Annotated in this window: 106 protein-coding genes, 1 tRNA gene and 1 other RNA gene (2 of these 108 only partly in view); 60 read left to right on the top strand and 48 right to left on the bottom strand. The window is 62.6% G+C overall.

What is annotated here, in order from left to right; all coding sequences use genetic code 11:
- A protein-coding gene (locus LPJGGPFB_RS30305) for a sulfite exporter TauE/SafE family protein (RefSeq protein WP_173423627.1) crosses the window boundary here: on the bottom strand, positions 1-223 show its 5' portion. 557 nt of this gene lie to the left of the window's left edge; only the first 223 of its 780 coding nucleotides appear in the window; it begins with the start codon at positions 221-223; the stop codon falls past the left edge of the window.
- A gap of 102 nt (positions 224-325) precedes the next feature.
- On the opposite strand from LPJGGPFB_RS30305, the gene LPJGGPFB_RS30300 reads away from it, so the two are divergent.
- From LPJGGPFB_RS30300 to LPJGGPFB_RS30275, 6 genes are all read left to right on the top strand, one after another.
- Positions 326-979: a thiamine phosphate synthase gene (locus LPJGGPFB_RS30300; RefSeq protein ID WP_173423626.1), complete on the top strand. Its 654-nt coding sequence runs from the start codon at positions 326-328 to the stop codon at positions 977-979.
- A 9-nt stretch (positions 980-988) separates the two neighbouring features.
- Positions 989-2209, top strand: coding sequence for a tetratricopeptide repeat protein (locus LPJGGPFB_RS30295; RefSeq protein ID WP_173423625.1), 1221 nt, complete (start codon positions 989-991; stop codon positions 2207-2209).
- Positions 2210-2484: 275 nt separating this feature from the next.
- A complete protein-coding gene (locus LPJGGPFB_RS30290) occupies positions 2485-3285 on the top strand; it encodes an inositol monophosphatase family protein (RefSeq protein WP_173423624.1) in 801 nt (266 codons plus the stop codon).
- Positions 3286-3538: 253 nt separating this feature from the next.
- Positions 3539-4642 (top strand): MotA/TolQ/ExbB proton channel family protein, encoded by a 1104-nt coding sequence (locus LPJGGPFB_RS30285; protein ID WP_173423623.1) that lies wholly within the window; start codon positions 3539-3541, stop codon positions 4640-4642.
- Between the two features lie 3 nt (positions 4643-4645).
- On the top strand, positions 4646-5677 hold the full coding sequence (locus tag LPJGGPFB_RS30280; RefSeq protein WP_173423622.1) for a peptidoglycan -binding protein: 1032 nt from the start codon (positions 4646-4648) through the stop codon (positions 5675-5677).
- A gap of 192 nt (positions 5678-5869) precedes the next feature.
- The gene (locus tag LPJGGPFB_RS30275) at positions 5870-7519 is read left to right on the top strand and encodes an FAD-binding dehydrogenase (RefSeq protein WP_173423621.1); all 1650 of its coding nucleotides are present in this window, start codon (positions 5870-5872) and stop codon (positions 7517-7519) included.
- Positions 7520-7843: 324 nt separating this feature from the next.
- Here the strand turns inward: LPJGGPFB_RS30275 and LPJGGPFB_RS30270 are convergent, their stop codons facing one another.
- Complete coding sequence (locus tag LPJGGPFB_RS30270) at positions 7844-8836, bottom strand: Bug family tripartite tricarboxylate transporter substrate binding protein (protein ID WP_173423620.1); 993 nt, start codon at positions 8834-8836, stop codon at positions 7844-7846.
- 132 nt (positions 8837-8968) lie between these two features.
- Positions 8969-10771 (bottom strand): ABC transporter transmembrane domain-containing protein, encoded by a 1803-nt coding sequence (locus tag LPJGGPFB_RS30265; RefSeq protein ID WP_173423619.1) that lies wholly within the window; start codon positions 10769-10771, stop codon positions 8969-8971.
- Between the two features lie 209 nt (positions 10772-10980).
- Here LPJGGPFB_RS30265 and rpmE point away from each other — a divergent pair, with 209 nt between their 5' ends.
- Positions 10981-11202 (top strand): 50S ribosomal protein L31, encoded by a 222-nt coding sequence (rpmE, locus tag LPJGGPFB_RS30260; protein ID WP_053249635.1) that lies wholly within the window; start codon positions 10981-10983, stop codon positions 11200-11202.
- Positions 11203-11392: 190 nt separating this feature from the next.
- Here rpmE and rcdA read toward each other — a convergent pair whose 3' ends face one another.
- From rcdA to LPJGGPFB_RS30245, 3 genes are all read right to left on the bottom strand, one after another.
- Complete coding sequence (gene rcdA / locus LPJGGPFB_RS30255; RefSeq protein ID WP_077500665.1) at positions 11393-11911, bottom strand: protease adaptor protein RcdA; 519 nt, start codon at positions 11909-11911, stop codon at positions 11393-11395.
- Positions 11912-12262: 351 nt separating this feature from the next.
- Positions 12263-12451 (bottom strand): DUF1192 domain-containing protein, encoded by a 189-nt coding sequence (locus LPJGGPFB_RS30250; RefSeq protein WP_077500667.1) that lies wholly within the window; start codon positions 12449-12451, stop codon positions 12263-12265.
- Positions 12438-13742 (bottom strand): MFS transporter, encoded by a 1305-nt coding sequence (locus LPJGGPFB_RS30245; RefSeq protein ID WP_173423618.1) that lies wholly within the window; start codon positions 13740-13742, stop codon positions 12438-12440. The genes LPJGGPFB_RS30250 and LPJGGPFB_RS30245 overlap by 14 nt, the downstream gene beginning before the upstream one ends.
- A 259-nt stretch (positions 13743-14001) precedes the next feature.
- Between LPJGGPFB_RS30245 and LPJGGPFB_RS30240 the strand changes: the two genes are divergently transcribed.
- Both LPJGGPFB_RS30240 and LPJGGPFB_RS30235 read left to right on the top strand, forming a co-directional pair.
- Positions 14002-14157: a hypothetical protein gene (locus LPJGGPFB_RS30240; protein WP_115419254.1), complete on the top strand. Its 156-nt coding sequence runs from the start codon at positions 14002-14004 to the stop codon at positions 14155-14157.
- A gap of 122 nt (positions 14158-14279) precedes the next feature.
- A complete protein-coding gene (locus tag LPJGGPFB_RS30235) occupies positions 14280-16214 on the top strand; it encodes a TPR end-of-group domain-containing protein (protein WP_173423617.1) in 1935 nt (644 codons plus the stop codon).
- A 108-nt stretch (positions 16215-16322) separates the two neighbouring features.
- Here LPJGGPFB_RS30235 and LPJGGPFB_RS30230 read toward each other — a convergent pair whose 3' ends face one another.
- On the bottom strand, positions 16323-17831 hold the full coding sequence (locus tag LPJGGPFB_RS30230) for a DHA2 family efflux MFS transporter permease subunit (RefSeq protein WP_173423616.1): 1509 nt from the start codon (positions 17829-17831) through the stop codon (positions 16323-16325).
- Between the two features lie 105 nt (positions 17832-17936).
- Between LPJGGPFB_RS30230 and LPJGGPFB_RS30225 the strand changes: the two genes are divergently transcribed.
- Positions 17937-18485 carry a TetR/AcrR family transcriptional regulator gene (locus LPJGGPFB_RS30225; RefSeq protein WP_173423615.1) on the top strand — a complete coding sequence of 183 codons (549 nt, stop codon included), beginning with the start codon at positions 17937-17939 and terminating at the stop codon, positions 18483-18485.
- Between the two features lie 63 nt (positions 18486-18548).
- Positions 18549-19052, top strand: a complete 504-nt coding sequence (locus LPJGGPFB_RS30220) for a GrpB family protein (protein ID WP_173423614.1) — start codon at positions 18549-18551, stop codon at positions 19050-19052.
- Positions 19053-19064: 12 nt separating this feature from the next.
- Here LPJGGPFB_RS30220 and LPJGGPFB_RS30215 read toward each other — a convergent pair whose 3' ends face one another.
- The 9 genes from LPJGGPFB_RS30215 to tkt form a co-directional block, all read right to left on the bottom strand.
- Entirely contained in the window at positions 19065-19409 is a 345-nt protein-coding gene (locus LPJGGPFB_RS30215; protein ID WP_173423613.1) for a DUF6616 family protein, read from the bottom strand.
- Positions 19410-19419: 10 nt separating this feature from the next.
- On the bottom strand, positions 19420-20181 hold the full coding sequence (locus tag LPJGGPFB_RS30210) for a DNA alkylation repair protein (RefSeq protein ID WP_173423612.1): 762 nt from the start codon (positions 20179-20181) through the stop codon (positions 19420-19422).
- Positions 20178-20711, bottom strand: coding sequence for a MarR family winged helix-turn-helix transcriptional regulator (locus LPJGGPFB_RS30205; RefSeq protein ID WP_173423611.1), 534 nt, complete (start codon positions 20709-20711; stop codon positions 20178-20180). Before LPJGGPFB_RS30205 ends, LPJGGPFB_RS30210 begins: the two co-directional genes overlap by 4 nt.
- Positions 20712-20811: 100 nt before the next feature.
- Positions 20812-21747, bottom strand: a complete 936-nt coding sequence (locus LPJGGPFB_RS30200; protein WP_210264657.1) for a PhzF family phenazine biosynthesis protein — start codon at positions 21745-21747, stop codon at positions 20812-20814.
- A gap of 200 nt (positions 21748-21947) precedes the next feature.
- Complete coding sequence (locus LPJGGPFB_RS30195) at positions 21948-22973, bottom strand: class I fructose-bisphosphate aldolase (RefSeq protein WP_173423610.1); 1026 nt, start codon at positions 22971-22973, stop codon at positions 21948-21950.
- A 241-nt stretch (positions 22974-23214) separates the two neighbouring features.
- Complete coding sequence (locus LPJGGPFB_RS30190) at positions 23215-24414, bottom strand: phosphoglycerate kinase (RefSeq protein ID WP_173423609.1); 1200 nt, start codon at positions 24412-24414, stop codon at positions 23215-23217.
- On the bottom strand, positions 24414-25004 hold the full coding sequence (locus tag LPJGGPFB_RS30185) for a putative glycolipid-binding domain-containing protein (protein WP_173423608.1): 591 nt from the start codon (positions 25002-25004) through the stop codon (positions 24414-24416). The genes LPJGGPFB_RS30190 and LPJGGPFB_RS30185 overlap by 1 nt, the downstream gene beginning before the upstream one ends.
- Before the next feature lie 5 nt (positions 25005-25009).
- Complete coding sequence (gene gap, locus LPJGGPFB_RS30180; RefSeq protein ID WP_077500685.1) at positions 25010-26020, bottom strand: type I glyceraldehyde-3-phosphate dehydrogenase; 1011 nt, start codon at positions 26018-26020, stop codon at positions 25010-25012.
- 75 nt (positions 26021-26095) lie between these two features.
- Positions 26096-28078, bottom strand: coding sequence for a transketolase (gene tkt, locus LPJGGPFB_RS30175; RefSeq protein WP_173423607.1), 1983 nt, complete (start codon positions 28076-28078; stop codon positions 26096-26098).
- 336 nt (positions 28079-28414) lie between these two features.
- Here tkt and LPJGGPFB_RS30170 point away from each other — a divergent pair, with 336 nt between their 5' ends.
- The 3 genes from LPJGGPFB_RS30170 (at position 28415) to ssrS (ending at position 29287) form a co-directional block, all read left to right on the top strand.
- The gene (locus LPJGGPFB_RS30170) at positions 28415-28684 is read left to right on the top strand and encodes a DUF4164 domain-containing protein (protein WP_053249644.1); all 270 of its coding nucleotides are present in this window, start codon (positions 28415-28417) and stop codon (positions 28682-28684) included.
- Between the two features lie 11 nt (positions 28685-28695).
- Positions 28696-29073, top strand: coding sequence for a cell division protein ZapA (locus LPJGGPFB_RS30165; RefSeq protein ID WP_173423606.1), 378 nt, complete (start codon positions 28696-28698; stop codon positions 29071-29073).
- Positions 29074-29128: 55 nt separating this feature from the next.
- Positions 29129-29287: non-coding RNA, 6S RNA (ssrS, locus tag LPJGGPFB_RS30160), on the top strand.
- Between the two features lie 24 nt (positions 29288-29311).
- Here ssrS and LPJGGPFB_RS30155 read toward each other — a convergent pair.
- Complete coding sequence (locus LPJGGPFB_RS30155) at positions 29312-30187, bottom strand: LysR family transcriptional regulator (protein ID WP_234903148.1); 876 nt, start codon at positions 30185-30187, stop codon at positions 29312-29314.
- A 96-nt stretch (positions 30188-30283) separates the two neighbouring features.
- On the opposite strand from LPJGGPFB_RS30155, the gene LPJGGPFB_RS30150 reads away from it, so the two are divergent.
- A complete protein-coding gene (locus LPJGGPFB_RS30150) occupies positions 30284-30538 on the top strand; it encodes a hypothetical protein (RefSeq protein ID WP_173423605.1) in 255 nt (84 codons plus the stop codon).
- On the opposite strand, the gene LPJGGPFB_RS30145 is transcribed toward LPJGGPFB_RS30150, so the two are convergent.
- Complete coding sequence (locus tag LPJGGPFB_RS30145; protein WP_234903147.1) at positions 30533-30691, bottom strand: hypothetical protein; 159 nt, start codon at positions 30689-30691, stop codon at positions 30533-30535. The two genes, LPJGGPFB_RS30150 and LPJGGPFB_RS30145, sit on opposite strands and share 6 nt — an antisense overlap.
- Positions 30692-31090: 399 nt before the next feature.
- On the opposite strand from LPJGGPFB_RS30145, the gene LPJGGPFB_RS30140 reads away from it, so the two are divergent.
- The 8 genes from LPJGGPFB_RS30140 to LPJGGPFB_RS30105 all read left to right on the top strand — a co-directional run bounded on the left by LPJGGPFB_RS30140 (position 31091) and on the right by LPJGGPFB_RS30105 (position 40649).
- A complete protein-coding gene (locus LPJGGPFB_RS30140; protein ID WP_173423604.1) occupies positions 31091-31663 on the top strand; it encodes a 5-formyltetrahydrofolate cyclo-ligase in 573 nt (190 codons plus the stop codon).
- Positions 31664-31772: 109 nt separating this feature from the next.
- Complete coding sequence (locus tag LPJGGPFB_RS30135; RefSeq protein ID WP_173423603.1) at positions 31773-32597, top strand: TIGR00282 family metallophosphoesterase; 825 nt, start codon at positions 31773-31775, stop codon at positions 32595-32597.
- A gap of 403 nt (positions 32598-33000) precedes the next feature.
- Positions 33001-34155, top strand: coding sequence for an efflux RND transporter periplasmic adaptor subunit (locus LPJGGPFB_RS30130; protein WP_173423602.1), 1155 nt, complete (start codon positions 33001-33003; stop codon positions 34153-34155).
- Positions 34152-37331 carry an efflux RND transporter permease subunit gene (locus tag LPJGGPFB_RS30125; RefSeq protein ID WP_173423601.1) on the top strand — a complete coding sequence of 1060 codons (3180 nt, stop codon included), beginning with the start codon at positions 34152-34154 and terminating at the stop codon, positions 37329-37331. Before LPJGGPFB_RS30130 ends, LPJGGPFB_RS30125 begins: the two co-directional genes overlap by 4 nt.
- A 299-nt stretch (positions 37332-37630) precedes the next feature.
- Entirely contained in the window at positions 37631-38467 is an 837-nt protein-coding gene (locus LPJGGPFB_RS30120; RefSeq protein ID WP_173423600.1) for an MBL fold metallo-hydrolase, read from the top strand.
- Positions 38468-38483: 16 nt separating this feature from the next.
- Positions 38484-38993: a DUF6636 domain-containing protein gene (locus LPJGGPFB_RS30115; protein ID WP_234903146.1), complete on the top strand. Its 510-nt coding sequence runs from the start codon at positions 38484-38486 to the stop codon at positions 38991-38993.
- A gap of 86 nt (positions 38994-39079) precedes the next feature.
- Positions 39080-39826 (top strand): YebC/PmpR family DNA-binding transcriptional regulator, encoded by a 747-nt coding sequence (locus tag LPJGGPFB_RS30110; RefSeq protein WP_173423599.1) that lies wholly within the window; start codon positions 39080-39082, stop codon positions 39824-39826.
- A 142-nt stretch (positions 39827-39968) separates the two neighbouring features.
- On the top strand, positions 39969-40649 hold the full coding sequence (locus LPJGGPFB_RS30105; protein ID WP_234903145.1) for an HAD hydrolase-like protein: 681 nt from the start codon (positions 39969-39971) through the stop codon (positions 40647-40649).
- 4 nt (positions 40650-40653) lie between these two features.
- On the opposite strand, the gene LPJGGPFB_RS30100 is transcribed toward LPJGGPFB_RS30105, so the two are convergent.
- Entirely contained in the window at positions 40654-41655 is a 1002-nt protein-coding gene (locus LPJGGPFB_RS30100; RefSeq protein ID WP_173423598.1) for an LLM class flavin-dependent oxidoreductase, read from the bottom strand.
- Positions 41656-41826: 171 nt separating this feature from the next.
- Between LPJGGPFB_RS30100 and ruvC the strand changes: the two genes are divergently transcribed.
- The 6 genes from ruvC (at position 41827) to LPJGGPFB_RS30070 (ending at position 47126) form a co-directional block, all read left to right on the top strand.
- Positions 41827-42339, top strand: coding sequence for a crossover junction endodeoxyribonuclease RuvC (gene ruvC / locus LPJGGPFB_RS30095; protein WP_053249697.1), 513 nt, complete (start codon positions 41827-41829; stop codon positions 42337-42339).
- Positions 42340-42411: 72 nt separating this feature from the next.
- Entirely contained in the window at positions 42412-43029 is a 618-nt protein-coding gene (gene ruvA / locus LPJGGPFB_RS30090; RefSeq protein WP_173423597.1) for a Holliday junction branch migration protein RuvA, read from the top strand.
- Positions 43030-43116: 87 nt separating this feature from the next.
- Positions 43117-44157, top strand: coding sequence for a Holliday junction branch migration DNA helicase RuvB (ruvB, locus tag LPJGGPFB_RS30085; protein WP_173423596.1), 1041 nt, complete (start codon positions 43117-43119; stop codon positions 44155-44157).
- Positions 44158-45060, top strand: a complete 903-nt coding sequence (locus tag LPJGGPFB_RS30080; RefSeq protein ID WP_173423595.1) for a metallophosphoesterase — start codon at positions 44158-44160, stop codon at positions 45058-45060. It abuts the gene before it with no gap.
- 183 nt (positions 45061-45243) lie between these two features.
- On the top strand, positions 45244-46143 hold the full coding sequence (locus LPJGGPFB_RS30075; protein ID WP_173423594.1) for a metallophosphoesterase: 900 nt from the start codon (positions 45244-45246) through the stop codon (positions 46141-46143).
- Between the two features lie 314 nt (positions 46144-46457).
- Positions 46458-47126, top strand: a complete 669-nt coding sequence (locus tag LPJGGPFB_RS30070) for a hypothetical protein (protein ID WP_173423593.1) — start codon at positions 46458-46460, stop codon at positions 47124-47126.
- Between the two features lie 119 nt (positions 47127-47245).
- Here LPJGGPFB_RS30070 and LPJGGPFB_RS30065 read toward each other — a convergent pair whose 3' ends face one another.
- Genes LPJGGPFB_RS30065 through LPJGGPFB_RS30055 form a run of 3 tightly spaced genes read right to left on the bottom strand, consistent with a single transcriptional unit; the run spans position 47246 to position 50213 of the window.
- Positions 47246-48136: an NAD-dependent epimerase/dehydratase family protein gene (locus LPJGGPFB_RS30065; protein WP_173423592.1), complete on the bottom strand. Its 891-nt coding sequence runs from the start codon at positions 48134-48136 to the stop codon at positions 47246-47248.
- The gene (locus tag LPJGGPFB_RS30060; protein ID WP_173423591.1) at positions 48133-48996 is read right to left on the bottom strand and encodes a glycosyltransferase; all 864 of its coding nucleotides are present in this window, start codon (positions 48994-48996) and stop codon (positions 48133-48135) included. Before LPJGGPFB_RS30060 ends, LPJGGPFB_RS30065 begins: the two co-directional genes overlap by 4 nt.
- Positions 48993-50213, bottom strand: coding sequence for an NAD-dependent epimerase/dehydratase family protein (locus LPJGGPFB_RS30055; protein WP_173423590.1), 1221 nt, complete (start codon positions 50211-50213; stop codon positions 48993-48995). The genes LPJGGPFB_RS30060 and LPJGGPFB_RS30055 overlap by 4 nt, the downstream gene beginning before the upstream one ends.
- Positions 50214-50339: 126 nt before the next feature.
- On the opposite strand from LPJGGPFB_RS30055, the gene ybgC reads away from it, so the two are divergent.
- A complete protein-coding gene (gene ybgC / locus LPJGGPFB_RS30050; protein ID WP_077500703.1) occupies positions 50340-50795 on the top strand; it encodes a tol-pal system-associated acyl-CoA thioesterase in 456 nt (151 codons plus the stop codon).
- Positions 50796-50880: 85 nt separating this feature from the next.
- On the opposite strand, the gene ligD is transcribed toward ybgC, so the two are convergent.
- Genes ligD through LPJGGPFB_RS30035 form a run of 3 tightly spaced genes read right to left on the bottom strand, consistent with a single transcriptional unit; the run spans position 50881 to position 54655 of the window.
- On the bottom strand, positions 50881-53511 hold the full coding sequence (gene ligD, locus LPJGGPFB_RS30045) for a DNA ligase D (protein ID WP_173423589.1): 2631 nt from the start codon (positions 53509-53511) through the stop codon (positions 50881-50883).
- Between the two features lie 8 nt (positions 53512-53519).
- The gene (gene ku, locus LPJGGPFB_RS30040; RefSeq protein WP_173423588.1) at positions 53520-54365 is read right to left on the bottom strand and encodes a non-homologous end joining protein Ku; all 846 of its coding nucleotides are present in this window, start codon (positions 54363-54365) and stop codon (positions 53520-53522) included.
- A complete protein-coding gene (locus LPJGGPFB_RS30035; protein ID WP_173423587.1) occupies positions 54365-54655 on the bottom strand; it encodes a hypothetical protein in 291 nt (96 codons plus the stop codon). Before LPJGGPFB_RS30035 ends, ku begins: the two co-directional genes overlap by 1 nt.
- 308 nt (positions 54656-54963) lie before the next feature.
- Between LPJGGPFB_RS30035 and tolQ the strand changes: the two genes are divergently transcribed.
- The 14 genes from tolQ (at position 54964) to LPJGGPFB_RS29965 (ending at position 71564) form a co-directional block, all read left to right on the top strand.
- A complete protein-coding gene (tolQ, locus tag LPJGGPFB_RS30030; RefSeq protein WP_173423586.1) occupies positions 54964-55686 on the top strand; it encodes a protein TolQ in 723 nt (240 codons plus the stop codon).
- Positions 55687-55713: 27 nt separating this feature from the next.
- Positions 55714-56166 carry a protein TolR gene (gene tolR / locus LPJGGPFB_RS30025; protein WP_173423585.1) on the top strand — a complete coding sequence of 151 codons (453 nt, stop codon included), beginning with the start codon at positions 55714-55716 and terminating at the stop codon, positions 56164-56166.
- Positions 56167-56175: 9 nt separating this feature from the next.
- Positions 56176-57255, top strand: coding sequence for a hypothetical protein (locus LPJGGPFB_RS30020; RefSeq protein ID WP_173423584.1), 1080 nt, complete (start codon positions 56176-56178; stop codon positions 57253-57255).
- Between the two features lie 79 nt (positions 57256-57334).
- Complete coding sequence (tolB, locus tag LPJGGPFB_RS30015; RefSeq protein WP_173423583.1) at positions 57335-58645, top strand: Tol-Pal system beta propeller repeat protein TolB; 1311 nt, start codon at positions 57335-57337, stop codon at positions 58643-58645.
- A 182-nt stretch (positions 58646-58827) separates the two neighbouring features.
- The gene (gene pal, locus LPJGGPFB_RS30010) at positions 58828-59361 is read left to right on the top strand and encodes a peptidoglycan-associated lipoprotein Pal (protein WP_173423582.1); all 534 of its coding nucleotides are present in this window, start codon (positions 58828-58830) and stop codon (positions 59359-59361) included.
- 196 nt (positions 59362-59557) lie between these two features.
- Positions 59558-60589, top strand: coding sequence for a tol-pal system protein YbgF (gene ybgF, locus LPJGGPFB_RS30005; protein WP_173423581.1), 1032 nt, complete (start codon positions 59558-59560; stop codon positions 60587-60589).
- A 70-nt stretch (positions 60590-60659) separates the two neighbouring features.
- A complete protein-coding gene (gene tilS, locus LPJGGPFB_RS30000; protein WP_345791096.1) occupies positions 60660-61919 on the top strand; it encodes a tRNA lysidine(34) synthetase TilS in 1260 nt (419 codons plus the stop codon).
- A 100-nt stretch (positions 61920-62019) separates the two neighbouring features.
- The gene (gene ftsH, locus LPJGGPFB_RS29995) at positions 62020-63963 is read left to right on the top strand and encodes an ATP-dependent zinc metalloprotease FtsH (RefSeq protein ID WP_173423580.1); all 1944 of its coding nucleotides are present in this window, start codon (positions 62020-62022) and stop codon (positions 63961-63963) included.
- Positions 63964-64274: 311 nt separating this feature from the next.
- Positions 64275-65630 carry a phosphoglucosamine mutase gene (gene glmM, locus LPJGGPFB_RS29990; protein WP_173423579.1) on the top strand — a complete coding sequence of 452 codons (1356 nt, stop codon included), beginning with the start codon at positions 64275-64277 and terminating at the stop codon, positions 65628-65630.
- Positions 65631-65875: 245 nt separating this feature from the next.
- Positions 65876-66649 (top strand): outer membrane protein, encoded by a 774-nt coding sequence (locus LPJGGPFB_RS29985; protein WP_173423578.1) that lies wholly within the window; start codon positions 65876-65878, stop codon positions 66647-66649.
- 357 nt (positions 66650-67006) lie between these two features.
- Entirely contained in the window at positions 67007-67843 is an 837-nt protein-coding gene (locus tag LPJGGPFB_RS29980; protein WP_173423577.1) for an outer membrane protein, read from the top strand.
- 164 nt (positions 67844-68007) lie between these two features.
- The gene (locus LPJGGPFB_RS29975; protein WP_173423576.1) at positions 68008-69186 is read left to right on the top strand and encodes a phosphoserine transaminase; all 1179 of its coding nucleotides are present in this window, start codon (positions 68008-68010) and stop codon (positions 69184-69186) included.
- 85 nt (positions 69187-69271) lie between these two features.
- Positions 69272-70867, top strand: a complete 1596-nt coding sequence (gene serA, locus LPJGGPFB_RS29970; RefSeq protein WP_173423575.1) for a phosphoglycerate dehydrogenase — start codon at positions 69272-69274, stop codon at positions 70865-70867.
- A gap of 190 nt (positions 70868-71057) precedes the next feature.
- Entirely contained in the window at positions 71058-71564 is a 507-nt protein-coding gene (locus tag LPJGGPFB_RS29965) for a GNAT family N-acetyltransferase (protein ID WP_173423574.1), read from the top strand.
- 61 nt (positions 71565-71625) lie between these two features.
- Here LPJGGPFB_RS29965 and LPJGGPFB_RS29960 read toward each other — a convergent pair whose 3' ends face one another.
- Positions 71626-73440 (bottom strand): methyl-accepting chemotaxis protein, encoded by a 1815-nt coding sequence (locus tag LPJGGPFB_RS29960; protein WP_173423573.1) that lies wholly within the window; start codon positions 73438-73440, stop codon positions 71626-71628.
- 123 nt (positions 73441-73563) lie between these two features.
- Positions 73564-74448, bottom strand: coding sequence for an EamA family transporter (locus LPJGGPFB_RS29955; RefSeq protein ID WP_173423572.1), 885 nt, complete (start codon positions 74446-74448; stop codon positions 73564-73566).
- 207 nt (positions 74449-74655) lie between these two features.
- Here LPJGGPFB_RS29955 and LPJGGPFB_RS29950 point away from each other — a divergent pair, with 207 nt between their 5' ends.
- Together LPJGGPFB_RS29950 and LPJGGPFB_RS29945 are read left to right on the top strand one after the other, a co-directional pair.
- Entirely contained in the window at positions 74656-75954 is a 1299-nt protein-coding gene (locus LPJGGPFB_RS29950) for an adenylosuccinate synthase (protein ID WP_173423571.1), read from the top strand.
- 63 nt (positions 75955-76017) lie between these two features.
- Positions 76018-78324 carry a RodZ family helix-turn-helix domain-containing protein gene (locus LPJGGPFB_RS29945; protein WP_173423570.1) on the top strand — a complete coding sequence of 769 codons (2307 nt, stop codon included), beginning with the start codon at positions 76018-76020 and terminating at the stop codon, positions 78322-78324.
- An 85-nt stretch (positions 78325-78409) separates the two neighbouring features.
- On the opposite strand, the gene rpoH is transcribed toward LPJGGPFB_RS29945, so the two are convergent.
- Positions 78410-79315, bottom strand: coding sequence for an RNA polymerase sigma factor RpoH (gene rpoH / locus LPJGGPFB_RS29940; protein WP_077500721.1), 906 nt, complete (start codon positions 79313-79315; stop codon positions 78410-78412).
- A 210-nt stretch (positions 79316-79525) separates the two neighbouring features.
- Positions 79526-80554 carry an RluA family pseudouridine synthase gene (locus LPJGGPFB_RS29935; RefSeq protein ID WP_173423569.1) on the bottom strand — a complete coding sequence of 343 codons (1029 nt, stop codon included), beginning with the start codon at positions 80552-80554 and terminating at the stop codon, positions 79526-79528.
- Positions 80555-80583: 29 nt separating this feature from the next.
- Between LPJGGPFB_RS29935 and LPJGGPFB_RS29930 the strand changes: the two genes are divergently transcribed.
- Both LPJGGPFB_RS29930 and LPJGGPFB_RS29925 read left to right on the top strand, forming a co-directional pair.
- The gene (locus LPJGGPFB_RS29930) at positions 80584-80967 is read left to right on the top strand and encodes a hypothetical protein (protein WP_173423568.1); all 384 of its coding nucleotides are present in this window, start codon (positions 80584-80586) and stop codon (positions 80965-80967) included.
- Between the two features lie 4 nt (positions 80968-80971).
- Complete coding sequence (locus LPJGGPFB_RS29925) at positions 80972-81808, top strand: TrmH family RNA methyltransferase (RefSeq protein ID WP_173423567.1); 837 nt, start codon at positions 80972-80974, stop codon at positions 81806-81808.
- 107 nt (positions 81809-81915) lie between these two features.
- On the opposite strand, the gene LPJGGPFB_RS29920 is transcribed toward LPJGGPFB_RS29925, so the two are convergent.
- Together LPJGGPFB_RS29920 and LPJGGPFB_RS29915 are read right to left on the bottom strand one after the other, a co-directional pair.
- On the bottom strand, positions 81916-83097 hold the full coding sequence (locus LPJGGPFB_RS29920; RefSeq protein WP_173423566.1) for a coiled-coil domain-containing protein: 1182 nt from the start codon (positions 83095-83097) through the stop codon (positions 81916-81918).
- Positions 83098-83358: 261 nt separating this feature from the next.
- Positions 83359-83946: a DUF1134 domain-containing protein gene (locus tag LPJGGPFB_RS29915; protein ID WP_173423565.1), complete on the bottom strand. Its 588-nt coding sequence runs from the start codon at positions 83944-83946 to the stop codon at positions 83359-83361.
- Between the two features lie 277 nt (positions 83947-84223).
- Between LPJGGPFB_RS29915 and chpT the strand changes: the two genes are divergently transcribed.
- Both chpT and LPJGGPFB_RS29905 read left to right on the top strand, forming a co-directional pair.
- A complete protein-coding gene (gene chpT, locus LPJGGPFB_RS29910) occupies positions 84224-84877 on the top strand; it encodes a histidine phosphotransferase ChpT (RefSeq protein ID WP_077500727.1) in 654 nt (217 codons plus the stop codon).
- A 265-nt stretch (positions 84878-85142) separates the two neighbouring features.
- Complete coding sequence (locus LPJGGPFB_RS29905; RefSeq protein WP_025424707.1) at positions 85143-85505, top strand: response regulator; 363 nt, start codon at positions 85143-85145, stop codon at positions 85503-85505.
- A gap of 340 nt (positions 85506-85845) precedes the next feature.
- Here LPJGGPFB_RS29905 and ctrA read toward each other — a convergent pair whose 3' ends face one another.
- Complete coding sequence (gene ctrA, locus LPJGGPFB_RS29900; protein ID WP_025424706.1) at positions 85846-86547, bottom strand: response regulator transcription factor CtrA; 702 nt, start codon at positions 86545-86547, stop codon at positions 85846-85848.
- Between the two features lie 442 nt (positions 86548-86989).
- On the opposite strand from ctrA, the gene LPJGGPFB_RS29895 reads away from it, so the two are divergent.
- Positions 86990-87340, top strand: coding sequence for a flagellar export protein FliJ (locus LPJGGPFB_RS29895; protein ID WP_077502815.1), 351 nt, complete (start codon positions 86990-86992; stop codon positions 87338-87340).
- Positions 87341-87545: 205 nt separating this feature from the next.
- On the opposite strand, the gene LPJGGPFB_RS29890 is transcribed toward LPJGGPFB_RS29895, so the two are convergent.
- Positions 87546-87827 (bottom strand): GNAT family N-acetyltransferase, encoded by a 282-nt coding sequence (locus LPJGGPFB_RS29890; RefSeq protein WP_173423564.1) that lies wholly within the window; start codon positions 87825-87827, stop codon positions 87546-87548.
- 213 nt (positions 87828-88040) lie between these two features.
- A complete protein-coding gene (sciP, locus tag LPJGGPFB_RS29885; protein ID WP_003527546.1) occupies positions 88041-88316 on the bottom strand; it encodes a CtrA inhibitor SciP in 276 nt (91 codons plus the stop codon).
- Positions 88317-88803: 487 nt separating this feature from the next.
- On the opposite strand from sciP, the gene LPJGGPFB_RS29880 reads away from it, so the two are divergent.
- From LPJGGPFB_RS29880 to LPJGGPFB_RS29870, 3 genes are all read left to right on the top strand, one after another.
- Positions 88804-89553 (top strand): helix-turn-helix transcriptional regulator, encoded by a 750-nt coding sequence (locus LPJGGPFB_RS29880; protein ID WP_173423563.1) that lies wholly within the window; start codon positions 88804-88806, stop codon positions 89551-89553.
- A 288-nt stretch (positions 89554-89841) separates the two neighbouring features.
- Positions 89842-91038, top strand: a complete 1197-nt coding sequence (mnmA, locus tag LPJGGPFB_RS29875; protein WP_173423562.1) for a tRNA 2-thiouridine(34) synthase MnmA — start codon at positions 89842-89844, stop codon at positions 91036-91038.
- A 134-nt stretch (positions 91039-91172) separates the two neighbouring features.
- Positions 91173-91249, top strand: a tRNA-Met gene (locus LPJGGPFB_RS29870).
- 182 nt (positions 91250-91431) lie between these two features.
- Here the strand turns inward: LPJGGPFB_RS29870 and LPJGGPFB_RS29865 are convergent.
- The gene (locus LPJGGPFB_RS29865; RefSeq protein WP_173423561.1) at positions 91432-92493 is read right to left on the bottom strand and encodes a DMT family transporter; all 1062 of its coding nucleotides are present in this window, start codon (positions 92491-92493) and stop codon (positions 91432-91434) included.
- A 218-nt stretch (positions 92494-92711) separates the two neighbouring features.
- Here LPJGGPFB_RS29865 and LPJGGPFB_RS29860 point away from each other — a divergent pair, with 218 nt between their 5' ends.
- Entirely contained in the window at positions 92712-93149 is a 438-nt protein-coding gene (locus LPJGGPFB_RS29860; protein WP_173423560.1) for a hypothetical protein, read from the top strand.
- Between the two features lie 211 nt (positions 93150-93360).
- Here the strand turns inward: LPJGGPFB_RS29860 and LPJGGPFB_RS29855 are convergent, their stop codons facing one another.
- Both LPJGGPFB_RS29855 and LPJGGPFB_RS29850 read right to left on the bottom strand, forming a co-directional pair.
- Positions 93361-93519: a hypothetical protein gene (locus LPJGGPFB_RS29855; RefSeq protein ID WP_173423559.1), complete on the bottom strand. Its 159-nt coding sequence runs from the start codon at positions 93517-93519 to the stop codon at positions 93361-93363.
- Positions 93520-93768: 249 nt separating this feature from the next.
- The gene (locus LPJGGPFB_RS29850; RefSeq protein WP_173423558.1) at positions 93769-94113 is read right to left on the bottom strand and encodes a TonB family protein; all 345 of its coding nucleotides are present in this window, start codon (positions 94111-94113) and stop codon (positions 93769-93771) included.
- Between the two features lie 197 nt (positions 94114-94310).
- On the opposite strand from LPJGGPFB_RS29850, the gene LPJGGPFB_RS29845 reads away from it, so the two are divergent.
- Together LPJGGPFB_RS29845 and LPJGGPFB_RS29840 are read left to right on the top strand one after the other, a co-directional pair.
- The gene (locus tag LPJGGPFB_RS29845; protein ID WP_173423557.1) at positions 94311-94766 is read left to right on the top strand and encodes an SgcJ/EcaC family oxidoreductase; all 456 of its coding nucleotides are present in this window, start codon (positions 94311-94313) and stop codon (positions 94764-94766) included.
- 265 nt (positions 94767-95031) lie between these two features.
- Positions 95032-95472, top strand: coding sequence for an acetyltransferase (locus LPJGGPFB_RS29840; RefSeq protein WP_173423556.1), 441 nt, complete (start codon positions 95032-95034; stop codon positions 95470-95472).
- Positions 95473-95502: 30 nt separating this feature from the next.
- Here the strand turns inward: LPJGGPFB_RS29840 and LPJGGPFB_RS29835 are convergent, their stop codons facing one another.
- The 6 genes from LPJGGPFB_RS29835 to hutF form a co-directional block, all read right to left on the bottom strand.
- Complete coding sequence (locus LPJGGPFB_RS29835) at positions 95503-96087, bottom strand: HutD/Ves family protein (protein ID WP_173423555.1); 585 nt, start codon at positions 96085-96087, stop codon at positions 95503-95505.
- On the bottom strand, positions 96084-97571 hold the full coding sequence (locus LPJGGPFB_RS29830; RefSeq protein ID WP_173423554.1) for an HAL/PAL/TAL family ammonia-lyase: 1488 nt from the start codon (positions 97569-97571) through the stop codon (positions 96084-96086). The genes LPJGGPFB_RS29835 and LPJGGPFB_RS29830 overlap by 4 nt, the downstream gene beginning before the upstream one ends.
- A complete protein-coding gene (locus tag LPJGGPFB_RS29825; protein ID WP_173423553.1) occupies positions 97564-98391 on the bottom strand; it encodes a quaternary amine ABC transporter ATP-binding protein in 828 nt (275 codons plus the stop codon). The genes LPJGGPFB_RS29830 and LPJGGPFB_RS29825 overlap by 8 nt, the downstream gene beginning before the upstream one ends.
- A complete protein-coding gene (locus tag LPJGGPFB_RS29820) occupies positions 98384-99241 on the bottom strand; it encodes an ABC transporter permease (RefSeq protein ID WP_077502802.1) in 858 nt (285 codons plus the stop codon). The genes LPJGGPFB_RS29825 and LPJGGPFB_RS29820 overlap by 8 nt, the downstream gene beginning before the upstream one ends.
- Before the next feature lie 156 nt (positions 99242-99397).
- Positions 99398-100432 (bottom strand): ABC transporter substrate-binding protein, encoded by a 1035-nt coding sequence (locus tag LPJGGPFB_RS29815; RefSeq protein WP_173423552.1) that lies wholly within the window; start codon positions 100430-100432, stop codon positions 99398-99400.
- A gap of 35 nt (positions 100433-100467) precedes the next feature.
- A complete protein-coding gene (gene hutF / locus LPJGGPFB_RS29810) occupies positions 100468-101841 on the bottom strand; it encodes a formimidoylglutamate deiminase (RefSeq protein WP_173423551.1) in 1374 nt (457 codons plus the stop codon).
- Positions 101842-101979: 138 nt separating this feature from the next.
- Here hutF and hutC point away from each other — a divergent pair, with 138 nt between their 5' ends.
- The gene (gene hutC / locus LPJGGPFB_RS29805; RefSeq protein ID WP_173423801.1) at positions 101980-102723 is read left to right on the top strand and encodes a histidine utilization transcriptional repressor HutC; all 744 of its coding nucleotides are present in this window, start codon (positions 101980-101982) and stop codon (positions 102721-102723) included.
- A 62-nt stretch (positions 102724-102785) separates the two neighbouring features.
- The gene (locus LPJGGPFB_RS29800) at positions 102786-105713 is read left to right on the top strand and encodes an aminotransferase (RefSeq protein WP_173423550.1); all 2928 of its coding nucleotides are present in this window, start codon (positions 102786-102788) and stop codon (positions 105711-105713) included.
- A gap of 21 nt (positions 105714-105734) precedes the next feature.
- Here the strand turns inward: LPJGGPFB_RS29800 and LPJGGPFB_RS29795 are convergent, their stop codons facing one another.
- The 5 genes from LPJGGPFB_RS29795 to LPJGGPFB_RS29775 are packed head-to-tail and all read right to left on the bottom strand — an operon-like array spanning position 105735 to position 110861.
- Complete coding sequence (locus LPJGGPFB_RS29795; protein ID WP_173423549.1) at positions 105735-107054, bottom strand: aminotransferase class III-fold pyridoxal phosphate-dependent enzyme; 1320 nt, start codon at positions 107052-107054, stop codon at positions 105735-105737.
- The gene (locus tag LPJGGPFB_RS29790; protein ID WP_173423548.1) at positions 107054-107875 is read right to left on the bottom strand and encodes an N-formylglutamate amidohydrolase; all 822 of its coding nucleotides are present in this window, start codon (positions 107873-107875) and stop codon (positions 107054-107056) included. The genes LPJGGPFB_RS29795 and LPJGGPFB_RS29790 overlap by 1 nt, the downstream gene beginning before the upstream one ends.
- A 15-nt stretch (positions 107876-107890) precedes the next feature.
- On the bottom strand, positions 107891-109237 hold the full coding sequence (locus LPJGGPFB_RS29785) for a glutamine synthetase family protein (protein WP_173423547.1): 1347 nt from the start codon (positions 109235-109237) through the stop codon (positions 107891-107893).
- A 36-nt stretch (positions 109238-109273) separates the two neighbouring features.
- Positions 109274-109936, bottom strand: coding sequence for a cysteine hydrolase family protein (locus tag LPJGGPFB_RS29780; RefSeq protein WP_173423546.1), 663 nt, complete (start codon positions 109934-109936; stop codon positions 109274-109276).
- Positions 109937-109979: 43 nt separating this feature from the next.
- Entirely contained in the window at positions 109980-110861 is an 882-nt protein-coding gene (locus LPJGGPFB_RS29775) for an SIS domain-containing protein (RefSeq protein WP_173423545.1), read from the bottom strand.
- A gap of 179 nt (positions 110862-111040) precedes the next feature.
- Here LPJGGPFB_RS29775 and LPJGGPFB_RS29770 point away from each other — a divergent pair, with 179 nt between their 5' ends.
- On the top strand, positions 111041-111429 hold the beginning of the coding sequence (locus tag LPJGGPFB_RS29770) for a branched-chain amino acid ABC transporter ATP-binding protein/permease (protein ID WP_173423544.1). 1489 nt of this gene lie beyond the right edge of the window; only the first 389 of its 1878 coding nucleotides appear in the window; its start codon is at positions 111041-111043; its stop codon lies beyond the right edge, outside the window.

The following is a 111429-nucleotide window of genomic DNA, read 5'->3' as shown; positions in this document are numbered from 1 at the left end:
TCAGGGTCTTGCGATCGCCATGCTTGCGCCACATCCAGAGCGAGACGAGATCCATCGCAATCAGGATCGGCAAAAGCAGCGCTGCCGCCTGAACCGGTGAGACGGCCATGGACAGGATCGGCACGCCCATCAGCGAAAGGGCTTCGCCCATGCCGCCCTTGCTGAGGCCAACGAGAAGAACCGCCGGTATGGCGACGAGATAGAAGTCGAGGTCGGGAAGCATCGGTGGCGGTTGATCCTTTTGACGTCTCCGTCTATCGGTTTTCCCAAACGAAATCGAGCGCTGGTTTCCGCCGACAAGCGGGCACAGCCGGAAATGGATGTCATGAGCAAGACAAGTGAACGCTGCCGCCTGGTGCTGATCGCACCCGATATCGCCGATCCGGCGGAACGCGCCAAGGTGCTTGCCGACGCCCTGAAGGGCGGCGACGTCGCTTCGGTGATCGTGCCGCAATACGGCCTCGACGATAGCGAGTTCCAGAAACATGCCGAGCTTCTCGTGCCGATCATCCAGGAGGCAGGCGCTGCTGCGCTGATCGACGGCGACAGCCGCGTGGCCGGGCGCGTCAAGGCCGACGGCCTGCACATTTCCGGCAATGCCGAAGTGCTCGGCGAGGCGATCGAGAAGCATACGCCGAAACTCATCGTCGGCGGTGGCAACGCGGCCGACCGTCATCATGCGCTGGAAGTCGGCGAAGTGCGCCCGGATTATGTGTTCTTCGGCAAGACCGACGGCGACATCAAGCCGGATGCGCATCCGAAAAACCTGGCGCTGGCCGAATGGTGGGCCTCGATGATCGAGATCCCCTGCATCGTCATGGGCGGCACGGATCCGCAATCGGCGCTGGCGGCTGCCGAAACCGGGGCCGAGTTCGTTGCCCTTCGTCTGGCCGTCTTCGGCGAGCCTGAGCAGGCGCCCTCGATCGTTGCCGCCGTCAACGCGCTTCTTGACGAAAAAGCGCCACGGTTTGAAGATTAAGACGTGTCGATGTTGTACCGACAGTCGTCAAAGCTCAGCTGGGGCGTTGCCCTCCTTGCCGCCGCCGCTACCGTCGCGACGACGCCGGTGCGTGCGCAGGAACAGCCAGTTCCTGCGCAGGAGCAATCGGTGCCCGTGCCGGAAAAGCCGGCCGATGTGCCGGGTGAAGGCGTCAATGGCGATGACAGCGGCGCTGCCAAACGCGGCCGCATCACGCCCTTCAATGGCGCAGCGATGCCGGAAGACGGCACTGCCGCCGGCAAGCCTGTGGGCAAGCCGGGTGATCCGGTAGCGAAGAAGAAGGCCGGAGACGGCACGGTGCCGTCACAAGGCGTCAACGTCTTCGACCGCATGGGCGCGGAGTTGCCGGCCTTGCCGGCGGAAAAGCCGTTTGCCGGCAAGGTTGACGAAGCCTACGGCGCTTTCCAGCGCGGTTACTATCTGACGGCGATGGATCTGGCACTTCCGCGGGCCCAGCTTGGCGATCCGGCGGCCCAGACGCTTGTTGCCGAGATCCTGCAACAGGGCCTCGGTGTCGTACGCAATGCCAAGCAGGCGGCGTTCTGGTACGGACAGGCGGCAGAGAACGGCAACCCGGCGGCGATGTTCAAATACGCGCTGATCCTGATGGAGGGGCGCTACGTCAAGCGCGACCGGAAGAAATCCGAAGAACTGATGAAGAAGGCGGCTGATCTCGGCAATGCATCGGCCCAGTTCAACTACGGCCAGACGCTGGTGGCCGACAGCCCGGGCCCGAAGGGTCTGAAGGCGGCGATGCCCTACTACGAAAAATCGGCCGAGCAGGGGATCGCCGACGCGCAATATGCGCTGTCGCAGATCTACCTCAACGTCGATGGCATCGACGAGAGCAAGCGGGCAAGGGCGAGAGGGTGGCTGCTTCGCGCCGCCCATGCCGGTTACGATACGGCGCAGCTCGACATCGCTATCTGGATGATCGAAGGCATCGCCGGCGATCGCAACCTGGAGGACGGTTTCGGCTGGATGAAGCGGGCGGCGGAAGGCGGCAATGTCGTGGCGCAGAACCGGCTGTCGCATCTCTATGTCAATGCCATCGGCACCCGGCCCAATCCGGTCGAAGCCGCAAAGTGGTATGTGCTGTCGCGCCGCGCCGGCCTCAAGGATGATGCGCTGGAAGACTTTTACCTTGGTCTCAATGAGCAGCAGCAGAAGGCGGCACTCAGCGCGGCCAACAAGTTTCGCTCGACCTGACCAGCATTTCTGGCGCCTGAATCTCGACCGTTCGGTGGGGCCAGGCGCTATTTCTCTTGAACTTTCGGGGCTTTTGTGGTCTTGAAGCCCCGATTTTAGCCCTTGGCGCCATTGCTTCCGGCACGCCCCGGGGCGGAGTGATCTTCACTCGGTTTTTTGACGACGGAACTCGATGACAAGCCTTGCCCGAACGGCAGGCGCTTCGCATTTCGTCACACAGGTTCAATGTCCGATCGAGAAGGCTCGATCGGCCTTCGCTTCACAAGGATCGCCAGATGGCCCGTTCAGCTCTTCTCAATGTCATGGTCCAGGCCGCCTTCAAGGCCGGCAAGTCGCTCGCGCGCGATTTCGGTGAAGTACAGAACCTGCAGGTCTCGCTCAAGGGACCGAGCGACTACGTATCGCAGGCCGACCGCAAGGCTGAAAAGCTCATCCGCGAAGAACTGCTGAAGGCGCGTCCGACCTATGGCTTCCTCGGCGAAGAAGGCGAGGAGATCATCGGCACGGATGGCGCCCATCGCTGGATCGTCGATCCGCTCGACGGCACCACCAATTTTCTGCACGGCATTCCGCATTTCGCTGTCTCGATCGCGCTCGAGCGCCAGGGCGAGATTGTCGGTGCCGTCGTGTTCAACCCTGCGACGGACGAACTCTATACGGCCGAGCGCGGCGGCGGCGCCTTCCTCAATGACCGTCGTCTGCGCGTGGCAGCGCGCAAGGCCCTGTCGGATGCGGTGATCGCCACCGGCACGCCGCATCTCGGTCGCGGCAATCACGGCAAATACCTGATCGAACTGCGTCACGTGATGGGCGAAGTCGCCGGCATCCGTCGCATGGGCTCGGCTGCGCTCGATCTCGCCTATGTCGCTGCCGGCCGTTTCGACGGCTACTGGGAGCGCGACCTGGCGGCCTGGGACATCGCGGCCGGCGTGCTTCTTATCCGCGAGGCCGGTGGCTGGTCGACGGATATCGACGGCGGCTCCAAGCCGGTCGACGAAGGTTCGATCGTCTGCGGCAACGAGTACATCACCAAGGCGCTGCGCGACGTCGTTCACCGTCCGATCCCGACGAAATAATCAACGCCATTCGTTCCATGGCTGACAAGCCTCCGGTGCGCCACGCGTCGGAGGCTTTTGTTTTTCCTTCAATTCGGCGCAAAGTTTGCCTACAGCGCTCCGCGTCAAACATCACGCGCCATGGACGCCGCCGCGCTCCAAACAGGCTGCATAACTTTCTCCTTAAATCGATTCCGATTTGAGGAATTATGCAGTAGGCTCCGACGCGTCGCGGCACCGTTCCGCCAAATGCAACCGGGAGAATGGTATACCCATGACGAAACTGCATCTGTCCGGGTGGGACGGTCGGGAAGGCGTGGAAGCAGATTACAATCCGCATAAGCTTTCGAGCCCCATGCACTTTTTCTGGACCATGGTGATCTTCCTGATCATCGTCGGTTTCGTCGGCGCGATTCTCTTTCGGCAGGCACACAATGCCTTTCTCGCCAATCCGGGCCTCAACGGGCTGATCCTCGGGGTGCTGCTGATCGGCATCCTCCTGGCGTTCAATCACGTGCTCGGCCTTCGCCCCGAAGTGCGCTGGTTCAATTCGTTCCGCGCCGCCGGCAGCGCAGACAAGGTCGGGCGTGACCCGGTGTTGCTCGCGCCGATGCGCGCGCTGATCGGCGGTCGCCAGACGGCGATTTCGACGACGGCGCTCAGGTCGATCCTGGATTCGATTGCGACGCGTCTGGATGAATCGCGCGACACCACGCGCTACCTGACCGGCCTTCTCGTTTTCCTCGGCCTGCTCGGCACCTTCTGGGGCTTGCTCGGCACCATCGGCTCGATCAATACCGTCATCCAGTCGCTGGATGCCGGTTCCGGCAGCACCGAAGATGTACTTGGCGCCCTGAAAACAGGCCTTTCGGCGCCGCTCACCGGCATGGGCACGGCCTTCTCGACGTCGCTCTTCGGTCTTGCCGGCTCGCTGATCCTCGGCTTTCTCGATCTGCAGGCCGGTCGGGCGCAGAACCGTTTCTATACCGAGCTTGAAAACTGGCTGTCCTCCGTCACCGACGTCGGTTCGGAACTGTCGATCGACGGTGGCCTGCCGACCGGTGCGCCGGTGGAAGAGCTGAAGCGGCTGACCGACCAGCTCGTCCGCCTCAACCATGAAGGCGGGTCCAACCAGCGCACGACGGCGGCGATGGCGAGCCTTGCCGAGGGCATCCAGGGCCTGGTCAAGAACATGCGCGGCGAGCAGCAGATGCTGCGCGACTGGATCGAGGCGCAGCAGGAAGAAGCCAAGGCCATGCGCAAGACGCTGGACAAGCTGACGACACGCATCGGCCACTCCGAGCGCATTTCGGTGAACGGCGAGAAATCCGGATCGCAGGCCAAACACAGCCATGCGGACGACACCGGAGGGGAATGATCCATGGCGCTTGCCCGCAAAGGCCGCACACAGCGCACCATCGATTATTGGCCAGGCTTCGTCGATGCCCTATCGACGCTGCTCTTGTCGATCATGTTCCTGCTCAGCGTCTTCGTGCTGGCTCAGTTCCTGCTCAGCCGCGAGATCAGCGGCAAGGACGAGGTTCTGACGCGGCTGAACAGCCAGATCAACGAACTGACGCAGCTGCTGGCGCTTGAAAAGAGCGGCAAGCAGGATCTTGAAGATTCGCTTGCCAATCTGCAGGCTTCGCTCTCCCAGTCGGAAGGCGAACGCTCCCGCCTTCAGGCCCTGCTCGACAAGGGCGCCGGCAGCGCGGATGCCGCCAATGAGAAGCTGGGACGCGTCGGCGCCGAGCTCGACGCCGAGCGCCAGACCAGCGCTCGCGCCATGAGCCAGATCGAGCTTCTGAACCAGCAGATCGCGGCGCTGCGCAGCCAGATCGCGGCGATCGAGGAAGCCTTGCAGGCGTCTGAAGCCAAGGACGCGTCCTCGCAGACCAAGATCGCCGATCTCGGCCGCCGGCTGAATGTCGCGCTGGCGCAGCGGGTGCAGGAGCTGAACCGCTATCGCTCGGATTTCTTCGGTCGACTGCGTGAGATCCTGTCCGATCGCGAAAACATCCGTATCGTCGGCGACCGCTTCGTCTTCCAGTCGGAGGTGCTTTTCCCTTCGGGCGGCAACGAGCTCAATCCCGAGGGGCAGGTCGAAATGGCCAAGCTCGCCTCGGCCCTGCTCGACCTTGCCAAGGAAATTCCAGCCGAGATCAACTGGGTGCTACGCGTTGACGGACACACGGACAATGTCCAGCTTTCGGGCACCGGTCGTTATGCCGACAACTGGGAGCTTTCGTCTGCCCGTGCCACATCCGTCGTCAAGTTCCTGATCTCGAAGGGCGTGCCGGCCGACAGGCTGGTTGCGGCCGGTTTCGGCGAGTATCAGCCGATCGCCGAGGGCGACAGCGTCGAGGCGCGGTCGCAAAACCGTCGCATCGAGCTGAAGCTGACCGAGAAATAGGTCGCGCTGACCGAGACGAAGTTCGCGTCGACCTCCTGGCCCCCGTGCCCTTGAATTGACCTTGACGTGCGCGTAACACTTTCGACCGAGGGATGCACGACGCTTGCATCTTCGGGGATGCTGGAGAGAGCCGGCCTTCCTGAAGGCGAGTGAAACTTGCATCTCCGAGGGGGATGCGGGGAGGCGCCTTGGATGGATTGTGATGTACTGGTGGTCGGTGCCGGCCTTGCCGGTCTTGTGGCGGCGTCGGAGGCGGCAGTACTCGGCCGCAAGGTCATCGTTCTCGACCAGGAGGGGGAGCAGAACCTCGGTGGCCAGGCCTTCTGGTCGCTTGGCGGCCTGTTTTTCGTCGACAGTCCCGAGCAGCGCCGCATGGGCATCAGGGACAGCAGAGAGCTTGCCCGCCAGGACTGGATGGGCTCGTCGCAATTCGATCGTCCGGAAGATCACTGGCCACGACTATGGGCGGATGCCTATCTCGATTTCGCTGCCGGTGAGAAGCGCAGTTGGCTGTATCAGCTCGGCATGCGCTGGTTTCCCGTCGTCGGCTGGGCCGAACGCGGCGGTGGCCTTGCCCATGGCCACGGCAACTCGGTGCCGCGCTTCCACGTCACGTGGGGAACGGGTCCAGCTGTGCTCGAGCCGTTCGTACGGCTGACGCGCGAGGCCGAAAGCCGTGGTCTCGTGCGCTTTCGTTTCCGCCACCGCGTCGATGAGCTGGTAACGACCGATGGGGCGGTCACCGGTGCGCGCGGTTCGGTGCTCAAGGCTGATCCTGTCGGCCGGGGAGCGCGCAGCTCGCGTGACGTCTACGGAGACTTCGAGATATCGGCGGGCGCCGTGATCGTCACATCGGGCGGTATCGGCGGCAACCCTGAACTGGTGCGGCGCAACTGGCCGCGCAAGCGGCTCGGCCAGCCGCCGGCGACGATGGTCTGCGGCGTACCGCATCATGTCGATGGCCGGATGCTGGAGATCGCTTCCCGCGCCCGCGGCTCGGTAATCAATTCCGATCGCATGTGGCACTATACCGAAGGCCTTAGGAATTTCGACCCGATCTGGCCGGATCACGGCATCCGCATCCTGCCGGGTCCCTCGTCGTTCTGGTGCGATGCCGACGGCAATCGCTTTCCGGCACCCGCCATGCCCGGCTTCGATACGCTTGGCACGCTCAAGGCCATTCGCGACAGCGGTCATGATTACAGCTGGTTCGTCCTGACAAGGGCGATTATCAAGAAGGAATTCGCGCTCTCGGGTTCCGAGCAGAATCCCGATCTGACCGGCAAGAGCATCTCGCTTCTTCTCAAGCGTTTGGGCAAGAATCCGCCCGGACCGGTGCAGGCCTTCATGGACAAGGGCGAAGATTTTCTCGTGCGCGACCGGCTCGACGATCTCGTGCCGGCGATGAATGCGCTGACCGGCGAGAACCGCCTCTCGGTCGATCACCTGCGCGACCAGATCGAGGCGCGCGATCGCGAGATCACCAACCCTTTCTCCAAGGATGCGCAGGTTACGGCGATCCGCGGGGCACGCTCCTACCGCGGCGACCGGCTGTTGCGCACCGCCAAACCGCACCGCCTGCTGGACTCCAAGGCCGGACCGTTGATTGCCGTCCGGCTGCATATCCTGACGCGCAAGACGCTCGGCGGTCTGCAGACCAATCTGTCGGGCCAGGTGCTCGAACAGTCGGGCGAGCCGGTGCCGGGGCTTTATGCAGCCGGCGAAGTGGCAGGCTTCGGCGGCGGCGGCATGCATGGCTACAACGCGCTTGAAGGCACATTTCTTGGTGGCTGTATCTACTCAGGGCGCGTGGCCGGCCGGGGTGCCGCCGGGACGGTTTGAGTAAAGCAAACCGACCAACTTTGCTCGGCGTAACTTGCCCCTCACCCTAGCCCTCTCCCCGCCAAGCGGGGAGAGGGGACGCTGGCCGCGGTTGGTACACAGATTGTGGTGGCAGAACCTTTCCAGGCCCGAACGTGAAGCGATTTCGCTCGAGGTGGGCTCGGCGCCTCGGGGGTGGGCAGCGGGAGGCATGTCGCCGCCAGGCGCAGCATGCAAGGTTAAGTCGGCGCGTGCCGCAATGTCCCTTCGCCCCGCTAAGCGGGGAGAAGGTGGCGGCAGCCGGATGAGGGGCTGATCCGCCGGATGGAAACCGATCGCTTGGGATCAATCCATCTGGATGTTGGCGTCGCGAACGATGGGCGTCCACTTTGCCAGCTCCGCCTTGACGTGGGCGCCGAGCTCCGCAGGCGTCGAGCCGACGATGGTGGCGCTAAACTCCTTCATGCGCTCGACCACGGCCGGATCGGCAAGCGCCTTGTTGGCCGCTTCGTTGAGGCGGGCGACAACGGGTTCGGGCGTGTTGGCCGGCGCAAACAGCGCGTTCCAAGTGTAGGTTTCGTAGCCTGGTATGCCGGCTTCAGCGACCGTCGGCACGTCGGGGAAAGAGGGCGCCCGTTCGGCTGTGGTGACCGCAAGCGCCCGCAAGGTGCCGGCCTTGATGTGCCCGGAGGAGGACGGCAGGTTGTCGAACATGATCGGCACCTGGTTGCCGATGACATCGTTCAGCGCCGGGCCCGCGCCCTTGTAGGGGATGTGCTGCATGCTGACGCCGGCCATCGTCTTGAAGAGTTCGCCGGAGAGGTGCAACGGCGTACCGTTGCCGGAAGAGGCGTAGGCATATTCATCGGGCTTGGCCTTCAGGAGCGCCAGCAATTCCGCGACGGTCTTGGCCGGCATCTCCGGATTGACCACCAGCACGTTCGGCACGATGACCAGAAGCGAGATCGGCGCGAAGTCCTTTTCCGGGTCATAGGGTTTGGTCTTGAGGATCAGCGGGTTGAGGGCGTGGGTCGCGACCGTGCCCATGAGGATCGTGTAGCCGTCCGGATCGGCGCGCGCGACATTGTCCGCACCGAGGTTGCCGCCGGCGCCGGCGACGTTCTGGACGATGACCTGCTGTCCGAGATCTTCCGACATCTTCTGTGCGACGATACGTGCCACCACGTCGGTCGAGCCGCCGGCGGCAAAGGGAACGACGAGGGTGACGGCGCGATCCGGAAAGCCTTGAGCGCTTGCCTGGGTACCAGTTCCGAAAACGGTGAGTGCAGTGAAGCCGAGCGCAAGCGCCGCTCGTCGGGTCAAGTTCGAAAACGTCATTAGGGTCCTCCCTGGACAGTCCACAACTGGCGTGGCGGCCGAAAAAAAGCCGGCACCTATAGAATAGGGTCCGGCTTTCGAGCGGCAATGGCGTGCCGGGCGTGCCGGCATCAGACTATCGTCGTGTTTGTATTACTTGTTCGGGCTCAAGAACAGCTCCTCGGCGCCGTGGTTGAACTGCAACCGTGCCAACTTCGCATAGAGCCCGTCCTGGCGGATCAGCGAGGCATGGGTTCCCTCTTCGACCACACGGCCGTGTTCCATCACCAGGATACGGTCTGCCTTCAGGACGGTTGCGAGCCGATGGGCGATGACGATGGTCGTGCGCTCATGCAGCAAACCTTCAAGTGCCTTCTGGACCAGCGTTTCGCTTTCGGCGTCGAGCGCAGAGGTCGCCTCGTCGAGCAGAAGGATCGGGGCATTGCGCAAAATGGCGCGGGCAATGGCAATGCGCTGGCGCTGGCCGCCCGAGAGCGTAATGCCGCGCTCGCCGACCAGCGTGTCGTAGCCCTTTTCCATCCGGCCGATGAACTCGTCGGCCTGGGCGGCGACGGCTGCAGCGCGCACGGCCTCGCGGCTTGCGCCCGGCACGCCGAAGGCGATGTTGTCGTGAACGGAGGACGCAAAGATGGTGACGTCCTGCGGCACGATCGCCAGGCGGGCGCGCAGTTCCTTCGGGTCGACGGTGCGGATATCGATGCCATCGACGGTGACAGCGCCCTTTGCCGGATCATAGAACCGCAACAGCATCGAAAAGACGGTGCTTTTGCCGGCGCCGGATGGGCCGACGATTGCGACCGTTTCGCCCGGTTTGATCGCAAAGCTCAGGCCGTTCAGGCTCTTGTAATCGGGGCGTGCCGGATAGGCGAAATAGACGTCGTCGAAGCTGATGGCGCCAAGTGCGGGCGATGGAAGGGCGACAGGATTTTCCTGCGCCTTGATATCAGGGACTTCGGTTAGCAGTTCGTTCAGCCGCTCTGCGGCGCCGGCCGCCTGCGAAAGCTCGCCCCAGACCTCAGAGAGCGAGCCGAGGCTGCCTGCGGCAAATACCGAATAGAGCAGGAACTGGCTGAGCGTGCCGGCCGAGAGATTGCCTGCGAGCACGTCGCGCGCCCCGAACCAGAGGACCGCGACGACGCTGCCGAACACCATGGTGATGGCAAAGGCCGTCAGCACCGAACGCGCCTTGATCGCCGAGCGAGCGGCGCCGAAGGCATCCTCGACCGCCGTGCCGAAGCGGTTGTTGGCGATGTCTTCGCTGTTGAAGGCCTGAACGGTGCGCGAGGCGGCAATCGCCTCGCCGGCATAGGCCGATGCCGTTGCCAGCGTGTCCTGCGCCTCGCGCGAGCGGCGGCGGACGGAGCGGCCGAAGCCGACCAGCGGAAACACGATCACCGGAATTGCCGCCAGCACCAGGCTCGACAGCTTCGGGCTGGTGTAGACCATCATGCCGATGGCGCCGAGACACAGGATCAGGTTGCGAAGGGCGACCGATGCCGTCGCACCGACGGCGGACTTGAGCTGCGTGGTGTCGGCCGTCAGCCGCGAGACGATCTCGCCCGACTGGTTGACGTCGAAGAACGACGCTGAAAGCCGGGTGACGTGCTGAAAGACGTTGCGGCGGAGATCGGCGACGATGCGTTCGCCAAGGGTGATGACGAAGTAGTAGCGCGCAGCGCTCGCCAAGGCGAGGATGATGGCGAGCATCATCAGCATCGCAAAGTAGGTATTGATGAAGCCGCTGTCGGAATTGGAAAAGCCGTTGTCGACCATGCGCCTGACGGCGAGCGGCAGCGTCAGGGTCGTTATCGCCGCGGTCACGAGCGAAATTCCGGCCCCGATAACCAGATATCGGTAGCGCTTGAGGTAGGGCAGCAGCGTGGCGAGAGGGCGAATGGATTTGCGCGCTGGCGACTGGTTTTCTCGTTCGGACACATGACCCCCGTTCGCCAATCACGGAGGGGGCGGGTTTGCCCATGAGTCTTCCGCGCGGCACTTGTTATCCCGCAGACCTTGATGTATAGGCACGGCATCGAATTGGGAAGCCGTGGCCCATCAGGCGGTCCGCGGCTTCATTTACGTGTTCGGTCTCGAAGTCGCAATGCCTTGCGACAATTGGACCCTGGAACTCTAGGAAGATCATTATGAAGGCAGATATCCATCCCGACTATCACCTGATCAAGGTGGTCATGACTGACGGCACCGAATACGAAACCCGCTCGACCTGGGGTTCTGAAGGCGCCACCATGAACCTGGAAATCGACCCGAAGTCGCACCCGGCCTGGACGGGCGGCAACCAGCAGCTCATGGACCGCGGCGGCCGCGTCTCCAAGTTCAAGAAGCGTTTCGAAGGCCTCGGCCTCTAATCGCACGCTCTCTTGGCGCGTTTTCGAAGCCCGGCTCTGCCGGGCTTTTTGTTGTTCTGACTTCCGTTTCCGATGCCGGATGAGATCTCCGATCGCAGTCACATACGAGCGTGCCTGATCGGCGCACGAAAAAACCCGGCTCAAAGGCCGGGTCTGTTTCACTGGCAGCAGACTGCCGAAAATCTTCAGATCAATTGGTGCCGAAGGCCGTCTGGAGCAGCTTGATCTGCGCCTTGACGCCGTTCTGGTTGTCCGGAACGAAGGTCGAGGCTTCCTGCGGGCGGTAGATCTCGCGGTCGAGCAGGGCGACGCGGTTCTGCAGGCGCAGAGAGCGCTCGATGAGATCACGGAACGATTCCGGAAGCTCGCTCCAGCCGGGCGCGCTGCGGTCGACGTTGAAGCTGTCGAGGCGAACCTTGCTCTTTTCCGAAAGCACCTGGTCACGGCTCATCTCGCCATTGTTGACGGCGCGCTGAAGCAGGAGCCACGATGCCATCTGCATCAGGCGGGTGGTGAGGCGCATGGATTCTGCTGCATAGAGGACCGATGCCATGCGCGGCAAGACCTTGGATGCCAGGCGACCGGGACCGTCGAGATAGCTCGCGGTTTCTTCGACCAGACCCATGCCTTCCGAATAGAGCGCCTTGAACTGCGCCGACGCCGCCGCGTGCCCCGCGAAACTGACGGTATTCAATCCTCTTTCGGACATGACCTGTTTTCCCTGGTTCAAACGCATCACGACAGTCGGGTAACGGGCGGCTTTGGGAAAAGTTTCCTTGCCGGCCTCTATGCCTGAAGAATGATGCCATAGCGCATTTCGCGCAAGAGCATTCTTAAGAAAGGGTTAATCTCCACAATTCTTTGCAGCGACCTATGACAAAACAAAAAAAGAGCCGCGGAAAGCGGCTCTCAAGGTAAAACAGGGAGAAAAATCAGACCCATTCGCCAGTCGGAGAAATTGTCTGAGTCCGGAAAGCTCCGGATGATCAGACAATCGCAGAGAATGCTTAATATACCGTTAAAAGAGCGCCGTTTCGGGCCAATTGTCCTTGCGCGGCCGTTAGCGAAACAGGCCTTCGGCCGCTGATCGGCTTGCGGATTTGCGCTCGCGCTCGGCCTCGAGCCGGGCAATTTCCTCGTTCAGCAGCGCGATGCGTTGCGTGAGTTCGTCGACCGACAAAAGTGACAGGTCGCTGCCGATCTCGTGCGCCAGTTTCTTTTTCGGTAGGTCTTCGTCAAACAGGCCCATTCGACTTCTCCTCCTGTTCGGGGTCGATATCGCCATCGTCGCCGTGGGTTTCATCAAACGGCGCTGCGCGTGGCGACAGCTGCAGGCTCTCGGGCGTCACAGCCGTGCCGGTATTGATCGGCGAGAAGGCATCACGCTCGGCGACGGGCACCGGCGCGCGCATGCGGCTGCGGATGATGGCATAGGCGGTGATGAGGATGTGGGCGCAGGCGGTGATCATGAACAGCCCGTAGGGGCCGGTCGCGGTCATGACCGGGCCGCCGATGGTCGGCCCGATGATGGTGCCGATACCGTAAAGCAGCAGCAAACCACCGGAAACCTTGACGAAATCCTCGGCGGTCGCAAAGTCGTTGGCATGCGAAACGGCGATTGGGTAGAGCGCATTGGCGGCGGCGCCGTAGATCGCGATCAGTGTCAGCACGATCCAGACCTGGGTGGGTTCCACCAGGAAGATCAGGAGACCCGCAAGCGCGCCGACGCCGGCAAGGGCGGCTAGCACGTAGCGCCGGTCGATGCGGTCGGAGAGGCGTCCGGCCGGCAACTGCATGACCGCGCCCGCAAAGATTGCCACGCTCATCATCGCCGCCACCGTACTGTCGGAGAGGCCCGCCTGGCGGCCGAAGACGGCGCCGAGCGTGCCGAAGGCGCCATTGGCGATGCCGACGAGCAGGATGCCGAGGAAGGAGACCGGGGAGTTTCGGTAGAGCCCTCGCAGGTCGAGCTGCACCTGCTTCAGCGGCTGCGGCGTGGCGGCCTTCGACAAAAGGGTCGGCAGCATCGCGACGCAATAGAGAATGCCGCAGATCATGAAGAGAGTGCTGGTGGAGGTATCACCGAACGGGATCATCATCTGGCCGCCGACGACGCCGAAGAGCGTGATGGCGATGTAAAGGGAAAAGATGACGCCGCGGCTCTCATTGGTGGCGCGTTCGTTGAGCCAGCTTTCGATGATCATCGAGGTGCCGGCGGTGGCAAAGCCGGTGAGCGCACGCAGGATCAGCCACCAGGTGGGGTCGATCAGGATACCGGTCATCAGCGCGACAATGGCGATCAGCGACGAAAAGACGCTGAAGGCACGCACGTGGCCGATGCGTTTGACGACAGCAGGCGCGAAGAAGCAGCCAAGCACGAAACCGGCCGCCCAGGACGTACCGATCAGGCCGAGGATGGTGGTGGGGTAGCCCTCGGCCGTGCCTCTGACCGGCAAAAGCAGGCCCTGCAGGCCGTTGCCCAGGAAGAGAAACAGTGTGCCCAGCAGGAGAGAGGCGACGGGGAGCAGGTTATTTCTCATCATCCATCCGAAAATCGTTCTGCCGTCAGCAAGTTAGGGCGGTGTGCCCCGAATTGCCAGCCGGATTCTATCCCGCCGGTCATTGCAAATCGGCGGCGGAAACAATAGCCCTCTAATGCATCATCCCGAGAATCGGTATCGAATTCCGGGATCAAAGCAGGTGCGCGCCGCGACCGAGCGTGCGCTAGATGCGACGACAAGGTGACGGCGGTGTGACGCTTCGCCGGGTTGGGGAACTTCCCCTGAGGATAGGCTGAATATGTCAAAGGCGCTGGCGATCATTCTGCTTCTGGCGATGGCCATCCAGCTGATCTGGCCGATCGGCCTGCCGGGTCTGAGGCAGCGCCGCGATTTCTGGAAGATCGCCGTCTTCGCGATCGCCATGATGATGGTCACCGTTCTTATTCGACCCTGACGGGTTCAATCGCCAGCGCTGCGATGCCACGGTTGTACCCTTGGAAACTGTGTCGGTCGATCTACTCTGCTATGCCGTTACTCGATCAATAGTAGTAGCTGGAAAAGTGCGCAGGACAGATCATGAAGAACGCGCTAGATTGTCGGTTTCATCACGGAGATGAATTCGGGGGTTACTTGGAACGCCGCCTTGCTGCCATCCTCGCTGCCGATGTCGTTGGTTACAGCCGTCTTATAGGTGCTGACGAGACCGGTACGCTGGCCGCCATGAAGCGGCACAAAAACGAGCTGGTCGACCCGAAGGTCAGCCGGCACAAAGGCCGGATCGTAAAGCTGACCGGCGACGGCATTCTGGTCGAGTTCGCGAGCGTCGTGAACGCGGTGGCCTGCGCTGTGGATATTCAGCGCGGCATGCTCATTCGCAACGAAGACGTTCCGCAACTGAAGCGCATCGAGCTGCGCATCGGTGTGCACCTGGGCGACGTGATCGTCGAAGACGGTGATATTTTCGGAGACGGCGTCAATGTCGCAGCCCGGCTCGAGGGCCTGGCCGAACCCTCCGGCATCGCCGTGTCTGCTTCGGTGCGCGACCATGTCGGCTCCAGGCTGGATGTCGGCTTTGTCGACAAGGGCCAGCACGCACTGAAGAATATCGCGGCCGGCGTTCACGTCTATTCCGTCGCGCTGGGTGCGCCGACCAAGATCGCCAAGGTGGTGAACGGGACCCATACGGTGACCGTCGACGACGGTTATGGGCTGTCCGTCGCCGTTTTACCCTTCACCAATATGAGCCACGATCCGGAGCAGGAGTATTTTTCCGACGGTATCACCGAGGACATCATCACCGATCTGTCGAAGATCTCGCGCCTCCACGTGGTCGCCCGCAACACGGTCTTTACCTACAAGGGGCGGTCGGTGCGGGTCAAAACGGCGGCGCAGGAACTCGGCGTTCGCTTCATCCTCGAGGGCAGTGTGCGCAAGGCCGGCGGGCGGGTTCGCATCACCGGGCAGCTGATCGATGCGCTGACCGGTACGCATTTGTGGGCCGACCGCTACGATCGCGATCTCACCGACATCTTCGCCATTCAGGACGAGATCACCCACGCCATCGTCAATCAGCTGCGCATCAAGCTTTTGCCGGAAGAGAAAAAGGCGATCGAGCGGGACCCGACGACGAGTGTCGAGGCCTATACCTATTATCTGCGCGGCCGGCGTTTCTCGCATGCCTGGACGCGCTCCTATCTGCTGCTTGCCCGACGCATGTTCCAGAAAGCCGTCGAGCTCGACCCGAATTTTGCCCGTGCCTATGCCGGCATCGCCGATTGCGAATCCGCCCTTCGCGACTGGCATGAGCACGAGTTTCCGCTCGAAAGCATCTTAAGCACGAGCGCGCGCGCACTGGAGCTCGATCCTGATCTCGCAGAGGCCCACGCTTCTAGAGGCCTGGTCCTGCACCAGGACGGGCAAAGCGAAGAGGCTGTTGCCGAGTTCGAACGCGCTTTGGCGCTCGATCCGCAGCTCTACGAGGCAAACTTTCACTACGGCCGCTTTCTCTTCATGCGCGGCGAGTTCGAGACCGCCATCGAGTTCTTCAAACGGGCTGCGGAAATCCGGCCCGACGACTATCTTTCGCCGATCCACCTGATGAGCGCCTATAAATCGCTCGGCCAGGAGACCGAGCGCGGACATTGGGCGAAGATCGGCATCAGCAGGGCGGAACGGGCGCTGGAGTCGCATCCGGAAAATTCCGGACCTGCGCATCGTGGCGCGCTGGCGCTTGCCCATATGGGTGAGGCGGACCGCGCGCGCGAATGGGCGGCCTGCGCGATCGCCATCGATCCGGAGGATATCGTCGCGCGCTACAACACGGCCTGCGTCTATTCGATCCTCGGCGATGTCGATACGGCGCTCGACATGCTCGAGAGCCTGTTGCCGCAGAGTTCCTGCTACCAGCTGCTGTGGTTCAAGCAGGATTCCGATCTGGATGCGGTTCGCCACCATGTGCGCTTCCAGGCCATGGTGGAGGCGATCGCCCAATGCGAGGCAGTCAAGCACTGATCCCTGCTGCCTAACGCCTTCAATCGGCATGGATCTAGGTAAGATCATGCAGGGCAATGAGAGTGTCACAGCGTCGCGCGTCAGTTTTCACGCGCGGCGCTGGAGGGATCAATGGCCGCGGTAGGATTGAACCGGTTGCCGCGATTTGCCTCGCGTGAACCACCAGATGCCGGCACCGGTCGTGACCAACAGGCCGGTTGCCAACAGGACAACGGCGACGAATGCCTTTTCGAAGGCCGCCCTGGCGAGCGCCACGAGGTTTTCAGCCGCCTCGGGCGATAGTTTTTCCGCCAATATCAAAGCCTCATCCAGGCTGTCGCGCGCGATCGCCGATATACCCGCTCCTTCCGGAAGCACGACGAAGGCGGTGTAGACCACCGACATGACGCTGCCGAGCACCGCAATCCCGATGGCGCCGCCGAGTTCAAAGGAGACCTCCTCGATGGAGGCGGCCATGCCGGCGTGCTGCGGTGGGGCGTTGGACATGATGGCGCTGGAGGCGGCCGTCATCGTCGCGCCAACGCCGAGGCCGAGCACCACCAGGCAGACGATCTGGCCGAGGATGCCGGCTTCGTGCACCGCCAGAAACGCACCGAGGCCGGCAGCCGCAGTGATCAGGCCGGTGCGCAGCACCATCTCGGGGCCGAGACGCGGCAGCATCATGCCTGTGAGCGGGCCGGCGACGAAGGCGGCAAGCGGGATCGGCAGGATGAAGATGCCTGCCTCAAGCGGCGAATAGTCGGCAACGAGCTGCAGCCGTTGGCTGAGCACGAGCTCGACGCCGACGAGCGCTCCGGATGTCACCAAGGCTGCGGCGACGCCTGACGAAAAGGCGGCGTTGCGGAACAGGCGGAAGTCGATCATCGGGTGCGCGCTGCGCCTCTGCCGGCGCACGAAGAAGGAGAGCGCGACGGCGCCGATCACAGCGGCGATGAGCCCCGCCTGCGCCGATGGCTCGCGCTTGCTCATCTCCTTGATAGCATAGGCCAGTCCGACCAGGCCGACCATGATCTGGACGGAGCCGAGCGGGTCCCACGGGTGGTCCTTGTTGCCCTTGCTATCGGGAAGCACGACCACGCCGAGCAGCAGGGCCGCGGCGACGATCGGCACGTTGATGAGAAAGACCGAGCCCCACCAGAAGTATTCGAGCAGGAAGCCGCCGAGCACCGGGCCGATTGCCGCACCACCCGAGGCGATCGCGGCCCAGATGCCGATCGCCAGCGCCCGCTCGCGCTCGTCGGTGAAGGTCAACCGGATGATCGAAAGCGTCGCCGGCATCATCAGCGCGGCGCCGACGGCCAAAAGCACACGGCCGGCGATCAGGACCGACGGGTTCGGCGCATAGGCAGCAATCAGGGAGGCGAGGCCGAATACGGCGAGGCCGGCAATGAACGGTCGCTTGTGGCCGAGCCTGTCGCCGAGCGTGCCGAGCCCCGGCAGCAGGCCGGCAACGACCAGTGCATAGGCATTGACGATCCAGAGTTTTTCCGAGGCGGAGGCGCCAAGATCGTGGGTGAGCCGGGGCAGTGCCGTGTAGAGCACGGTCATATCGACGACGATCAGGAACAGCGCGCTCGACACGATGGCCAGAATGAGCCAGCGATTATGCGGGGACATGGTACACCTCTGTGGCCGAACCGCTGCCTGCGGTACCTGTGGCCTTGTTGACATCAGAGCCGCTATATAAATACATACGTATGGAATTGAAAGAGGAAATCTGAAATGGGACGACGCCGGACGATCGATCGCGACAAGGTGCTGGATGCGGCGGAGGCGACGGTGAGCGCCGTCGGTGCCGCCGGCCTGACGATCGACGCCGTCGCCAAGGCGGCCGGCATCACCAAGGGGGGCGTGCAATATTGCTTCGGCAACAAGGATGGGCTGATCGATGCGATGATCGAGCGCCGGTTCAACGAATTCGACAGCGCGGTGGCGGACGAAGTCGGAGGCGCGACCGATCCGGTAACGGCAATGCGCGCGCATGCGGAGGTGACGGCGCGCATGAACACGGCAGAGAACGCCCGCACATCCGGGATGATGGCGGCACTTCTGCAGCGCGAAGATCATATGGAACAGAACCGCGTGTGGTATCGCGGGCGTCTCGACAGCCTCGATCTGTCGACTGACGCAGGGCGCCGGGCGCGCCTTGCGTTTCTTGCCGCCGAAGGTACGTTTTTGTTGCGCAGTTTCGGCTTCGCCGAAATGGACGATGCGGAATGGCAGGACATCTTTGCCGATATCGTTGCCCTGGTGCCGAAGGAACCCGACTGACGGGGCCTTTGGACGCCGCGCGAGATCCGGCCGGCTGCAGGGATGCAAGCAAGGGAGAATTGCATGCCGACCCCGGTCGAAGTGGTTGCCTATGACGATGCGTGGCCGCAAGCCTATGCCGCCATGTCCAAGCATCTGGCGAGCCTGCTCGGCCTTGCGGTCATCGCGATCGACCATGTCGGCAGCACGGCGGTTCCGGGGCTCGCCGCGAAGCCGGTCATCGATATCGATGTGACGATGTGCGGTCCGGAAGCGATCGGTGCCGGGCGCGCCGCCCTCGCTGCCGACGGGTTTGCCGCACGGGGAAACAGGTACGACGATGGCGTCTGGGCATTTGCCAAGACGGGCTCACCGGGGCAGCGCGTCTATCTCTGCCCGCCTTTCAGCGATACCCATCACCGCCGCCTGATCTTTCGAGATCAGTTGCGTCAAGACGGTGAGATGGCGGTTGCTTACGCCGCGTTGAAGCGACGCCTTTCGGCCGAGTTCCCCTTCGATGGAGACAGCTACACCGCCGCCAAGACGCAATTCATCGCCGAAGTCGTGGAGCTTGCCAACCGGGGTTGATCGCCGCGCTTTTTAGATGGTGGCTGCAGCCAACTGGCCAAGATGGCCAGGCAGGTCGATCCCGCGTCCAGCGGCATTGATCGTCTCGAAATAGTCGTGCCAGCCGGATGCCGCGATGCCCGAGACAAGCGCGTGAAGTGCGGCTTCATCCGAGAACCGCCAGATGGCGAAATAGGCGTGCGGTGCGGCATGAAGCGTACCGGCATCAACCTCGCCGAAGGCGATCGGCTCCACCCCGAGGTCCGACAGGTCAGCCAGACCGCTGCCGACGGCCTCGAAAAACCTGTGGCGGCCGGCTGGGTCGAGGGCGAGCCAGGCCTGCTTCGGGGTGTAGAGTTCGCTTAGATAATGAGGCATGCGTCTTCTTTCAGGGTCTATCGAGCGATCGAAGGGCGCGCTTGCAGATTCGGGCAGTCGCAACGCTGTCGTGCTCCCGTTGCCAGCAGGCACAGAGGTCACGAACCCAATCGGGGCGGTCCTTGGCGGCGTCATTCAGCCAGTTTCCGACCGAATCCTGCACGTAGCGCGACGGATCCGCGTTCAACGGTTCAAGAATGGCAAGCGCCATTTCCGGATTTCGTTTCAACGAAGGGATGTGGCTGCACCAGACCCCGCGCGGACGCGTTGCTTCGCTGGCGAATCGGCGCAGACGGTCGGAGGGCGAGCCCGTCCACCCGGCAAGAAGGGTGATCGCGGTTGCGATGTCTCGGGCAAGTTGCGGGCGTACGGCGATCCATGACCATTCGCGAACGCCGAAATGCGGATCGTCGGCAAACGGGCGGATTGCGGCGAGGCGATCTTCAAGCGTGAGCGCAGGATTTGCGCCGACCATGAAGCAGGCCCAGCCTCTAACGGTGTCTGAGCGATGCTGCCGCAGCCATGGCACGGCGCCGAGCCGGTCGCGGATCAGTTCGGCGGCTAGCACCATGCGTTTGGAAATGCCGCTTCCGACCGCAGCGCCGATGGCGGCGAAAGCACCGTCGCCGACCTCCGGAACCGCCGCCCGCATCAACGCTTCAAAATCGACTGCGAGGCATTCGGCAAGCGTCGAGGCTTCCACCAACCCCGCGTTCAGCAGCGCGAGCCGCTGCGGGTCGATGTCCACCATACGCCGCGGGGCGGCGCTCATTGCGTGATCTCGCTTTCGGCTTTCGGCTGCATTGCCTTTCGTCTGCCGTCGGTATTTCGCCATGCGCGCTGGAGGAGGGCGCTCAAGGCCTGCCGGTCGCTCTCATCGAAACCGGCAAACAGCGATGCGATCCAGCGCGTATGGGTGTCGAACAGTTCGCGCGCCGCATCCTGGCCCTTCGGCGACAGCCGGACCAGCACCTTGCGCCGATCGTCCTTGCTCTGCTGCCGGGTGACAAAGACGTCTCGCTCCAGCCCGTCGAGAAGCCCGGTGACGGTGGCGCGGGTGACGCCGGCGCGGTCGGCAAGCTCATGCGGCGAAAGACCATCGGCCATCTGGTGCAGGAGGAACAGCAGGACAAACTTTCCCTCGGACAGATTGTGGGGTGCCAGTCGCGCGGCGCAGTCGCGGTCGATCGCGGCTGCCAAGGCGATAACTTCGAAGCACAGACGCAGATTGGCGGTTGCGCCGTCGCCGCGCCGATCGGCCTCGGTGAGGAGGGCGATGTGTTTTTGCTCAAGAATTTCCATAAGGCGGCATATAGTATGGCGACTAATTATATGTCAATCGAATTCTGCGATCAGCGCGGGAGGGTTGGCTCGCGCCGCTGATCGCCAGTCTTGCTGCTGGCTAAAGTGCGATGGAACCAAGCATCGCTGTCACGCAGGCGCCAGCGATGCTGGTCCTGCCGACAGTGCCGCCGCGTTTTCTGACGCTGACTTCGATGATGCTTCGGCGCCCCATTTCGACGCCCTGCTCGATCGTCAGGTCGACGTCGATGGCGTCATCGGGCAGAAGCGAGACGAGATAGGCGCTGAGCGCGGCCGAGGCGCTGCCGGTCGCCGGGTCTTCGATGACATTGTCGAGCGGCGCGAACATGCGGGCACGAAGACGCCAGGGATTGTCACTCGGGCGGGCATAGAGGAACAGGCTGAAGCTGTCTTCGTTCGGCTTGTAGCGCTTGTTGGCCGCTTCGAATGCGGTGACGTTGGGACGTGCCGCCGACAGGGCAGCGACATCCTTCAGTTCGGCAACGGCGAAGGGCAAGCCGACGGAAACACGCACCGGCGTGTGATTGTCCGTCCTGACGGCATCGGGCGGGACCATGGCGCAGGCAGCGATCGTCTCGACATCGATCGTTGGTCCGATGCTCAAGGGCCGCGGCACGACGATGCGAGCGCCGGTCACCGCGCCGTCTTCCCGCGACAGGGCCACCTCGACCAGCCCGGCCCGTTCTTCGAACCGCAGCTGCTCACCAGGCACACGCCCGAAAATCTCCGCCTGCCGGCCAAGCACGAAGGCGGTGCCGACATTCGGGTGCCCGGCGAAGGGGATCTCCATCGTCGGCGTAAAGATGCGCACCCGTGCGGTGTTTTCAGGATCTTCCGGCGGCAGCACGAAGGTAACTTCGGAGTAGCCGAACTCGGTGGCGATCGCCTGCATCTGCTGATCGCTCAAACCTCGTGCGTCAGGAATGACCGCGAGCTGGTTGCCGGCGAAACGTTCCGCGGTGAAGACGTCGACAGTGACATAGTCGACGGAGTGCACGGGTGAAAAAGACGTCATGAGCGCTCGCTTCCACTTGATACGGCGGCGATCCGTGCCGCCCGATGGCCTGGAGCGAAAGGCTTAAGGCAGGTGTCGAAGCCGGCAAAGACGGCAACTTGTCTTGGTGACAAGTTCTGTTCCGGACCACGAGGGCAGCATGAAAAAGGGGCCGACGAGCGGCCCCCTTGTGCCCGAACTGGACGGACTGCCGAGCGCGCTCAGGCGGCCTTCTCAAGGTCCTTTTTCCAGCTGCCCTTGGCAGCGAGGCTGCACATTTCGGCGCGATGCGAGAAGGCACGCTGGCCGGCGGCGACGTTTTCCGCCTTGCCGTTCCAGGCGGACAGCGCTTCCTGCTGCAGGGCACGGCCGTAGGAGAAGGTGAGTTTCCAGGGCAGATCGTGGGTCGCGTTTATGGCCGAGAGATGGGCCGTTGCCTCTTCCGTCGTCTGGCCGCCGGAAAGGAATGCGATGCCGGGCACCGCCGATGGCACCGTGCGTCGGAGCACCTTGATCGTGCGTTCGGCCACCTCGGCGACGGACGCCTTGCGTGCCTTTTTGCCGTCGATCACCATGCTCGGCTTCAGGATCATGCCTTCGAGCTTCACCCGCATCTCGGCGAGCGCCTCGAAGGTGAGCCGCAGCGTCCATTCAGTCACGGCCTCGGACCGGTCGATCGAGTGGTCGCCGGGCGCACCGTCCATCAGCACTTCGGGCTCGACGATCGGAACGATGCCGGCATCCTGGCATAGGGCGGCGTAGCGCGCGAGCGCATGGGCATTTGCCCTGATGGCGCCCTGGCTCGGCAAGGTGTCCGAGATGGCAATCACGCCGCGCCATTTGGCAAAGCGCGCGCCGGCTTCGTGGTATTTCGCTAGGCGCTGGGCCAGCCCGTCGAGGCCCTCGGTGATCGTCTCGGCCGGAAAATTGGTCATTGGCTTGGCGCCGGCATCGACCTTGATGCCGGGAATAGAGCCAGCGGCGCGGATGACGTCGACCAGCGGCGTGCCGTCAGCCGCCTTCTGGAACAGGGTTTCCTCGTAGAGGATGACGCCGGAAATATACTTGCGCATCGCCTCGTCGGCGCGAACGAGCATCTCGCGATAGTCTCGCCGCGAGGTCTCGGTCGATTCAAGCCCGATGCCATCGAAGCGCTTCTTGATTGTCGCCGTGGACTCGTCTGCGGCAAGCAGGCCGCGACCGTTGGCGACCATGGCAACGGCAATGTCTTCCAGTCTTTCGCTCATGTTTTTCTCCCTAGACGGCGCCGATCGTCAACGGATCGGGCGACCACTGAAACAGTTTCGGGACCGACGGCGCACAAGCGACCGCCACACCCCAAGCGAGGGCGCGAGTAACCAGGAGAAATTGTCCGGGAAAAAGGCAGGAAAAGCGACTGAAACGATTTAAATTATTTTAATCGGTTGAAATATCTTGGTTTTTTCTGCTTTCAGGCGCGCGGGTGAACCGCGCGCCTGAGTGCTTGGCTCAGTTCTGCTGCTTGAGGATGTCGACGCCCGGCAGCGGCTTGCCTTCCATCCACTCGAGGAAGGCGCCGCCGGCCGTCGAGACATAGCTGAAATCTTCGGTGACTTCGGCATGGTTGAGGGCGGCAACCGTATCGCCGCCGCCGGCGACCGATACCAGCGAGCCCTGGCGCGTACGGGCGGCCGCATGCTTGGCAACGGCGACCGTCGCCTTGTCGAAGGGGGCGATTTCGAAGGCGCCGAGCGGGCCGTTCCAAACCAGCGTTTCCGCCTTGGAGATCCAGTCGTTGACCGCGGCGATCGACTTCGGGCCGACGTCGAGCATCATCGCGTCAGCCGGGATGGCCGTCACATCAACCACTTCGTTGTCAGCGCCGGCCTTGAACTCGCGGGCGACAACGCCGTCTTCCGGCAGGACGATGGCGCAACCGGCTTCAGCGGCGGCAGCGATGATCGCCTTGGCGGTATCGGCAAGATCGTGTTCGCACAGCGACTTGCCGACATTGATGCCCTTTGCGGCGATGAAGGTGTTGGCCATGCCACCGCCGATGACGAGCGCGTCGACCTTCTTGACGAGGTTCTGCAGCAGATCGATCTTGGTCGAGACCTTGGCGCCGCCGACGATGGCAACGACGGGGCGCTTCGGCTGGCCGAGGCCCTTTTCCAGCGCCTCAAGCTCGGCCTGCATGGTGCGGCCGGCATAGGCGGGCAAGTGGTGGGCGAGGCCCTCGGTCGAGGCGTGGGCGCGGTGGGCGGCCGAGAAGGCGTCGTTGACATAGATGTCGCCATTGGCGGCAAGCGCCTTGACGAACTCGGGCTCGTTCTTCTCTTCGCCCTTGTGGAAGCGGGTGTTTTCAAGCAGCAGCACGTCGCCGTCGTTCATCTCGGCAATGGCGTTGGCCGCCTTGTCGCCGATGCAGTCGGCGGCAAAGTGCACGCGCTGGTCGAGAATGTCTTCGACAGCAGGTGCAATGGTCTTCAGCGACATCTCGGCGACCGGCTCGCCCTTCGGGCGGCCGAAATGCGCCAGCAGGATAACCTTGGCGCCCTTTTCCGACAGCTCGCGGATCGTCGGCGCGACGCGTTCGATGCGGGTCGCGTCGGTGACCACGCCGTCCTTGACCGGCACGTTGAGGTCGACACGGACAAGCACGCGCTTGCCGGCAATGTCGGTCAGGTCGTCGAGGGTCTTGAAAGTCATCAGATCGTCTCCGGTGATAGTCTCTGGAAAAGGGTGGGGTAGTCGATGACGAGGCCGTCCTCGTCCACGGACAGGTCCGCGACAAAGCTGCGGTCCTCGGCCTCGTAGCGATAGAGCCTGAAATCATCGAGGCAGGTGTAGTGCTGGCCGTCCACAAGAGGCTCGAACGTGTCGAACGGCACGTAGAGCATTTTCAGCCTGACGGTGCCGGCCTTGCGATCAAGACCGAGGCGGCGGATCGGCAGCGTGTTGGTGAAGGGCGTGCCGGCAAGATCGATGTCGATGCAGCCGTCTAATTCGGGCAGCGCCAGGCCCCTGGCCGTCATCCACTCGCCCGGACGATCCGAGCGCAGATGCAGGCTCCGGCCATCGGTCGTGTCGACCATGAGCTTTCGCACCTGCCATCTCTCATCGCAATCGATCCGGTAGCGCACGCCATAGGGGGTGCCACCGCGGCTGCCGATCAGAACGCCGACGGCGCGGATGACCGCGCCGTCGGTTGTATCTGTTGACGTGAGCGTCAGATGTTCGAGCCCTTCCCCCTCCAGCGGACGCCAGCGGACCGTCGTTTGGGAAAGGGCGCGAAACATCAGAGTTAGATGAGCTTGCTGATCGCAACCGCAGTGTCGGACATGCGGTTGGAGAAGCCCCACTCGTTGTCGTACCAGGTCAGAATCGACACGAACTTGCCTTCCATCACCTTGGTCTGGTCCATGTGGAAGACCGAGGAATGCGGGTCGTGGTTGAAGTCGATCGAGACGTTCGGAGCGAGCGTGTAACCGAGGATGCCCTTGAGCGGGCCGTCAGCGGCTGCCTTGATCGCAGCGTTGATCTCTTCCTTGGTGGTTTCGCGCTTGGCGACGAACTTGAGGTCGACGACCGAGACGTTCGGGGTCGGAACGCGCATGGCGAAGCCGTCGAGCTTGCCCTTCAGTTCCGGCAGGACGAGGCCAACGGCCTTGGCGGCACCGGTCGAGGTCGGGATCATCGAGAGCGCAGCAGCGCGGGCGCGGTACAGATCCTTGTGCATCTGGTCGAGCGACGGCTGGTCGTTGGTGTAGGAATGGATCGTCGTCATCATGCCGTGGTCGATGCCGATGACATCGTTCAGCACCTTGGCAACCGGTGCAAGGCAGTTGGTCGTGCACGAGGCGTTGGAGATGACGAGGTGATCCTTCGTCAGCTTGTCGTGGTTGACGCCGTAGACGACGGTGAGGTCAGCGCCTTCGGCCGGAGCCGAGACGATGACGCGCTTGGCGCCGGCTTCGAGATGCAAGGCAGCCTTGTCGCGGGCGGTGAAGATGCCGGTGCATTCCATCGCGACGTCGACGCCGAGTTCCTTGTGCGGCAGTTCGGCCGGGTTGCGGATCGCGGTGACCTTGATCGGCTTGCCGCCGTTGATGATGATCGCATCGCCCTCGACCTTCACGTCAGCCGGGAAACGGCCGTGGATCGAATCGAAGCGCAGGAGGTGCGCGTTGGTCTCGACCGGGCCGAGGTCGTTGATGGCAACGACTTCGATATCCTTGCGGCCGGATTCAACGATGGCGCGCAGCACGTTGCGGCCGATGCGGCCAAAACCGTTAATGGCGACTTTCACTGTCATATCGGGTCTCTCCCTGTCTGAATGGCATGGTCGGAAAAAAGCGGGGCGCGCTTTCGAGCGCGCCCCGCGGCTTGATCAGGAAAGCTTGGCTTCCGCAGCGGCGATGACCGCCTCAGGCGTGATGCCGAAGTGCTTGTAGAGTTCCTTGTAGGGACCGGAGGCACCGAACGACGACATGCCGATGAAGGTGCCGTCCGAACCGATGAAATGATCCCAGCCCTGGCGGATGCCGGCTTCGACGGCGATCTTGACCGGCGAGTTGCCGATGATCGCCTGCTGGTAGTCTTCGCTCTGTTCGGCAAAGAGTTCGAAGCAGGGAACCGAGACGACGCGGGTCGAGATGCCCTTGGCGGTCAGTGCCTGGCAAGCCTTGACGGCGATTTCGACTTCCGAGCCGGTGGCGAAGATCGTCACCTTGGCGTCGCTTGACGAGATCAGGTCGTAGGCGCCGCGGGCGCAGAGGTTTTCTTCCTCATACTCGGTGCGCACGGCCATCAGGTTCTGGCGGGTGAGCGCGATGCCGGACGGGCGGTTGTGGCTTTCAAGCGCCAGCTGCCAGCACTCGGCCGTCTCCGTGGCGTCGGCCGGACGGAACATCAGCAGGTTCGGGATGGCGCGCAGCGCCGCCATGTGCTCGACCGGCTGGTGGGTCGGGCCGTCTTCGCCAAGGCCGATGGAATCATGCGTCAGCACGTGGATGACGCGGATGCCCATCAGGGCCGCAAGCCGGATCGACGGACGGCAATAGTCCGAGAAGATCAGGAAGCCGCCGGAGTAGGGGATGACGCCGCCATGCAGCGCCATGCCGTTCATCGCGGCCGCCATGCCGTGCTCGCGCACACCCCAGTGGATGTAGCGGCCGGAGAAATCGTCCGGGGTGATCGACTTGGTCTGGCTGGTCTTGGTGTTGTTCGAGCCGGTCAGGTCGGCCGAGCCGCCGATCGTTTCGGCCAGAACGCCGTTGATGACTTCAAGCGCGTCCTCGGAAGCCTTGCGGGTTGCCGGCGACGGCTTGGTCTCGGCGAGCTTCTTCTTGTAGTCGTCGATTGCCGACGACAGGCGGCCTTCGAGTTCACCGGAGAAGCGGCGAATGAACTGCGCCTTCTTCTCGGCGTCGCTCTTGTCCAGGCGCTCGTCCCAGTCCTTGCGGGCCTTGGTCGAACGCAGGCCGGCGAGGCGCCAGGCGTCGAGCACGTCGGACGGAACGACGAAAGCTTCCGCTTCCCAGCCAAGGGCCTTGCGGGTGGCGGCGATTTCCTCGGCGCCGAGCGGCGAGCCGTGAACCTTGTGCGTGCCGGCCTTGTTCGGTGCGCCGAAGCCGATCGTCGTCTTAGCCGCGATCATCGTCGGCTTGTCGGACTTCTGCGCCTGCTCGATCGCAGCGGCAATTGCTTCCGGATCATGGCCGTCGACGGCAATGGTGTTCCAGTTGGAGGCGCGGAAGCGGGCGTGCTGGTCGGTCGAGTCGGCGATCGAGATCGGGCCGTCGATCGAGATGTTGTTGTCGTCCCAGAAGACGATCAGCTTGTTGAGCTTGAGATGGCCGGCAAGCGAGATCGCTTCCTGGCTGATGCCTTCCATGAGGCAGCCGTCACCGGCGAGCACATAAGTATAGTGCTCCATCAGGTCGGAACCGAACTCGTCGCGCAGCTTGCGCTCGGCGATTGCCATGCCGACGGCATTGGCAATACCCTGGCCGAGCGGACCGGTGGTCGTCTCGATACCGGCCGCGTGGCCGTATTCCGGGTGGCCGGCGGTGCGGGCGCCGAGCTGGCGGAAATTCTTGATCTCTTCGATGGAGATGTCTTCGTAGCCCGTCAAATAGAGCAGCGAATAAAGCAGCATCGAGCCGTGGCCGGCCGACAGCACGAAGCGGTCGCGGTTCGGCCAGGCGGGGTTCTTCGGGTCGAAGCTGAGGAAGCGCGTGAAGAGGACTGTCGCTATGTCAGCCGCACCCATGGGCAGGCCTGGGTGACCTGAATTTGCCTTCTCGACGGCGTCCATGGAGAGGAAACGGATCGCATTCGCCATCCGGTCGTGTTTTTCGCGAGAGATCATGACTGTTCCGTTTTGAGTTCGGTGGTCAGGGGACGGTCTCTATCCTCCAAAGACCGTGCAAGAAGCGGCAGACACATAGCATCTGCGCCGCGCGAGTCAACAAATACAGGCCTTCCGCGGCCATTGGCAGCATGGTTTTCAAGGGGTGATATCGCGTCGCAGCACAGTTTTTGCGCTGCGGCCGGATGAGCCGGCTATGCAATCCATCCACAGCTTCCGTAATGCTTTGCTGTAGTTGGCATTGTTGAGATTTACGTAATAGGTTTAAAAAGGAGTGAGCCGAAGCGGCGGACGGGATCCTGGCGATTCGGCCTCACGGGCGAGGTATCGAAAAACATGCCGGCAAAGACGGTCAAAGCGGCGATCGACGAACTGAAGAACGCGGTTCAGTCCCTGGAAAACGCGATCGATAGCCGTTTTGACAGGGAACGCGATCTCGGCGAGTTCGAGGGCGAGGTCCGGCGGGTCAATACGGACCGGTCGCGACTGGCACAGGAACTCGACCAATCCCAATTCCGGGCAAACCGGCTTGAAGAGGTCAACCGCGAGGTTTCCCGACGCCTCGTGACGGCGATGGAAACCATTCGAGCGGTGCTCGACCGCTGAGGTTAAGCGACATGGCGCAGGTGACAGTATCGATCGACGGCAAGGCCTATCGCATGGCCTGCGAAGAGGGACAGGAAGATCATCTGATCGAACTGGCCACGAACTTCGATCAGTATGTCGGTCATTTGAAGACCCAGTTCGGCGAGATCGGCGATCTCAGGCTGACCGTGATGGCCGGCATTATGGTCATGGACGAACTCAGTGAAGTGAACCGCCGGCTGAAGGCGCTCGAATCCGAAGTGGACAGCCTCAAGCAAGGGCGCGACGGCGCGCTCTCCGACCAGGCAAGAAGCGAGGAACTGTTGGCTTCGGCGCTGTCCGAAGTCACCTCGCAGATCCACACCATCGCGGCCAAGCTCAATGGCCGGGCAACCTCTTCGACAAACTGAGCGCTTTCGTCGGGCTGCCTCTGGCGCGACGCAGGGATCGCCTCTATATATTGGATGCGGTCTGCGCTTCCCGACAGGACACACAATCCCCGGGGCCATACTCGATCTCAAGGGAGCTGTCCCTGGCCGGGCTCGTGGGTCCGGACATATGGCGCCCACCTACGTTTGTAGGCACCCGGGATCGTAAACTATCCATCGGTTGTGTGGATCGCACCTCTTCCCCTCTTTCATGCCTGCCTCACCCCGTGGCAAACGCGCTGCGGATGGCGTCGGCCATGGCGTCGACCGTCTGCGAGCGATGGCCGGGGCGGGTGCGCAGCACGACGTTGGAAAAGTCGATGACGCTGAAGCCGTCGTCTTCGGTCAGTTCGCGGCAGCCGGCGGGAATCGCGCTGCGCGACAGCGGCGCGATGGCAAGGCCGGAGACGACGGCGGCGATCAGGCCATTGCTGGTGCGGCTGGCATAGGCGACCCGGCTCTCGATCCGGCGCTTCTTCAGGCCCTTCATCGCAAGCTCGTCACACCAGCCGCCTGCCAGGTAGGTATAGGTGGCGATCGGCAGCGGGCGGCGTTGATGGGCTTCGTGCTGGTCCGACGTCACCCAGACCGTGGGATCGACCATGAGGACCTCGTTGCGCGTCGGGCCGCCGGGTTCGAACACCACGGCGATGTCGATTTCACCAGCGGCCAGCGCATTGACGTTTGACATCGACACGCCCTGCTGCACGGTCACCTCGACGCCGGGGTGAACGGCGGCGAAGGCGCCCAGCGCTTTCGGAAGGGTGGAATTGATGTATTCCTCGGAAATCCCGATCCTGACCGTGCCGGCGAGGGCCGGCAGGCGCATGGATGCCGCGGTGTCGTCGAGCATGGCCACGATCCGGCGGGCGTTGTCTACGAGACGCAAGCCCTGCGCTGTCGGCACCACCCCGCGCGAGTGACGCTCGAACAAGGGGTCGCCGAGCATGTCCTCGAGCTTCTTCAACTGCATGCTGACGGCGGATTGGGTACGGCCGATGCTGTCGGCGGCCCGTGTCAGGTTGCCGGCGTCGGCAACGGCGAGAAAGGTTCTCAGGAGATCGCTGTCGAGCGGAGCGGACATTGTTTTCACCATCAGAGTTTCTGATGGCAGTCATGCTTGCAATTCGTTTGTCAGATGTCAACGGTCCGAGGACAATAGGCGCAACCGATAGACACCAAGGTTGTCCCGATGAGCGTTCTTGCTCTTGCCTTCTTCTCTGATCTTCAGGTCACGCTGCGCGGTCGTCTGCTAACAACGGGTCGACTGCTGTTGGCAGCCGCTTCCGTCGAGCCGCAACCGGCGATCCCGCGTGGCAAGCCGCACCTGCTTCGCGATGCCGGGCTCGTTATTCACGATGCCGGGATCGATGATGTTCGGGCGGATGCCGGCTGGCGTGAACTCGCGGGCCGGGATGCGGTCTACCGCTCACACTGGCTGCTATGAAATGATATCGAGCCGGGCGGCGCGAAAGATCGCTTCGGCGAGATTGCCCGCATGCAGCTTGCGCATGGCGTCCTGCAAGGCCCTGTCGATACGGTCGAGGGGAATATCGGTCTCGCGCATCATGTCCTGACGCGTGCGGCCAGCGTCAGGCAACGCAATTCCAACGGTTCGAGTTCGTTCATCTGGTCCTTCATGGACGTCGGCTTTTCCACTGCTGCCTGCAGGAGCGCGTCCATACATCGAACGCGGGCATTAGTTCCTGCTAATTATTTGAAATCATGTTTGTATTTGCACGCGCCCTTGCATGTGCGAAAGCGGAACCGTTGCCCATGATGAACGGAACCCTAACTCTGTGCCGTTGCGGGAACGTCGCGTTCGACTGTCGCAAACTGTTGCAAAACAGGCGGTGACGTGGTTCGAGCTAAGGGCCGCAGCGCGCTATGCCACAGGCGCCGATGCGGGAATCGATCCGAAAACGGCGTCCTGTTTCATTTCGGGAAAAAGAATGTGGCGCCGGTCCAGTGTTCGCGCGCAGTCTGTCGGAGGGGAATGATGTCACCAAAGGATCTGAAAGCTGCCCTGCGTCGGGAGAGACTGGCGCTTCGCGACGCGATGGCGCCGGAGATCCGCATCGAGGCGAGCCTGACCATGGCCGATCACGCCGGCGACGTCATTGCGCTCGATCCCGGTCATATCGTTTCCGGTTTCTGGCCGATCCGTTCCGAAGTGGACATCAGGCCGCTATTGGCGCGTCTTCGGGAGCGCGGCGCAAGGCTTTGCCTGCCTGTCATCATGGACAAGAAGACCATCGTGTTTCGCGAACTGCTCAACGGCGCGCCTGTCATCGAGACCGGTTTCGGAACGACGGGACCCGGACCGGACGCGCCGGAGCTCGACCCGGATATCATGCTGGTGCCGCTGTCGGCCTTCGATGCTACCGGCCATCGCATCGGTTACGGCGCCGGCTATTACGACCGCGCCATCGACAAGCTGCGCAACAAAGGCCACCTGCCGAAGCTGATCGGGATTGCATTCGACTGCCAGGAAGTGGCATCAGTGCCCGCTGAACCGCACGACGTCGCGCTAGACGCCGTCCTCACGGAAAGCGGCTTTCGACATTTCTAGAGTGTGCCAGGCGGTCCCCGGATTGCCAGCGACGCACTATCACTTTGTTTTACGCAAGTTCGACAGCCACGCGCTTTTGCTCGAACTGGCTTGGTAGGATTGAACGGGCATGAGGCTTTTGTTTCTGGGAGATATGGTTGGCAAGACAGGCCGCACGGCGGTCTGGGAGCGCCTTCCGGGACTGGTCAGCGACCTGAAGCTCGATTTCGTCATCGTCAATGGCGAGAACGCCGCCGGCGGTTTCGGCATCACCGAGGATATCTTTTTAGAGACGATCAATGCAGGTGCCGATGTCGTCACCACCGGCAACCATGTCTGGGACCAGAAGGAAGCGGTCGTCTTCTGCGAGCGGCACGACCAGTTCCTGAGGCCGGCGAATTACCCCGCGGGCACGCCCGGACGCGGATCGAACTTGTTCTTTGCCCGCAATGGCGCGCGCGTGCTCGTTGCCAATGTGATGGGCCGGGTCTTCATGCATCCCGAACTCGACGATCCCTTCAAGTCGGCCGAGGCGATCCTCGCTGCTTGCCCGCTTGGCGAACAGGCTGATGCCATCGTTTTCGATTTCCATGCGGAAGCGACCAGCGAGAAGCAGTGCTTCGGCCACTTCGTCGATGGCCGGGCGAGCCTCGTCGTCGGCACGCACACCCATGTACCGACCGCCGACCACCAGATCCTCAATGGCGGCACCGCCTATATGAGTGATGCCGGAATGTGCGGCGACTACGATTCCTCGCTCGGCATGGACAAGGAAGAGCCGCTCAACCGCTTCATTTCGAAGATGCCGAAGGGGCGCTTCGAGGCGGCGTCCGGGCCGGCAACCATCTGCGGTCTCGGGGTGGAAATTTCCGACCGCACCGGCCTTGCCGATAAGATTGCGCCGCTCCGCCTCGGCCCGCGCCTGACGGAGACGATCCCGGATTTCTGGGCCTGAACCACCGTCAGATTGACGATTTCCCGCTGCCGGATCCTCTCTCCCGCGCCTGATCAAGGCGCGGGATTATACGCGTATCACCTTCGCGGAATTGATTTTTTTCAAGGTGACAACCTGGCAAAATGATGGCAGGTTAACCTCGCGTCAGCACCGTTTTGGACGCGGCCGACGTCCGCAAGTCTTCCACATTGAAGTACCATCCGCAGCACAGGATTGCGGGTTCGAAATGTCGCCGCAGGTATACGGACGACCAATGTCCCATGCCGGGCGTTCTCTATTTCTACTGCAAATTGACTGGATCGGCGTCGATCGGAGACAATTGTGCAGCGAGTTTCAAGCGTGACAGCGTTCTTTCCGCGCTCTGTTTGAAGCGTGGCGCTGTCGGTGCATTTGGAGAGCGTGCATGTTTTCAAAGTGGCATTTGCCGATGATTGTCGGCGCTTCAATTTCCCTTTTCTCGGCGACAAACGTGGCGGCGCAGGATGCGCAGCTTCCCACAGTCACGGCCGCCAAGCCTGTTGTGCGCGATGTGATCGATAGCGATGAGTTCATCGGCCGCTTCGAAGCGGTCGACGAAGTTGCCATCCGCGCCCGCGTCGGGGGGTATCTCGACGAAGTGAACTTCACCGACGGCGCCCTGGTGAAGAAGGGCGACAAGCTCTTCGTCATCGACCAGCGCCCTTACCGCACCGCGCTGTCGCAGGCCGAGGCCGCGCTCGAATCGGCGCGCTCGTCTCTCGCCTTTGCCGAGACCCAGTTCAAGCGCACGGAATCCCTGACCGGGACCGGCACGCTCTCCGTCTCCACCCTTGACGATCACCGCCGTGAACTGCTCTCGGCCCAGGCCAGCGTGCGCGGGGCGGAAGCCGCGGTCGAGCGTGCCAGGCTCGATCTCGATTATACGACGATCGCAGCACCGCTCACCGGCCGCGTCGACCGCCGGCTGATCTCGACCGGCAATCTCGTTCAAGCAGACCAGACCGTGCTGACAACGATCGTTTCACTCGATCCGATTGACTTCTATTTCGACGTCGACGAGCGGCGGCTCCTGTCCTACGCGCGTGTTGCGCGCGAACGCGGCAGCGCGCTGCAGGAGGGCGGTGGTTCGCTCGAGGTCATGGTCACGATCGCCGATGCCAATGAGGCGCCGTTCAAGGGCAAGCTCGATTTCGCAGAAAACCGGCTGGATCAGGCAAGCGGCACGATGCGGGTGCGCGCCCGCTTCGACAATCCCAAGTTCGTGCTGCAGCCGGGCCTGTTCGGCCGTGCCGAGCTCGAGGGCTCAAACTCCTATAAGGCGGTGCTCATTCCAGATGAAGCTATCGGCGCCGACCAGAACGAACGCATCGTCTACGAGGTGCGCGAAGACGGCACCGTCGTCACCAAACCGGTGCGGCTCGGCCCGAAACTGCACGGCTACCGCGTCATCCGCAGCGGCATGACCGGCGATGAAATCATCGTCGTCAACGGTCTGATGCGGGCTCGACCCGGCACCAAGGTCAAGGCCGAGATCGTCGAGTTGCCTCCCGAAGCTCAAGCAGCGGGGACGGCTCAATGAGATTTGCGCACTTTTTCGTCGACCGGCCGATCTTTGCATCGGTGCTTTCGATCGTGCTCTTGATCGTCGGCAGCATCGCCTACGTCCAGCTGCCGGTGGCGCAGTATCCGGAAATTGCCCCGCCGACAATCGTCGTTCGCGCCGCCTATCCGGGCGCTGACGCCGAGACCATCGCCAACACCGTGGCAACGCCGTTGGAGCAGGAAGTCAACGGCGTCGAGAACATGCTCTACATGTCCTCCTATTCGACCGCCGACGGCTCGATGGCGCTGACGATCACCTTCAAGCTCGGCACTGACCTCGATCAGGCCCAGGTTCTGGTGCAGAACCGCGTCTCCATTGCCGAACCGCGGCTGCCGGAAGAAGTCCGCCGCATCGGCATCACCACGGCGAAAAGCTCGCCCGACCTGATGATGGTCGTGCATCTGTTGTCGCCGAATGAGCGCTACGACCAGCTTTACGTGTCGAACTATGCCCGTACCCGGATCCGCGATCTGCTGGTTCGTCTCGACGGCGTCGGCGACGTCATCCTGTTCGGCGAGCGCGAATATGCGCTGCGCGTCTGGCTCGATCCGGAAAAACTCTCGGCCTACTCGATGACAGCCGGCGACGTCGTGCAGGCGTTGCGCGAGCAGAACGTCCAGGTTTCGGGCGGATCGATCGGCGCGCCGCCGACACCGGGCGACAGCGCATTTCAATACACCGTCACGACCGACGGCCGTTTCAGCGATGCCCGGCAGTTCCGCTATGTCATCGTCAAGGCGACGGAAAGCGGGCGTCTGGTGCAGCTGCAGGACGTGGCGCGCATCGAGCTCGGTGCCCGCGAATATGTCAACAACAGCTATCTGGACGGCAGCCCGGCCGTGGCCCTCGGCATCTTCTCGCGGCCGGGCACCAACGCGCTGGACGCGGCCGCCGCGATCCAGAAGGTGATGACGGACGTTTCGAAGGACTTTCCAGACGGTCTCGAATACCGGATCGTCTACAATCCGACAGAGTTCATCTCCGAGTCGATCAACGAGGTCTACAAGACGATCGGCGAAGCCGCCATTCTGGTGGCGCTCGTGGTTCTCGTCTTCCTGCAATCCTGGCGCACGGCGATCATCCCGATCGTTGCGATCCCCGTGTCGTTGATTGGTACCTTCGCATTTCTCTATGCCTTCGGCTTCTCGCTCAACATGCTGACATTGTTCGGCCTGGTGCTGGCGATCGGCATCGTCGTCGACGACGCCATCGTCGTGGTCGAGAACGTCGAGCGAAACCTGGCGCGCGGCATGACCCCGCGCGAGGCGTCGCACGTGACCATGGATGAAGTGGGAGCCGCGGTCATCGCGATATCGCTGGTGTTGACCGCCGTCTTCATCCCAACGGCCTTCATCCCCGGGATTGCCGGCCAGTTCTATCTGCAGTTCGCCGTCACGATTTCTGTGGCGACGGTGATCTCTGCTTTCAATTCGCTGACGCTCTCGCCGGCGCTTGCAGCGATCCTGTTGAAACCGCACGAAAACAATCACCACGAAAGCCGCAACCCGCTCACCCGGTTTGGCCGCTCGCTGGCCAACGGCTTCAACAATGGTTTTGACCGCATGGCCGAAGGCTATGCCTGGATCGTGCGCAAGCTGGTTTCGACGAAAACGGCGCTCGCTGCGGCGCTCATCGTCTTCGTCGGCCTGCTCGGGGCCACCTGGTACATGGCGCAGATCGTGCCGAGCGGCTTCGTGCCGACCATGGACCAGGGCTATGCCATCGTCGTCATCCAGCTTCCGGATGGCGCTTCGCTCGATCGTACCGATGCGGTGGTCAGGCGCGCCTCGAAGATCATCCAGGAGGTGCCCGGCGTGAAGAACGCCGTCGCATTTGCCGGCTTCAACGGTGCGACCTTCACCAACGCCTCCAATTCGGGCGTGATCTTTGCCTCCTTCGAGAGTTTCGAAGAGCGCTTGAAACACGGCCAGGGGGCCAACCAGATCATCGGGCAGCTCTATGGCAGCCTGCAGAGCATCCAGGAGGCCTTCATCATCGCGGTTCCGCCGCCGTCTGTGCGTGGCATAGGCAACTCAGGCGGCTTCAAGATGCAGATCATGGATCGGCAGAGTTCCGACATGCGCCGGGTGTTGGGGCTTGCCTACCAGATGATGGGGGCCGCCAATCAGACCGAGGGGCTGACCGGGGTCTTCACCACGTTCTCGGCGTCGAGCCCGCAATACTTCCTGGCGATCGACCGCGACAAGGCGAGGACCTTGAACGTGCCGATCCCGAACATCTTCGAGGCACTGTCGATCAACCTCGGCACATCCTATGTCAACGACTTCAACGCCTTCGGCCGTGTCTACCAGGTGAGGGCGCAGGCCGACCAGCAATATCGTCTGGAGCGGGACGATATTCTGGCGCTGAAAGTCCGCTCGGCCACTGGCGCCCTGGTGCCGATGGGCACGCTGGTGGAGATCCGCGACACGGCGGGTCCCGCCCTCGTGCAGCGCTACAACATGTACGTATCGGTGCCGATACAGGGCAACCCTGCGCCCGGCGTTTCTACCGGCACGGCCCTCGACAAGATGGAGGCGCTCGCTGCCCAGATCTTGCCGCAGGGAACGACTTTCGAGTGGACGGAGCTCGCCTTCCAGGAACGCCAGACCGGCAACACCGCGGTCTTCATCTTCGCACTGTCGGTCGTCTTCGTGTTCCTGGCGCTGGCGGCGCAGTATGAAAGCTGGGTCCTGCCGCTGGCGATCATCCTGATCGTGCCGCTCGGCGTGCTCTCAGCGCTCGTCGGGGTGTTTATCCGCGGGCTCGATAACAACGTGCTGACCCAGATCGGGCTGATCGTGTTGATCGGACTTGCGGCGAAGAACGCGATCCTGATCGTCGAGTTCGCCCGCCAGGGCGAAGATGAGGGCAAGACGCCGATCGAGGCGGCGGTCGAGGCCAGCCAGTTGCGCCTGCGGCCGATCCTGATGACCGCCTTCGCCTTCATCCTCGGCGTCGTGCCGCTGATGATCGCCACCGGCCCCGGTGCCGAAATGCGCCAGTCGCTCGGAACCGCGGTGTTCTCCGGCATGCTGGGCGTAACCTTCCTCGGCCTGTTCCTGACGCCGGTCTTCTACGTTGCGCTTCGCTCTTTGCGCCGGCGCAAGCCTGTTGCAGCGAGCGAGCCGTTGACGACGCCCGCCGAGTGACACGAACGCATCGCTGTCTGTGATTTAACGCCCCGGCGGAAGCGCCGGGGCGTTTGGTTGTGAACGGGCCTGCCGGTACTGTTCGCAATGCCAGCACAATGACGCAAACGTGAGCGCCCGCTCGCCCATTGCGGCTGGACGTAACGGCGTGCTTGAACAATCCTCCTCTCGCCCGTGATGGCGGCGTTTCTCGAAAGGGGACCGTTCGCTGCCGGTACCGTCAAACGGCCGCACGATCTGTACTCAAGTCGGATTGCTCTTGGGCTCAGGTCATGCGTGCGAGGTGTGAAAGGTGAAGGATGATGCTCCGCTACCTTGCCTACACTTTTGCCGCCATCTGGCTTCTGCATGCCTTCTGGCCCTCGGTCGCGCATGCGCAGGCCGCGCCCGCGCAGGTGAGCCAATGCCAGGCGATCGCCGAGACCTTGCCCAAGGCGACCTTTGCCAGTTTCACGCCGGCCGCTGCCACGACGGGACAGACCGCCGCCGGCGAGGTGACGATCAGCTATCTCGGCCACTCGACCTTTCTGATCGAGACACCGGGCGGTGTCTCTATCGCCACCGATTACAACGGCTGGTTCCGCCCGGAAGCGCCGCCGACGGTGGCGACGATGAACAAGGCCCATTCCAGCCACTACACGCTGACACCGGATCCGGCGATCCGCACAGTGCTGCATGGCTGGGGTGATGACGGCGAGCCGGCGCGGCACGATGTCGTCGTCGGCGATGCCTATATCCGCAACGTCACAACGGACATCCGCTCCGGCGCGATGACGATGGAGCACGATGGCAATTCCATTTTCATCTTCGAGGTGGCGGGCCTGTGCATCGGCCATCTCGGTCATCTGCATCACGAGCTTGATGACAGCCATTACCGGCAGATCGGCAGGCTCGACGTCCTGATGGTGCCGGTCGACGGCGGGCTGACCATGGGCGCCGAAAGCATGAGCCGCGTCGTGTCGCGGCTGCGTGCAGCGCTGATCCTGCCGATGCATCGGCGCGGTCCGCCGATCAACGCCTTCCTCGACATGTTCGGCGACGATTTCGACAAGAGCTTTGCGACAGGGGCGAGCGTCAAAGTCTCGTTGCGTTCCTTGCCAAGCAAACCGCTGATTTATATTCTCCAGGGCGTCTGAACATCGGGATTGCCCAATGAAGTTGTCAGTGGTCGGCGTCGTTGCATTTGTGTTTCTTTCGATCGTGGCCGAGGCAACCACGGCTCTCGCCGGCGGCGCGCCGCCGCCGCGTTTGCCACCGCCCGACACGCAACAGCCCCAAGCCATGCCCCAATCTTCGCCACAAGCAACGGCAATACCCGCCGCCGAGCAGGAAGAGTTCGTGATGCCATCCGGCAATATCGGCTGCATCTATACGCCGGCCGGCGGTACGGCGACCTATCAGCCTGTCGACGGCGGGCCGGAATTATCCTGCGATATCATCGCGCCGCGCTACGTCAGGGCAACACTTGGACGGTCGGGTGCTGCAACGATCAATCGCGAGGTCGGCGATCCCAGCTGCTGTTCCGCCGCGCCGGTGCTCGAATACGGCGCGACGTGGTCGGGCGGACCTTATTCCTGCACCTCGGAACGGACGGGCCTTTCCTGCCGTCGCGACGACGGCCATGCCTTCGTTCTCAGCCGCGCCAGCATCTCCGCCAACTGAAAAGAAACGCCCCCTGCTGGACGGAAAGCGGCAATAAAACTATAAGGCGCCCCATTCCATTCAAATTCATGCATGCAGAGGGTGCCATGGCTGGCCATTCACAGTTCAAGAACATCATGCACCGCAAGGGCCGTCAGGATGCGGTGCGCTCGAAAATGTTTTCCAAGCTCGCGCGCGAAATCACGGTTGCGGCGAAGACCGGTATGCCCGACGCTTCGATGAACGCGCGCCTGCGTCTGGCGATCCAGAACGCCAAGGCGCAGTCGATGCCGAAGGACAACATCGAGCGCGCCATCAAGAAGGCCTCCGGCGGCGATTCCGAAAACTACGAAGAAGTGCGTTACGAAGGTTACGGCCCGGGCGGCGTCGCCGTTATCGTCGAGGCGCTGACCGACAACCGCAACCGCACCGCCTCCAACGTCCGCTCGACCTTCACCAAGGCCGGCGGCGCACTCGGTGAAACCGGCTCGGTTTCCTTCTCGTTCGACCGCGTCGGCGAGATCACCTACAAGCTTTCGGTCGGCACAGCCGACAAGGTCATGGATGCGGCCATCGAAGCCGGTGCCGACGACGTGACCACCGACGAGGAAGGCCACACGATCATCTGCGGTTTCGAAGCGATCGGTGAAGTCTCCAAGGCGCTCGAAGACACGCTCGGCGAAGCCGAAACCGTCAAGGCGATCTGGAAGGCCCAGAACACCGTGCCGGTGGACGAGGAAAAGGCGCAGTCGCTGATGAAGCTCATCGACATCCTCGAAGACGACGATGACGTCCAGAACGTCTACTCGAACTTCGAAGTCTCCGACGAGGTCATGGCGAAGCTTTCGGCCTGATACTCTTCTATCTGTCCCGCATGTTCCCTTAAATCCTATCCGGTCCAAGGGCTAAAACATGCGGCAATGCAGACCGCCGCAGCGACCTTTGCGCGTCCGAAGGGCGCGGGCGCTGTGGATGGTGCGATCTACCCGTGTCCTGTTGGGCGCGGGTTTTTCTTTGGATATCGCCGACGGGATGTCACCGATGACGTATGAATTCGCGATCTTCGATTTCGATGGCACGCTCGCCGATACCGCGGAGGGGTTCATGGCGGCGAGCAACATCGCGGCCACGCGCTTCGGCTTCCGCCAACTCTCCCTGGAGGAGTTCAAGGGGCTGCGCGCCATGAGCAGCCGCGAGATCATCGCCCATATGCGCGTGCCAATGTGGAAGCTGCCGCGGATCGCGACGTTCATGCGTCAGGAGATGGCAGCCCAAGCGCCGTCTACCCGGCTTTTCCCCGGCGTGTCGGACATGTTGACGGGATTGAAGGCGGCCGGCATCGGTATCGCGGTTGTCAGCTCCAATGGCGAAGCGGCCATTCGCACGGCGCTGGGTGAGACCGCTACTGCCGTAGACCTTTTTGAGTGCGGCGCGACGTTGTTCGGCAAGGCGCAGCATTTCAAGCGGGTCGTCAGGTTCGCCGGCATCGACCCGCTGCACGTTCTTGCGATCGGTGACGAGGCCCGCGACATCGAGGCCGCCCGCAAGGCACGCATCTCCGCCGGCGCCGTCGGCTGGGGCTATGCCGACCCGGCGTTTCTGAGATCGCTCGGACCGGATCGTTTCTTCGATCGCATGGACGAGATCCTGCCGGCCTTTCGGGCCGCGAAGGGCTGAAAGGTTACGCGGCTTTTGAAAGCTGCTGCTGCGCCTCGGCGAAGAGCCGCAGCGATTTGAGCCGCGCCGCCATGTCGAAAATCGGCATGGAGATGATCAGTTCGTCCGCCTTCGTCTGGTCGAGGAATGTCCCGATCTTCCGGCGGATGGTTTCAGGGCCGCCGACGATGGCATAGGACATCGCGTGGTCAACGAAGATCTTCTCATCCGAACTCCACAAGCCATCCATCGACGCGACGGGTGCGGGGAACCGGCCGCGGGCGTTGCGTCGAAGGGCGACGAAGGATTGCTGCATCGAGGTGAAGAGGTAGTTCGCCTCCTCGTCGGTCTCCGCTGCCACGCCCATGACGCCGACCATCACGTGTGGCTTGTTGAGCGTTTCGGACGGCGTGAAGCGTTCGCGGTAGATCTCGAGCGCCGACAGCAGCATGTCGGGCGCGAAATGCGAGGCAAAGGCGAAGGGCAGGCCGAGCATGCCGGCGAGGTGCGCGCTGTAGTGGCTCGAACCGAGCAGCCAGATCGGAACATTGGTGTCGGCGCCCGGAACCGCGATTATCGCCTGATTGTCGCCGACGGGCCCAAGCAGTGCCTGCAGCTCGACGACGTCGTTGGGGAAATTGTTGGCGCTCGCCTCCATGTTGCGCCGGAGCGCCTGGGCGGTGCGCATGTCGGTGCCGGGTGCACGCCCGAGGCCGAGATCGATGCGGCCGGGGTAGAGCGCTGCGAGCGTTCCGAACTGCTCGGCAATCACCAGCGGCGAATGGTTCGGCAGCATGATGCCGCCGGAGCCGACGCGGATCGTCTTCGTGCCGGCCGCCACATGGGAAATGACGATGGAGGTCGCAGCGCTGGCGATGCCCTTCATGCCGTGGTGTTCGGCGAGCCAGAAGCGTTTGTAGCCGTTTTCTTCGGCCGCCTGCGCCAGGAGCCTGGAGTTTTCCAGCGATTGGGCGACACTGCCGCCTTCGGTGATCGGGGAGAGATCGAGGACGGAGAACGACGCCATGAGCAAGGCCTTTGTTGAGCAAAATTGATTGAATGCCTATGTAAGGTCAAAATTCCTCAATCCAAGGGCGCTGGTCGAGATTTCCCGCCGGGGCACTCCCCTCATGTGGATGTTTTTGTTTTGTTCACTTTTTGCTGGCAGCGTCCCGACACGCAGCATAGGGTGAAATTCATGCAGACCACGATTCGCATCATCGGCATCGATCCGGGCCTTCGCCGTACCGGCTGGGGCATCATCGAGACGCTCGGCAATTCGCTGCGCTTCGTTGCTTCCGGCACGGTGACGTCGGACGGAGACATGGATCTCGCCTCGCGGCTCTGCCAGCTGCATGACGGCCTTGCCGAAGTCGTGCACAGCTATCAGCCGCACGAGGCGGCGGTGGAGCAGACCTTCGTCAACAAGGACGCGACGGCGACGCTGAAGCTCGGCCAGGCCCGCGGCATCGCCATGCTGGTGCCGGCACGTGCGGGCCTGAGGGTTGCTGAATACGCGCCGAACGCCGTCAAGAAGGCCGTGATCGGTGTCGGTCATGGCGAGAAGCAGCAGATCCACATGATGCTGAAGGTCCTGATGCCGAAGGCCGAGTTCAAGGGCAACGACGCTGCCGACGCGCTGGCGATCGCCATCTGCCACGCGCACAACCGCTTGTCGGTGACCAGCCGGCTTGCGGCCCTGATGGGGTAGTTGCGCTTCTGCCATTAATTTCCGATGGTCGGTCCGACCGTCCCGCAATCCATCCATGAGAGACGACGCCACATGATCGGCAAATTGAAGGGTACCATCGACGAAATCGGCGAGGATCATGTCGTTCTCGACGTCCATGGCGTCGGCTATGTCGCCCATTGTTCGGCGCGCACATTGTCGAAGCTCGGTTCGGCGGGCGAGGCGGCGGTGTTGTTCATCGAAACCTATGTGCGCGAGGACCAGCTGAAGCTGTTCGGCTTCCTGAGCGCACTGGAGCGCGAGTGGTTCCGGCTTTTGCAGAGCGTCCAGGGCGTGGGTTCCAAGGTGGCGCTCGCTCTTTTGTCGACGCTGACGCCGGGCGAGCTCGCAAACGCGATTGCGCTGCAGGACAAGACCTCGGTGTCACGTGCGCCGGGCGTCGGTCCGAAGGTCGCAGTCCGTATCGTCACTGAGCTGAAGAACAAGGCGCCGGCTTTTGCCGGCGAGATGTCCGGCTCGATCGGCCTCAAGCAGGAATTGGGCGAAGGTGTCGCCTCGGCGCCGGTCTCCGACGCCGTATCGGCACTGACCAATCTCGGTTATTCGCGCGATCAGGCCGCCAATGCGGTTGCCGCGGCGCTGAAGAATGGTGGCGAGGATGCCGACAGCGCCAAGCTGATCCGGCTGGGTCTCAAGGAACTGGCGCGATGACGGCTTGCGTTGTCGGGCCGGTCGATGCAAAACGGCCATATTCTTTGACACCATGCATACGAATGCCCGATCGATTGGAACGGATGGATGACTGATGCCGCACGCCTGATAACGCCGGATAAGCGCGGCGAAGATCTCGATGCGACCATGCGTCCGCAGTCGCTGGACGAATTTACCGGCCAGGCGGAAGCGCGCGCCAACCTGAAGATCTTCATCGAGGCGGCCAAGAACCGCGGCGAGGCGCTCGATCACGTGCTGTTCGTCGGGCCTCCCGGCCTCGGCAAGACGACGCTGGCGCAGATCATGGCCAAGGAACTCGGCGTCAATTTCCGCTCGACCTCCGGCCCCGTCATCGCCAAGGCGGGCGATTTGGCTGCACTTCTGACCAACCTTGAAGAGCGCGACGTTCTGTTCATCGACGAAATCCACCGCCTCAACCCGGCGGTCGAGGAAATCCTCTATCCGGCGATGGAAGACTTCCAGCTCGACCTCATCATCGGCGAGGGGCCGGCGGCGCGCTCGGTGAAGATCGACCTGTCGAAGTTCACGCTGGTGGCGGCCACCACCCGCCTCGGCCTTTTGACGACGCCGCTTCGCGACCGGTTCGGCATTCCGGTGCGGCTCAATTTCTACACGGTCGAGGAACTGGAATCGATCGTGCGCCGCGGCTCCCGGTTGATGGGGCTCGGCATGACCGATGACGGCGCGCGCGAGATTGCACGACGGGCGCGCGGCACGCCGCGCATCGCCGGTCGCCTGCTGCGCCGCGTGCGCGATTTTGCCGAAGTGGCGCGCGCCGAGGCGGTGACGAAGACAATTGCCGACGAGGCGCTGACGCGGCTGCTCGTCGACAATATGGGGCTCGACCAGCTCGATCGTCGCTATCTCTTCATGATCGCCCAGAATTTCGCCGGCGGCCCCGTCGGCATCGAAACCATCGCCGCCGGCCTCTCCGAACCGCGCGATGCGATCGAAGACATCATCGAGCCCTATCTGATCCAGCAGGGTTTTATCCAGCGCACGCCGCGCGGTCGTGTGCTCACCGCCAATGCCTGGAAACATATCGGCCTCAATCCGCCGAAAGAGGTCGAGGCGGCCCAGTTTCGATTGACGCTCGAGGACGAATGAATGATCACCCGCCGCGGGCTTTTGAAGTTTCTCGGCGGCGGCATCGCCAGCATGGCGGCACTCGGCGGTTATGCTTTTGCCATCGAGCCGCTCGCCCGGCTGAACGTGACGCGCTATGCGCTCACGCCGCCTGGCTGGACGCCGGGCCTGAAGCTGCGGGTGGTGGCATTGGCGGACATCCACGCCTGCGAACCCTGGATGTCGGCCAATCGCATCGCCTCGATCTGCCGGCAGGCCAATGCGCTCGGTGGCGATATCACCGTCCTTCTCGGCGACTACGCCGCCGGCATGAACCTGGTGACGCGCTACGTGCACTCCAGCGAATGGTCGAAGGCGCTGGCAACACTCGAAGCGCCGCTCGGGGTGCATGCAGTCATGGGCAATCATGACTGGTGGGAGGACAGGACGGCGCAGAAGAACAGCGGCGGTCTCACCTTCGGCCACAAGGCGCTCGCCGACGTCGGCATCAATGTCTACAGCAACCGCGCCATCCGGCTTGAAAAGGACGGGATGGGCTTCTGGCTCGCCGGCCTTGAAGACCAGCTTGCGCTGGTGCCGGGCAAAAAGTGGATGCGCAAGTACATGCAAGGCCTCGACGATCTCGATGGCACATTGGCGCAGGTCGACGACGACGCACCGGTGATCCTGCTTGCCCACGAACCGGATATTTTCCCGAAGGTGCCGTCGCGCGTCGCCTTGACTCTATCGGGCCATACCCACGGCGGGCAGGTCCGGTTTCTCGGCCATGCTCCCGTCGTGCCCTCCCGTTTCGGCGATCGTTATGCCTACGGCCATGTGGTCGAGGGAGATCGCAGTCTGATCGTTTCTGGCGGGCTCGGCTGCTCGATTGCGCCGGTCCGCTTCGGCGTGCCGCCGGAGATCCTGGTCATCGATCTCGGCTGATAGGCTCCCGGCCGCATGGCTTAGGCGCGTGGCCGAATGACGTATTTCGGCGTTGCCGCGTGCCCGCTATGATCCGGCAAGGAAAGAGCCGACCGTCGACGCTCGTCGAGCGCGTCCCGTTGCCTCAACCGCTTCCATGATGGCGGCGGCAGCTCGAAATCCATCCATCGAAGGGAAGAGTGCATGCTGGCGCGGCGCGGGTTTCTCAAGCTTCTCGGCGGTTTGATGATGGCTGGGTTCGGCACCAGCGCCTATGCCGTCGGCGTAGAGCCGTTGAAGCGGCCGCTTGTGACGTCTTACGCCTTGCGACCTGCCAATTGGCCGTCAGGGCTGAAGCTGAGGATCGTCGTTCTGGCGGATATCCATGCCTGCGAGCCCTGGATGCCGGTGAGCCGGATAGCCGGCATCTGCGATCAGGCCAGTGCGCTTGGCGGCGACATCATCCTTTTGCTCGGCGACTACATGAGCAGCCTGCGCCTGACCGGCTTCGTCGAGCCTGCTCGTTGGGCCGATGCATTGGCGCGGCTGAAGGCGCCGCTCGGTGTCCATGCGATCATGGGCAACCACGATTGGCTCAACGATCCGGTTGCCAGCCGAGCGGGGCATGGTCCGACGCTCGCGCACAGGGCGCTCGCCGGCGTCGGTATTCCCGTTTATGACAATCGTGCACTGCGCCTGGAAAAGGACGGACGATCCTTCTGGCTCGCGGGTCTCGCCGATCAACTCGAGCCGAGCTATCCGGCCCCCGATGGCTCCGGCATGATCCCGGGGCTGGATGACTTGCCGGGTACGCTGGCGGGTATCGAGGGCGACGAGCCGATCATTCTCATGGCCCACGAGCCGGACATCTTCGTCGACGTGCCCGCGCGTGTTTCGCTGACACTCGCAGGTCATACCCATGGCGGCCAGGTGAGGCTCCTGGGGTATTCACCGCTCGTCCCGTCGCGATACGGCAACCGTTATGCCTACGGACATATCATCGAGCGGGACCGGCACATGATCGTCTCGGGTGGACTGGGGCTTTCGAACTTGCCGATCCGGATCGGATCGCCGCCGGAGATCGTTGCCATCGACATCGGCTAGGATCGTCACTGCCGTTGCCGTCACGATCTCGAGGCTATATCGCCAAGGAAGATGCTGAATATCTGTGTATGGAGTATGTCTACTTTATTGTATTCTTATTTTAGCCATATCTGCGCCGCGCTTTGAGCCGATTTCGACAGTAACAAGACGCCGGGCGATTAAGGGCATTAGCAGTATCACATGCCGTCCAGGGACAGACAGAAGCGGTTATAGTTCAGCGTAGATTTCATTCAGTCTGAGGGAATTTTTAGGGTGCGCCATTCGGGGTGGCGCTGTTCCCATGTGATGCTGCCGATATCGAAAAGGTACTTTCAATGGGTCTCATGTTTCTGATCAATACGCTGAGCCTCGATCCAGTCGCTGCACTCAAGACGGGTCTTCGCATACTCCATTTCATCGGCTTGGCGCTGGGATTGGGCGCTGCTACCGTTCTCGATCTGATGATCGTGCGGTTCTTCATCAAGGGGAAAGTGACCCCGGAACACTGGGCGGTGTTCCACTTCGGGTCGAAGATCGTGAATTGGGGCCTGATCCTTCTGTGGGTCACCGGCTTCGGCTTCCTTGCCTATTACGGCTTTTTCGAACCGATCAAACTCGGCAATGAAAAGGTCTGGGCGAAAATGACCATTGTTGCCATCCTGACGGTCAATGGCGCCTTCATCCATGCGGTGATCCTGCCGAAGGTGAAGATGCAGATCGGCCGATCGCTGATGGAAGGCATGTCGACCAAACAGCGCAGCACCTTCCTCGTCTCCGGTGCCGTATCGGCAACCTCCTGGTACGTGCCGCTGATGCTTGGCGCATTGCCGCAGCTCAACTTCGTCGTTCCGATGACGGTGATCCTGATGGCTTATGGCGTGCTGCTCGCAGCGGCGATCGTCATCTCGCACAGCCTTCTCTTCGTGCTTCCGGCGGACAAGAAGCCGGCCGTGCAGATGAAAACGCGGGTCGAGCCGATGATGGGTCTGCCCTCTGTTGCTTGATTTTGGGGGATCACGGGTCTGAATTTGACCCGTGACCGAAAGGAAAGGCCCGGCGTCGCACACGACGCCGGGCCTTTCTGCTTTTGGCGGTGCGAATGGCCGTGGCGAACAGGTGACCGTCAGGCGAGCAGGCTCGCCACGCTTGCCTGGAGCCGTTTCAGCCCGCCCGGCTGCCAGCCCAGTGCTCGGATCTTCTCTGTATTCATGGTGTTGAACGCCGTCAGCACGGCCGGGGCGGGAAGGGCATGAGGGCTTCCGCTGATATTTTTGACCAATGCCAGGATGGCACGATTGTCTATTAGGACATCGGAGACGTTGAACACGCCGTCCGGCTGGCTGCTCGATGGTGTTTCGAGGACAAGGCGCACGGCGGCGGCGACATCGTCACCATGCACCTCGGTGCCGGCGCGCGGAACAATCGCACCACCCGAAAGATAATCATCGAAAAGCGACTGCCATTTGTGACCGCCGCCCCGACCTGGTCGTCCGTAGACACCGGTCACGCGCAGGCTCACCGCCTTGAAACCGTCCGTGTTCAGCTTGGCGAGTTCGTTTTCGGCTTCCAGCTTGAGGGCGCCGTAGAGGCTTTCAGGGTGGCAGGGCGTTTCTTCAAAGAGGTCTGCTCCCGGCGGCTGTCTGCCGTAGACGGCGCGGCTCGACAGGAAGACGCACCGCTTTATGCCCTGGTCGCGCGCGGTTCGAAACAGGGTGGCCGAGCCATCGAGATTGCTGCGGCGGAACCCTTCCGGGTCACTCCCTTCGCCGCCACGATAACGGCCTTCGACATGCTGGAAGGCGGCGTGGACGAAGTGGTCGACGTGGCGGAAGGCAGGGCTCTGGTCAATATCCGGGTCGAGTGTCAGCGCAACGAAGGCCACGGGTTTCGAAAACAAGGCGGGAGCGGGCGGCGTGCGGCCGCCGACAACCACGTCGTATCCCCTCGCCAGCAGATGCTCGACGATGAAGCGTCCGACAAAGCCGGTGCCGCCGGTGACGAGCACGCGACTCATGACGGGGCCGGATTGGCGAGAGTTGCGATGTCGGGAATGCCCTCGCCGGTCAGATAGGCGAACCAGAGATCGATCAGCGGCTGAAGCTGCCCGGCCCGCGGGTGATCCTTCTCCCACGGCTTTTCATACTGATAGTGCAGCACGCCGATCGACGACCAGTCCCAAAGATCGGGCAGGTTGAACCAGACATATTGCAGCATGTTCATGGTCACCGGCAGGCCGTGCCAATCGGGAAAGAAGGTCTGCAGGAAGGTCTGGTCGGTACGCGGCCAGAAGGCGTCGGGCGCATCGAGCCTGTCGAGCATTGCTGCGAACGTCACCGTCGATGGTTCGGCGACAAAGACGCCCGAATTCAGCCGGTGAAAATCGGCAAGGCTTTCATAAACATTCGGCGCCGCGGAAAACTCCGGGTAGTGAAAGAGCCGGTCGATGTTTTTGAGAAAGATGGCGTCCGCATCGATGAACACGCAGCGACGGTAGGCCGTCAGTTGCCAGAGCCGCAGCTTGCAGAAATTGTCGAGCGGTGAGTGAAAGGCCGGCTTGCGCCCCTTGGTGAACGGCGCCTTGTCGTGGACGTTGCGGCGGGCGTGGCGTTCGTTGAAGGCATGCGAGAGCGGCAGCAGATCGGTTTCGACAAGGCGGCAATCGAAGGCCGAAAGCGGCGCGAGTGCCTCGGCCGACACGCAGCCCGTGTGGAGGACGACGATATCGGCCGGGGTCTTCGTCAGACGGATCGAGCGGGCGAGCGCGCGGGCGCCGAGCGCATAATCCTCGTTGGTGACGAGCGTCACGAACGCATGGTTGGAGGCGGCGGGGGAAGAGGGGCGGAGCCCCTCCGGTTGGTCTTCGAACGATGTCATGAAACGGATTTCAGCCGCTTGCCCTCGGGATCATGGTTGATGCGCGTGGCGATATCCCTGGTCCAGGCGGACACGGCCGGGACGCGCGCGCGATCGACGCGATAGGCGAATTTTTTGGCGACATCGACGATTTCGGACAAGAGGCCATCTCGGAGGCGGGTCGGATCAAGGCCGAGCGACAGGAACTTTTCGTTGTGTACGACCAGCTCGTTTTCCGCCGCTTCCTTGCGCGGGTTGGGCAACCAGGCGATCTGCGAGCCGGATATTGCAGCGATCATTTCGGCGAGATCGCGCACACGATGGGTTTCGGTCATCTGGTTGAAGATCTCGACACGGCTGCCGCGGGCCGGCGGCTGCTTCAGCGCCAGCTCGATGCAGCGAACGGAATCCTGGATGTGGATGAAGGCGCGCGTCTGGCCGCCGGAGCCATGAACGGTCAGGGGATAGCCGATCGCCGCCTGGATGAGGAAGCGGTTGAGGACGGTGCCGTAGTCGCCGTCGTAGTCGAAGCGGTTGATCAGCTGGGGGTGTCGGCGGGTCTGTTCGGTATGGGTGCCCCAGACGATCCCCTGGTGCAGATCGGTGATCCTGAGGCCGTCGTTCTTGGCGTAGAACTGGAAAAGCAACTGATCCAGGCACTTGGTCATGTGGTAGATCGAGCCGGGATTGGAGGGGTAGAGGATCTCCTGGCTCACGGTTTGCCCTGCCATCGTCTCGATGCCCACGGGCAGATAGCCCTCGGGGATCGCCGCGCCGACGGTGGAATATCCGTAGACGCCCATGGTGCCGAGATGGACCAGATGCGCATCAAGTTCGAGTTCGACCAATGCGTTCAGTAGATTGTGGGTGGCATTGACGTTGTTGTTGACGGTGTAGTTCTTGTGCCGGTCGCTCTTCATCGAATATGGCGCGGCGCGCTGTTCGGCGAAATGCACGATCGCGTCGGGGCGATGGTCCGCCAGCCAGTTCTTTAAGAGATCGTAGTCGCGGGCTAGATCGATCAGGTTGAAGTGGATGCGGCGACCGGTCTCGGCATGCCAGATGCGGGTGCGCTCCTGGATCGAATCCATCGGGGTCAGGGATTGAACACCAAGTTCCGTGTCGATCCAGCGGCGCGAGAGATTGTCGAGGATGTGAATGTCGTGGCCGGCATCGGAGAGATGAAGGGCCGTTGGCCAGCCGACGAAACCATCGCCGCCGAGGATCGCAATCTTCATGCACGGATCTCCTGATCAGGAAGGAAAGCTGTGCCACGTGTAGGATAGGATTGTGACAGGGCTGCAATGCTTGCAAATGCGTTTTTGTTGCTGCACAGGATCTGGGAATTCTAGTCGGAGAGAAGCATGTCCCTGATCTCGCTTGCTGGCGAATTGACCGAAGACGGCCATCGGCTGGTCCAGCGCGTCTACTATGAAGACACCGATTTTTCCGGTGTCGTCTACCATGCCCGCTACCTGCATTTCATGGAGCGTGCCCGGACGGATTTCCTGCGGCTCTTGGGTGTGGAGCAGGCGACGCTGGCGATCGAAGGAGACAGCGAAGGGCTCGTTTTCGTCGTTCATCGCATGGAGATCGACTTCAAGGCGCCGGCGCGCATGGACGATATCCTTACGATCGGCACGGTCACCGAGAAAGCCGGCGGCGCCAAGATGGTACTGCTGCAGGAGATCCGGCGCGATGGCCAGCTGCTGATCGCCGCCAAGGTGATTATCGCCGTCATCAATGGCCAGGGCCGCCCCCGCCGGCTGCCCGAAGCGCTGGCGACAAAATTTACACGGGCAAGGCAAAGCGCAGGCTAAGTCGGTCCCGTTGCAAGCATCGCAGCGACCGTTTCGAGGGGCGCTTTTGTTGCCGGAAGGCCGCTTAAAAAACAAGCCTAGGCGCTTACTCGGGCAGCGCGTCCAGTATCTTTCTGGTCAGGGACTGCCTGGTGTCGCTGAGGTCGGACCAGGGGTCGACGCCGCTTTCGATCCGTTCAAGGATTTCGGGAATGTGGAAACCGTTGGCCGCATCGAGACCGGAAAGCTCGCTCCAGCTGACGGGCGTCGCCACCGGCCCGCCGGCGCGGGCCCGGGTGGAGTAGGGGGCGATCGCGGTGGCGCCGCGCTCGTTCCTCAGCCAGTCGATGAAGATGCGGCCCTTGCGCTTCGCCTTTGACATGGTGGCAATGAAATGGTCCGGATCGCGATCGGCGAACCCCTGGGCAAAGGCCTTGGCGAAGCGCTTGGCTTCGTCCCAGGGTGCGCGGGGCGTCAGCGGAACGATGACATGCACGCCCTTGCCGCCGGTCACCATCGGCACCGATTTCAGGCCGATCTCGTCGAGCGCAGCGCGGAGGCTTAATGCTGCCTTCTTGACGGTCGTAAAGCCGACGCTCGGATCGGGGTCGAGGTCGAACACCAGCCGGTCCGGCGTCTCCAGCTTGTCGACGGGCGATCCCCAGATGTGGAATTCGAGCGTTCCCATCTGAACCGCGGCGACAAGCCCCTTGGCGTCGCGCACATACATGTAATTCTCGGTATCGCCGGAGGATTCCTTCACAGGCGTCTCATGGATTTCGCCCGGAAAACCCTCGCTGGCATGCTTCTGGTAAAAGCATTGGCCGCGACCACCCTGCGGGCACCGCATCAGCGAGAGCAGGTGACCGCCTGCTAAGGGCAGCATCTTCTCGGCCACGACCGCGTAGTAGCGCGCGAGATCGAGTTTGGTGATGCGCTCACCCTCGAACAGCTCACGCTCCGGATGCGTGATGCGAATGCCGAGAACGGTGTCGTCCGCATCGCGGTTCGCTTCGTGCGATGTCTTGCCCCGAGCACGCTGGGCTTTGCCCGAAGCACGTTTGGCGGTGTCTGGTGTGTGTTCGGCACGCGCTTTGGGCTCTTTCGTTGCCTTCGGTCTTTCGAGTGTCACGGTCTTTGCCTCCTTGTCGCGGCGCAGCCCTTCGAAGGCGCCATGACGAATGTGTCCGTCGTCAGTGAATTCGGCGAAGTCGACCTCGGCGACCAGATCGGGTGTCAACCAGATTGCGTCTCGGGCGATCTCATCCGGCACTGTCGCGAAAGGTGGCGTTTTGCGCCGGCGTTTGGCAAAGGCGTCGGCAAGCTCTTCCATCCGCGCCTCGTCGAAACCAGTGCCGACCCGGCCCTGGTAGACAAGTTTGCCATTTTCGAACGTTCCGACGAGCAGCGAGGCGAAGGCGCGTCCCTTTTTCGCGGAAGGAGAATAGCCGCCGATCACGAATTCCTGGCGTTTCGTGCATTTGATCTTCAGCCAGCTGCGCGTGCGCCGGTTCTGGTATGGGGCGTCCGCTTGCTTGGCAATGATGCCTTCCTGGCCGGACTTGCACATGGCGGCAAAGACCTCGGCGCCGTTGCCGCGCACATGCTCGCTGTAGAGCACCGTGCCGGACGGGCCCATGGCATCGAGCAAGGCTTTCAGCTCACCCTTTCGTTCGACCAGCGGCGTCTTGCGCAGGTCGCGGCCATTCAGCTCCAAGAGATCGAAGGCATAAAAGCGGGTGTCGCCGCCGTGTTTCAGCGCTTTCTGCAGTGCTGAGAACGACGAGCCTACACCGCCTGCCGCCACTGCCTCGCCGTCCAGCAGAGCCGAGTTGCAGTCGAGTTCTACCAGCGTGTCGGCAATCGTGTGAAACTTCTCGCTCCAATCGAGCCCAGTGCGCGTGTAGCACACGGCCTCGCCGCCACCGACCGCCACGAGCAGCCGGTAGCCGTCGAATTTCACCTCGTTCAGCCAGTCGTCGCCCTCAGGCGGCGCTGAGACAAGCGTGGCAAGTTGCGGATTTTGAAAGGGCGGTGGTTTGCCTGATCGCTTGTGCGTCGTTCGTTTCGGGCGCTCCTCGGCGATTGCACCAGCCTTCACGTTGGCGGCGGCGCTCTTTTCAGACTGCCAGACGTGTTTCTTGCTTTCGCCTTTTCCGTCGGCAATCTCCGTCATGGTGCGGCCGGTAAAGACGCTGGTCATGTGGTTCTCGATCAGGCTTTCGCCATAGTCGGAGGCGACGTCGTCGGTCTCCTTGATCAGCAACCAGTTTTCGCGCTTTTCGCCCGGACGCGGTCGCATGCGTACCAGCGCCCAGCCGCCTCGCATGCGCTCGCCATGCAGGTGGAACTTCAGCTTGCCTTCTTGCAGCCCTTCGTCAGGATCGTTGTCGGGCTCCCACCAGCCGGCGTCCCAGAGCATCACGGTGCCGCCGCCATACTGCTTTTCCGGGATCGTCCCTTCGAAATCGCCATAGGCCATCGGGTGATCCTCGGTGCGCACCGCCAGCCGCTTGTCGTCCGGATTGAGGCTCGGTCCGCGGGTCACCGCCCAGCTTTTCAGGACACCGCCCCACTCCAGGCGAAAATCGTAATGCAGCCGGGTTGCATCGTGTTTCTGTACGAGGAAACGCTTCTGGCCCTTGCGCGCCGGTGCCGCCTTGCCCACGGGCTCACCTGTCTTGGAAAAATCGCGGCGCCGGTTGTATTCGGAAAGCGGGTTCTGGCGGGCAGCCATCGGTCACCTCACGCGGATTTGCGGCGGCGGGCGGTCGAGGCCGGTTTCGCGGGCGGTTTTTTGCCGCTACTTTCGAGACTCTTTTTCAGGGCCGACATCAGGTCGATGACGTTGTCGCTTCCAGATGAAGCCCGTTCGTCTTCATCCACCGAGACGCGGGCCGCCTTGCCCTTCATCTTGCGCTTGACCAGATCTGTCAGCGCGGCGGTGTAGTTGTCCTTGAAGACGGCGGCATCGAACGGCGCCGTTTTGCGGTCGATCAGCGCGGTTGCGACATCAAGCAGCTCCTTGTCCGCCTTCTTGCCTGACAGGCCGGAGAACAGCGGGTCCGCCTTGCGCAGCTCGTCGGCGTAGCGCAGCGTCTCCAGCAGGAGGCCGTCGCCGCAGGGTTTGACCGCAACGAGATATTCCCGGCCCCGCAGAGTCAGCTGGCCGAGCCCGACCTTGGAGGCAGCCCGCAGGGCATCACGCACAACCCGATAGGCATCCTCGGCAAGGTCGTCGGTCGGCACGAGATAATAGGGCTTGTCGAAATAGATCGGTGATATGTCGCAGGCGCCGACGAACTGCACGAGCTCCAGCGTCTTCTTCGTCTCCAGCTTGATCGAATCCACTTCCTTCGGCTCCAGCAATACGTATTTGCCGGGTTCGTATTCGTAACCCTTGACGATGTCGTCGGTGTCCACAGGTCCGATACCGTCGACGACCTTTTCATAGTGCACGGGCTTGCCCGACGGCTCGTGGATCTGGCGGAACGAGACGTTGGCGCCGGAGCGTGTGGCGCTGAAAAGCTCGACCGGGATCGAGACAAGGGAAAGCCGGAGCTGGCCCTTCCAGAGCGCGCGGGAAGGCATCAGCGTTCTCCGTTCAATGGTTTGGCGGTCTGTGCGCGGGCCGCATCGTGGGCGAGGGCCTGCTCGATGCCTGCGATGTCTTCGCTGGTAATGGCGGGGATGGGATCGGCGACGATGGCCTGCAGCACTTCGCTCGACAACACGCCGTTGGCGAGTGCCTCCTCAAGGGCGGCGCGCGTTTCGCGCTCAGCCTTCAGCTGCGCATAGAGCGCGAGGATCAGGCGGTCGCGCTGATCGAAGTGCTGGGCGGCGGCTCGCCGGGCGCGGTGTCGTGTCGTGTGCGTGTTCATGTCCCGAAAACGTCCGCCGCGCGGGGAAGTTCCGCGATGGGCACGCGCAGCCGACTGCGGCCGGAAAGACACAGTCGCGGTAACACTCCCTTAACCATAATGGTGTCTTAATCAGCCCATCAGGATTTGTGCAGCGCACGTCATCCTTTGACCAAAATTGACGGCAAGAAGGCAACCATAAGCTAATAAAGGTCGCGATGGTGCGACCAGCGGCGGCGCCGGGGCACTCTTGCAACAGGACGTTTGGGCTACCCGGTCACGAGCATGAGCCGCTCTTGCCGGGTGTTTGGATTCGGGGACTGAAAACGATGGAACAGGTTGGATTGGCTGCTGCGACGAACGACGTGAGCCTCTGGTCGCTCTTCATGCAGGCGGGCCTTGTCGTGAAGCTGGTCATGCTCGGGCTGATTGCAGCCTCCGTGTGGACATGGGCGATCGTCGTCGACAAGACGCTGAACTACGGCCGTGTCCGCCGCCAGCTCGACGGTTTCGAGCAGGTGTTCTGGTCGGGCCAGTCGCTGGAAGAGCTGTACCGCACCCTCTCCGACCGCCAGACGGCGGGCATGGGCGCGATCTTCGTGTCGGCGATGCGCGAATGGAAGAAGAGCTTCGAGCGCGGCGCGCGTTCGCCGATCGGTCTGCAGATGCGCATCGACCGCGCCATGGACGTGACGCTCGCCCGTGAATCGGAATCGCTCGAAGCGCGCCTCGGCTCGCTCGCGACCATCGGTTCGGCGGCACCCTTCATCGGTCTTTTCGGCACCGTCGTCGGTATCATGACCTCGTTCCAGGCGATCGCCGGTTCGAAGTCGACCAACCTCGCGGTCGTGGCGCCCGGTATTGCCGAAGCGCTCCTGGCAACCGCCATCGGTCTGCTCGCCGCTATCCCCGCCGTTATCGCCTACAACAAGTTTTCGGCCGATGCCGGCAAGCTGTCGGCGCGCATGGAAGCCTTCGCCGACGAGTTTTCCGCGATCCTGTCGCGGCAGATCGACGAGAAGCTGCAGAACCCGCGCCAGGCGGCGCAGTAATCGCCAGAGAGCACGGAGACCAAGCTGATGGGTATGTCGGTTGGCGGAGCCAAAGGTTCGGGTGGCGGTCGTCGTCGCCGCGGCGGCAAGAAAGCGATCATGAGCGAGATCAACGTCACGCCCTTCGTGGACGTGATGCTTGTGCTGCTCATCATCTTCATGGTCGCCGCACCGATGATGACGGTCGGCGTGCCGATCGACCTGCCGGAAACGCAGGCAAAGGCGCTCAACTCCGATACGCAGCCGATCACCGTTTCGGTCAACCCGGCAGGTGAAATCTATCTGCAGGAGACCGCGATCGCGATCGACGAGGTCGTGCCGAAGCTCGAGGCCATCGCCACCACCGGCTACAACGAACGCATCTATGTTCGCGGCGACACCAATGCCGATTACGGCACGGTGATGAAGGTCATGGCGCGCATCTCGGCAGCCGGGTTCAAGAACCTCGGCCTCGTGACGCTGCAAGAACAGGAAAAGTGATCGTCCACGATGAAGGGCAGTCTCGCCACATCTGGTCTGCTGCACGCTCTGGTTCTCACCTGGGCGATGGTTTCGCTCGGCAGCCCGGCTGATTTCCAGGTCGCCGACGTCGAGGCTTTGCCGGTCGACATCGTCCCCTATTCGGAAATGACGCAGGTTCAGCAGGGCGACAAGAAGGCGCCGAAGAAAGAGACGTCGTCGCCGGTTCCGACCAAACGTCCGGAAACGAACCAGCCGGCCGAGAACGTCGGCGACAACGACACGGACCTGAAGACGCCGCCGACGCCGAACGCCAAGCCGTCGAAGAGCGAAGCCACGGCCTCGCCGGAAAAGAACGATAAGCCCGAACCGACGCCAGATCCGGTCGAGCAGGAAATCAAGAAGGTCGAGGAGACCAAGCCGGCTTCAGAACCGGCAACCGAAGTGGCGGCGCTACCGGAAGCCAAGCAGGAAGTGAAGCCAGAGACCAAGCCGGAACCGGCGCCGGCCGAAGAAAAGCCGGCCGAAAATCCCGAAGCCGAAGCGCTGCCGGAAAAGGTGCCGACGCCTGCGGCCAAGCCCAAGGTGGAAAAGCCGGCACAGTCCGCAAAGACACCCGACCGCAAGAACGAACAGACACCGAAAGAACAGAAGAAGCAGGCCTCCACGGAGGAAAGCAAGTTCAACGCGGATGAGATTGCTGCCCTGCTCAACCGGCAGGACCCGTCTGCCGGTGGTGCCAAGCGCTCGACGCAGGAGGCGGCTCTCGGCGGCAAGAAAACCATCGGCGTGGGCTTGAGCGCCAACGAGATCGACGGCGTGAAAGGCCAGATCCAGGGCAACTGGTCGCTGATCGCCGGCCTGACCGGCGTCGAGGAAGTCCGTGTGACGGTCCGCGTGCAGCTCGACCCGTCGGGCAACATCGTCGGCACGCCGGAAGTGACCGCGACTGGCGGCCCCGAAGGCACGCGCCGCGCCGTTGAAAGCAGCACGCTTCGCGCGATCCGTCGCTCGGCGCCGCTACAGAATCTGCCGCCTGAAAAATATGACGGCGAAAAAGGATGGAATACCCTCGTGCTGAACTTCGACCCTTCGGAATTCGCACTCTAGAGCTGCCGGGATTGGAACTTATGCCGGATAGCAAACCAACCCTGCAAACCCTTCGTACTAAGCTGAAAGGCTTGTCTCTATGATCAAGAGCTCTTTTTTCCGCGCCCTGATGGTGGCAGCGGGTCTGTTGGCCGCCTTTGTGGCGGCGACACCGGCGAATGCGGTCGTCGAAATCAACATCAACAAGGGCAACGTCGAGCCTTTGCCGATCGCGATCACCGACTTCCTGCAAGGGGAACTCGGCAAGAAGATTTCCGACGTGGTCGCTGCCGACCTCAAGCGTTCGGGCCTGTTCAAGCCGATCGACAAGGGCGCCTTCATCGAGAAGATCAGCAACCCCGATGCCGCGCCGCGGTTTGAAGACTGGAAGGTCATCAATGCCCAGGCGCTGGTCACCGGTCGCGTGACGCAGGAGGCCGACGGCCGCCTGAAGGCGGAGTTCCGGCTCTGGGACACGTTTGCGGGTACGCAAATGACCGGCCAGCAGTTCTTCACCCAGCCTGAAAACTGGCGCCGCGTCGCCCATATCATCGCCGATGCGATCTATGAGCGTATCACCGGCGAAAAGGGCTACTTCGATACACGTGTCGTCTACGTCGCCGAAAGCGGCCCGAAGACCGCCCGCAAGCGCCAGCTTGCGATGATGGACCAGGACGGGGCAAATGCCCGCGCCCTGACGAACTCGAACGATCTCGTCCTGACGCCGCGCTTCTCGCCGAACCGTCAGGAAGTCACCTACATGTCGTTCGAAAACAACCAGCCGCGCGTTTACCTGCTGCAGCTGGAGACCGGACAGCGTGAAGTGGTCGGCAATTTCCCGGGCATGACCTTCTCGCCGCGCTTCTCGCCGGATGGTCAGCGCGTGATCATGAGCCTGCAGCAGGAGGGCAATGCCAACATCTACACGATGGACCTGCGCTCGCGTACGACGACCCGCCTCACCAGCACGGCGGCGATCGATACCGCGCCGTCCTATTCGCCTGACGGTAGCCAGATCGCCTTTGAAAGCGATCGCGGCGGCCGCCAGCAGATCTACGTCATGGGTGCAGATGGCTCCGGCCAGCGCCGCATCTCCTTCGGCGACGGCTCCTATTCGACGCCGGTCTGGTCTCCACGCGGTGACCTCATCGCCTTCACCAAGCAATCGGGTGGCAAGTTCTCGATCGGCGTGATGAAGCCAGACGGTTCGGGTGAGCGCATCCTGACCACGGGCTTCCACAACGAAGGCCCGACCTGGGCGCCGAACGGTCGCGTGCTGATGTTCTTCCGCCAGAACGCCGGTGCCGGCGGACCGCAGCTCTACTCGATCGACCTCAGCGGTTACAACGAACAGCCGGTGCCCACCCAGGGCTTTGCCTCCGACCCGGCCTGGTCGCCGCGGCTTGAATAGCAGGCTCTCATTTGCGGCGGGGATTGTGGCAACCATGCCGCTTTCTCGCCGCAAAGTGCTGGTCTAGCAGGCGCCGAGCTTAAATTATCGATTTGTTAACCATAACTGTTGAATAGCGATTAACCGCTTCCGGTTACAGTCTGGCAACCGTGAATTCAGACACTTCTCAAGGAGACCGGCGCATGAGCCGAATTGACACCCCGGCCGCAGGCCGCATGCAGACCATCGCTCGCAACCCGGTCATGATCGCACTTGTCATGACCCTTGCCATCGCTGGCTGCGCGTCGAAGAAGAACCTTCCGGGCAGTGCCGGCGAGCTTGGCCTCGGCGGCGCCGGTTCGGCAACGCCCGGTTCGCAGCAGGACTTCACCGTCAATGTCGGCGACCGCATCTTCTTCGACACGGACTCGACTTCGGTTCGCGCCGACGCCCAGCAGACGCTTGACCGTCAGGCTCAGTGGCTTGCCAAGTATCCGAACTATGCCGTCACCATCGAAGGTCATGCCGACGAGCGCGGCACCCGCGAATACAACCTGGCACTCGGCGCACGCCGCGCTGCTTCCACCAAGGATTATCTGATCTCGCGCGGCGTTCCGGCCAACCGCCTGAAGACGATTTCCTACGGCAAGGAAAAGCCGGTCGCCGTTTGCGACGATATCTCGTGCTGGTCGCAGAACCGCCGTGCAGTGACCGTTCTCGGTGGCGCCGGCATGTGATCTTCCGATCACGCATCGCTAAATTATAAGGGCGGCCTTGTGCCGCCCTTTGCTTTTTTACCACACTTTGGCCGAACTCCGTTGCTTTTTCAGGGTAATTGGAAAACTGTGCGGCAATCATCCAGATGAATCGGCGAGATGTATTGCGGGCCCCGATTCCAGGGTGGGAAAACCGGTATTCGAACAGGACAAAGACATGAAGAAATTTGTCGTGGCTGGACTGCTTGGTCTCGCGGCCCTTTCGGGCCTTGGCCAGACGGTAAATGCCATGCCGCTTTCCGGGCTCCTGGCCCGAACGACACAGGCCGACACGGCAGGCTCGCACAGTCTTCCCGTCGTGAAGGTACAGGCGTCCGAGACCACGCGGATCGGCCAGCTTGAAGAACAGATCCGCTCGCTCAACGGGCGTATCGAAGAAATGAGCTTCCAGCTTCTGCAGATGCAGGAGCAGATCCGGAAGTTCCAGGAGGACAACGAGTTCCGCTTCCAGGATCTGGAAAGCGGCAAGGCCTCCCCCAAGAAGAGCGGCGCATTGCAGACGCCGAAGTCCAGCGATCAGGCGTCCGTCACCCCGGGGGTGACGGATAGCCAGACGATGGCGCCTGCCGATCCGGGCACCGGCATGGCCGCATCGGGCGCCGATCAGGGCGCAACCGGTGCCGCGCCTCCAACGACGCTTGGCCAGATCGTCTTCGACGAGAGCGGCAATCCGATTTCGACCACGACCGACGCCCAGCCTGGCGCCAACGCAACGCCGCCCGGCGTCGACACCGGCGTGGCCCTTCCGGGCGACAACGGCGGGCTCAACGCCAACCCGGACAGCGAGCAGCAGACTGCAGCGCTCGACAATCCCGGCGATCTCTATCAGTCGGCCTATGGACACGTGCTGTCCGGCGACTACAGCACCGCCGAACAGGAGTTCCGCGACTATCTCGACGTTTTCCCGCAAGGCGAGAAGGCGGCCGATGCCAGCTTCTGGATGGGCGAGGCGCAGTATTCGCAGGGCAAGTACAGCGACGCGGCCAAGACGTTCCTGAATGCGCACCAAGCGCACGCCAAATCACCGAAGGCTCCGGAAATGCTCTTGAAGCTCGGCATGTCGCTCGGCGCTCTCGACAACAAGGAAACCGCCTGCGCCACGTTGCGCGAGGTCAACAAGCGCTACCCGAAGGCCTCACCGGCCGTGCGCGCCAAGGTGACGAGCGAGCAAAGCCGCTTTGGCTGCTGAGACGCAGGCCAGCCTGGCCGTTCTCGAGACGGCGAAACGATTTCTTTCATCCCTCCATCGGCCTGCCCGAGTGCTCGTAGCCGTGTCCGGTGGCAGCGATTCCAAGGGACTGCTTCTCGCCCTATCCCGGGCGATCGAGGCATCCGGCAAAACCGATTTTTCTCTTGCAGCCTGCACGGTCGACCACGCTTTGAGGGCGGGCTCCGCCGCTGAAGCGGAGGCTGTGGCCTGCTTTTGCGCCAGGCTCGGCATCACGCATATCGTCAAACCCTGGGACGGCGAAAAGCCTACGGCAGGAATTCAGGCCGCCGCACGCGAAAAGCGCTATCAGCTGTTGGCCGCCGCTGCCGATGAACTCGGTGCCACCTGCATCGTCACCGGCCACACGCTGGATGATCAGCGCGAGACGATCCTGATGCGGTCCGAGCGCGGGCAGGGGCCCGGCGCCGCAGGAATGGCAGCCGACGTGCTCTACGACAGGCGCTTCTGGGTGTTGCGCCCCTTCCTCGGGCTGCGTCGTGCCGACGTCCGGGCCTTTCTTGCGGCGGAGGGCGTGGGCTGGTTTGACGATCCAAGCAACGCGAACATGCATTTCGAACGGGTGCGGACCCGTAAGCACCTCGCTGAAACGGGCGCTGAGGCGGCTACCACATGGGACACCGCATCGCGCGCACGCTCCTCGGTCAAAGCGGCTGAGTGGTTGGGGCTTCATGCGCGCGTTCAAGAGAACCTTGTCGTGCGCATTGCCGAAACTGCCGTCGGAACATGCGCCGATATCGACTGCCGGCGCGCGCTTTTGGCAATGGCCGGTGTCATCGGCGGACGAACGCATCCCTTGGCCGCCGACACCGCTGCGCGCGTGATGGCGTTCCTTGAGCGCAGCGAGTTGGGGCGGGTGACTGCAGGACGGGTCGTTTTCGACAGGCGCGGGACGGGTCTCTACCTCTATCGCGAGGCGCGCGATCTTCCGCTTCTCACCCTGGGGGCGGGCGAAGCCAGCATCTGGGATGGCCGCTTTGCCGTTCGAAATGTCGGAAATGGCCTGGTGAAGGTCGGTGTTTGCGACGATCGCGGTCTGCAACAGCAGAGACTTATTGCCGCAGGAGTGCCACCGGGCGTTGCCAGGAGGGCATCGCTTTCCGCGCCGCATGTTGTATCCACAGACGGCAATTGCGTCGCGAACGCCGACGTCGAGCCGCGCATTTGCCCCTACGACACCTTTTTGCCGGGTTTCGACCGGATCATGGCAGACATGATTGCCGGATTGTTCGGGCGTCAGCCCTATGTTCGGTCGCCGGTTCACGATCTGTTGACAGAAATGGAACGGTAGTTGGCGGTTTGCCTTGGCAAGGCGTCGCCAGAACCCTATGTTAGGGGCAAGAAAGCGGCCCGGCGAAATGTGCGGGTCGTGACAGGTTCCGGGGAGTTCGATGAACCCTAATTTTCGTAATTTTGCCCTCTGGGCAATCATAGCGCTTTTGCTGATCGCGCTGTTTAGCATGTTTCAGCAGCCGACCGAGCGCACCGGCTCGCGTGAGATTCCGTTCTCGCAGTTCCTCAAGGACGTCGATGCAAGCCGCGTCAAGGAAGTCGTGATCACCGGCTCCAAGGTCATCGGCAGCTATTCTGAAAGCGGCGCAACGTTCCAGACCTACGCGCCTTCGGTCGACACCGCGCTCACTGAGCGTCTGGAAGCCAAGGACGTGACGGTGACCGTTCGTCCTGAAACCGATGGCTCCTCCGGGTTCCTGAGCTATATCGGCACGCTGCTGCCGATGCTTCTGATCCTCGGCGTCTGGCTTTTCTTCATGCGTCAGATGCAGGGCGGTTCGCGCGGCGCCATGGGCTTCGGTAAGTCCAAGGCCAAGCTTCTGACCGAAGCGCATGGCCGCGTCACCTTTGACGACGTCGCCGGCGTCGACGAAGCCAAGCAGGATCTGGAAGAAATCGTCGAATTCCTGCGCGACCCGCAGAAGTTCCAGCGTCTCGGCGGACGCATTCCGCGCGGCGTGCTGCTCGTCGGTCCTCCCGGTACCGGTAAGACGCTGCTTGCGCGGTCGGTTGCCGGCGAAGCCAATGTTCCGTTCTTCACCATCTCCGGTTCGGACTTCGTCGAAATGTTCGTCGGCGTCGGCGCGAGCCGTGTGCGCGACATGTTCGAGCAGGCCAAGAAGAACGCACCCTGCATCATCTTCATCGACGAAATCGATGCCGTCGGTCGCCACCGTGGCGCCGGTCTCGGCGGTGGTAACGACGAGCGCGAACAGACGCTCAACCAGTTGCTGGTCGAGATGGACGGCTTCGAAGCCAATGAAGGCATCATCCTGATCGCGGCGACCAACCGTCCCGACGTTCTCGATCCGGCGCTTCTGCGTCCGGGCCGTTTCGACCGCCAGGTCGTCGTGCCGAACCCCGATATCAATGGCCGCGAGCGCATCCTCAAGGTGCACGTTCGCAACGTGCCGCTGGCGCCGAACGTCGACCTCAAGGTTCTTGCCCGCGGTACACCCGGATTCTCCGGCGCCGACCTGATGAACCTCGTCAACGAAGCGGCCCTGATGGCTGCGCGCCGCAACAAGCGCGTCGTCACCATGCTCGAGTTCGAAGACGCCAAGGACAAGATCATGATGGGTGCGGAGCGTCGCTCCTCCGCCATGACAGAAGCCGAAAAGAAGCTGACCGCCTACCACGAAGCCGGTCACGCGATCCTGGCGCTCAACGTTCCCTCGGCCGATCCCTTGCACAAGGCGACGATCATTCCGCGCGGACGGGCGCTTGGCATGGTGATGCAGCTGCCGGAAGGCGACCGCTATTCCATGAGCTACAAGTGGATGGTCTCGCGGCTTGCCATCATGATGGGCGGACGCGTTGCCGAAGAACTGACTTTCGGCAAGGAGAACATCACCTCCGGCGCTTCGTCGGATATCGAGCAGGCAACCAAGCTTGCCCGTGCGATGGTGACGCAGTGGGGCTTCTCCGACCAGCTCGGGCAGGTGTCCTACGGCGAAAACCAGCAGGAAGTGTTCCTTGGCCACTCGGTCGCCCAGCAGAAGAACGTGTCGGAAGCGACCGCCCAGAAGATCGACAACGAAATCCGTCGCCTGATCGATGAGGCCTACGAGACCGCCCGCAAGATCCTGACCGACAAGAACCACGAGTTCGTGGCGCTGGCGGAAGGGCTGCTCGAATACGAAACCCTGACCGGTGACGAGATCAAGGCGCTCATCCGCGGCGAAAAGCCGGCGCGCGACCTGGGCGACGACACCCCGCCGCACCGCGGCTCCGCCGTGCCTTCCGCTGGTGTGAAGAAAGAGGGCTCGTCCGGCAACAAGGGCGAAGAATCCGAAGGTGGGTTCGAGCCGCAGCCGCAATAACGGCTCCGGTTCAGACGCTTATCTCAAAAGCCGCCGCGCCGGAGGGTGCGGCGGCTTTTTGTTGCGCCGGCGCAGGATTGCACTTGGTAACGGGATGTAATGATTTCTGATGCTACGGTTGCTGCCGTTTGCATTGGTTTTGTGTCAAAGAAGATTCGAAAGCTCCCAGCCCTTGTTTTGCTGTTACAGCGCGGGAGCAACGGCAACAGCCGGAATGATATGAGGTCTGGTCAATGAAACCCAGTCGCGGAACACGCAGACAGGTAAAGCAGGCAAAGCCTGCATTGACCGAGCAGAACGATGGAGTTCTTATGAAGCGCAAATATTTCGGCACGGACGGTATCCGCGGCCAGTCCAACATCTTCCCGATGACGCCGGATCTCGCGATGCGGGTCGGCATCGCCGTCGGCACGATCTTCCGCAACGGCGCCCATCGCCATCGGGTGGTGATCGGCAAGGACACGCGCCTTTCCGGCTATATGCTCGAAAACGCCATGGTTGCCGGTTTCACGGCAGCCGGTCTCGACGTGTTTCTGCTCGGGCCGATCCCGACCCCGGGCGTTGCCATGCTGACGCGCTCGCTGCGCGCGGATATCGGCGTGATGATTTCGGCCTCGCACAATCCCTTCCAGGACAATGGTATCAAGCTGTTCGGCCCCGATGGCTACAAGCTCTCGGACGATATCGAGGCCAGGATCGAGGCGTTGCTCGACCAGGACCTGTCCGGCCAGCTGGCCAAGGCGGAAGACATCGGCCGTGCCAAGCGCGTCGACGGCGACATCTACCGCTATCTCGAGCATGCCAAGCGCACCCTGCCGCGCGATGTCACCCTTCAGGGCCTGCGGATTGCCATCGATTGTGCCAATGGCGCTGCCTACAAGGTCGCCCCCCAGGCCCTCTGGGAACTCGGCGCTGAAGTGGTGACGATCGGGACCGAGCCGAATGGCGTCAACATCAATCTCGATTGCGGTTCGACCCATCCGGCAGCCCTGTCCAGAAAGGTGCATGAGGTGCGGGCCGATATCGGCATCGCGCTCGACGGCGACGCCGACCGGGTTCTGATTGTCGACGAGAACGGTACCGTCATCGACGGCGACCAGTTGATGGCCGTCATCGCCGACAGCTGGGCTGAGGACGGCACGCTGCGCGGCAATGCTATCGCCGCAACGGTCATGTCCAACCTCGGTCTGGAACGATACCTCAAGGGCCGTGGCATCGAGCTGCACCGCACCAAGGTCGGAGACCGCTACGTTGTCGAGCAGATGCGCCAGGAGGGGCTGAACGTCGGTGGCGAGCAGTCCGGCCATATCGTGCTTTCGGACTTCGGCACGACCGGCGATGGTCTCGTGGCGGCCCTGCAGATCCTTGCAGTCGTCAAGCGCCTGGGCAAGCCGGTGAGCGAGGTATGCCACCGCTTCGAGCCGGTGCCGCAGGTATTGAAGAATGTGCGCGTTTCCGCCGGCAAGCCGCTTGAAGACGCAACGGTGCGCCAGGCGATCGCCGATGCCGAAGCCGAGCTTGCCAAGTCCGGCCGGCTGCTGATCCGTCCGTCGGGCACGGAGCCTTTGATCCGGGTGATGGCCGAGGGTGACGATCGCGGCCAGGTCGAACGGATTGTCGATGAGCTTATCGGCGTCATCGGCAGTGTGCGTCACGCCGCTGCCTGATGCGCGGCGCGCCAAATCGTGAACTGACGCAGAACACCGGCCGCCCTCGCGGCCGGTGTTTTTCGTTCGTCTGGCGACGCCGAATGTCGGCCGAAGCACGTGCGCAAGTTCAGGGAAATCAGATTCGTGGTAAATTTCTATGCTTAATCAGATATTAACCCGCGCATGCGACATCTAGCGAGAAAGTCGCTGAGCCTGTGGTCGCTCGCCGCCCAGGAAATCGCTAGCATTCGCGGAGTGATATAATGAAAAAACATATTCTGGCGCTGGCTGCCGCTGTTTGCGTTGGCACGCCCGTCGCTGCAGCCGATCTTTATGTCGAGGATCCCGTCCCTGTGGTAGTGCCGACCGGTGGTTGGTACCTGCGCGGGTACATGGGCATGAGCAACCAGCAGCTCGGCAGCCTCGAGCACGCGGACTTTTCGATACCCCCTTACCACGAACTGGTGGATGAAGGCAGCTTCAACAGCGCACCACTCGCTGGCGTCGGCGTCGGGTACCAGTTCAATGACTGGTTGCGCATGGACGGTATTGTTGAGTATCGCGGCAAAGCGGATTTTTCGGCACTCGACCGCTACGCCTTCCAAACCGATGCCAACGGCAATCCGGTCTGGGAAGGCACCGACGACTATGACGGGGCCAAATCTGAATGGCTGTTGATGGCCAACGCCTATGTCGATATCGGCGACTGGAATGGCATCGTTCCCTATGTCGGCGCCGGTATCGGCGCTTCGCGCAACACCATTTCCGGTTTCCGCGACGTCAATGTGCCGCGGCTGGGCGTGGCCTCGGCTGACAGCGATCCCACCTGGAACTTCGCCTGGGCGCTGCATGCGGGCGTCGGCTACAAGGCGACCGATAGGCTGACTGTGGACTTCGGTTACAGCTATATGAATCTGGGTGATGCCAAGACCAAGGAAATCCACTCTTACGACGAAAACTACGTCATTGGGCCGATGAACTTCAAGGACATCACGTCGCACGATTTCAAACTCGGCATGCGTTACGCCCTGCAATAGACAGAGTTCGCCGAGCGACTGCCTTTCAAAGGCGGCTCCGCGCCGCCCCCGGTCCGCTGACAAACCCGTCGATTTTTCGGCGGGTTTTTTCGCGTTATGCGCCCCCACCATCTTTCGTGGCGTTCCAGGCCGCCCGCAACGTCTGCGCTCTGCGGAGGCTTTTTTTGTTCTGCTGGGCAGGTCGAGCGCATCCGTTCCCAAGCAGGTACCGCTGGAGATCGTTAACATCGATGGGCGAGGGCTTAAGGATCATGGTTAACCGACAGTTAACCTCGGTCTGCAATAGTTAACGTCGAACGAAGCAGCCGATGGGTGGATCCCGTCCGGTGACGGCAATTGCAGCGAAAGGGCATGGGCATGGAATGGCGAAACGGGATCTGCGGAGCCACGTTCGGTATCGGCCTGCTTGCCTCAGGTGCGGCGCTTGCCGCTGACGAGGCCCTGATCGACGCGCCGGAAATCACCATTGCCCAGGAAGCGACCGGCAGCAACGGCCTCTACATCCGCGGCGACATCGGTTATGCCGGCTGGCGCGACGCCGGCGATCCCTTCTACCGCACCTTCGATGCGGGCACCGGCAGCTACAGCACGACCCCGTTCGACGGCGCGCGCTTCGACAAGCCGCTTTCGGGCGCGATCGGCTTCGGTTACCAGATCACCGACACTGTGCGCGCCGATCTCACGGCGGACTATTTCGAGGGCCGCTTCGACGGCTCGGCCGTTGGTGCAAGCCCGTGTGCGGGGCAGGGAGCCGGCACGTCCTGCGCCTTGTCGACGGCTGCGGATTTTTCCGCGCTGGGCCTGATGGCCAACGCCTATGTCGATTTCGGAACGCTCGCCGGCTTCACGCCCTATCTCGGTGCCGGTATCGGCGCGACCAATCTGCGCTGGAACACCGCCTTTGCCAGCGAAAGCTGCGTTGCCGGCGGCGGCGCCTGTGCCGGCGGCCCGACCACCCCATCGTTCGACGGCCACGACAGCTGGCGCTTCACCTATGCGCTGATGGCCGGTGTCTCCTACGACCTCAGCGATCGTCTGAAGCTCGATGTCGGCTACCGCTATTCGCACATCGGCGACGGCGAGATGTTCGGCTTCGGTGCCGAGGCGCTTGCTGGCGCGAGCGGGGCGAAGGGCTTCGATGACGGTCTTTCGCGTCACGAGATCAGAGCCGGCCTGCGGTTCGCTTTCTGGTAACAATCGGTCGGCGGCGGCGGTCCCGTCTTTGCTGATCTTGCCTAACCCGCCATAAATTTTCTCGATTGCGACACAAGTCGCTTGACTTCCTTCCAGGCCCGCAATATTTCCGACGGCGGGACACCCTTCCCCAACGAAGGGCTATCTATCTGGAAGGATAGCACATGACGAAGCCTGCCAAGCCGGACCTCCGTCCGAACAACACCCATTTTTCTTCTGGCCCTTGCTCGAAGCGCCCCGGTTGGTCGCTCGATGCTCTCTCCGATGCTCCGCTCGGTCGTTCGCACCGCGCCAAGGTCGGCAAGACGAAGCTCAAGCAGGCCATCGATCTTACCCGTGACATTCTTGAAGTGCCGGCCGATTACCGCATCGGCATCGTGCCCGCTTCCGATACCGGCGCCGTCGAAATGGCGCTCTGGTCGCTGCTTGGTCAGCGCGGCGTCGACATGGTCGCCTGGGAAAGCTTTGGCGCCGGCTGGGTGACCGACGTGGTCAAGCAGCTGAAGCTCGCCGACGTGCGCAAGTTCGAAGCCGGTTACGGCGAACTTCCAGATCTCTCCAAGGTCGATTTCGACCGTGACGTCGTCTTCACCTGGAACGGCACGACCTCCGGTGTGCGCGTCGAGAACGCCGATTTCATCCCGGCCGACCGCAAGGGCCTGACGATCTGCGACGCGACCTCTGCCGCCTTCGCGCAGAACCTCGATTTCACCAAGCTCGACGTCGTCACCTTCTCCTGGCAGAAGGTTCTCGGTGGCGAAGGCGCACATGGCGTCATCATTCTTTCGCCGCGCGCCGTCGAACGCCTGCTGACTTATGTGCCGGCCTGGCCGTTGCCGAAGATCTTCCGCATGACCTCCGGCGGCAAGCTGATCGAAGGCATCTTCACCGGCGAAACCATCAACACACCGTCGATGCTGTGCGTCGAGGACTATATCGATGCGCTGGTCTGGGCCGAGAAGGTCGGCGGGCTCAAGGGCCTTATGGCGCGCGCCGATGCCAATGCTCAGGTGATCTTCGACTTCGTCGACGCCAACGGCTGGATCGCCAACCTGGCGGTCAAGGACGAGACCCGCTCCAATACGTCGGTCTGCCTGAAGATCGTCGACAAGGACGTCGCAGCGCTTGATGCCGACGGCCAGGCGGCTTTTGCCAAGGGCGTAGTTGCCCTGCTCGAAAAGGAAGGTGTCGCGTTCGACATCGGCCATTATCGCGATGCTCCGTCCGGTCTCCGGATCTGGGCCGGCGCGACGATCGAAGCATCCGACATGGCAGCGCTGATGCCATGGCTGACCTGGGCTTTCGAGACCCAGAAGGCGACGCTGTCGCAGGCAGCGGCCTAACTCCAAGCGTTTGCTTCGCTCCTAAAGGGAGCGAAGCCCTTGTACCGCATTCAAGTTCAGACCTGATCTTTTCAAGGAGGCCATCATGGCACCTCGCGTTCTCGTATCCGATGAACTGTCGGAAACTGCCGTCCAGATCTTCCGCGACCGTGGAGTCGAAGTCGATTTCCAGCCGAAGCTTGGCAAGGACAAGGACAAGCTTGCCGAAATCATCGGCAACTATGACGGCCTTGCCATTCGCTCGGCGACCAAGGCGACCGAAAAGCTGATCGCGGCTGCGACCAACCTCAAGGTCATCGGCCGCGCCGGCATCGGCGTCGACAATGTCGACATCCCGGCCGCCTCGCGCCGCGGTATTATCGTCATGAACACGCCTTTCGGCAACTCGATCACGACAGCCGAACACGCTATCGCCCTGCTCTTCGCCGTCGCCCGCCAGCTTCCGGCCGCCGATACCTCGACGCAGGCCGGCAAGTGGGAGAAGTCCCGTTTCATGGGTGTCGAGATCACCGGCAAGACGCTCGGCGTCATCGGCGCCGGCAACATCGGCTCGATCGTCTGCTCGCGCGCCATCGGCCTGAAGATGCACGTGCTCGCCTACGACCCGTTCCTGTCGAAGGAACGCGCCGAGGAAATGGGCGTCACCAAGGTCGAGCTCGACGAACTGCTGGCCCAGGCCGACTTCATCACCCTGCACGTACCGCTGACCGACAAGACGCGCAGCATCCTCAATGCCGAAGCGCTTGCCAAGACCAAGCCGGGCGTGCGCATCGTCAATTGCGCCCGTGGCGGTCTCGTCGATGAGAAGGCGCTTGCGGACGCGATCCGGTCGGGTCACGTCGCCGGCGCCGGTTTCGACGTGTTCGAGGTCGAACCCGCAACCGAGAGCCCGCTCTTCGGCCTGCCGAACGTCGTGTGCACGCCGCATCTCGGCGCCTCGACCACGGAAGCGCAGGAAAACGTTGCCCTGCAGGTGGCCGAACAGATGTCGGACTACCTCGTCAAGGGTGCCGTTTCCAACGCCATCAACATGCCCTCGATCACCGCTGAGGAAGCACCGATCCTGAAGCCTTTCATCCGGCTTGCCGATGTGCTCGGCGCCTTCGTCGGCCAGGTGACGGAAAGCGCAATCAAGGAAATCGAGATCCTTTACGACGGCGCGACTGCTGGCATGAACACCAAGGCGCTGACCAGCGCGGTGCTCGCCGGCCTCATCCGGCCGCAGGTCGCCGACGTTAACATGGTTTCGGCGCCGATCATGATCAAGGAAAAGGGTGTCATCCTGTCCGAGGTCAAGCGCGACAAGACCGGCGTCTTCGACGGCTACATCAAGCTGACGGTCAAGACTGCCAACCAGACGCGGTCGGTCGCCGGCACGGTGTTTTCCGACGGCAAGCCGCGCTTCATCCAGATCAAGGGCATCAATCTCGACGCCGATGTCGGCAGCCACATGGTCTACATCACCAACACCGACGTACCCGGCATGATCGGCTTCATCGGCACGACGCTCGGCAATGCCGGTGTCAACATCGCCAACTTCCAGCTCGGTCGCGAGAAGGAAGCCGGTGACGCCATCGCGCTACTCTATGTCGACGGCCCGGTTTCCGAGGATGTGCTCGACAAGCTGCGCGCCAACGCGGCGATCCGCCAGGCAAAGCCGCTGGTGTTCAACATCGATTGATCGCCGACAAAGCAGTCTTTTCCACCCATTTGCGGGCAAGGCATGCGGGCGCAAATCGGCCATGATCTTCCGGTCTATGCCCCAGAAAATGGTTCGCTTTTTGAAAGCGGATCAGAATTAAGTTCGAGAATGACCAGAAACGCATCGGGCAAGCCGGTGCGTTTTTCGGTTTGAAGTGTTGATGGCAGCGATGGCAAGACAGACGTTCCGCTGGCGCGAGGCCAGCCTTCCCGACCTCGTTTCGGTTTCCGAAATTCAGCTGGTGGTGCACGAGGCGTTCCCCGAGGACGACCACGTTCTTGCCGATCGGCTGGAACTAAGCCCGGAGGGCTGCTTCATGCTGGAGGTCGGCGGCATCGCGCAAGGCTATGTGCTGAGCCACCCCTGGGTCCGGCGCGCACCGCCTTCGCTGAATTCGATGCTGGGCGAGATCCCTGACGCAGCCGACACCTGGTATATTCATGATCTGGCGCTTTTGCCTGAGACGCGCGGGTCCGGGGCAGGGGGCAATGTCGTGCCGTTGCTTGCCGATATCGCCCGATCGGAAGGCTATCGCTCCATGTCGCTGGTCTCGGTCAACGGCTCGCGCGGCTTCTGGGAGCGGCAGGGATTTTCCGTCCGCATGGACGAGCGGCTGGCATCGAAGCTTGCGAGCTACGGCGAGGATGCGGTCTATATGGAACGCGCACTGACCTGAAACGACAGGGGCGCCGGCTCGGCCGGCGCCCCTGTCTCGTCTTGCTTGTGCCGTTACCGGATCAGGCTGCGCGTCGGCCCGCAGGCCGCCACTGCTTTTCCTCGACGGTGAAATGCGCCAGCCGGCCTGCAAGAACGCTGCTTTCGGAAGCGAGCGTCTGGCTTGCAGCCGATGTCTGCTCCACCATTGCGGCGTTCTGCTGCGTCATCTGGTCCATCTGGTTGACGGCGGTGTTGATCTCGCGAAGCCCGACCGACTGTTCGCGGGCCGCGGTTGCAATCGCCACGATCCGGTCGTTGATCTCGTTGACCCGGTGCTCGATGTCGCCGAGGGCTGTGCCCGTCGCTTCGACCAGGCGCACGCCGGCGGATACTTCGACACTCGATGCGGTGATGAGGCCCTTGATCTCCTTGGCAGCAGTTGCCGAACGCTGCGCCAGTTCGCGAACCTCCTGGGCAACGACGGCAAAGCCCTTGCCGGCATCGCCGGCGCGTGCGGCCTCGACGCCTGCGTTCAGCGCCAGAAGGTTGGTCTGGAAGGCGATATCGTCGATGACGCCGATGATCTCGCCGATCTTGGAGGAGGAGGTTTCGATGCGTCCCATGGCGGTGATCGCGTCGCGCACGACCTCGCTCGATGCCGTGGCTCCCTTGCGGGCATCGGCCACCATGCGGCTTGCCTCTTCGGCACGGTTGGTGGAGTTCTGCACGGCCGAGGTGATCTCGTCGAGTGCGGCGGCGGTCTCTTCGAGCGAGGCTGCCTGCTGTTCGGTGCGCTGCGACAGGTCGTTGGCTGCCTTGCTGATCTCATTGGCGTTGCCGTTGACGACCGAGGTCGAGTCGGCGATCGCGCTCACCGTCGAGCGCAGCGCGTCGACTGCGGTGTTGAAGTCCTTGCGCAGCTTTTCGTATTCGACGCCGAGTTCGGGGACGTCGATTGTCAGGTCGCCACTAGCAAGTCGTTCCAGTGCACCGCCGATGGTGCTGACCACATGGGCCTGGGTGCGTGAGGTCGTCTGCTGCATTTCCTCGTTGGCGTTACGTTCGCTGTCGAGCACCTTCTGCTGCTCGCGCTGGCGGATTTCGAGCGCATTGCGTTCGATCACCGAAGCGCGCAGCAGCACCAGCGCATCGGCCATGTTGCCGATCTCGTCGCGGCGGCCAGTGTCGGGGACATCCGAGCGGGTTTCATTGCGCGAGACTTCGAGCATGACGTCCTTGAGCCGGTTGATCGGGAGACTGATGGACCGGCCGATCGCCATCGCGGCGGCAAGCGTGGCGATGGCGGCAATCGCGGTGATGATAAAAGTCATCATCAGCGAAGCATTGTATTTTGCCGCGAGATCGTCGGCGTAAACACCGGTGCCGACGCCCCAGCCCCATGGCTTGAAGCCCTGGATGTAGGAGTACTTCTCGACCGGCTCCTCCGAGCCTGGCTTGTCCCAATAGTAGTTGACGATGCCGTTGCCCGGGTTTTGCGCAAGCGCGATCAGCTCGACGTTGAATGCCTTGCCGTTGGCATCCTTGAGACCGCGGATATCGGTGCCGATCAACTTCTTGGCGAGCGGGTGCGCCACCATCATGCCGTCGAAGCTGTTGATGAAGAAATAGCCGTCCTGGCCGAAGCGCATGGCCATGACAGCTGCGATGGCGCGGCTTTGCGCTTCCTCACGGGGCAGCGCACCGCTGCGCTCCTGCTCCTCGAAGCTTGCAATCGCCGAGATCGCCGCTTCGGTGACGTTGCGCAGCATCTGCTGGCGCTCCTGGCTCACTTCGGCGTTGGCGACCTGCGTCTTGTAGGCCATCGCTGCGGCCATGAAGATCAGCGCCATCGCCGTCAATAAGTAGATACGTGTCGAAATTCTAATATTTTTCACTGCCTTAGCCCCAGGAATACAATCTGGGTCGGACAGAAACATTCATCTGCTAACCAAGCCTTAAGGCGCCTCCCTAGGTCTAGGGATTGCATTGGCGAGGCTTCACTACGCAGGCGCGCACGGTCAGTGCTTGGGTCGCCCCTTTTCGGCAATGGCGATACCGCCGAGCACGAGCAGAAGGGCGATGAGATGGAAGGTGTGGAATGTCTCGCCGATCAGCATCACCGACAGCAACGTGCCGAAGACGGGAATAGCATTGATGAACAGGCCGGCCCGATTGGCGCCGATCATCTCGACGCCGCGCACATAGAGCACTTGCGACATCAAGGATGGGAAGATGGCGGCGTAGAGGACGATGATCCAGCCGGTCATATCAGGAAAGATCGCCGTGCTGTTGCCGATTTCCCAAAACAGCAGCGGAACGGCGCTGATGAGCGCGCCGAAGGCGGGGGCGGCGATGAAGCTCTGCCAATGCATGGCAGGCTTCCAGCGAAGTGCCACCGTGTAGGCGGCATAGACGATGCAGGCGGCAATCATCAGGGCGTCGCCGAAGTTGAATTCCAGTTGCATGAGACTGGCGATGTCGCCGTGTGCGGCGGTGATCAGAACGCCGATCAGCGTCACGGTGAAGCCGATCACCTGCGCGATCGAAGCGCGGGTGCGAAACAGCATGAAGTTGAACAGGAAGATCAACATCGGGATGCCGGCCTGAAGGATGACCGCGTTGATCGCGCTCGTATATTTCAGCGCGGAGTAGAGCAGGGCGTTGAAGGTGGTGAAGCCGATCACGCCATAGGCCAGCAGCTGCAGCCAATGCTGCTTTATCTTCTGCCAATCGCGGCGGATTTGCGGAGTCATCGCCACGAGGATGATGACGAGCGCGAACACCCAGCGAAGGGTCGTGAGCATCATCGGACTGACATGCCCGACGGCCATTTTTCCGGCCACGGAATTGCCGCCCCAGAAGAGTGCTGTGACGCAGAGATAGAAATAGGCCCTGGAATTCACGATGCTGCAACCTGCTGGGATGACGGGGATCGATGGCCGCAAGGGCGAGGGAGAGGCCAGATATAGGCGCTAAATCCCGCGCTTGTCATGCAAAAAGGCCGGAACGCCCGTCATAACGGGGTCGCTTTCCCGGAGACAACACAGTATAGATGCGCGGGTTTTGAGAACAGCGCAACCCCGCTTGCGCCCGTCAACAGGAAGAGAATTATGACGAATGTCGTGGTGGTCGGATCCCAGTGGGGTGATGAAGGCAAAGGCAAGATTGTAGATTGGCTCTCGGAGCGCGCTGACATCGTCGTGCGCTTTCAGGGCGGTCACAACGCCGGCCATACCCTGGTGATCGACGGCGTCAGCTACAAGCTGTCGCTGCTTCCGTCCGGCGTCGTGCGTCCCGGCAAGCTCGCCGTCATCGGCAACGGCGTCGTCATCGACCCGCATGCGTTGATCGCTGAAATCGACAAGCTCGGCAAGCAGGGCGTGACGATCACGCCGGAGAACCTGCGCGTTGCCGACAACGCCACGCTCATTCTTTCGCTGCATCGCGAACTCGACGGCTTCCGCGAAGACGCCGCCTCCAACAGCGGCACCAAGATCGGCACCACCCGCCGCGGCATCGGCCCGGCCTATGAAGACAAGGTCGGTCGCCGCGCGATCCGCGTGATGGACCTTGCCGATCTCGAAACCCTGCCGGCCAAGGTCGATCGCCTGCTGACGCACCACAACGCGCTGCGTCGCGGCCTCGGCGAGCCGGAAATCAGCCATGATGCGATCATGCTCGAGCTATCTTCGGTTGCCGACAAGGTCCTGCCGTTCATGGACACCGTCTGGGTGCTGCTCGACAAGGCGCGTCGCAAGGGTGCGCGCATCCTGTTCGAAGGCGCCCAGGGCACGCTGCTCGACATCGACCACGGCACGTATCCGTTCGTCACCTCGTCCAATACCGTTGCCGGCCAGGCCGCTGCCGGCTCGGGCATGGGCCCGGGCTCGCTCGGCTACATCCTCGGCATCACCAAGGCTTACACGACGCGCGTCGGCGAGGGACCGTTCCCGACCGAACTTCATGACGAGATCGGTCAGTTCCTAGGCGAACGCGGCCACGAGTTCGGCACGGTTACCGGACGCAAGCGCCGTTGCGGCTGGTTCGATGCGGCGCTGGTGCGCCAGTCGGTTGCCGCCAACGGCATCACCGGCATCGCGCTGACCAAGCTCGACGTGCTCGATGGCCTCGATGAACTGAAGATCTGCGTCGGATATACTCTCGACGGACAGCAGATCGATCATCTTCCGGCAAGCCAGGCGCAGCAAGCTTCGGCAAAGCCAGTGTATGTAACACTTGAAGGCTGGAAGGAATCGACTGTCGGCGCACGCAGCTGGGCAGATCTTCCGGCACAGGCGATCAAATATGTTCGCCAGGTCGAAGAACTCATCGGTGCACCGGTGGCTCTTCTTTCGACCAGCCCGGAGCGGGACGACACGATACTTGTGACGGACCCCTTTGAGGACTAGTGTCGGCGGACTGACATTGCGTCGTGATCGCAAACACATGCCTGAGCGTATGAGAAAGTTCTGATGGCGGATTTTGTTGCAGTTATTCGCAGGACCGTTGACGGCCTGTCGGAAAACACACCTGAAATGCGGGATAAGGTCTTCGAGAAGGCGCGCGCCGCCGTGCGTCGCCAGCTCGAGAATATGAATCCCCGTCCGTCGGACGACATGATCAATCGCCAGTTGGCGAAGCTCGAAAACGCGATCGTCGAGGTCGACAGCGAATATGCTGAAGCGCTCCCGGCGATCGACGACGTCGAGCCGGAGGCTGAAGCCGTCGACGCGGTCGTGCCCGTTGCGGTGGAGCCGGAACCGGTCGACGTCGCAGAGACCGCTGTCGAGCCGGTCGAGCCGGAGCCCGAGGTTGAGAGCGAACCGGTAACGGCCGCCGCCGAAGAACCGGCACCCGAAATCGTTGACGATGCCGCCGCTGTCTACGCCGATGCGCCTGTCGAGGTTCATGAGCAGCCGGAAGTCTACGCTGAACCCTTGCCGGTCGAAGCGCCCGCTGAATATGTCGAGACCGTAGCCGAACAGGTCGAGGCGACCGAAGAACCGGCCGAGGCTACTTGGCAGCCTCCCGTCGAGGACGAGCGGCCAGAAGCTGTGCTGCCGCATGACGAGGAAATCGTCGCGAGCGCCGAGCCGATCGCGGACGCGATCTACGATCACGCTCCCGCTGCAACGGCAATCGAGCCTGAACCCGAACCGGTTCAGGAAGCGACCTGGGATACGCCCGCTGTCGAGCCTGTCGCGGAAACGCCGGCGCGTTCGGAATGGGAACTGCCCGACTGGGAAGACACAAAGCCGGCTCCGGCATCCGCTTCGCTGGATGCAGGGCTGCACGACGTGGTCGACGACGCCGGCACGCCGGAGTTGCTCGGCATGCATCCGGTTGAGGAAAAGCCTGTCGAAATCGAACCGGCGGCTCAAAAAGCGGACGCCAGCCGGTCTTGGTCGTTCGACGACGACGACCCCTTTGCTTCTATTACCGAGCGCCCTGCGCCGAAGGCCAGCGACGCCGAAATCTCCGATTGGTCGTGGCCGGTCGAAAAGTCGGCGCCAGCGACGGCTGCGAACGTGACCGAGCCTGCAAGCCAGCAGGAGCGCGCCGTTACCGCCTGGGATCATATTGACGATCTTCTGGGTATGGAAGGCGGCGCGACCACTGCTGCAGGTGCTGCAGCGGGAGTTGCAACGGCCAAGGATACCGATCGCGGCGTCGAGATGCCGGCTGCGGCCCCTTCGCGGCCAACCTCCTACCGCACGACGCCGAAGCCTTCGCGCTTCAGCGTCAAACGCGTGGCGATTGCCGCCGGCTTGCTGCTCTTGCTCGGTGGCGGCGGATTTGCCTACTGGCAGAACCGGGAAGCGGGCAATGCCTGGATCTCCAGCATGGTGGCGTCGGTCACCTCGGCTGTTTCCGGCGCGGGCGAGACGCCCGTTGAACAGAGCACGCCCCCGGCGCAGACTGGCGAGGCCACCACGCAACAACAGCCCGGCGCGCATGACGACACGGCCGTTCCTGCCAACACATCGACGAAATTTACCCAGCGTCTTCTGGCTGACGGCTCGGAGACGGATGCCGGCCCGGCCGTGGTGAACGGTGAAAGCGTTGCGCAGGAAGGCAAGTCGGTCGCACCGCAGACTGAAGCGGGAAGGCCGCAGGAAGATGCAGCCGCCACGCCAGGTGCTGAAGCCGGAACGCCTGTGGCCGGCCAGCAACCCAGCGCACAGCCGGCTCAGCCGGACGTTGCCGTCGCCAGCGGCGAAAAGATGTTCCTCTACGAGGAGCGGCTCGGCCAATCCTCTCCGACGGCCATTCCGGGAACGGTCGCATGGTCGGTCAAGGAGGAATCTCCAGGTGGCGACGCCAAGCCGGAGCCGGCAATTCAGGCCCAGATCAATGTGCCTGACCGTGGCTTGACCGCCCTGATGACGATCAAGCGCAATGCGGATCCGTCGTTGCCGGCGAGCCACGTGATCGAGTTCGTCTTCTCGCTGCCGCAGAACTTCGAAGGCGGCGCTATCGACGGCGTGCAGCGCGTTTCGATGAAGCGGACGGAGCAGGATCGCGGCGATGCACTGATCGCAGTGCCTGCCAAGATCACTGACGACTTCCACATGATTGCGCTCAACGATTTTGCAGAAGCGGTCGGCAACAACACCGAGCTGCTGCGCAGCCGCGGCTGGATCGACATCCCGCTGACCTATCGCAACGGCCGCCGCGCGCTGCTGACGCTCGAAAAGGGGCAGAGCGGCAACGAGGCGTTCAGCCAGGCCATGCGCGCCTGGGGATCGTCAGGCAGCACGGCAGCGACCGGGCAATAGGCCAGGACTGGGTAAAGCGGAAAGACAACAAAAAACCCGGCGAGAACCTCGCCGAGTTTTTCGTTTCTATTGCATCCGTTCTGGATTATGCGCCTTCGACGACCCGCAGAGCCTGGGCACGTTCCAGCGCTGCCTTGCGGACGGCGTCCTGGACCTTTTCAAAGGCCCTGACTTCGATCTGACGCACGCGCTCGCGGCTGATATCGAATTCGCTCGACAGGTCTTCCAGCGTCAGCGGATCTTCGGTGAGGCGGCGTGCCTCGAAGATGCGGCGTTCACGATCGTTGAGAACCTTCATGGCGTTTGCGAGCAAAGCCTTGCGGCTGTCGAGCTCGTCCTGCTCGATCAGGATCTGTTCCTGGTTGTCGTGGTCGTCGACGAGCCAGTCCTGCCATTGTCCGGATTCGCCTTCGCTTGCCTTGATCGGCGCGTTCAGCGAAGCATCGCCGGACAGGCGACGGTTCATCGAGATGACCTCTTCCTCGCTGACCTTCAGCGTGGTGGCGATTTCCTTGACGTGCTCCGGCTTCAGGTCGCCTTCGTCGAGCGCCTGGATCTTGCCCTTGAGGCGACGCAGGTTGAAGAACAGCCGCTTCTGGTTGGCGGTGGTGCCCATCTTGACCAGCGACCAGGAGCGCAGGATGTACTCCTGGATGGCAGCCTTGATCCACCACATCGCGTAGGTCGCGAGGCGGAAGCCGCGATCGGGCTCGAATTTCTTGACGGCCTGCATCAGGCCGACATTGCCTTCAGACACGACTTCGCCGATCGGCAGGCCATAGCCGCGATAACCCATCGCGATCTTGGCGACGAGGCGCAGGTGGCTGGTGACGAGCTTGTGAGCGGCATTGCGGTCGTCGTGCTCCTGATACCGCTTGGCGAGCATGTACTCTTCCTGCGGCTCGAGCATCGGGAATTTGCGGATTTCGTCGAGATAACGATTGAGGCCGCCTTCACCAGCGGCAATGGACGGTAAATTGTTTCGGGCCATGAAGCACCCCCCTTTATAGTCTCCGGCCTCCGGGCGGCAGGCCGGGCATGTGGGTCTTCGTCAAGACCCCACGAGGCTATGAAATAAGTACGGCGAAAGCATGATTCAAGGAGTCCGGTTTCACTAACATGTGACGCCGGAGGCAAGACAGATCACGAATAGAGGCGCAGTCAAGATTGGAGTTCCGCGCCCAAAATTCAAGAGGTTGTGTTACGTCGCGGCCTGCAAGGCCTCGATCAGGGCCGCCATGTCGTCCGGCATCGGCGCTTCGAAGTGCATGGTCTCGCCGGTTGCCGGATGTTCGAACTGCAGCATGAACGCATGCAGCGCCTGACGGTGGAACTGGCTGACGACGGCCTTTGCCGCGTCGGGCAGCAGATTGGCCTTGGTGCGAAAGGCCGCGCCATACTCCGGATCGCCGATCAGAGGATGGCCGATATGGGCCATGTGCACGCGGATCTGGTGGGTGCGCCCGGTTTCGAGGTGGCATTCGACCGTGGATGCCAGGCTGGTGCCATCGGGTTTTTCCAGATAGCGCTCGACCACTTCGTAATGGGTGATCGCCTCGCGGGCGTCGTCGCTGTCCTCGCGCTTCACGGCGCGCTTGGTGCGGTCCCCGGCGCGGCCGAGCGGTGCGTCGATGGTCCCTTTCAACTGGCGCGGGCGTCCCCAGACGACGGCGCGGTAGGCGCGCTCTAAAGGACCGGTGCGGCCATGGTCGGCAAACTGATCCGACAGGTGGCGGTGGGCCGCGTCGTTCTTGGCGACGACCATGACGCCGCTCGTTTCCTTGTCGAGCCGGTGCACGATGCCGGGGCGCTTGACCCCGCCGATGCCCGAGAGGCTGTTGCCGCAATGGTGGATCAGCGCATTGACGAGCGTGCCCGTCCAGTTGCCAGCACCTGGATGCACGACGAGGCCGGCCGGCTTGACGAGGACGATGAGATGGTCGTCCTCATAGAGAACGTCGAGCGGGATATCCTCGCCCTTCGGCTCCGGATCTTCGGGTTCGGGCAGGTCGATCTCGAAGCGGTCGCCTGGCTGGACCTTCTTCTTCGCTTCGGTCACCGGCTTGCCGTTGATCGAAACGGCGCCCTGTTCGATCAGGCTCTTGATGCGATTACGCGAAAATTCGCCCGAAAGCGCCTCGGTCAGGAAGGAATCGAGCCGCCCTGCGGCGTCCTCGCCCGCCGTCAGGACTTTCCTATTGGCTGCTGCTTGTTTAAAGGGGTCGTTCATTCCGTTTTAAATCCGATAAAAGGCCAATCATGACCGCGCCCGCGCCCGATGACCAAGAAGACAAGCCGCTAGACCCGGCGATGGAAAATGTCCGCCGCAAGATGGTGAAGCTGCAGCTCGTCTCGGTAGGCGTGATGTTGGTCATGCTTATGGCTGTCCTCGCAACGATTGTCTACAAGGTGACCCGCACGGACGAGAAGGCGCCGGCGCAATCGGCAGCCATCGCCGTTCCGAGTGAAGCGCCGGTCAATGCTGTCGCCGCCCTTCCGGCCGGCTTCACGGTGACAAACGTCGCGCTGTCGGGCTCGCAGGTGCTGTTCTACGGCAATCTGCCGGGCGCCGAGCCGCGTGCCATCGTCTTTGACATTACCGCCGGCCGCATCGTTGCCGACATCACCGTCAGGACCAACTGACGGCATGGCTGCGAGCGCCCCGTCCCCGATCCGCATCGACGATCCGGCAGACCCGCGTATCGCCGGGTTCGTGTCGATCAAGGAGCGCGACCTGACAGGGCGGCAGGGGCGCTTCATCGCCGAGGGCACGGTCGTGTTGCGCATGCTGGCGGCGGCGCACCACTCCGGCCGCGGGCTTGTGGCCGAGGCTATCCTGCTTCTCGAAAGCCGGGTGGCCGGCGTCGAGGCTATTCTGGCGGAATTTCCCGCCGAGGTGCCCGTCTATGTTGCGGCCGCACCCGTGTTCGACGCCATTGCCGGCTTCAACATGCACCGCGGCGTACTGGCGCTTGGGCGGCGGGACGGCGTCTCCGGCCGGGACGCGCTCATCGCCTCGCTTCCCGCCTCAAGCCTTGTGCTCGCCGCCTGCGGCATTTCCAATCACGACAATATGGGTTCGTTGTTTCGCAATGCTGCCGCCTTTGGCGTCGATGCGGTGCTGATGGACGATACGAGCTGCGATCCGATGTATCGCAAGGCGATCCGCGTTTCCGTCGGCTCGGTGCTGACCGTGCCGTTTGCGCGCGAGGGGTCGGCTGCGGCGCTGATCGAACGGCTGCAGCATGAGGGCTTTGCGATCTGGGGCCTGTCGCCGGCCGGCGAAACCGATATCGGCGGAATACCACCGGCGGCGCGCACCGCCTTGCTTGTCGGAACCGAAGGTGAGGGTTTGCCGCCTGCCATCCTGAAATCGATCCGCACCGCGCGCATTCGTCAGAGGCCCGGGCTCGACAGCCTCAATGTCTCGATGGCGGCCGGCATCGCGCTGCACCAGGTCGCCTTGATCAACGACTGGATCTGACCTGATCGTCAAACGTACCGCGCTTTCCGGCGTTCACCTGCTGCGCCGAAGGCTTTCGGCTTTGCGCAGGTTGCGCAAAGCCGGAAAACGCGCCTGCGCGATAGGCTCTATTCTTTCGACAGGATTTGCTTTGCCCGCTTTGCCAGGCTCTTGCGGCCTGGAGCTCCGTTCGGCGCTTCGCCTGCGAGCAGGCCTGGGATCGGCGAGGTAGCGCCTTCGCGTGTTGCGGTCAGCGCCACCATGCCGGCGGCGATTTCGGCCACTTCCTCGCGCAAGGCGTCGTCATGGGCGGAGGTTCTGGAGTTGATCAGCCGCTCCGACAGGGCAGTTGCGCGGTTCTTGAGGTCATCGGAGAGCATTGTGGTTTCCAAGGGTGGCACGACGGGCTGATCGGTGAGGGGGGCGGAGAGGGGCGCAACGTTCGGCGATGGCTCGTTGCCGCTCGCGCGACGGTCCCTGCGCGCCGGGAAGGCCACGCCAGCCGCACGTAGCGCCTTGGCCGCATCCCGCATGTCCTGATTCACGTCTTTCACCTTGGTCTTCAATCGTTCGATTTCATCGGCGCGCCGCTCGAGCGCGCTTTCGCGATCGGCACCGGCTGCCAGTTCGCGCGCGAGCTTGTCCTCCAGCCGTTGCAGACGGCTGTCGTCACGGGCGAGGCGCAGTTCCATTTCCTTGGCGTGCGCGCTTTCGGTCTTCAGATCCAAACGCAGGGCCTCGCGCTCGTCGCGGAGCGTCGCAATCCGGCTCTTGTGGTTTTCGAGCTCGGTTTCGCGTGCGGCAAGATCGAGGCGCAGGTTGTCGATATCGCCCGCATGTTGCGCCAGTTGGTTGGTCAGTGCCTTGATCGTCTCGGCCTTGACGGCGTTGTCGCGTTCGACGGTTTCGAGCGAGGCCTTCATGCGCTCCAGCCGCTGCTCGAACTGGCGGATCGCCGAGCGCATGTCGGCGGCCTCGACGTTCATGTCGGCAAGCTGGGCATGCAGATCGGCATTCTCGCCGCTGAGGCGCCGCGCTTCCTGCAGCGTCTTCTCGTTGCCGAGCATCAGCGACACGCCCTTGTCGCGCTCGCGTTTCAGGGCCTGAAGGGTACGCGCGTTCTCGGCAGCGTAAGTGGCGCGGGCGGCGTCCTTCTGGGCACGCACTTCCTGAGGGCTGAGCGGCATGGTGGCCTTCAAACGGTCCTCGGCAAAGCGCACGATGCGGCGGTGAATGGCCGGCGCGACGAGAAGGCCGATGATGATCGCGGTCAGGAAGCCCAAGGCAAAGAGGAGCGAGAATTCAATCACGAGCTGGCCGTTTCAAAGCTGGACCGGAAGCAAACGCCCCATCCGACCGTAACGGTCAGGGCAAGGCGCTTCATATTACTTCCCTGCACTAAACATGACGTTTCGTGCGCTGCAAGTATTTGAGGCGGGATTTCGCCGAAGCGGACCCGCCGTCTACAGTGCCGCGCGTCTTATCAGACGCGCAAAGGTCGCTGTAGCACACTGAACTGCCGCATGTTTTCATCCTTGAATCGGATGGGATCCAAGGAAGCATGCCGCGGATCAGAAGGGGTTCCAGGTTGGGTTCTGGGTCATCTTGAGATAGCCGACGTTGACCCCGAGCCGGGCACCGATGCCGGTGCGGATCGGAACGACGACGATCTGTTCGTCGGTCAGCACGGTCATGCCGACGCCGGCCACCACATAGGCCGAACCGGAGACGCCGCCGAAGCGCTTGTAGAGCGACGGCACGCTTGGCAGGTTGTAGACCAGCATCATCGTGCGGCTGCCCTGTCCGCCCCAGTCGATGCCGAGCGACGGGCCCTGCCAGAAGACGTTGTGCTGGCCGGCATTCTTGGTGTTGAGTTCGCCTTCCCCGTAGGTCAGGCCGGCAATGAAGGCGCCGGAACCTTCCTGTCCGAGGATGTAGCCGTTCGGCAGGCCGTAGCGCTCAAAGGCGCGCTCCACCACCTTGGCGAGGCCGCCGGAGGTTTCGCCGAAGAAGCCGTGACCGGCATCGACGATCTCCTGCATCGAGTATTGGCTGTTTGCCTGCTGGGCCTGGGCGGCGGATATGGCGCCTGCCATCAGGAACATCGTCGCCAGGATAGCGCGGCTGGCCGTTTTGGCTGCCATCATGATCTGCTGCATCGTTTCCTCCGTCAGGCGCGAAAATCACTCGCTTGCGGGTTTGCTATGGCCGGCATCAGCATCGATGACACGGCCAGCGGGGGTCTGGACCATTTCCCTGCAATTTGAACCGATGGTCTTAACAATCGGTTTACCAAATGTGGTGTCATTATGATCCACTGATGAACGGCTGCGCCGGGCAGCCCATGACTTGCGTCTGCGCGTCTGAGGCTTTACCGGCTCTGCTCGAGCGCGTGCCTCATGTCTGCATGCCGATGGAACCGAACAAGGAACGACGATGGCAACGAATCCGAACCTGACATTGACGGGACCCGATCTGGCCGCGCTTCTGTGCAGCCGGGTTTGCCACGACGTTATCTCGCCGGTCGGCGCCATCAACAACGGCCTGGAACTTCTCGACGAGGGCGGCGCCGACGCCGACGCCATGGACCTCATTCGCACCAGCGCTCTCAACGCTTCGGTCCGCTTGAAGTTCGCGCGTCTCGCCTTCGGCGCGTCCGGCTCGGTCGGAGCGTCGATCGACACCGGCGAAGCGGAAAGGGCGGCCAAGGATTTTGCCGCTGCCGAGAAGAAGACCGAGGTCAACTGGCACGGCCCGCGCGCCATCATCGCCAAGAACCGGGTCAAGCTGCTCTTGAACCTCTTCCTCATCGCCTATGGCGCGATCCCGCGCGGCGGTGTCATCGACATCACCCTCGAAAATCCCGAGCTCGACGCGGTGTTCACGCTGGTCTGCAAGGGCCGCATGATGCGGGTGCCTCCGCGCCTGGTCGAACTTCTGTCCGGCACGCCGGCCGAAGCAGTCGATGCGCACTCGATCCAACCCTACTACACGGTGCTGCTCGGCGAAGAATCCGGCATGGCGATCGACGTGGTTTCGACCGGTGAAGAGATCATCTTCACCGCGCGCATGGCGCCTGCCGACGCTTAAGACGGGGACCCGTCTTTTCCGATTTGAGACATGTCCGGCGCGGTGTGGCCATGGCCCCTGCGCCGGTTTTTTGCGTGGTCGCCGTTTAGGCGCCCCGTAATCCGGGCTTTTCGCCGGTTTGCCGAAAAATTAATGTTTTCAGCGCTTTAAAAGTCATCCGAAAGATGGCGTTAAGCAAGCTCCGTAACGAAATCTTTGCCAAATTTGTATAGGGTTGTTTCAAGCGTGCGAATGCGCGTATAGGTAAGGCATGAAGGAGTTGGACATGCGGCGCTTGATGATTGCCGACGGCTCGGATGTCGTCAGGAAGGTTGGAAAACGTATCCTGTCCGGCATGGGCTTCCTTGTCTACGAAGCGCCCAGCGGCCTTGAGGCGCTGGTGCGCTGTGAAGCCGAGCTTCCGAACATTCTCGTGGTCGATGCCGGCCTGGAAGGCGCTCTGGATCTCATTGCCAATATCCGACGGCTGCCGAACGGTGCTTCGGTGCGCATCTATTACTGTGTCGTCGAGGCGGATCTGAAGAAGATGATGGCGGGCAAGCGCGCCGGCGCTGACGATTTCCTGCTGAAGCCGTTCGATCGCAAGATCCTGACCAGCGTTTTTGCCAGCCAGTCGATGGCGGCCTGACGCCCGACGTATCCTCATTCGGATTGAACAAGCCGCGGCGATTGCTGCGGCTTTTTGCTGCCCGGATTTCACGGCCTTGCGTGGCGCCGGAAAGCAAGGCCAGGGCATACTCGTCGCCAATTCCTCCAGGCCTTGCCGCCGCTTGCCCGATGGCGGGTCGGCAGCTTCGCCAGGCATTCGACAGTCGGAGGAAGTAGGGGAGGGGCCGCGCGATTTCCGGTCGAGGAGCCATTGCCACAACGAAAAAACCCGCCTCGAAGGGCGGGTTTTTCGAAAAGGCGTCCGTTGGCGTCATGCCTGGATATGCGGGTCCATGCCGCGCCCGGACGAGAGCCTGAAATCAGGCGGTTTCGGCGTATTCCGCACCATCCGGCTCGCGCAGCACATAGCCGCGGCCCCAGACGGTTTCGATGTAGTTGGCGCCACCGGCAGCGTTGGCAAGTTTCTTGCGCAGCTTGCAGATGAAGACGTCGATGATCTTCAGTTCCGGTTCGTCCATACCGCCATAGAGGTGGTTGAGGAACATTTCCTTGGTGAGCGTCGTGCCCTTGCGCAGCGAGAGCAGCTCGAGCATCTGGTATTCCTTGCCGGTGAGGTGGACGCGCTGTCCGCCGACTTCCACCGTCTTGGCATCGAGATTGACGATCAGTTCGCCGGTCGAGATGACCGACTGGGCATGACCCTTGGAACGGCGGACGATCGCATGGATGCGTGCCACCAGCTCGTCCTTGTGGAACGGTTTGGTCATGTAGTCGTCGGCGCCGAAGCCGAGGCCGCGAACCTTGTCTTCAATTCCGGCCATGCCGGAGAGAATGAGGATCGGCGTCTTCACCTTGGAAAGACGCAGTGTTCTCAAGACCTCGTAACCGGACATGTCCGGAAGGTTGAGGTCGAGAAGGATGATGTCGTAATCATAGAGCTTGCCGAGATCGACGCCTTCCTCACCGAGATCGGTGGTGTAAACGTTGAAACTCTCGGACTTCAGCATCAGCTCAATGCTCTGAGCTGTTGCGCTGTCGTCTTCAATTAGTAGAACCCGCATATTCTTCCCCTTTTCCGCCGCCCAAGGTCATCGTGGCCCCCTTACGCGATACGGATCCAGTCGTTGCCTGATTTGGAGGCTGCCATCAAATGGTTAACAAATTCTGATTCACTCTGGCAAGGTGTATCGAGATTGTTAAATATTTTTAGCAGTTCCCTGATTTCAAACGTGAATCCAAAATGGCACTTTTCATGCGAAACATGAGGAAATGCCGCTATCTGACTCTTCTGACTCGTTAATGCCGGGGCCGTCATATTTCGTGCCTCAGCATTTACGGAGCCTTAAATCATCACCCCTATGATTAACGATGCCCGTAAACGAAAGGTTACCAGCGGTAGGCTTTTGTTAATATCGCTGTCGATTTTTCGTTTTCTGCCTGTTGGGGCAGGCTCGACGGGCCAAATCAGTAACCGGGGTCTCGTTATCCACGGGAGTATTGCGTATGAAAGCACGTGAGAGCCTTGTCCGCCTGAAGGAATTTCAGGTCAGGGAGAAGCAGCGTCAGCTGAGCCAGCTTCAGATGATGATGGCTGAGTTCGAACGGATGACCAAGGATCTGGAAAATCAGATTGTTTTCGAGGAAAAGAAGTCGGGCATTTCCGATCCCTCGCATTTTGCCTATCCCACTTTCGCCAAGGCTGCGCGTCAAAGAGCCGACAATCTTCAGGTCTCCATTCGTGAACTGAAGATGCAGCAGGACGCAGCCGAACTCGCGCTTGAAGAAGTGCAGGCCGAGTATGCGAAGGCGGCGGCGCTCGAGGAACGGGACACGACGACGCGTCTGAGGGCGTAAGCCCCTCGGCGTTTCGAGGCATATGATTTTCATTCTTTGTCGGGCGATGCCGATGGCATGGCCCGATCCGGCACGATTGTCACAAGCATAAAAACCCGCCCGACAGTTCGGCTGTCGGGCGGGTTTTCTCATTTCGGAACTGTCTGAAGCGGTGATGTCCGGATCGTGCTTGTTGGGTCAGGCCTGTCGGGTCAGGCCTGCCGGATCATGCCTGAATGACATCCTGCCAGTCGGGATGGCGCAGCGCCTGCGCGCGCATGAACGGGCAGAGCGGAATGATCTTCCAGCCGCCCTTGCGCGCTTCGTCGATCGCATGTTTTGCCAGCGCCTGGCCGACGCCCTTGCCGCGAAGTTCGTCGGGAACCAGGGTGTGATCGACGATAACAAGTTTCGGCGACGATCGCGAATAGGTCATCTCGCCGGTATATCCCTCGAGGGATGTCGAGTAGCGGCCGTGCGAGCCGGTTTCTTCGTGGGCGATATCCATCTCAGCATCCCTTCGTATTCAACGTTTGCGTGTTGTCGACGATGCTATCGCATGACTGCGGCAACAGGAACCGGTTTGACGTACGCGAAGGTGAAACGCACTGTCGCCGAAATGTCGCCGACAGGAAGGGGCGGCGTGGTTTGGCCGAAAACGAAAACGGCGGCCACCGGAAAGCCGGAGCCGCCGTTCCACCTATGGCCCTGTCGTGGGCTCTTAGTGGCGATATTGCTGGATGCGTGTCGTGCGCAGACCGGCCAGACCGTGATCGTTGATGGAGGACTGCCAGGAAAGGAATTCCTCGACAGTGAGGGTATAGCGCTCGCACGCTTCCTCAAGGCTCAAAAGGCCACCGCGTACTGCGGCAACCACCTCAGCCTTCCTGCGGATAACCCAGCGCCGGGTATTCGCCGGCGGCAGATCCGCAATCGTCAGAGGACTGCCATCGGGGCCGATGACATATTTTACGCGTGGTCGCATCATTTCGGTCATGGGACTCTCTACACAAACTCAAGACCATATGTGGCTGACCTTAGCCCGCCACATTTAACATTTGCCTAAGCCGTCGGTAACAATTTGCTCATAATTTTAAATACTTCCGCACACTCCCTCGATCACTTCCGCAACATCGCGCCGGCGATCGCGACGCCCGTCGCGTTCGACAATAGCCGTCAATTTGCCCGGAAAGCTTTGGATTATCGCGGATTTTACATGGGAGCCATGCAATTACCACATTTCACTTTAACTAAAATTCTTGGTAACGAGACGCCGAAATAAAGGATGAGCGACGTTTGTGCGCTCCCGATTCATTCTTGGTGCATCGTCATATTTTCACAACCGGTCGCGTTGCTTTCGCGGGCATGCCGGAGAGGGTGGCTGTATTCTGGCTGCCGGGTGAAGTTCATGCGCCGGATGATTCTCGGGGCGGTTTGTATTCTCTCGACCAGGTGCGTTGGCGCCGGTGATGTGGTGATCAGAGATGAAGGAATCGAATGAACCGGCCTTGCTACGCGAGGCTGAGACGGCGGACATGATTTCCGAAATCGATACGGCTGCCGTGCGCACCGAGTATGAACTTCTGCATTTGCTGCGGCGGCTGATCGCGCGTTATGGCTTCGGCCATTTCATGATCGCGCGGCTGCCGTTGGCCGAGCAGCAGCGTTTCTCCGAGCGCCTGGTGCTGAGCAACTGGCCGTCCGAGCTGGTGCGCCAGTACGACGCCTGCGAGACCTTTCAGTCGAGCGTGCTGGTCGAGCGGCTGCGCAACACCAAGCTGCCGGTCGTCGGCGGCGCCGAACTGCTCGACGTTGCCGGCAAACCGGCCGACGAGGCGATGGTGCATCGCCTGCTGGCGCATCCGGAAATGGCGCGCCATTTCGCCGTCCAGTTGCATACCAGCAGCGGCGATCCCTTCGTCGCCATGCTCTCCGGACGGCGCGAGGCGCCTGTCGGCGTCGAGCAGGCAACGCTCTATCTTTCCCTCGTGCAGCTGTTCGAATGCCTTGAGCGCACCTTCGATACCGGCAGCTCGGCGCGCGAAAAGCTGTCGAGCCGCGAAATCGAGTGTCTGCGCTGGGCAGCGGCCGGCAAGAGCAGTGACGAGATCGCCATCATCCTCGGCATCTCCACCTATACGGTCAGCAGCTACTTCAAGAGCGCGACCCGCAAGCTCGATGCGGTCAACCGCATGCAGGCGATCGCCCGCGCCATGCGGCTGAAACTGATCTGAGACAGGCCGCTTCGATCGGCCAGGCGCCATAGCGCCGCCCTTGCCGCGGAGCGGACAAGTTTCTATATGTCGGCGACCAGAGCACCCCGCCTTGAAGTGGAACCGCAGAAGGCGGTGAAACAGTTCTGGACATTTTAGTGCTGCAGCGATTTTTGTGCGTCCGATCAGGGCGTGCGGCGCCGCAGAAGCCGACAGCGTGCCGTGTGCTATTATCCCGGCATTGCATCGCATGAAGCGTGAAACAGGGGCGGGCGCTGTTGCCATCGCCCGAAGGCCGGATTGGATCCCGTGAATAGTCTCGATTTTGACCGCAAGCCCGAAGATACGCGTGTCGTCGTCGCCATGTCCGGCGGTGTCGACAGTTCCGTTGTCGCCGGCCTGCTCAAACGCGAGGGCTACGACGTCCTTGGCATTACGCTGCAGCTCTACGATCATGGTGCCGCCGTGCACCGTGCCGGCTCCTGCTGTGCCGGCCAGGACATCGACGATGCGCGCCGCGTCTGCGAAACGCTCGGCATTCCGCACTACGTGCTCGATTACGAAGCGCGCTTCCGCGAAACCGTGATCAACCCGTTTGCCGAAAGCTATGTTGCCGGCGAAACGCCGATCCCCTGCGTTGCCTGCAACCAGACGGTCAAGTTTGCCGATCTCTTGGCGACCGCCAAGGAGCTCGGTGCCGATGCGCTGGCGACCGGCCACTACATTCGCTCGCGGCCGAGCCCGAACCCGCGCTATGCCGGCCAGCGGGCGCTCTATCGCCCGACGGATGCCGATCGCGACCAGAGCTATTTCCTCTTTGCCACCACGCAGGAGCAGATCGACTATCTGCGCTTCCCGCTCGGCCATCTCTCGAAGGCCGAAACGCGGGTTCTGGCCGAAGAGATGGGCCTTGTCGTCGCCCAGAAGGCCGACAGCCAGGACATCTGTTTCGTGCCGCAGGGCAAGTACAGCGATATCGTTACGAAGCTGAAGCCGAACGCGGCGCTCGCCGGCGAGATCGTCCATCTCGATGGCCGTATCCTCGGCACCCATGACGGTATTCTGCACTACACCATCGGCCAGCGCCGCGGCATAGGCATCGCCACCGGCGAGCCGCTCTATGTTGTCTATCTCGACGCCCGCTCGCGCCGCGTCATCGTCGGCCCCAAGGAGGCGCTGGAAACGCGCCGCGTCTACCTGCGCGACGTCAACTGGCTGGGCGACGAGGATCTCGAGGACGTGGCGGCTGCGGGCTTCGACTGTTTCGCCAAGGTGCGCTCCACCCGCCAGCCGGCGCCGGCGATCCTGAAGCGCGACGCCGAAGGTCTCTATGTCGAGCTTGCCGAGGGCGAGGCCGGCATCGCGCCGGGCCAGGCCTGCGCGCTCTATTCCGGCATCGGCGAAGACGCCCGCGTTTATGGCGGCGGCTTCATCCGCAAATCCGAGCGCGAAGCCGGTGCCGAGGCCGCATTGAAGGTGCTTCTGGCAGCGCCGGCTGCCGCCTGAGGCCCCCATTTCCGATCGCGCGGGAAAACTTCACATTTTCCCCGCGACTTGGGTTGACACTGGGCGGAACCGGGCCTTATAAGCCGCCCGTCCAGTCAAGACGGCTTCCACTTCGAAGCGCTGACGCGGTACCCGGCGGAGTAGCTCAGTAGGTTAGAGCAGAGGAATCATAATCCTTGTGTCGGGGGTTCGAATCCCTCCTCCGCTACCATTTCTTCCCGAAACACAACTTAATTAGATTAATGTTCGGTCTCTGGCGCACGTCGCCCGAACTTGATCGCAGTCCCGTATATTGCGGACCGATGCCGCCAGCTTCCATCTTCGCGGGATCTCCCAGCTGATCACGGTCAAACCGTCGGGAAGCAATACGAATTGTGATCCTCCCGGCTCACTTCACCCATGACTATGCCGATGGTGCAGGTCCGGATAATGCGGGTGCTTGTGGCGCATCGGTTCGTGCCGGTGCCAGTGGGAGTGCGGCTCGGTCACCGGGCCGTCATGGCTGTGGGCGTGATGTACGTCGTGGATATGTGCGTGTTCGTGCTCAAGCGCCTCGTGGCTGTGTTCGTGGTCGTGGCGCTCTGCCAGGTGCAGCCAGAGGCCGAAGGCCATCAACAGGCCGGCTGAGAGGAATTGCGGGGTGACGGCGTCGCGGAAGAGGGCGATCGAGAGCAGGGCGCCGATGAACGGGGCGAGCGAGAAGTAGGCGCCGGTTCGCGCCGTGCCGAGGTGGCGCAGGCCGAGCATGAAGAAGACGAGGCTGATGCCGACGCCGAAAAAGCCGACGAGGGCGGCGCCGGCGGTGAGGCCGACTGAGGGCAGCGATGCGCCGAGCCAAAGGGCAAGCACGAGGTTGGTCGTGCCGGCCGCGAGCCCCTTGATCATGGCGATCTGGACGGGATCGGCCGAGGAAAGATTTCGCGTCAGATTGTTGTCGATGCCCCAGGCAAGGCAGGCGCCCGCGATCAGCAGGCTGCCGTGATCGAGGCTGAGGCCTGCACCGTTCCACGACAGAAGCACAGCGCCGCTCAGGATGGCGGCAGCGCCCAGCAGCAGGCGACGGTCGACGTTTTCGCGAAACACCAGCCAGGCAATTGCCATCGTCGCCAGCCCCTCGAGGTTGAGGAGCAGCGAGCCGGAAGCGGCCGTGGTCTGCGACAGCCCGAACATCAGGAGAAGCGGGCCGAGCACGCCGCCAAACAGGATGACTGACATCAGCCAGGGAATGTCGTCACGCGCCAGCGGCGCCTCGACGCCATCGAGCCCGACAAGCGCGCGGGCACGGTGGACGAGCGCCAGGCCGATCCCGGCGCCGAGATAAAGCATGCCGGCGAGCAGCCAGGGATCGATGGTGCCGAGCAGAAGCTTCGACAGCGGTGTCGAGACGCCGAAGAGAACGGCGGAGCCGAGCGCCAGCGGAACGCCGGGCCAGAGGTGGGAATGATCGCTCGACATCAAAGACTTTCCGACAATGCGTTGTATCGGCCATGAGGCGGCAGGTTTGGTCCATCCAAGCAGCAAAGCCTTGTCAGGGGAAGGGTTTGTTCGCATCGACAATGGGAGGGGGGGTTTCTCGACCGGCGCAATTCGCCGTTCGCGTTTCAGGAAGACCGGTCCGCGCTGCCTGACGCAGGAGAATAGCGCAGACCGGCAGCGCAACGGTCGCGGCGATCATGGCGATCGCCGTCCTTATGCTCGCCTGTCGCCTTGCGGCCAAGAGTGCGGTTATTGGCGAGATCTGGGAAAAACACCAAGCTGGTCATCGTAATCAACGGTACCCAGATCGAAGTCATGCGCGGTATATCGGCTGCGGTCTCGAAGCTTCGGTGCGCTGGATCCTCCGCTGTCAGCGCAGGCGCTGGCGGGCCGCCCATTCCCGTTGTGGGCTGAACGCAACTTTGATCAACGGCAAGGCTATGCCCGCATGTGCAGCCGAAATCCGCTCGCCTCGTCTTCTGACTATTCAGGTCGGCACCGACAGGGAAACGTTGCAATCGGCGTTAGCGCAGAGCGCTGAACTGACGTTTCAACCGGCCGGCGCTGCGCAAGCCAGGATTGATCTTGAGGGAGCCGATGAGGCCATCAAGGCGCTCAATGCCTGCGTGAAGTGAAAAGCCGTCCCTGCCGGCCGCGGACATCAGGCTTTCTTGGGCGATCGCGGTGAGGAGGTCGGAGCGAAGACCGTCGCCGCTTGCGGCTGCCAATGTGTGGAGGGTGAGCAGGGACATCATGGCTGGCTCCATCGTCTGATGGAGCATTCTTGCTTCCAAGCCTCGGGCAAGCCCCCCGTTTCCTGCCCGGTCGAAAACGAGACGGCGCGCCTTAGCGATGGATGGACGAGGTGATCGTGCTGTAGTCCGGCAGGGTGATGTCGGCAATTTCGGCTGCCCGATATTGGGACAGGGCAACATGCATGAAGGCAATCACTGCGACCGAGAAGGCCAGAACGGTGATGGAAACGCCGAAGCCGGTCTTGATCATGTCCGTATCCTCCAAGCCTTGTGTTTGTTGCTGAGAGACTGTCAAACCGTGACATGGAGACTATCGTGTGGCGGCGAATGCGCTGTTCCCCGGGTAACACGCCGTATGGTTACCGAATTCTGAACAGGGAATGCGATGCTCAGGTGGCGCAAAGCGGGCCAACAGCCGGCGCCGTCACTCGGCCATGGACGGCATCTTTGGGCGCTCGCCTCTTTCGCCGCTGCGCGTGCGGCCCTTGAGGACCCTGCGCTATTTTCTCGCCCGGCCGACGGCATCGGCATCCATCTGGATCTTCATGCGCATTTCCATTCTGGCAGGGCTGCCGGCCGGCATTTTCGGGAAAGGGGCTGCCCGCCTGACCGCGGCGATGGCCTCGGCATCGGCCTTGCGGCTTCCGGAGGAGCGGTGAACCGCCACCGACAGCAGGTCGCCGTTCCTGCCGATGGAGAAGCGCACTTCGGTCGTCAGGGGTTTGCGTTTGCTGCGCTTTTCCTGTGCCTGATGTTGGGCCGCATTCGAAGACGCGGCGTGGGCGAGGGGTGGCGTGCCGGCGATGATCGAGATGGCGCAAAGAAAACGGAGAAGTATTTTCACGGGAGGTCGTCCGGGCGGGCCTGATGATGGATGCACCAACCGCTAGATCAGTTTTTGCCCGCCGGTGCGACGTCGAATTGCAAATTTTCACTGCCCTGGGGACACTTTTCCCGTGTAAATGGTGTCCGGCCGTTCGCGCTTTGCGATAGGTTCGCAACTTGCTATGCAGTGGGCATGCGTCTGACGGGGAGCGAAACATGACCAAGACACGTGAAGAGATCGAGGGCGAGGGCATCCGGCAGTTGATCGCCGATGTCGAGAAGGCGCAGAACGAGCGGTCGCCGGAGGATTTTCTGCGGCATTTCATGCCCGATGCCGTCTGGGTGACCGCCTTCGGGCGGCGCTTGACCGGCCGCGACGAGATCGCAGCGTTTACCCGCAAGGTGCTGACGCCGGCGCTCGGCAATCAATATGCGCGCTATGAGGCAGAGCACATTTCCTTCCTGAGGCCCGATGTGGCGGCCGTCAACGTGCGCCAGCGTCCAGTGCTCGACGACGGATCTCCGATCCCCGGCGAGGCGGAAGGCAGCCCGCTCTATATCCTGGTGAAGGAAGGCGAACACTGGATGATCGCCATCGGCCAGAACACCAAGGTGCAGACGGAGGCGATCATGGCGCAGCAGAACCAGATCACCTCGGGCGACGAAAAATAGCGCCCGTCAACTGCTGCCGGTCGGTAGGGTGGAAGCCGCGGCGCAGGTCGCTCGTCGGGGCAGGCATCGGTCTTTGTTGAAGGCAGGAAGCCGTTGCCCGCTTGAAGAATTTGTGTTCGTGGCTATTGTGGCGAGCCGTCGCGCCCACTTTCAGTGGCGGCGATATTGTCTGCCATTGACGTTGTCACTGGTGACATTCTCTGAACTGGTCGCCTTCGTTGGTGACTCACGGACGCGAGCAGCAATTTATATAGTGACTTCTCAAATGACCATTTCCATTCGTCCTTCCCGCCCGTCGGATTTCCAGCGCACGTTCGACATCTGGCGCAGCGCCGTCGTCGCGACGCATGACTTTCTCTCGGCCGAGGATTTCGCCGCCATAGAAGAGATGGTTGCCACCCACTATCTGCCGCAAGCCGAGCTCTGGATTGCCGCCGATGCAGACGATGTCGCGCTCGGCTTCATGGGCATGACCGGAGCGCAGATCGATTCCCTGTTTGTGCATGCCGATGCCCATGGCCGTGGCGTCGGCCGCGCACTGGTTGCCCATGCGGCCGGGGTGCATCCGGTTCTAACCGTCGATGTCAACGAGCAGAATGCTTCGGGTGCAGGGTTCTATGCGCGCCTGGGGTTTGACACCGTCGGCCGCTCGCCTGTCGATGACGACGGCAGGCCCTATCCTCTGCTGCACCTGCGCCGAACCTGACCCGGACGCAGACTGCCGGCTATTCCGGCGTCAGACGTTCTCTGCGGCATCGATCTCGATGAGGAACAGCGCGCAGCTTGCCGGGGTCTTCAAGGCTGCGGCAAGCGGCCCTGATACCAGCACGGCATCGCCGGCCGAGAGCGCGACGGTCTGGCCCTTGAGATCCAGCGTCACGGCGCCGCGATGGCAAAAGATGAGGCTGGTTGCTGCTTCGCTCGCAAGCGAGCCTTCGCTCTCGACGTCCAGTCGGCGCACGCGATGCGCGAGCCTGCCCCGGCGGGTCATGACATTGAGATCGACGATCGTGCCATCGATCAGGGTGGCGGAGGTGGCGACGTCGGCGGGGAACGCGAGTGGTGCAGTTGTCTGCGTCAGTGGCACCGGGTTTCGACCCTCTATCGAAAGCGTCATGCCGTTGCCTTCGAGGATCGACAGCGTGCGGTCGATGCCGGGAAAGGCGGAGAACGGGCCATCGCTGGCGACGGTTGCCATGCTCACCCGCCAGTCGAACTGCGAAAGCGACGCGCCCTCAGGGAAAACCGCGATCTCGATGGTTTCGCCGCCGCCGTTTTTCCAGGGCATGCGCTTGTGGCCGGAGGCGGGCAGGAACTTCATGGCGTTCCTTCCTGAATGGCGTGGCGCATGTGCTCGAAGTCCTCGTTCATCGGTCTGTTGTCGGCATAGTGGGGAACGGCGGTTCGGATGCGTCGGTAGAGCGTCTCGGTGCGCTTAGCCTTGGCCGTTGGGCGCGGCTGCAGGTCGTAGGCCTGGGCGGCGGCGAGCAGCTCGATGGCAAGGATGCGCTCGAGATTGTCGACGATCGCCAGCGCCTTGAAGGCTGCGGGGGTCGCGTGCGTCAGGATATCCTCCTGCAGCGCCGAGGTGATGCCGCCATCAAGGCTTGCGGGGGCCGCCAGCCGGCGGTTTTCTGCGGCAAGGGCGGCGGCCGTATACTGGGCGATCATGTAGCCGGAAGACACGCCGCCGTCACCGGCGAGAAAGGCGGGCAGGCCGCTGACCAGCGGGTTGACCAGCCGGTCGATGCGACGCTCGGAGATGGCCGCGACTTCGGCGACGGCAACCGCGAGGCTGTCCATGGCAAGGCCGAGCGCGGCGCCGACCGCATGGGCTTGCGAATGCACTTCCGGCGCTTCCGGCGTGCCGGAGACGGCGGGGTTGTCGGTGACGCTTGCGAGCTCCCGGTTCACCACCTCGGCCACATGCTCGAAGGCGTCGCGGGCGGCACCATGCACATGCGGAACGGCGCGCAGGCTCAAGGGATCCTGTGTGCGCGTGCCGGCGCTTGCCTTGAGCATCGGGCTGTCTGCCAGGAAGTCGCGCAAGGTTTTGCCGACCGCCTGCAACCCCGGCGAATGGCGCAACGCTAAGGGCCCGGCGGCAAAGGTATTGGCCTGGCTGCCGAGGTTTTCATAAGTGAGCGCCGCTGCCGCATCCGCCCAGGCGAAGAGGCTTTGCGTGCGCGACAGCGCCAGCGCTGCGAGACCGGTGGCGCAGGGCGTGCCATTGACGAGGCTCAGGCCCTCCTTGGCCTGCAGGGCCAAGGGCTGAAGCCCAAGCCGGCGCAGCGCTTCTGCACCAGGGACGATTTCCCTGCCGTCGTTTACCGTGCCACGGCCGATCAGGACGAGGCCGATGGACGCGGCATGGGTGAGGTAGCCCACGGAGCCGCGCGACGGGATATTGGGGATGAGGCCGGCATTGAGCAGTGCAAGCAGCGCCTCGACCGTCTCGACGCGCACGCCGGAATAACCATGGGCGAAATTGGCGATCTGCGCGGCCATCACCGCCCGTGCTTCCGCCCGCCCCAGCGGTTCGCCGACGCCGCAGGCGTGGCTGAGGACGATGTTGCGCGACAGCGCTTGCTGGTTTTCCCTGTCGATGATGACATCGCAGAGCGCGCCGACACCGGTGTTGATGCCATAGCCGCGAATGCCGCGATCGACCAGCGCCTCGACCACGGCGCGCGCCTTGACGATGCGTTCGCGGGCCGCGTCAGAAAGCGTCAGCCGGGCGCCGTTGGCGGCCGCGGCGATATCAGTCCAGTCTGCCGGTCCATCAAGCGTGATGGTTTCAGTCATGCGCTTCCGGCCTTCCCTGGCGACGTTGGACGAAACGGGCGACGTAGTCGTTGGCGGGATTGTCGAGAATATCGTCCGGTGTCCCCACCTGCACCACCTGACCGTCCTTGAGGATGGCGATTTCCGAGCCGATGCGCAAAGCCTCGTCGAGATCGTGGGTGATGAAGACGATGGTCTTCGACAGGTTCTGCTGCAGCTGCAGCAGCTGGTCCTGCATGTCGGCGCGGATCAATGGATCGAGCGCGGAGAAGGCCTCGTCCATCAGGATGACGTCGGTATCGGCGGCAAGCGCCCGGGCAAGGCCGACGCGCTGCTTCATGCCGCCCGACAGCTGGTGCGGGAACTTGGCATCGTAGCCGGAGAGGCCCACGGTCTCGATCCATTTCATGCCGATGTCGCGGGCGTCGGCTTTGGAGATGCCGCGCACGCGCTGGCCGTAGACGACGTTCTGCAAGACGGTTCGATGCGGCATCAGGGCAAAGCTCTGGAACACCATGCTGACGCGGTGCATGCGGAAGGTGCGCAGCGCCTTGGCATCGAGATCGAGGATGTTGCTGCCATCAAAGGCGACCTGACCGCTCGTCGGCTCGATCAGCCGGTTGATGTGGCGCACCAGCGTCGACTTGCCCGATCCCGACAAGCCCATGATGACGAAGATCTTGCCGGCGCCGATCGTCAGGCTGACGTCGTTGAGGCCGACGCTGCAGCCGGAGCGGGCGAGAATCTCGGCCTTGTCGAGGCCGTCTTTGGCCATGGCGAGGGCGGCCTTCGCGTCCTGCCCGAAGATCTTGTAGACGTTGCGGATCTCGATATCAGCCATTGCGGGGATCCTCCGTCCGGCTCTTGCCGAAACCTTGCGTGATGCGGTCGAGTACGATTGCCAGGATGACGATGCCGATACCGGCCTCCAGGCCCTTGCCGACGTCGAGTGTCTGGATGCCGTTCAGCACCTGTTCGCCGAGGCCACGCGCACCGATCATCGAGGCGACGACCACCATCGACAGCGCCATCATGATCGTCTGGTTGAGGCCGGCCATGATCGTCGGGGTGGCGAGCGGCAGTTCGACGCCGAAGAGGATCTGGTTGGGGCTGCCGCCGAAGGCGGTTGCCGCCTCGACGACCTCGTGATCGACCTGGCGAATGCCGAGATCGGTGAGACGGATCAGCGGCGGCACCGCATAGATGATCGTCGCCAGGATCGCTGGCACCTTCCCGAGACCGAAGAGCATCAGGGCCGGGATCAGATAGACGAAGCTCGGCATGGTCTGCATCACGTCGAGCACCGGAAGCGTAATGTTGCGCACCAGCCGGCTCTTGGCGACGAGGATGCCCATGGGCACGCCGATCGCCACCGATACCAACGTCGCCATCAACATCAGCGCCAGCGTCTGCATGGTGAGGTCCCAGAGACCGAGCACGCCAACGAAGAACAGGAGCGCCCCGACCGCGACCGTCAGCGTCCAGCGCTTGGAGCTTTGCCAGGCGAGCGCCATGAAGGCGAGGATGACGACCCACCAGGGCAGGCCGCGCAGGATCCACTCGATGAACAGCACGGCTTTCAGGATCACTGCGCTGATTGCCTTGAAGACCCAGCCATAGCTGCTGACCAGCGTCTGGATGAACTCGTTCACCGGCGCGCGGATGGAGAGATTGAGGGTATCCGGAAACATCGGATGTCGTTCCTTGCTAGGGCCAAGGGCGGGCGCAACGCTGCGGCCGATGGCGCTTGCCTCGGGATGTCGAAGGTCGGGGCCGGCGCGGATCCGATGAGACAGCCGTGTCTCAGACAGGGGCGCACCAGAGCCGCGTCGGCCGACCGAACGGACTTACTTCAGGCTGGCTTCGATCTTGCCGCGGGCCTCGTCGGAGACCCACTTGCCCCAGACATCGCCCTTGGTCTTCAGGAACTCGGCCGCTGCCGCCACTGCATCGACCTTCTGGTCGGTCATGTAGGCAAGGCTGCCGTTGACGTCTTCGAGCGGGAAGGTCGCCTTTTCGAGGATCGCGATGATCTCCGGGGCTTCCTGCGCGAACGTGCTGTTGACGCCGTAGGAGACGTCGACGGACGGGAAGGCGCAGCCTTCGTCGCGCTTGCCGGTGGCGCTCGAAAGCTCCTTCCAGCAGGCTTCGTTATAGGCCGGCTCTTCCAGCTGCACGAGCTTGAATTTGCCCATGATCGCCGTCGGCGACCAGTAGTAGAACAGGATCGGTTCGCCCTGCAGATAGGCCGAGGTGATGGCGCTATCGAGTGCGGTGCCGGTGCCGGGGCGGAAGTTCACATAGGTCTCGCCGAGCTTGTAGGCATCGAGCTTGGCCGTGCTGACGCCTTCGCAGGTCCAGCCCGACGGGCAATTGAGGAAGCGGCCCTTGGACGGTTCCTCCGGATCGGCGAACAGCTCGACGATCTTGGCGTCGGTAAGCTGCGAGACACTCTTCAGATCAGGGGCCTTTGCCTCGATGTTGCGGGAGGCGTCGCCCTTGATGACATATTCCGGAACGAACCAGCCTTCGCTGGCGCCGACGAAAGTCTTGCCGACGGCGACGACCTTCTTTTCCTCGACGGCCTTGTTCCAGATGTCGGAGCGGCCGAGCCATTCCTCGGCGAAAATCTGCACGTCGTTGTTGGCGGTTGCCTGCTCAAGCGTTACGGAGTTGCCGGGGATCGAGTCCACCTGGCAGTCGTAGCCCTTGGCGAGGATGGTCTTCATCACTTCGGTGATGAAGGCGCCGCTTTCCCAGTCGATGCCGGCGAAGGTGACGGTCTTGCCGTCGCCGCAATAGGAGGCGCTGGCGTTGCCGGTGGAGGCGGCGAGCATGAGGCCAGTGGCGGCGAGCGTGAGTTTCAGTTTGTTGATCGACATTAAGCTGTTCCCTGTTTTGATTTTGGCTTTGACGACTACTTCAGTTTCATGAGCACCCGCGCGAAGGCGCGGTCGATGTCTTCCTCCCGGTCGTGGCGTCCATTGCGGATCTTCCACTGTCCGGCGACCATGACGTCGCGGACGGTCTCGCCGCCAAGCGCAAACAGCCAGCGGTCGAGGATCTGATTGCCGCTTGCCGCGGCGATGTACGGATTGGCGCCGTCGAGCACGACGAAATCGGCGCGGGCGCCAACGGCGATGCCCGATGTCTTCTGTCCGACGGCCTGGGCGCCGCCCTTGAGGGCCGCATCGAAAATCGTGTGGCCGACGGAGGCGCCGGGGCCCGCAAGGCGGTTGCGGCGGCGGTCGCGCAGTCGCTGGCCGTATTCGAGCAGCCGCAATTCTTCAGCGACGCTGGTTGCCACATGGCTGTCGGTGCCGATGCCGAGGCGCCCGCCTTCCGCCATGTAGTCGACGGCCGGGAAGATGCCGTCGCCAAGATTGGCTTCGGTTGCCGGGCAGAGACCGGCAACCGCGCCGGATCGCGCCAGTCGCTGCCGTTCGTCGTCCGTCAGGTGGGTGGCGTGGATCAGGCACCAGCGCTCATCGACCGGCATTTCATCGAGCAGCCATTGAACCGGGCGACGGCCGCTCCAGGCAAGGCTGTCGTCCACTTCCTTGGTCTGCTCGGCGACGTGGATGTGGATCGGGCCTGCGACCGGCGCGCGTTCGAGGATCGTGCGCATTTCTTCAGGGGTCGCGGCGCGCAGCGAGTGGATGGCATAGCCGAGCGTCTGGCCGTTGTCGCGGCAGAGCGGCGCCAGTCGTTCGAGCAGCGCCAGGAAGCGATCGGGATCATGCAGGAAGGGGCGCTGGCCGGCATTCGGGGCGACGCCGCCGAAATTGGCGTGGGCGTAGAAGACCGGAAGATGCGTAAGCCCGATGCCGGTCGCTTTCGCAGCATTGAGAATGCGCAGCGACATTTCGGCCGGGTCTGCATGGGGCGTGCCATCGGCGGTGTGGTGCAGGTAGTGGAATTCGGCGACATGGCCGAAGCCGCCCTTCAGCATCTCCATGTAGAGCTTGGCGGCGATCGCCTCGACGTCGTCAGGGTTCACGAGGCCGACAGTGCGGTACATTTCTTCCCGCCAGGTCCAGAAGCTGTCATCACCGCTGCCGGCCACTTCGGCAAGGCCCGCCATGGCGCGCTGGAAGGCGTGGGAATGCAGGTTGGCAAGGGCTGGAACCAGCGGTCCGGCAACGCGTTCGTCGCCATCGGCGATGGGCTGATCGGTCTTGATGGAGACGATCTCGCCTGTCTGATCAAGCGCAATGGCGACGTTGTGCGCCCAGCCGGTCGGCAGAAGCGCATGGTCGGCGAAGAGCCGGTTGACGGGAAAAGTTGCCATGTTGCGATTTTCCTGTACGTAGTTGTATATGGAACTATAGATATTTTGCTGTGGCGCGCAAGCGCGAAATGAACGAAAAGAATCATTGCCGGATACGCATGATTTGTTCGTGATCCGGAAAGGGCGGGGAAAATGCCGATAACGGCACTCAGACGAAGGATCGACATGGCGGCATTCGAGGACGGACCGGTGCCACGCTACGAGGCGGTGAAGCAGTTCATCCGCACCCGCATCGACAGCGGCGAATGGCCGGCACACCACCGCATCCCATCCGAAAACGAGATCGTCGCCGATCTCGGCGTCAGCCGCATGACCGCAAACCGCGCGCTGCGGGAACTCGCAACCGAAGGCGCGATCACCCGCGTCCAGGGGGTCGGCTCGTTCGTCGCGGCCCACAAGGGCAGCACGGCGCTATTGGAAGTGCGCAATATCGCCGATGAAATCCGCGAGCGCGGCCATGCGCATACCTCGCGCATGACGCTGATGCAGGAAGAGGTGGCACCGTCGGAGATCGGCTATGCGCTCGGGCTTGCGACCGGTGCGCGGGTTTTCCACTCGATCATGGTGCATTCGGAAAACGGCCTGCCGATCCAGATCGAGGACCGGTTCGTCAACCCGTCGATCTGCCCGAAATACATGGAGCAGGATTTCCGCGACATGACGCCGAACGCCTATCTGACGGCGGTGGCGCCGATCACCCGTACCGAACAGATCGTCGAGGCGGTTTCGCCGCAACCATGGGAATGCAAGCTGCTCGGCATCGACCGCAACGAGCCCTGCCTGATGATCCGGCGTCGTACCTGGTCCGACACCGCCAATGTGACGACGGCGCGCCTGCTCTATCCCGGGACGCGCTATCGCCTTGAAGGTATGTCGCAATAGTCGGGAGACCCGTTCGGTCGATTCGGAAGTCGGCATGGTGCCGGATGTGATGGAGGCGACATATGGTTCAAGACGCGCTGAAGCTTCGCACGGAATTGCCAAGGCCCGATGTCGCGCCTGACGACGCTGCGCGCATCCTCTTGGAGCATTTCGGCCTCTCCGGCACCTTGAGCGAACTCGGCAGCCAGCAGGACCGCAACTACCGGATCGACACGGGCGAGGCCCGTTTTGTCCTCAAGATCTGCCGGGCAGCCTATGACCTGCAGGAACTGCAGGCCCAGAACGCCGCCTTGCTGCATCTCGCCCGCCAGGCAGGTTCGGTGCGTGCGCCGCAGGTGGTGCGTGCGCTCGACGGCAACGACATTGTCGAGACGACGGTGCGCGGAGAGGCCTATCGCGTTCGCCTGCTGACCTATCTCGAAGGCGTGCCGTTGACCCGCCGCAAGCATCTGAGCGCGGAAACGGTGGCAGCACTCGGCGATATCGCCGGACGGTTGGCGGTGGCGCTGCGTGATTTCGACCATCCGGGCCTTGACCGCGAGCTGCAATGGGACCTGAGGCATGCCGCCCCTGTCGCGCTTCACCTGCTTGCCGCCATGAACGACGAGGGGCTGAAGAAACGGATTGCCGAGGCCATGGTGGGCGCCATGCGCCGGCTTCAGACGCTGACCGCCGACTTGCGCGTACAAGCCATCCACCATGACGTCACCGACGACAATGTCGTCGGGCAACCGGATGCCGCGGGTCGAACGGTGCCGGACAGCGTCATCGATTTCGGCGACCTTCTCAAAGGCTGGCTCGTCGCCGAACTGGCGGTGACCTGTGCCTCGCTGCTGCATCATGCCGATGGCGATCCGTTCTTCATCCTGCCGGCCATCAGGGCTTTTCATGCGGTTTGCCCGCTCGAGGAAAGCGAACTGAAGGCATTGTGGCCGCTGGTCGTTGCGCGCGCCGCGGTGCTGGTCGCCAGTTCCGAACAGCAGCTGACCATCGACCCTGACAATGCATACGTTCAGGGCAATGCCGCCCATGAACGTGCGATCTTCGACGTCGCCGTTTCCGTGCCGCCGGCGCTGATGCAGCAGGCGATCCTGCGCGCTGTCGATGCCGCGCCTGAAAAAACGCTGCCGGTGATCGGCGAAGGGTTGCTCGTCGAGATCGAGCCGGCCGGCGTGCGCCAGATCGACCTTTCCATCCTCAGCCCCTTGCTTCCCGAGGAACGGTGGCAGCACCAGGGCCTTCCAGCGTCACTGTTGCAGACGGCTGCGCATGCGATCGGCATGGCGTCCACCCGTTACGGCGAATATCGGCTGACCGAGAGTGCGCTTCGCGCGTCGCGACCGACTTCGACCTTTGCGCTGCATGTCGATCTGTGCCTGCCTGTTGGCACTGTCGTCAGAGCGCCCTTTGCCGGCGGAACCGAATGGCATGACGGACGGGTGGTGCTGAACGGTCCTGCAGTCGTTCTCCATCTCACCGGTCTGGAGCCGCCCGAGGACGCTGAGGAGACGGTTGCCGCCGGTGCGCCGGTCGGCACGGTGGTCGAGGCCGGCCACGGGCTTGGGCTGATGCGGGTACAGCTCTGCCGCGAACCGGGGTTGATCGCGCCATTGTTTGTCCCGGCCCATCAGGCCGAGGCCTGGCGCGTGCTCTGCCCGTCACCCTCTGGCATTCTCGGTTTCGACTGCGACGCGCCGGCGCCGCATTCGGCAGACCTGCTTGATCGCCGCCAGCAGCATTTCGCCAGGCCGCAGAAGAACTACTACAGCAAGCCGCCGCAGATCGAGCGCGGCTGGAAGGAGCACCTGTTCGATGTCGAGGGCAGGGCCTATCTCGACATGGTCAACAACGTGACGATCCTTGGCCACGGGCACCCAAGGCTGGCGGCAGCGGTCGGTCGGCAATGGTCGCTGCTCAACACCAATTCGCGCTTTCACTATGCGTCAGTTGCCGAGTTTTCCGAAAGGCTTGCAGCGCTTGCGCCTGACGGTCTCGACACGGTGTTCCTGGTCAATAGTGGCTCGGAGGCGAACGACCTTGCCTTGCGTCTCGCCTGGGCATTTTCCGGTGAGCGCAATGTCGTCAGCCTGCTCGAGGCTTATCATGGCTGGACGGTGGCGAGCGACGCGGTCTCGACTTCGATCGCCGACAACCCGCGGGCGCTTGAGACCCGTCCCGACTGGGTGCATGCTGTCGTCGCGCCCAATACCTATCGTGGACAATTCCGCGGCGCCGACACCACCGACACTTACGTGCGGTCGGTGGCGACCAAGCTGCGCGAACTGGAGGACGCAGGCGAAGGGCTTGCCGGGTTCATCTGCGAGCCGGTCTACGGCAACGCCGGCGGCATTCCCTTGCCGAAAGGCTATCTCGATGCCGTCTATGCCATGGTTCGCCAGCGCGGTGGCGTGTGCATCGCCGACGAAGTGCAGGTCGGCTATGGCAGGCTCGGCGACTATTTCTGGGGTTTCGAGGAGCAGGGCGTGGTGCCGGATATCATCACCATCGCCAAGGGCATGGGCAACGGCCACCCGCTCGGTGCCGTCATCACCAGGCGCGAGATTGCCGATGCGCTGGAGAAGGAAGGCTATTTCTTCTCGTCCTCCGGCGGCAGCCCGGTCAGCTCCGTCGTCGGCCAGACGGTGCTCGATCTCATCGACGAAGAGAAGCTGCAGGAAAACGCCCGTGTCGTCGGCGGCTATCTCAAAACCAGGCTCGAAGCGCTTGCGCAACGGTTTCCGATCGTCGGTGCGGTGCACGGCATGGGGCTTTATCTCGGTGTCGAATTCGTGCGCGATCGCGACACGCTGGAGCCGGCGAGCGAGGAGACGGCCGCCATCTGCGACCGCCTGCTGGAGCTCGGGGTCATCATGCAGCCGACCGGCGATCACCTCAACGTCTTGAAGATCAAGCCGCCGCTCTGCCTCAGCCGCGAGAGCGCCGACTTCTTCGCCGACATGCTGACGCGGGTGCTGGACGAGGGCTGGTAGGCAACGCCCCCCGTGCCGATCTTACCAGCCGGCAAAATCGGCAAGCGCAGCGTCGGAAACCCGGCCAGCTCTGACATCGCCGAAGGCGCGGTCGAGAATGTCGAGCGCTTGGTCAATCTCGGTGTCCGATATCGTCAGCGGTGGAGTCATCTCCAGCACGTTGGAGTTCATGCCGACGTAATAGAGGACGAGGCCGAGCTCATAGGCGCGATAGATCAGCTTGGCCGTTTCTCGTGATGCCGGTTCCCGGCTGCCGCTGTCGGTAATCAGTTCCACACCCGTGGCCAGGCCACGTCCGCGCACATCGCCGATCAGGGCGTGGCGTCCGGCAAGTTGCCGCAGACCTTCGCGCAGCCGTTCGCCCTTACGCTCGGCCGCGTCCGCCAACCCCTCTCGCTCGATGGTCTCTAGTACGGCCAGGCCGGCCGCCGTCGAGACCGGGTTGCCATGCAGGGTCTGCATCGCGAAGGCTGTGGCGCAGTCCAGGATCTCTGCCGGGCCGATTGCGGCGGAAAGTGGAAGGCCGCCGCCGAGGCCCTTGCCGATCGTCAGGATATCGGGAACGAAATCCTCGTGTTCGAAGCAGTGCATCTTGCCGCTGCGGCCAAGCCCGACCTTCACCTCGTCGCAAACGACGAGAATGCCGTGCTGCCTGCAGAGATCGGCGAATTTCTGGAAGAACCCCTTCGGCGGCACGATCAGCCCGCCGTCCGACTGGATCGGCTCGATGAAGGCGCAGCCAATCTTCTCCGGCGGTGCCGTGGTTGCGAACTGATGTTTCAGGAGGTCGAGGATTGCGTCGCCGCTCGCATCGCCCTGGTAGGGTCGATAGGGGTCGGGGAAGGGCAGCAGGATCAGGCCTTCCGCCTTGGTCGCACCCGCCTGGACGCTGTGGCCGGAAAAGGCCATCGAACCCGTGGTGCAGCCGTGATAGGCGCCGACGAAGGAGATGACGCCGGTGCGGCCGGTCGCTTTAGCGATCGCCCGGAAGACCGCCTCGTTGGCGTCCGAACCGGAATGGCCGAACCACACCTTGTTGCGTCCCTCGCCGGGGAAGAGGCCGAGCAGTTTTTCGGCAAGAGCGGTTGCCGGCGCATTGGCGGCCGACAGCACACTTGCGCCAGCCGGATTGGCGACGGCGCGCGAGACGGCCTCCACGAGTGCGGGATGGCCATAGCCGAGGCTTGCAGCCCCCCATGCGCCGGAGAGGTCGATTAGCTCGCGGCCGTCTTCTTCCATGAGGCGTGCCCCATGTCCACCGGCGATGGCGAGCGGAAAGAAGCGCAGCTTCTGCAGGTTGGCGATTGCCTGTCCGTCTCTGGCGTAGAGGCCTTCAGTCACTAGCGGCACTCCTCAAGGCTCGCCCGAAGACAACGGGTGAGACGCTCGCCCCAAGCGGCAACGCCTGTGTCGGTGTCGATCAGGTCATGCCGGACCTCGATCAGCACACCCGGCAACTTGCGCGCATCCGCATGCACCGGCACGGTATAATCTTCGTCCGGGTGAATGTTGTAGGGCTCGTTGTCGCCGATCGTCAGTTGCTCTTCGCTGCTCAAGCCACGGATCATCGAATGTGCGAAAGCCTCGGCGTCGCGATAGAGAATACCCGCCTGCCATGGCCGTGGCTTGCCGAAATAGACGGGCGTGAAACTGTGCACGCCGACGACGAACGACTTCTCGCCCTTCGCTTCGAGCAGGTCGAGGCGTCGGGTTACCGCATCGGCGAAGGGTCTGAACAGCGTGTCCACGCGTTGCCTGCGCTCAGCCTCCGTGAGATCCCGGTTGGCCGGGATCTCCGTCGTTTCGCTGACTTCCGGGATGAAGGACGGTGCCGAAAGCGGGCGGTTGCAGTCGATCACCAGCCGCGAATAGTTGGTGAAGAACAGCGGTGCATCGAGGCTGAGGCTTAAGTGCTGGGCAAGCGCCAGCGCGCCGATGTCCCAGGCGATGTGGCGGCGCCGCTCGTATTCGGGCAGGCCCATGTCGCCGAGCGCGCGCGGCATGCGGTTGGACGCATGCTCGCAGAGCAAAAGGAACGGCGACGTGCCGTCCGGGTTGAACACCGCATAGGGCGGCGGCTCGTCGATTGCCAGAAGTGGCTGGCGAGGGTCGTGCCGACCGCGTCGGGCGTCGGGGCTCTTGATGGCCGTTGTCGAAGTCATGGGAGCCTATCCGTATCAGTAGACGGCCGCGTAGCGGGCGCAGAGTTCATCAGGCGAGAGGCCATCGACGATCTCGATTTCCTTGCGCTTCATCGCGACGTAGCAATCGAGGAAGTCCTTGGCGAACCAGCCGGTCACCACCTTGTCTTCGGCAAGCGTTTCGAGTGCTTCCGGCAGGCTGGACGGCAGGCGACGGATGCCGAGCTTCTTCTGGTCCGCGTCGGAAAAATCCGATGGGTCCGAGTTGATCAGCGGCGGCTGTTCGAGCCCGGCACGGATGCCTTCGAGGCCGGCCTTCAGCAGCACGGCCAACGACAGATGCGGGCTCGCGCAGGCGTCGGCGGCGCGGTATTCCATGTTGAACTGCTTGGCCGGGTTGCTGCCGGGAAGATCCAGCGTTGGGCAAATTCTCAGCGTTGCCTCGCGGTTCTTCTCGCCGAGGCAGGTATAGGCGGCGCTCCAATGATGCGGAACGAGCCGCATGTAGGACAGCACCGACGGGGCGGTGAAGGCAGTCAATGCCGGCAGATGGCGGATGACGCCGGCGGCGAAGGAGCCGGCAACTTTCGACAAGCGACCTGGGCGGGATGCGTCGAAGGTGACCGGGTTGCCGTCAAGATCCGTGAAGCTCACATGCAGGTGCACGCCGTTGCCGACGCCGTTGGCGCTCGTCTTCGGCGCAAAGCTCGCGTTCCAGCCGAAGAGCGCTGCTACCTCCTTGGTGATGGCGCGGATCGTCGCGCCGCGGTCGGCCGCCGTCAGTGCATCCGCAGGCCGGCAGGTGATCTCGAACTGGTCCTTGCCGTATTCCGGCAGGAACATTTCCGGCTCGGCACCCGCCTCTTGCAGCGCCGTCATCAGCAGCGGGCCGAAGGGGTCGGCACGGCGCTCGGCGCGCAGGCCGAAGGATGGCGCGTCGGGCCAATCGACGCCGAGAAGTTGGAATTCCTGCTCGACGGCGGAGATGACTTTCAGGCCGGCCTCACGCTCGAACTCCTCAAGGGTGCGCTTGAGGAAACTGCGCACGCAGCACTCCCACGGGTCGCCCTTGAGGTCGGTGATATCGGAATGATAGAAATGCAGCGGCGTGACGTCGGGCAGGCAGGTGACGCGCGCCTTGCTCGCCGGATCGGCCATCAACCGGAGGTCGCCGGAAGAGCCCCAGGGATTGTTCTCGGCAATCTGGTCGAACGGCGTCAACGCCAGATTGGCCGGGACCCAGCCGACGCCCTTGCGCAGGTAGTCGTCGATCTGCGAGGCGGCGAAGCTGCGACCGCGGGTGATGCCGGCGATATCGGTGGTGACGAAGGTTGCGAGTTCCGTCAGTGCGGAGTGCGCCTTGCCGTTGTTGGTCTCGGTCATGAATTCCCCTCTTGTCTCAAGATCTTCGGCGATGGCTCAGGCCTGGCGCAGGCCCTGAATGCGGCTGACGACAGTGTCGGTATCGGTGGTCCAGCAGTAGCCGGAATAGGCGCGAAGGGCGCCTTCGTGGCGCTCGGGGCTGTAGGTCGCACAAGCGTCGTTGACGACGGTGACGAGGTAGCCGCGATCGGCCGCATCACGCACTGCCATGTCGACGCACTGGTCGGTGATGACGCCGGCGATGATCAGGTAGCGGGTGTTGAGATTGCGCAGGATGTAATCGATGTTGGTGGAGTTGAAGACGCCGGACGAGGTCTTCGGCAGCACGATCTCGTTGTCGATAGGCGCCAGCTCCGGAATGACCTGACCTTCGGGCGAGCCCTTCGGCACATGCATGTCGGACAGTTTATGGTCGAGCGAGCGGTCGCGACCGTCAAGCGTCAGGCTCTCGATGATGGTGTGCAGCACTTCGCAGCCCGCAGCGCGGGCGGCCTCCAAAATGCGGACCTGGTTGGGGATCACCGTCTGGCGCAGCCGCTTGTGATAATAGCTGTCGGCGTCCTGCGGGTGGGTCGGATCGAGATTGGGTTCGCACCAGATGCGCTGCATGTCGACGAACAGCACTGACGTGCGGCCGCGCTCGTAGTCGCTGTCGCGTCTCAGCATGTCGTCCCCGACCTTCACTGTAACGGCACTCATTCGGATTCTCCTCGGTTGTGGTTCTGGCCTTGCGGCAGGCGTGTCAGCGGCCGTCGTCGACGTTCGGGTTGAGAGCGTCTTCGGTGATGGCGTAGCCGCGGCGCAGCTCCTCCATCTTCTCGATGCGGGCACGGGATTGGGTGGCGAGACGGGCCGTCAGCGCCGCGATCAGCGCTTCCGTCTGGGCGATTGCCGGCACCATCGTGTCATAGGGCGAGACCGTGTCGACCGGCGCCGTCAGCGTGACGGTGGCAAAATCGGCGATAGGCGAAAGCCACCGGTCGGTGAACAGTACGATACGGGCGCCTTGTGCGGCCGCCTGCCGGGCGAAGCGAATGGTGTCGTTCTGGTAGCGGCGGTAATCGTAGACGAACAGCACGTCGCGCTTGCCGAGATCGACGAGCTGATCGACTTGGTCGGCCTGGCTGCCGTTGATCCAGCGGGTGTCGCCCCTGAGCTGCTTCATATGCGACCAGAGCAGGCCGGCGAGAAAGCCGCTGAAACGTCCACCGAGGCAATGCGCTCGCGCGCTCGTGTCGGCGGCTGCGTCGACGGCTGCCTCGAAATCCTCCGACGGCAGCATCTGCATCGAGGCTTCGAGCGCATGGATGCTGGCGCGCAGGAAGTACTGGTAGAAATTCTCCTGCTCCAGCGACGGCCGTCGCTCGTCGAGCATCGACAGCGGCGAGCTCATGCGCTCCTGAACTTCGCTGAGCAATGCCTTCTGAAATTCCGGATAACCCTCGAAGCCGAGCGTGTTGGCAAAGCGCACGACGGTCGGATTGCTGACCCCCGCCGAGGAGGCCAGATAGGCAACGGTATTCAGTCCCGCTGCCGGATAGTTCGCCAGCAGCTGTCGCACGATCTTCAGTTCCGATCGTGTGAAGGTGATGGTTCCGTCTGTCAGTCGATCCCGGATTGCCACGATTTCCGCCTCCCAAAAACGATGGCTTGAACCCCGATTTCTAATTTTTGTTACATAATTGCTAGCAGAGAATGTTTTTTGAAACAAGATTGACATTTGATCGAGATGGGATAACTTTCATTTCGGGAACTGGCCCGAGCCAAAAATGAACGGCGGGCCGACAAATCGGGGGAATGCAGATGGTTCGCGTCAGGCGAGAAACCGTCGTCGGTATCCTTTTAACGTCGTTGCCGCTGCTGGTGGCTGCTGCCGTCGCCTCGTCGGTCTTTCCGGGCAGCGGCGAGCGCCTCGTGACGCTGTTCATGATCAACGTGATCGCGGTGCTCGGCATCGGCATGTATGCCGGCAATTCCGGCATCGTTTCCTTCGGCCATGTCGGCTTCATGGCGATCGGTGCCTATGCGTCCGGACTACTGACCATCAACCCGATCGTCCAGAAGACGGCACTGCCGCATCTGCCGGAATGGCTGGCCGGCATCGGCATGTCGTTCCTGCCGGCCCTTGCCGTGGCGCTGGTGGTGGTGGCGCTGGTCGCCGTTTTGATCGGCATACCCGTTGCGCGCCTTGC

It is taken from the genome of Ensifer adhaerens (assembly GCF_013283195.1).
Classification (GTDB): Bacteria; Pseudomonadota; Alphaproteobacteria; order Rhizobiales; family Rhizobiaceae; genus Ensifer; species Ensifer adhaerens_G.
Note: the sequence above shows the minus strand (reverse complement) of the source record. Positions and strands in the feature narration are given on the sequence as shown.

Coding starts and splice junctions, on each gene's coding strand:
- LPJGGPFB_RS30140 (WP_173423604.1), top strand. CDS start 31,091: ATGTCACCAAAGGATCTGAAAGCTGCCCTGCGTCGGGAGAGACTGGCG.
- LPJGGPFB_RS30135 (WP_173423603.1), top strand. CDS start 31,773: ATGAGGCTTTTGTTTCTGGGAGATATGGTTGGCAAGACAGGCCGCACG.
- LPJGGPFB_RS30070 (WP_173423593.1), top strand. CDS start 46,458: ATGGGTCTCATGTTTCTGATCAATACGCTGAGCCTCGATCCAGTCGCT.
- LPJGGPFB_RS30215 (WP_173423613.1), bottom strand. CDS start 19,409: ATGCCTCATTATCTAAGCGAACTCTACACCCCGAAGCAGGCCTGGCTC.
- ybgF (WP_173423581.1), top strand. CDS start 59,558: ATGAAGAAATTTGTCGTGGCTGGACTGCTTGGTCTCGCGGCCCTTTCG.
- LPJGGPFB_RS29975 (WP_173423576.1), top strand. CDS start 68,008: ATGACGAAGCCTGCCAAGCCGGACCTCCGTCCGAACAACACCCATTTT.
- ruvA (WP_173423597.1), top strand. CDS start 42,412: ATGATCGGCAAATTGAAGGGTACCATCGACGAAATCGGCGAGGATCAT.
- LPJGGPFB_RS30125 (WP_173423601.1), top strand. CDS start 34,152: ATGAGATTTGCGCACTTTTTCGTCGACCGGCCGATCTTTGCATCGGTG.
- LPJGGPFB_RS30075 (WP_173423594.1), top strand. CDS start 45,244: ATGCTGGCGCGGCGCGGGTTTCTCAAGCTTCTCGGCGGTTTGATGATG.
- LPJGGPFB_RS30285 (WP_173423623.1), top strand. CDS start 3,539: ATGACGAAACTGCATCTGTCCGGGTGGGACGGTCGGGAAGGCGTGGAA.
- LPJGGPFB_RS30065 (WP_173423592.1), bottom strand. CDS start 48,136: ATGAGTCGCGTGCTCGTCACCGGCGGCACCGGCTTTGTCGGACGCTTC.
- LPJGGPFB_RS30190 (WP_173423609.1), bottom strand. CDS start 24,414: ATGACTTTCAAGACCCTCGACGACCTGACCGACATTGCCGGCAAGCGC.
- LPJGGPFB_RS29945 (WP_173423570.1), top strand. CDS start 76,018: ATGGCGGATTTTGTTGCAGTTATTCGCAGGACCGTTGACGGCCTGTCG.
- ruvB (WP_173423596.1), top strand. CDS start 43,117: ATGACTGATGCCGCACGCCTGATAACGCCGGATAAGCGCGGCGAAGAT.
- serA (WP_173423575.1), top strand. CDS start 69,272: ATGGCACCTCGCGTTCTCGTATCCGATGAACTGTCGGAAACTGCCGTC.
- LPJGGPFB_RS29865 (WP_173423561.1), bottom strand. CDS start 92,493: ATGTCGAGCGATCATTCCCACCTCTGGCCCGGCGTTCCGCTGGCGCTC.
- LPJGGPFB_RS30055 (WP_173423590.1), bottom strand. CDS start 50,213: ATGAAGATTGCGATCCTCGGCGGCGATGGTTTCGTCGGCTGGCCAACG.
- LPJGGPFB_RS30250 (WP_077500667.1), bottom strand. CDS start 12,451: ATGGGCCTGTTTGACGAAGACCTACCGAAAAAGAAACTGGCGCACGAG.
- LPJGGPFB_RS30170 (WP_053249644.1), top strand. CDS start 28,415: ATGCCGGCAAAGACGGTCAAAGCGGCGATCGACGAACTGAAGAACGCG.
- LPJGGPFB_RS30300 (WP_173423626.1), top strand. CDS start 326: ATGAGCAAGACAAGTGAACGCTGCCGCCTGGTGCTGATCGCACCCGAT.
- LPJGGPFB_RS29890 (WP_173423564.1), bottom strand. CDS start 87,827: ATGGATATCGCCCACGAAGAAACCGGCTCGCACGGCCGCTACTCGACA.
- LPJGGPFB_RS29930 (WP_173423568.1), top strand. CDS start 80,584: ATGACCGCGCCCGCGCCCGATGACCAAGAAGACAAGCCGCTAGACCCG.
- ftsH (WP_173423580.1), top strand. CDS start 62,020: ATGAACCCTAATTTTCGTAATTTTGCCCTCTGGGCAATCATAGCGCTT.
- LPJGGPFB_RS30130 (WP_173423602.1), top strand. CDS start 33,001: ATGTTTTCAAAGTGGCATTTGCCGATGATTGTCGGCGCTTCAATTTCC.
- LPJGGPFB_RS30240 (WP_115419254.1), top strand. CDS start 14,002: ATGTCAAAGGCGCTGGCGATCATTCTGCTTCTGGCGATGGCCATCCAG.
- LPJGGPFB_RS29835 (WP_173423555.1), bottom strand. CDS start 96,087: ATGAAGTTCCTGCCCGCCTCCGGCCACAAGCGCATGCCCTGGAAAAAC.
- LPJGGPFB_RS29790 (WP_173423548.1), bottom strand. CDS start 107,875: ATGACTTCGACAACGGCCATCAAGAGCCCCGACGCCCGACGCGGTCGG.
- LPJGGPFB_RS30295 (WP_173423625.1), top strand. CDS start 989: ATGTTGTACCGACAGTCGTCAAAGCTCAGCTGGGGCGTTGCCCTCCTT.
- ruvC (WP_053249697.1), top strand. CDS start 41,827: ATGCAGACCACGATTCGCATCATCGGCATCGATCCGGGCCTTCGCCGT.
- glmM (WP_173423579.1), top strand. CDS start 64,275: ATGAAGCGCAAATATTTCGGCACGGACGGTATCCGCGGCCAGTCCAAC.
- LPJGGPFB_RS29785 (WP_173423547.1), bottom strand. CDS start 109,237: ATGACCGAGACCAACAACGGCAAGGCGCACTCCGCACTGACGGAACTC.
- LPJGGPFB_RS30080 (WP_173423595.1), top strand. CDS start 44,158: ATGATCACCCGCCGCGGGCTTTTGAAGTTTCTCGGCGGCGGCATCGCC.
- LPJGGPFB_RS30195 (WP_173423610.1), bottom strand. CDS start 22,973: ATGAGCGAAAGACTGGAAGACATTGCCGTTGCCATGGTCGCCAACGGT.
- LPJGGPFB_RS29825 (WP_173423553.1), bottom strand. CDS start 98,391: ATGGCTGATATCGAGATCCGCAACGTCTACAAGATCTTCGGGCAGGAC.
- LPJGGPFB_RS29925 (WP_173423567.1), top strand. CDS start 80,972: ATGGCTGCGAGCGCCCCGTCCCCGATCCGCATCGACGATCCGGCAGAC.
- LPJGGPFB_RS29845 (WP_173423557.1), top strand. CDS start 94,311: ATGACCAAGACACGTGAAGAGATCGAGGGCGAGGGCATCCGGCAGTTG.
- tkt (WP_173423607.1), bottom strand. CDS start 28,078: ATGATCTCTCGCGAAAAACACGACCGGATGGCGAATGCGATCCGTTTC.
- LPJGGPFB_RS30230 (WP_173423616.1), bottom strand. CDS start 17,831: ATGTCCCCGCATAATCGCTGGCTCATTCTGGCCATCGTGTCGAGCGCG.
- LPJGGPFB_RS30270 (WP_173423620.1), bottom strand. CDS start 8,836: ATGACGTTTTCGAACTTGACCCGACGAGCGGCGCTTGCGCTCGGCTTC.
- LPJGGPFB_RS30155 (WP_234903148.1), bottom strand. CDS start 30,187: ATGGTGAAAACAATGTCCGCTCCGCTCGACAGCGATCTCCTGAGAACC.
- LPJGGPFB_RS30165 (WP_173423606.1), top strand. CDS start 28,696: ATGGCGCAGGTGACAGTATCGATCGACGGCAAGGCCTATCGCATGGCC.
- LPJGGPFB_RS30200 (WP_210264657.1), bottom strand. CDS start 21,747: ATGACGTCTTTTTCACCCGTGCACTCCGTCGACTATGTCACTGTCGAC.
- tolR (WP_173423585.1), top strand. CDS start 55,714: ATGGGTATGTCGGTTGGCGGAGCCAAAGGTTCGGGTGGCGGTCGTCGT.
- LPJGGPFB_RS29905 (WP_025424707.1), top strand. CDS start 85,143: ATGCGGCGCTTGATGATTGCCGACGGCTCGGATGTCGTCAGGAAGGTT.
- ku (WP_173423588.1), bottom strand. CDS start 54,365: ATGCCTTCCCGCGCGCTCTGGAAGGGCCAGCTCCGGCTTTCCCTTGTC.
- LPJGGPFB_RS30220 (WP_173423614.1), top strand. CDS start 18,549: ATGCCGACCCCGGTCGAAGTGGTTGCCTATGACGATGCGTGGCCGCAA.
- LPJGGPFB_RS30235 (WP_173423617.1), top strand. CDS start 14,280: ATGAAGAACGCGCTAGATTGTCGGTTTCATCACGGAGATGAATTCGGG.
- rpoH (WP_077500721.1), bottom strand. CDS start 79,315: ATGGCCCGAAACAATTTACCGTCCATTGCCGCTGGTGAAGGCGGCCTC.
- LPJGGPFB_RS30290 (WP_173423624.1), top strand. CDS start 2,485: ATGGCCCGTTCAGCTCTTCTCAATGTCATGGTCCAGGCCGCCTTCAAG.
- LPJGGPFB_RS29935 (WP_173423569.1), bottom strand. CDS start 80,554: ATGAACGACCCCTTTAAACAAGCAGCAGCCAATAGGAAAGTCCTGACG.
- LPJGGPFB_RS30225 (WP_173423615.1), top strand. CDS start 17,937: ATGGGACGACGCCGGACGATCGATCGCGACAAGGTGCTGGATGCGGCG.
- LPJGGPFB_RS29915 (WP_173423565.1), bottom strand. CDS start 83,946: ATGCAGCAGATCATGATGGCAGCCAAAACGGCCAGCCGCGCTATCCTG.
- LPJGGPFB_RS29965 (WP_173423574.1), top strand. CDS start 71,058: ATGGCAAGACAGACGTTCCGCTGGCGCGAGGCCAGCCTTCCCGACCTC.
- LPJGGPFB_RS30035 (WP_173423587.1), bottom strand. CDS start 54,655: ATGAACACGCACACGACACGACACCGCGCCCGGCGAGCCGCCGCCCAG.
- LPJGGPFB_RS30020 (WP_173423584.1), top strand. CDS start 56,176: ATGAAGGGCAGTCTCGCCACATCTGGTCTGCTGCACGCTCTGGTTCTC.
- ybgC (WP_077500703.1), top strand. CDS start 50,340: ATGTCCCTGATCTCGCTTGCTGGCGAATTGACCGAAGACGGCCATCGG.
- LPJGGPFB_RS29895 (WP_077502815.1), top strand. CDS start 86,990: ATGAAAGCACGTGAGAGCCTTGTCCGCCTGAAGGAATTTCAGGTCAGG.
- LPJGGPFB_RS29980 (WP_173423577.1), top strand. CDS start 67,007: ATGGAATGGCGAAACGGGATCTGCGGAGCCACGTTCGGTATCGGCCTG.
- LPJGGPFB_RS30110 (WP_173423599.1), top strand. CDS start 39,080: ATGGCTGGCCATTCACAGTTCAAGAACATCATGCACCGCAAGGGCCGT.
- LPJGGPFB_RS30115 (WP_234903146.1), top strand. CDS start 38,484: ATGAAGTTGTCAGTGGTCGGCGTCGTTGCATTTGTGTTTCTTTCGATC.
- LPJGGPFB_RS29860 (WP_173423560.1), top strand. CDS start 92,712: ATGGCGATCGCCGTCCTTATGCTCGCCTGTCGCCTTGCGGCCAAGAGT.
- rcdA (WP_077500665.1), bottom strand. CDS start 11,911: ATGTCCGAAAGAGGATTGAATACCGTCAGTTTCGCGGGGCACGCGGCG.
- tolB (WP_173423583.1), top strand. CDS start 57,335: ATGATCAAGAGCTCTTTTTTCCGCGCCCTGATGGTGGCAGCGGGTCTG.
- hutF (WP_173423551.1), bottom strand. CDS start 101,841: ATGGCAACTTTTCCCGTCAACCGGCTCTTCGCCGACCATGCGCTTCTG.
- LPJGGPFB_RS29800 (WP_173423550.1), top strand. CDS start 102,786: ATGGTTCAAGACGCGCTGAAGCTTCGCACGGAATTGCCAAGGCCCGAT.
- LPJGGPFB_RS30120 (WP_173423600.1), top strand. CDS start 37,631: ATGATGCTCCGCTACCTTGCCTACACTTTTGCCGCCATCTGGCTTCTG.
- LPJGGPFB_RS29950 (WP_173423571.1), top strand. CDS start 74,656: ATGACGAATGTCGTGGTGGTCGGATCCCAGTGGGGTGATGAAGGCAAA.
- LPJGGPFB_RS30060 (WP_173423591.1), bottom strand. CDS start 48,996: ATGACATCGTTCGAAGACCAACCGGAGGGGCTCCGCCCCTCTTCCCCC.
- LPJGGPFB_RS29815 (WP_173423552.1), bottom strand. CDS start 100,432: ATGTCGATCAACAAACTGAAACTCACGCTCGCCGCCACTGGCCTCATG.
- LPJGGPFB_RS30245 (WP_173423618.1), bottom strand. CDS start 13,742: ATGAGAAATAACCTGCTCCCCGTCGCCTCTCTCCTGCTGGGCACACTG.
- LPJGGPFB_RS30150 (WP_173423605.1), top strand. CDS start 30,284: ATGAGCGTTCTTGCTCTTGCCTTCTTCTCTGATCTTCAGGTCACGCTG.
- ligD (WP_173423589.1), bottom strand. CDS start 53,511: ATGGCTGCCCGCCAGAACCCGCTTTCCGAATACAACCGGCGCCGCGAT.
- LPJGGPFB_RS29780 (WP_173423546.1), bottom strand. CDS start 109,936: ATGAGTGCCGTTACAGTGAAGGTCGGGGACGACATGCTGAGACGCGAC.
- LPJGGPFB_RS30275 (WP_173423621.1), top strand. CDS start 5,870: ATGGATTGTGATGTACTGGTGGTCGGTGCCGGCCTTGCCGGTCTTGTG.
- chpT (WP_077500727.1), top strand. CDS start 84,224: ATGGCAACGAATCCGAACCTGACATTGACGGGACCCGATCTGGCCGCG.
- gap (WP_077500685.1), bottom strand. CDS start 26,020: ATGACAGTGAAAGTCGCCATTAACGGTTTTGGCCGCATCGGCCGCAAC.
- LPJGGPFB_RS30100 (WP_173423598.1), bottom strand. CDS start 41,655: ATGGCGTCGTTCTCCGTCCTCGATCTCTCCCCGATCACCGAAGGCGGC.
- LPJGGPFB_RS29880 (WP_173423563.1), top strand. CDS start 88,804: ATGAAGGAATCGAATGAACCGGCCTTGCTACGCGAGGCTGAGACGGCG.
- LPJGGPFB_RS30280 (WP_173423622.1), top strand. CDS start 4,646: ATGGCGCTTGCCCGCAAAGGCCGCACACAGCGCACCATCGATTATTGG.
- LPJGGPFB_RS30210 (WP_173423612.1), bottom strand. CDS start 20,181: ATGAGCGCCGCCCCGCGGCGTATGGTGGACATCGACCCGCAGCGGCTC.
- LPJGGPFB_RS29855 (WP_173423559.1), bottom strand. CDS start 93,519: ATGATCAAGACCGGCTTCGGCGTTTCCATCACCGTTCTGGCCTTCTCG.
- sciP (WP_003527546.1), bottom strand. CDS start 88,316: ATGACCGAAATGATGCGACCACGCGTAAAATATGTCATCGGCCCCGAT.
- LPJGGPFB_RS30205 (WP_173423611.1), bottom strand. CDS start 20,711: ATGGAAATTCTTGAGCAAAAACACATCGCCCTCCTCACCGAGGCCGAT.
- ctrA (WP_025424706.1), bottom strand. CDS start 86,547: ATGCGGGTTCTACTAATTGAAGACGACAGCGCAACAGCTCAGAGCATT.
- pal (WP_173423582.1), top strand. CDS start 58,828: ATGAGCCGAATTGACACCCCGGCCGCAGGCCGCATGCAGACCATCGCT.
- LPJGGPFB_RS29820 (WP_077502802.1), bottom strand. CDS start 99,241: ATGTTTCCGGATACCCTCAATCTCTCCATCCGCGCGCCGGTGAACGAG.
- LPJGGPFB_RS29830 (WP_173423554.1), bottom strand. CDS start 97,571: ATGACTGAAACCATCACGCTTGATGGACCGGCAGACTGGACTGATATC.
- LPJGGPFB_RS29840 (WP_173423556.1), top strand. CDS start 95,032: ATGACCATTTCCATTCGTCCTTCCCGCCCGTCGGATTTCCAGCGCACG.
- tolQ (WP_173423586.1), top strand. CDS start 54,964: ATGGAACAGGTTGGATTGGCTGCTGCGACGAACGACGTGAGCCTCTGG.
- LPJGGPFB_RS30185 (WP_173423608.1), bottom strand. CDS start 25,004: ATGTTTCGCGCCCTTTCCCAAACGACGGTCCGCTGGCGTCCGCTGGAG.
- rpmE (WP_053249635.1), top strand. CDS start 10,981: ATGAAGGCAGATATCCATCCCGACTATCACCTGATCAAGGTGGTCATG.
- LPJGGPFB_RS29985 (WP_173423578.1), top strand. CDS start 65,876: ATGAAAAAACATATTCTGGCGCTGGCTGCCGCTGTTTGCGTTGGCACG.